This window comes from Chryseobacterium sp. IT-36CA2 (genome assembly GCF_949767875.1).
Classification (GTDB): Bacteria; Bacteroidota; Bacteroidia; order Flavobacteriales; family Weeksellaceae; genus Chryseobacterium.
Genome location: NZ_CATKPG010000025.1, coordinates 115,344 through 230,686, shown reverse-complemented (window position 1 = coordinate 230,686; position 115,343 = coordinate 115,344). Strand labels below are relative to the sequence as shown.

Annotated in this window: 104 protein-coding genes, 1 tRNA gene and 2 riboswitches (2 of these 107 cut by a window edge); of the genes, 66 read left to right on the top strand and 39 right to left on the bottom strand. The window is 36.5% G+C overall.

The window, feature by feature from the left end; genetic code table 11:
* The 4 genes from ACM6F9_RS21415 to ACM6F9_RS21400 all read right to left on the bottom strand — a co-directional run.
* Window positions 1-2,774, bottom strand: partial view of a S41 family peptidase gene (locus tag ACM6F9_RS21415; RefSeq protein WP_414847539.1) — the 5' portion only. Its footprint begins 409 nt before the window's first position; 2,774 of the gene's 3,183 nt are visible here — the first part of the coding sequence; the start codon lies at window positions 2,772-2,774; its stop codon lies beyond the left edge, outside the window.
* Window positions 2,775-3,063: 289 nt separating this feature from the next.
* Window positions 3,064-3,137, bottom strand: a tRNA-Asn gene (locus ACM6F9_RS21410).
* A gap of 80 nt (window positions 3,138-3,217) precedes the next feature.
* Window positions 3,218-4,708, bottom strand: a complete 1,491-nt coding sequence (gene rseP / locus ACM6F9_RS21405; RefSeq protein WP_414847538.1) for an RIP metalloprotease RseP — start codon at window positions 4,706-4,708, stop codon at window positions 3,218-3,220.
* Window positions 4,709-4,814: 106 nt separating this feature from the next.
* Window positions 4,815-5,255 carry a DUF6646 family protein gene (locus ACM6F9_RS21400; protein ID WP_414847537.1) on the bottom strand — a complete coding sequence of 147 codons (441 nt, stop codon included), beginning with the start codon at window positions 5,253-5,255 and terminating at the stop codon, window positions 4,815-4,817.
* Between the two features lie 222 nt (window positions 5,256-5,477).
* On the opposite strand from ACM6F9_RS21400, the gene ACM6F9_RS21395 reads away from it, so the two are divergent.
* Complete coding sequence (locus tag ACM6F9_RS21395) at window positions 5,478-6,230, top strand: nitrilase-related carbon-nitrogen hydrolase (RefSeq protein WP_414847536.1); 753 nt, start codon at window positions 5,478-5,480, stop codon at window positions 6,228-6,230.
* 136 nt (window positions 6,231-6,366) lie between these two features.
* On the opposite strand, the gene ACM6F9_RS21390 is transcribed toward ACM6F9_RS21395, so the two are convergent.
* Together ACM6F9_RS21390 and ACM6F9_RS21385 are read right to left on the bottom strand one after the other, a co-directional pair.
* Window positions 6,367-6,666, bottom strand: a complete 300-nt coding sequence (locus tag ACM6F9_RS21390) for a thioredoxin family protein (RefSeq protein WP_414847535.1) — start codon at window positions 6,664-6,666, stop codon at window positions 6,367-6,369.
* Between the two features lie 18 nt (window positions 6,667-6,684).
* On the bottom strand, window positions 6,685-8,094 hold the full coding sequence (locus ACM6F9_RS21385; protein ID WP_414847534.1) for an MBL fold metallo-hydrolase: 1,410 nt from the start codon (window positions 8,092-8,094) through the stop codon (window positions 6,685-6,687).
* A gap of 345 nt (window positions 8,095-8,439) precedes the next feature.
* Here ACM6F9_RS21385 and ACM6F9_RS21380 point away from each other — a divergent pair, with 345 nt between their 5' ends.
* The 14 genes from ACM6F9_RS21380 (at window position 8,440) to ACM6F9_RS21315 (ending at window position 24,096) form a co-directional block, all read left to right on the top strand.
* Window positions 8,440-9,966 carry a helicase HerA-like domain-containing protein gene (locus tag ACM6F9_RS21380; protein ID WP_414847533.1) on the top strand — a complete coding sequence of 509 codons (1,527 nt, stop codon included), beginning with the start codon at window positions 8,440-8,442 and terminating at the stop codon, window positions 9,964-9,966.
* A 151-nt stretch (window positions 9,967-10,117) separates the two neighbouring features.
* Entirely contained in the window at window positions 10,118-11,341 is a 1,224-nt protein-coding gene (locus ACM6F9_RS21375) for a PolC-type DNA polymerase III (protein ID WP_414847532.1), read from the top strand.
* A gap of 260 nt (window positions 11,342-11,601) precedes the next feature.
* Window positions 11,602-12,804, top strand: coding sequence for a diaminopimelate decarboxylase (lysA, locus tag ACM6F9_RS21370; protein WP_185126214.1), 1,203 nt, complete (start codon window positions 11,602-11,604; stop codon window positions 12,802-12,804).
* A gap of 241 nt (window positions 12,805-13,045) precedes the next feature.
* Window positions 13,046-14,779 (top strand): thiamine pyrophosphate-dependent enzyme, encoded by a 1,734-nt coding sequence (locus ACM6F9_RS21365; protein WP_414847531.1) that lies wholly within the window; start codon window positions 13,046-13,048, stop codon window positions 14,777-14,779.
* A 172-nt stretch (window positions 14,780-14,951) separates the two neighbouring features.
* Window positions 14,952-15,398, top strand: a complete 447-nt coding sequence (locus ACM6F9_RS21360; protein ID WP_414847530.1) for a hypothetical protein — start codon at window positions 14,952-14,954, stop codon at window positions 15,396-15,398.
* A 4-nt stretch (window positions 15,399-15,402) separates the two neighbouring features.
* Window positions 15,403-15,822 carry an energy transducer TonB gene (locus ACM6F9_RS21355; protein WP_414847529.1) on the top strand — a complete coding sequence of 140 codons (420 nt, stop codon included), beginning with the start codon at window positions 15,403-15,405 and terminating at the stop codon, window positions 15,820-15,822.
* Window positions 15,815-16,594 carry a hypothetical protein gene (locus ACM6F9_RS21350; protein WP_414847528.1) on the top strand — a complete coding sequence of 260 codons (780 nt, stop codon included), beginning with the start codon at window positions 15,815-15,817 and terminating at the stop codon, window positions 16,592-16,594. The genes ACM6F9_RS21355 and ACM6F9_RS21350 overlap by 8 nt, the downstream gene beginning before the upstream one ends.
* 85 nt (window positions 16,595-16,679) lie before the next feature.
* A complete protein-coding gene (miaB, locus tag ACM6F9_RS21345) occupies window positions 16,680-18,116 on the top strand; it encodes a tRNA (N6-isopentenyl adenosine(37)-C2)-methylthiotransferase MiaB (protein ID WP_414847527.1) in 1,437 nt (478 codons plus the stop codon).
* An 8-nt stretch (window positions 18,117-18,124) separates the two neighbouring features.
* The gene (locus ACM6F9_RS21340) at window positions 18,125-18,643 is read left to right on the top strand and encodes a hypothetical protein (RefSeq protein WP_414847526.1); all 519 of its coding nucleotides are present in this window, start codon (window positions 18,125-18,127) and stop codon (window positions 18,641-18,643) included.
* Entirely contained in the window at window positions 18,615-19,412 is a 798-nt protein-coding gene (locus ACM6F9_RS21335; RefSeq protein ID WP_414847525.1) for a tetratricopeptide repeat protein, read from the top strand. Before ACM6F9_RS21340 ends, ACM6F9_RS21335 begins: the two co-directional genes overlap by 29 nt.
* A gap of 36 nt (window positions 19,413-19,448) precedes the next feature.
* On the top strand, window positions 19,449-20,738 hold the full coding sequence (locus ACM6F9_RS21330) for a sigma-54 interaction domain-containing protein (RefSeq protein ID WP_414847524.1): 1,290 nt from the start codon (window positions 19,449-19,451) through the stop codon (window positions 20,736-20,738).
* Window positions 20,739-20,752: 14 nt separating this feature from the next.
* Window positions 20,753-21,457, top strand: a complete 705-nt coding sequence (locus ACM6F9_RS21325) for a hypothetical protein (protein WP_414847523.1) — start codon at window positions 20,753-20,755, stop codon at window positions 21,455-21,457.
* Window positions 21,447-21,998, top strand: coding sequence for an LptE family protein (locus tag ACM6F9_RS21320; RefSeq protein WP_414847522.1), 552 nt, complete (start codon window positions 21,447-21,449; stop codon window positions 21,996-21,998). The genes ACM6F9_RS21325 and ACM6F9_RS21320 overlap by 11 nt, the downstream gene beginning before the upstream one ends.
* A gap of 1 nt (window position 21,999) precedes the next feature.
* Complete coding sequence (locus ACM6F9_RS21315) at window positions 22,000-24,096, top strand: hypothetical protein (protein ID WP_414847521.1); 2,097 nt, start codon at window positions 22,000-22,002, stop codon at window positions 24,094-24,096.
* Window positions 24,097-24,135: 39 nt separating this feature from the next.
* Here the strand turns inward: ACM6F9_RS21315 and ACM6F9_RS21310 are convergent, their stop codons facing one another.
* From ACM6F9_RS21310 to ACM6F9_RS21295, 4 genes are all read right to left on the bottom strand, one after another.
* Window positions 24,136-24,744: a DUF4126 domain-containing protein gene (locus ACM6F9_RS21310; protein ID WP_414847520.1), complete on the bottom strand. Its 609-nt coding sequence runs from the start codon at window positions 24,742-24,744 to the stop codon at window positions 24,136-24,138.
* A gap of 232 nt (window positions 24,745-24,976) precedes the next feature.
* Window positions 24,977-25,348 (bottom strand): ribonuclease P protein component, encoded by a 372-nt coding sequence (gene rnpA, locus ACM6F9_RS21305; RefSeq protein WP_414847519.1) that lies wholly within the window; start codon window positions 25,346-25,348, stop codon window positions 24,977-24,979.
* A 100-nt stretch (window positions 25,349-25,448) separates the two neighbouring features.
* Entirely contained in the window at window positions 25,449-26,174 is a 726-nt protein-coding gene (locus ACM6F9_RS21300; RefSeq protein ID WP_034692724.1) for a ThiF family adenylyltransferase, read from the bottom strand.
* Window positions 26,167-26,790 carry a TatD family hydrolase gene (locus tag ACM6F9_RS21295; RefSeq protein WP_414847518.1) on the bottom strand — a complete coding sequence of 208 codons (624 nt, stop codon included), beginning with the start codon at window positions 26,788-26,790 and terminating at the stop codon, window positions 26,167-26,169. The genes ACM6F9_RS21300 and ACM6F9_RS21295 overlap by 8 nt, the downstream gene beginning before the upstream one ends.
* Before the next feature lie 96 nt (window positions 26,791-26,886).
* Here ACM6F9_RS21295 and ACM6F9_RS21290 point away from each other — a divergent pair, with 96 nt between their 5' ends.
* From ACM6F9_RS21290 to ACM6F9_RS21250, 9 genes are all read left to right on the top strand, one after another.
* Window positions 26,887-27,516 carry a TetR/AcrR family transcriptional regulator gene (locus tag ACM6F9_RS21290; protein ID WP_065396359.1) on the top strand — a complete coding sequence of 210 codons (630 nt, stop codon included), beginning with the start codon at window positions 26,887-26,889 and terminating at the stop codon, window positions 27,514-27,516.
* 103 nt (window positions 27,517-27,619) lie between these two features.
* Entirely contained in the window at window positions 27,620-28,615 is a 996-nt protein-coding gene (locus ACM6F9_RS21285; RefSeq protein ID WP_414847517.1) for an outer membrane protein assembly factor BamD, read from the top strand.
* A gap of 42 nt (window positions 28,616-28,657) precedes the next feature.
* Complete coding sequence (locus tag ACM6F9_RS21280) at window positions 28,658-28,981, top strand: DNA-directed RNA polymerase subunit omega (protein ID WP_034681463.1); 324 nt, start codon at window positions 28,658-28,660, stop codon at window positions 28,979-28,981.
* Window positions 28,982-29,105: 124 nt separating this feature from the next.
* Window positions 29,106-30,311, top strand: a complete 1,206-nt coding sequence (gene coaBC, locus ACM6F9_RS21275) for a bifunctional phosphopantothenoylcysteine decarboxylase/phosphopantothenate--cysteine ligase CoaBC (protein WP_414847516.1) — start codon at window positions 29,106-29,108, stop codon at window positions 30,309-30,311.
* Between the two features lie 36 nt (window positions 30,312-30,347).
* Complete coding sequence (locus tag ACM6F9_RS21270) at window positions 30,348-31,253, top strand: DUF4835 family protein (RefSeq protein ID WP_414847515.1); 906 nt, start codon at window positions 30,348-30,350, stop codon at window positions 31,251-31,253.
* Between the two features lie 130 nt (window positions 31,254-31,383).
* Window positions 31,384-33,033, top strand: coding sequence for a DNA repair protein RecN (locus ACM6F9_RS21265; RefSeq protein ID WP_414847514.1), 1,650 nt, complete (start codon window positions 31,384-31,386; stop codon window positions 33,031-33,033).
* A 75-nt stretch (window positions 33,034-33,108) separates the two neighbouring features.
* Window positions 33,109-34,575 carry a DUF5687 family protein gene (locus tag ACM6F9_RS21260; RefSeq protein ID WP_414847513.1) on the top strand — a complete coding sequence of 489 codons (1,467 nt, stop codon included), beginning with the start codon at window positions 33,109-33,111 and terminating at the stop codon, window positions 34,573-34,575.
* A gap of 3 nt (window positions 34,576-34,578) precedes the next feature.
* Window positions 34,579-35,295, top strand: coding sequence for an ABC transporter ATP-binding protein (locus ACM6F9_RS21255; RefSeq protein WP_414847512.1), 717 nt, complete (start codon window positions 34,579-34,581; stop codon window positions 35,293-35,295).
* 20 nt (window positions 35,296-35,315) lie between these two features.
* On the top strand, window positions 35,316-36,254 hold the full coding sequence (locus tag ACM6F9_RS21250) for a Dyp-type peroxidase (RefSeq protein WP_414847511.1): 939 nt from the start codon (window positions 35,316-35,318) through the stop codon (window positions 36,252-36,254).
* Window positions 36,255-36,307: 53 nt separating this feature from the next.
* Here ACM6F9_RS21250 and ACM6F9_RS21245 read toward each other — a convergent pair whose 3' ends face one another.
* Complete coding sequence (locus tag ACM6F9_RS21245; RefSeq protein WP_414847510.1) at window positions 36,308-36,514, bottom strand: bacteriocin-like protein; 207 nt, start codon at window positions 36,512-36,514, stop codon at window positions 36,308-36,310.
* 248 nt (window positions 36,515-36,762) lie between these two features.
* On the opposite strand from ACM6F9_RS21245, the gene ACM6F9_RS21240 reads away from it, so the two are divergent.
* Genes ACM6F9_RS21240 through ACM6F9_RS21230 form a run of 3 tightly spaced genes read left to right on the top strand, consistent with a single transcriptional unit; the run spans window position 36,763 to window position 38,995 of the window.
* Window positions 36,763-37,323, top strand: coding sequence for an RNA polymerase sigma factor (locus tag ACM6F9_RS21240; RefSeq protein WP_414847509.1), 561 nt, complete (start codon window positions 36,763-36,765; stop codon window positions 37,321-37,323).
* Window positions 37,310-37,921 carry a hypothetical protein gene (locus tag ACM6F9_RS21235; protein ID WP_414847508.1) on the top strand — a complete coding sequence of 204 codons (612 nt, stop codon included), beginning with the start codon at window positions 37,310-37,312 and terminating at the stop codon, window positions 37,919-37,921. The genes ACM6F9_RS21240 and ACM6F9_RS21235 overlap by 14 nt, the downstream gene beginning before the upstream one ends.
* 30 nt (window positions 37,922-37,951) lie before the next feature.
* Window positions 37,952-38,995 carry a porin family protein gene (locus ACM6F9_RS21230; protein ID WP_414847507.1) on the top strand — a complete coding sequence of 348 codons (1,044 nt, stop codon included), beginning with the start codon at window positions 37,952-37,954 and terminating at the stop codon, window positions 38,993-38,995.
* Window positions 38,996-39,075: 80 nt separating this feature from the next.
* Here the strand turns inward: ACM6F9_RS21230 and fumC are convergent, their stop codons facing one another.
* Window positions 39,076-40,470: a class II fumarate hydratase gene (fumC, locus tag ACM6F9_RS21225; RefSeq protein ID WP_414847506.1), complete on the bottom strand. Its 1,395-nt coding sequence runs from the start codon at window positions 40,468-40,470 to the stop codon at window positions 39,076-39,078.
* Window positions 40,471-40,694: 224 nt separating this feature from the next.
* Here fumC and ACM6F9_RS21220 point away from each other — a divergent pair, with 224 nt between their 5' ends.
* On the top strand, window positions 40,695-42,302 hold the full coding sequence (locus ACM6F9_RS21220) for a fumarate hydratase (protein WP_414847505.1): 1,608 nt from the start codon (window positions 40,695-40,697) through the stop codon (window positions 42,300-42,302).
* A gap of 93 nt (window positions 42,303-42,395) precedes the next feature.
* Window positions 42,396-42,680 (top strand): hypothetical protein, encoded by a 285-nt coding sequence (locus ACM6F9_RS21215; protein ID WP_171006268.1) that lies wholly within the window; start codon window positions 42,396-42,398, stop codon window positions 42,678-42,680.
* 93 nt (window positions 42,681-42,773) lie between these two features.
* Here ACM6F9_RS21215 and ACM6F9_RS21210 read toward each other — a convergent pair whose 3' ends face one another.
* The gene (locus ACM6F9_RS21210; RefSeq protein WP_414847504.1) at window positions 42,774-43,646 is read right to left on the bottom strand and encodes a helix-turn-helix transcriptional regulator; all 873 of its coding nucleotides are present in this window, start codon (window positions 43,644-43,646) and stop codon (window positions 42,774-42,776) included.
* A 161-nt stretch (window positions 43,647-43,807) separates the two neighbouring features.
* Here ACM6F9_RS21210 and ACM6F9_RS21205 point away from each other — a divergent pair, with 161 nt between their 5' ends.
* The 15 genes from ACM6F9_RS21205 (at window position 43,808) to ACM6F9_RS21135 (ending at window position 68,167) form a co-directional block, all read left to right on the top strand.
* On the top strand, window positions 43,808-45,886 hold the full coding sequence (locus tag ACM6F9_RS21205; protein ID WP_414847503.1) for a T9SS type A sorting domain-containing protein: 2,079 nt from the start codon (window positions 43,808-43,810) through the stop codon (window positions 45,884-45,886).
* Between the two features lie 175 nt (window positions 45,887-46,061).
* Window positions 46,062-48,899, top strand: coding sequence for an alpha-amylase family glycosyl hydrolase (locus ACM6F9_RS21200; protein ID WP_414847502.1), 2,838 nt, complete (start codon window positions 46,062-46,064; stop codon window positions 48,897-48,899).
* 260 nt (window positions 48,900-49,159) lie between these two features.
* Window positions 49,160-49,265, top strand: a riboswitch (SAM riboswitch).
* Between the two features lie 92 nt (window positions 49,266-49,357).
* A complete protein-coding gene (locus ACM6F9_RS21195) occupies window positions 49,358-51,802 on the top strand; it encodes a TonB-dependent receptor plug domain-containing protein (RefSeq protein WP_414847501.1) in 2,445 nt (814 codons plus the stop codon).
* Window positions 51,803-51,809: 7 nt separating this feature from the next.
* Complete coding sequence (locus ACM6F9_RS21190) at window positions 51,810-53,108, top strand: APC family permease (RefSeq protein WP_414847500.1); 1,299 nt, start codon at window positions 51,810-51,812, stop codon at window positions 53,106-53,108.
* 147 nt (window positions 53,109-53,255) lie between these two features.
* Window positions 53,256-54,341 carry a peptide chain release factor 1 gene (gene prfA, locus ACM6F9_RS21185; RefSeq protein ID WP_034692695.1) on the top strand — a complete coding sequence of 362 codons (1,086 nt, stop codon included), beginning with the start codon at window positions 53,256-53,258 and terminating at the stop codon, window positions 54,339-54,341.
* A gap of 77 nt (window positions 54,342-54,418) precedes the next feature.
* The gene (locus tag ACM6F9_RS21180) at window positions 54,419-55,096 is read left to right on the top strand and encodes a hypothetical protein (RefSeq protein ID WP_414847499.1); all 678 of its coding nucleotides are present in this window, start codon (window positions 54,419-54,421) and stop codon (window positions 55,094-55,096) included.
* 94 nt (window positions 55,097-55,190) lie between these two features.
* Window positions 55,191-57,293: a prolyl oligopeptidase family serine peptidase gene (locus ACM6F9_RS21175; protein WP_414847498.1), complete on the top strand. Its 2,103-nt coding sequence runs from the start codon at window positions 55,191-55,193 to the stop codon at window positions 57,291-57,293.
* Between the two features lie 136 nt (window positions 57,294-57,429).
* Window positions 57,430-60,495 (top strand): reprolysin-like metallopeptidase, encoded by a 3,066-nt coding sequence (locus tag ACM6F9_RS21170; protein ID WP_414847497.1) that lies wholly within the window; start codon window positions 57,430-57,432, stop codon window positions 60,493-60,495.
* Between the two features lie 138 nt (window positions 60,496-60,633).
* Complete coding sequence (scpA, locus tag ACM6F9_RS21165; protein ID WP_414847496.1) at window positions 60,634-62,754, top strand: methylmalonyl-CoA mutase; 2,121 nt, start codon at window positions 60,634-60,636, stop codon at window positions 62,752-62,754.
* 44 nt (window positions 62,755-62,798) lie between these two features.
* A complete protein-coding gene (locus tag ACM6F9_RS21160; RefSeq protein ID WP_414847495.1) occupies window positions 62,799-63,785 on the top strand; it encodes a M28 family peptidase in 987 nt (328 codons plus the stop codon).
* Window positions 63,786-64,194: 409 nt separating this feature from the next.
* Window positions 64,195-64,929 carry a hypothetical protein gene (locus ACM6F9_RS21155; RefSeq protein WP_414847494.1) on the top strand — a complete coding sequence of 245 codons (735 nt, stop codon included), beginning with the start codon at window positions 64,195-64,197 and terminating at the stop codon, window positions 64,927-64,929.
* Between the two features lie 27 nt (window positions 64,930-64,956).
* A complete protein-coding gene (locus ACM6F9_RS21150) occupies window positions 64,957-66,348 on the top strand; it encodes an RtcB family protein (protein ID WP_414847493.1) in 1,392 nt (463 codons plus the stop codon).
* Window positions 66,349-66,426: 78 nt separating this feature from the next.
* Window positions 66,427-66,972, top strand: a complete 546-nt coding sequence (locus ACM6F9_RS21145; RefSeq protein WP_414847492.1) for a hypothetical protein — start codon at window positions 66,427-66,429, stop codon at window positions 66,970-66,972.
* Between the two features lie 3 nt (window positions 66,973-66,975).
* Window positions 66,976-67,674 carry a peptide chain release factor H gene (gene prfH, locus ACM6F9_RS21140; protein WP_414847491.1) on the top strand — a complete coding sequence of 233 codons (699 nt, stop codon included), beginning with the start codon at window positions 66,976-66,978 and terminating at the stop codon, window positions 67,672-67,674.
* A complete protein-coding gene (locus ACM6F9_RS21135) occupies window positions 67,661-68,167 on the top strand; it encodes a tetratricopeptide repeat protein (protein ID WP_414847490.1) in 507 nt (168 codons plus the stop codon). Before prfH ends, ACM6F9_RS21135 begins: the two co-directional genes overlap by 14 nt.
* A gap of 49 nt (window positions 68,168-68,216) precedes the next feature.
* Here ACM6F9_RS21135 and ACM6F9_RS21130 read toward each other — a convergent pair whose 3' ends face one another.
* The gene (locus ACM6F9_RS21130; RefSeq protein ID WP_414847489.1) at window positions 68,217-68,504 is read right to left on the bottom strand and encodes a cytochrome C; all 288 of its coding nucleotides are present in this window, start codon (window positions 68,502-68,504) and stop codon (window positions 68,217-68,219) included.
* A gap of 22 nt (window positions 68,505-68,526) precedes the next feature.
* Entirely contained in the window at window positions 68,527-68,820 is a 294-nt protein-coding gene (locus tag ACM6F9_RS21125) for a c-type cytochrome (RefSeq protein WP_414847488.1), read from the bottom strand.
* A 199-nt stretch (window positions 68,821-69,019) separates the two neighbouring features.
* Between ACM6F9_RS21125 and meaB the strand changes: the two genes are divergently transcribed.
* Entirely contained in the window at window positions 69,020-70,012 is a 993-nt protein-coding gene (gene meaB, locus ACM6F9_RS21120) for a methylmalonyl Co-A mutase-associated GTPase MeaB (protein ID WP_414847487.1), read from the top strand.
* Here meaB and ACM6F9_RS21115 read toward each other — a convergent pair.
* Complete coding sequence (locus tag ACM6F9_RS21115) at window positions 70,009-70,557, bottom strand: DUF4251 domain-containing protein (RefSeq protein ID WP_414847486.1); 549 nt, start codon at window positions 70,555-70,557, stop codon at window positions 70,009-70,011. The genes meaB and ACM6F9_RS21115 overlap by 4 nt on opposite strands.
* 105 nt (window positions 70,558-70,662) lie before the next feature.
* Between ACM6F9_RS21115 and ACM6F9_RS21110 the strand changes: the two genes are divergently transcribed.
* A complete protein-coding gene (locus ACM6F9_RS21110) occupies window positions 70,663-71,469 on the top strand; it encodes a M48 family metallopeptidase (RefSeq protein ID WP_414847485.1) in 807 nt (268 codons plus the stop codon).
* Window positions 71,470-71,555: 86 nt separating this feature from the next.
* Window positions 71,556-71,867, top strand: a complete 312-nt coding sequence (locus tag ACM6F9_RS21105) for a hypothetical protein (RefSeq protein WP_129040810.1) — start codon at window positions 71,556-71,558, stop codon at window positions 71,865-71,867.
* Window positions 71,868-71,904: 37 nt separating this feature from the next.
* On the opposite strand, the gene ACM6F9_RS21100 is transcribed toward ACM6F9_RS21105, so the two are convergent.
* The 11 genes from ACM6F9_RS21100 to ACM6F9_RS21050 form a co-directional block, all read right to left on the bottom strand.
* Window positions 71,905-72,516, bottom strand: coding sequence for an outer membrane beta-barrel protein (locus tag ACM6F9_RS21100; RefSeq protein ID WP_105703510.1), 612 nt, complete (start codon window positions 72,514-72,516; stop codon window positions 71,905-71,907).
* A complete protein-coding gene (locus ACM6F9_RS21095) occupies window positions 72,500-73,315 on the bottom strand; it encodes an ABC transporter ATP-binding protein (protein WP_414847484.1) in 816 nt (271 codons plus the stop codon). The genes ACM6F9_RS21100 and ACM6F9_RS21095 overlap by 17 nt, the downstream gene beginning before the upstream one ends.
* Entirely contained in the window at window positions 73,315-74,067 is a 753-nt protein-coding gene (locus ACM6F9_RS21090; RefSeq protein ID WP_121489516.1) for an MlaE family ABC transporter permease, read from the bottom strand. Before ACM6F9_RS21090 ends, ACM6F9_RS21095 begins: the two co-directional genes overlap by 1 nt.
* Before the next feature lie 74 nt (window positions 74,068-74,141).
* Entirely contained in the window at window positions 74,142-75,512 is a 1,371-nt protein-coding gene (locus tag ACM6F9_RS21085; RefSeq protein WP_414847483.1) for an exopolysaccharide biosynthesis polyprenyl glycosylphosphotransferase, read from the bottom strand.
* 42 nt (window positions 75,513-75,554) lie between these two features.
* Window positions 75,555-76,184 carry a 7-carboxy-7-deazaguanine synthase QueE gene (locus tag ACM6F9_RS21080; RefSeq protein WP_105703506.1) on the bottom strand — a complete coding sequence of 210 codons (630 nt, stop codon included), beginning with the start codon at window positions 76,182-76,184 and terminating at the stop codon, window positions 75,555-75,557.
* A 7-nt stretch (window positions 76,185-76,191) separates the two neighbouring features.
* The gene (locus ACM6F9_RS21075) at window positions 76,192-77,076 is read right to left on the bottom strand and encodes a bifunctional 5,10-methylenetetrahydrofolate dehydrogenase/5,10-methenyltetrahydrofolate cyclohydrolase (protein WP_414847482.1); all 885 of its coding nucleotides are present in this window, start codon (window positions 77,074-77,076) and stop codon (window positions 76,192-76,194) included.
* Window positions 77,077-77,123: 47 nt separating this feature from the next.
* Window positions 77,124-78,764, bottom strand: a complete 1,641-nt coding sequence (gene pgi / locus ACM6F9_RS21070; RefSeq protein ID WP_414847481.1) for a glucose-6-phosphate isomerase — start codon at window positions 78,762-78,764, stop codon at window positions 77,124-77,126.
* 206 nt (window positions 78,765-78,970) lie between these two features.
* Window positions 78,971-79,576, bottom strand: coding sequence for a hypothetical protein (locus tag ACM6F9_RS21065; protein ID WP_414847480.1), 606 nt, complete (start codon window positions 79,574-79,576; stop codon window positions 78,971-78,973).
* Window positions 79,566-80,075, bottom strand: a complete 510-nt coding sequence (locus ACM6F9_RS21060; protein ID WP_414847479.1) for an RNA polymerase sigma factor — start codon at window positions 80,073-80,075, stop codon at window positions 79,566-79,568. Before ACM6F9_RS21060 ends, ACM6F9_RS21065 begins: the two co-directional genes overlap by 11 nt.
* 24 nt (window positions 80,076-80,099) lie before the next feature.
* Window positions 80,100-80,975, bottom strand: a complete 876-nt coding sequence (locus ACM6F9_RS21055; RefSeq protein WP_414847478.1) for a TraB/GumN family protein — start codon at window positions 80,973-80,975, stop codon at window positions 80,100-80,102.
* 156 nt (window positions 80,976-81,131) lie between these two features.
* A complete protein-coding gene (locus tag ACM6F9_RS21050) occupies window positions 81,132-82,043 on the bottom strand; it encodes a DUF4349 domain-containing protein (RefSeq protein WP_414847477.1) in 912 nt (303 codons plus the stop codon).
* Between the two features lie 208 nt (window positions 82,044-82,251).
* Between ACM6F9_RS21050 and ACM6F9_RS21045 the strand changes: the two genes are divergently transcribed.
* Window positions 82,252-83,610 carry an acyl-CoA dehydrogenase family protein gene (locus tag ACM6F9_RS21045; RefSeq protein WP_414847476.1) on the top strand — a complete coding sequence of 453 codons (1,359 nt, stop codon included), beginning with the start codon at window positions 82,252-82,254 and terminating at the stop codon, window positions 83,608-83,610.
* A gap of 116 nt (window positions 83,611-83,726) precedes the next feature.
* Here the strand turns inward: ACM6F9_RS21045 and ACM6F9_RS21040 are convergent, their stop codons facing one another.
* Window positions 83,727-84,104: a DoxX family protein gene (locus tag ACM6F9_RS21040; protein WP_414847475.1), complete on the bottom strand. Its 378-nt coding sequence runs from the start codon at window positions 84,102-84,104 to the stop codon at window positions 83,727-83,729.
* Between the two features lie 151 nt (window positions 84,105-84,255).
* Here ACM6F9_RS21040 and ACM6F9_RS21035 point away from each other — a divergent pair, with 151 nt between their 5' ends.
* Entirely contained in the window at window positions 84,256-84,510 is a 255-nt protein-coding gene (locus ACM6F9_RS21035) for a bacteriocin-like protein (RefSeq protein ID WP_414847474.1), read from the top strand.
* A gap of 113 nt (window positions 84,511-84,623) precedes the next feature.
* Here the strand turns inward: ACM6F9_RS21035 and ACM6F9_RS21030 are convergent, their stop codons facing one another.
* Window positions 84,624-85,736, bottom strand: coding sequence for an AI-2E family transporter (locus tag ACM6F9_RS21030; protein WP_414847473.1), 1,113 nt, complete (start codon window positions 85,734-85,736; stop codon window positions 84,624-84,626).
* A 205-nt stretch (window positions 85,737-85,941) separates the two neighbouring features.
* Window positions 85,942-88,347, bottom strand: coding sequence for an endopeptidase La (gene lon / locus ACM6F9_RS21025; protein WP_414847472.1), 2,406 nt, complete (start codon window positions 88,345-88,347; stop codon window positions 85,942-85,944).
* A gap of 260 nt (window positions 88,348-88,607) precedes the next feature.
* Between lon and ACM6F9_RS21020 the strand changes: the two genes are divergently transcribed.
* The 11 genes from ACM6F9_RS21020 to serS all read left to right on the top strand — a co-directional run bounded on the left by ACM6F9_RS21020 (window position 88,608) and on the right by serS (window position 102,168).
* Window positions 88,608-90,761 carry a peptidylprolyl isomerase gene (locus ACM6F9_RS21020; RefSeq protein ID WP_414847471.1) on the top strand — a complete coding sequence of 718 codons (2,154 nt, stop codon included), beginning with the start codon at window positions 88,608-88,610 and terminating at the stop codon, window positions 90,759-90,761.
* Window positions 90,762-90,889: 128 nt separating this feature from the next.
* Window positions 90,890-91,840, top strand: coding sequence for an MlaD family protein (locus tag ACM6F9_RS21015; protein WP_414847470.1), 951 nt, complete (start codon window positions 90,890-90,892; stop codon window positions 91,838-91,840).
* An 8-nt stretch (window positions 91,841-91,848) separates the two neighbouring features.
* Window positions 91,849-93,189 carry a 4Fe-4S dicluster domain-containing protein gene (locus tag ACM6F9_RS21010; RefSeq protein WP_414847469.1) on the top strand — a complete coding sequence of 447 codons (1,341 nt, stop codon included), beginning with the start codon at window positions 91,849-91,851 and terminating at the stop codon, window positions 93,187-93,189.
* Window positions 93,190-93,278: 89 nt separating this feature from the next.
* A complete protein-coding gene (locus tag ACM6F9_RS21005; protein ID WP_105703490.1) occupies window positions 93,279-94,064 on the top strand; it encodes a (Fe-S)-binding protein in 786 nt (261 codons plus the stop codon).
* Between the two features lie 47 nt (window positions 94,065-94,111).
* Complete coding sequence (locus ACM6F9_RS21000; protein WP_414847468.1) at window positions 94,112-95,221, top strand: hypothetical protein; 1,110 nt, start codon at window positions 94,112-94,114, stop codon at window positions 95,219-95,221.
* A 110-nt stretch (window positions 95,222-95,331) separates the two neighbouring features.
* Complete coding sequence (locus ACM6F9_RS20995) at window positions 95,332-95,820, top strand: hypothetical protein (RefSeq protein WP_105703488.1); 489 nt, start codon at window positions 95,332-95,334, stop codon at window positions 95,818-95,820.
* 98 nt (window positions 95,821-95,918) lie between these two features.
* Window positions 95,919-97,052 (top strand): glycosyltransferase, encoded by a 1,134-nt coding sequence (locus tag ACM6F9_RS20990; protein WP_414847467.1) that lies wholly within the window; start codon window positions 95,919-95,921, stop codon window positions 97,050-97,052.
* A gap of 5 nt (window positions 97,053-97,057) precedes the next feature.
* Window positions 97,058-98,311: a polysaccharide biosynthesis C-terminal domain-containing protein gene (locus ACM6F9_RS20985; protein ID WP_414847466.1), complete on the top strand. Its 1,254-nt coding sequence runs from the start codon at window positions 97,058-97,060 to the stop codon at window positions 98,309-98,311.
* 66 nt (window positions 98,312-98,377) lie between these two features.
* Window positions 98,378-100,276 carry an asparagine synthase (glutamine-hydrolyzing) gene (gene asnB / locus ACM6F9_RS20980; RefSeq protein ID WP_414847465.1) on the top strand — a complete coding sequence of 633 codons (1,899 nt, stop codon included), beginning with the start codon at window positions 98,378-98,380 and terminating at the stop codon, window positions 100,274-100,276.
* A gap of 38 nt (window positions 100,277-100,314) precedes the next feature.
* Window positions 100,315-100,833 (top strand): hypothetical protein, encoded by a 519-nt coding sequence (locus ACM6F9_RS20975; protein ID WP_414847464.1) that lies wholly within the window; start codon window positions 100,315-100,317, stop codon window positions 100,831-100,833.
* A gap of 66 nt (window positions 100,834-100,899) precedes the next feature.
* On the top strand, window positions 100,900-102,168 hold the full coding sequence (gene serS / locus ACM6F9_RS20970; protein WP_105703483.1) for a serine--tRNA ligase: 1,269 nt from the start codon (window positions 100,900-100,902) through the stop codon (window positions 102,166-102,168).
* A gap of 57 nt (window positions 102,169-102,225) precedes the next feature.
* Here the strand turns inward: serS and ACM6F9_RS20965 are convergent, their stop codons facing one another.
* The 9 genes from ACM6F9_RS20965 to ACM6F9_RS20925 all read right to left on the bottom strand — a co-directional run bounded on the left by ACM6F9_RS20965 (window position 102,226) and on the right by ACM6F9_RS20925 (window position 111,802).
* Window positions 102,226-102,963, bottom strand: a complete 738-nt coding sequence (locus tag ACM6F9_RS20965) for a hypothetical protein (RefSeq protein WP_414847463.1) — start codon at window positions 102,961-102,963, stop codon at window positions 102,226-102,228.
* An 18-nt stretch (window positions 102,964-102,981) separates the two neighbouring features.
* The gene (locus ACM6F9_RS20960) at window positions 102,982-103,707 is read right to left on the bottom strand and encodes a sulfite exporter TauE/SafE family protein (RefSeq protein ID WP_129040771.1); all 726 of its coding nucleotides are present in this window, start codon (window positions 103,705-103,707) and stop codon (window positions 102,982-102,984) included.
* Window positions 103,698-104,150 carry a FixH family protein gene (locus tag ACM6F9_RS20955; RefSeq protein WP_414847462.1) on the bottom strand — a complete coding sequence of 151 codons (453 nt, stop codon included), beginning with the start codon at window positions 104,148-104,150 and terminating at the stop codon, window positions 103,698-103,700. The genes ACM6F9_RS20960 and ACM6F9_RS20955 overlap by 10 nt, the downstream gene beginning before the upstream one ends.
* 10 nt (window positions 104,151-104,160) lie before the next feature.
* Window positions 104,161-105,615 carry a cytochrome c oxidase accessory protein CcoG gene (ccoG, locus tag ACM6F9_RS20950; RefSeq protein ID WP_414847461.1) on the bottom strand — a complete coding sequence of 485 codons (1,455 nt, stop codon included), beginning with the start codon at window positions 105,613-105,615 and terminating at the stop codon, window positions 104,161-104,163.
* A gap of 94 nt (window positions 105,616-105,709) precedes the next feature.
* On the bottom strand, window positions 105,710-106,591 hold the full coding sequence (locus ACM6F9_RS20945; protein WP_414847460.1) for a cbb3-type cytochrome c oxidase N-terminal domain-containing protein: 882 nt from the start codon (window positions 106,589-106,591) through the stop codon (window positions 105,710-105,712).
* 10 nt (window positions 106,592-106,601) lie between these two features.
* On the bottom strand, window positions 106,602-106,802 hold the full coding sequence (locus ACM6F9_RS20940) for a cbb3-type cytochrome oxidase subunit 3 (protein ID WP_002983870.1): 201 nt from the start codon (window positions 106,800-106,802) through the stop codon (window positions 106,602-106,604).
* 16 nt (window positions 106,803-106,818) lie between these two features.
* On the bottom strand, window positions 106,819-109,080 hold the full coding sequence (gene ccoN, locus ACM6F9_RS20935; protein WP_414847459.1) for a cytochrome-c oxidase, cbb3-type subunit I: 2,262 nt from the start codon (window positions 109,078-109,080) through the stop codon (window positions 106,819-106,821).
* A 21-nt stretch (window positions 109,081-109,101) separates the two neighbouring features.
* Complete coding sequence (gene ccoS, locus ACM6F9_RS20930; RefSeq protein ID WP_047424690.1) at window positions 109,102-109,314, bottom strand: cbb3-type cytochrome oxidase assembly protein CcoS; 213 nt, start codon at window positions 109,312-109,314, stop codon at window positions 109,102-109,104.
* Between the two features lie 109 nt (window positions 109,315-109,423).
* Window positions 109,424-111,802, bottom strand: coding sequence for a heavy metal translocating P-type ATPase (locus ACM6F9_RS20925; RefSeq protein ID WP_414847458.1), 2,379 nt, complete (start codon window positions 111,800-111,802; stop codon window positions 109,424-109,426).
* Between the two features lie 88 nt (window positions 111,803-111,890).
* On the opposite strand from ACM6F9_RS20925, the gene ACM6F9_RS20920 reads away from it, so the two are divergent.
* The 6 genes from ACM6F9_RS20920 to thiC all read left to right on the top strand — a co-directional run.
* On the top strand, window positions 111,891-112,604 hold the full coding sequence (locus tag ACM6F9_RS20920; RefSeq protein ID WP_034692595.1) for a Crp/Fnr family transcriptional regulator: 714 nt from the start codon (window positions 111,891-111,893) through the stop codon (window positions 112,602-112,604).
* A gap of 61 nt (window positions 112,605-112,665) precedes the next feature.
* The gene (gene panB, locus ACM6F9_RS20915) at window positions 112,666-113,481 is read left to right on the top strand and encodes a 3-methyl-2-oxobutanoate hydroxymethyltransferase (protein WP_047377336.1); all 816 of its coding nucleotides are present in this window, start codon (window positions 112,666-112,668) and stop codon (window positions 113,479-113,481) included.
* A 3-nt stretch (window positions 113,482-113,484) separates the two neighbouring features.
* Window positions 113,485-113,799, top strand: coding sequence for a hypothetical protein (locus tag ACM6F9_RS20910; protein WP_126652688.1), 315 nt, complete (start codon window positions 113,485-113,487; stop codon window positions 113,797-113,799).
* An 11-nt stretch (window positions 113,800-113,810) separates the two neighbouring features.
* On the top strand, window positions 113,811-114,488 hold the full coding sequence (locus tag ACM6F9_RS20905) for an RluA family pseudouridine synthase (RefSeq protein ID WP_414847457.1): 678 nt from the start codon (window positions 113,811-113,813) through the stop codon (window positions 114,486-114,488).
* 142 nt (window positions 114,489-114,630) lie between these two features.
* Window positions 114,631-114,727: riboswitch (TPP riboswitch) on the top strand.
* 57 nt (window positions 114,728-114,784) lie between these two features.
* Window positions 114,785-114,991 (top strand): sulfur carrier protein ThiS, encoded by a 207-nt coding sequence (gene thiS, locus ACM6F9_RS20900; protein ID WP_105684220.1) that lies wholly within the window; start codon window positions 114,785-114,787, stop codon window positions 114,989-114,991.
* A gap of 24 nt (window positions 114,992-115,015) precedes the next feature.
* Window positions 115,016-115,343 carry the 5' end (the start) of a phosphomethylpyrimidine synthase ThiC gene (thiC, locus tag ACM6F9_RS20895; protein WP_414847456.1) on the top strand. 1,484 nt of this gene lie beyond the right edge of the window, so the window shows 328 of its 1,812 coding nt (coding positions 1-328); it begins with the start codon at window positions 115,016-115,018; its stop codon lies off the right edge, out of view.

The window sequence follows — 115,343 nt, the reverse complement described above, 5'->3', positions numbered from 1 at the left end:
AATACTTTGTCATGAACATTTCCACCTGTATTGTAACGAAGGTCAAGAATAACCGCGTCTTTTCTGTTTTCCTGTTCTACCATATCCAAAAGGAAGCGGTCAAGCTCATCAGTAGACATGTTTTTCATGCATGAATAAGCAATACGGTTGTTGCTAAGCTTGTCAACACGTTGGTGATTGTTGTAGATCCAATCATCGTAAAGCAATCCTTTTAATTCTCCGTTTGAAATCGGATGTACTTTCGTTGTCACATTTTTGCCATCACGATTGAACGTAAGAACAAGTTCTTCCTGTTTTTTCGGACTTGTAAAATATGTTTCGATATTTTCATTCGGATCCACTTTTTTTCCGTTTACGGAAGTCAGTTGGTCACCAGGCTTGATATCAGCTCCTGAGCGGTAAGCCGGAGATTTTCTCAAAATGCTTTCTACGGTGTATGGCTGGTCTTGTTTGAAGATAATTCCGGTTTCATTAGTGAAATAATTCAGATACATTGTTTCTTCTTTTCCGGTGGATGAAAATCCGGTGTGTGAAGAATTAAGCTCACCTAAGAGATCATTTAATAAAATTCGCAGATCATTTCTGTTATGCACATACGGAAGGTATTTCGCATACTGCTCCTTTTTGGCCTTCCAGTCGATACCATGGAACTTTTCGTCGTAGAAGTTTTCCTCCACACCTGTCCATGCTTCAGCGTACATCTGAGTGAACTCGGATGCAAGATCTTTATCAAAACTATACTGGATGCTTATTTTTTCAGGTTTTAAAGCTGCTACGGTTGTTTTATAGATGTTACCTTCTATCAGTGCGAATAGGTTTTTCTCATTTTTGGTAAGATAATAAGCTGCTTTATCAAACACTTTTTCAGATTTAGCGGGCTCAAAATCAGTAAAAACTTTTTTAAACAACTGTCTTTTTCCATTATCCTGATTGGAGTTGAAAAGAAGAACCTCTTTCTTATCATCATTGAAAACTGCCGGATCATCCTGATATCCATATCGGTCCGTAACCAGCTCAATTCTGTCCAGAGTATCTTCGGGATTTACTTTCAGCTCTTTGATTACTGGTTCTTTTTCTTCCTTTTTCTCTTTATCCTTGTCGTCTTCCTTTTTGGCCTTCTTTTCTTTGCTTTTCGATTTATCGGAAGATTTTTCATCCTTCTTTTCTTCAGTAAAAAGATTATCGAATTTCTCAGATTTAAACGGTTCGTCAAACCAATCCAGAGCCATACGGTAAATGTTCGACTTCTGCATGCCTAAAGGGTAAGACGGGTTGGTTCTGTCGCTGGCAAAATAAATATACTTGCCATTGGGAGACCACACAGGATCCTCCTCTGAAACACCCGTATTGGTAAGGTTCAATGTCTGTGCTTTTTTGATATTATAGATGAAAATATCAAGCTCAAAGTTTCTTTTTGCAGAAAACAGTATATATTCATCATTAGGCGAAAAAGAAGGTCTGGAATTTTGGAATGCCCAGATTTCGTCTTTAACGATGGTTGTTGATTTAAGACTTTTTAAATCCAATAATCGTACTTCATCCCTTCCGCTTAAGTAAACCGCTTTTGAAAGGTCACTATTCAAAGTGATGTTACGGTTGTTGCGTAAATCTTCCGTTAATTGTTTTGGCTGGCCTTTTCCGTCTGCCTGAATGGTAAACCAGTTTTGGTAACCATTATAAGTTTGACTGTAAAGCAAAGTGCGGTTGTCTTTCAGCCATTTTACCTCCATTGCACGTTCTTTTCCGTCAGAAACCTGTTGTGCAAATTTTCCTTCAATATCTGAGACGAATATAGTGCCGCGGCTTATGAACGCCATTTTTTTACCATCCGGAGATACATCATAATAGGAAATATTGTTTTCCACATTGAAATTCTGTGCTTTCTCCAGTGTTTTATTGGTATTCAGGTTGATATTGAGAGGAGTAGTGCTTTTTGAAGCAACATCATAAGTATAAAGCTGATAATCTTTTTCGAAAATAACTTTCAATCCATCTGCTGAAACAAACGGCTTTTTAATAGAAGTATCAAATTGCGTTAAAGCAGTCTTTTGACCATTTTCGAGTTTATAAAGATTGTACTCTCCATTATTTTCATCTGAAATAAAATAAATAATCCCGTTTTTATCTACGCTTGGATTGAAATCTTTCCCTTCGTAGTTGGTGTATTGTTTGAAAGAATTGCTTTTTGGGTTATATCCCAGAATATCAGGGTTGTTTTCCCCTTTATAGCGTTTACGCTGTACCTGATGAGCGCTTTCTGAAGAGCTTGTGAAAAGATACTCTCCTGCAGGCGTTTCTACAAGGCCATTGGTATTGTTAAAATAATTATTGAAAAGCTTTTGAGGTGTTTTTCCTTCAATTGTAGTTTTGAAACTTCCGAAATTATTATTTCTGCTGGAAGTAAAATAAATTGTTTTACTGTCCCATGCCCAGCTTTCCATTTCGTCTCTTCCGGTATGGAAGGTTAACTGCTTGATTGTTCCTCCTCCTGCGGGCATTACATAGACATCATAATTTCCATATTGATTAGAACTGAATGCCAGCCATTTTCCATCCGGAGAAAGACGGGGATTGATTTCTTCTCCGTCCAGGGCAGTAATTCTTGAAGCATTTCCTCCGTTGGAATCTGCTTTCCAGATATCACCATCGTAAGCGAAGTAAGCTGTTTTTCCATCAGGACTCAATGAGGGACTTGATAAGAAATAAGACTTTTCCTGCGCCGAAATTCCTATAATAGAAAATGCTGTTAGTAACGAAATAATAGTTTTCTTCATGGTACAATGGGGTATTTATGCAATACTATATGTTGGTTTTATTATTCTTTGTCATTGTAGAGAAGTATTTTTAGGTAGAGAATTTTCTCAATACCAATTACTCTAAAAAAGAATAGTCGGATTATTAACGAAATAGTTACAGATAAAATGCCTGAAAGGGCGGATGATATTCAATAAAAAAGATCAATACTTCATAAAAAATTAAGGTAATTTACAAATATCTGTCTTTTTGAGATTATTGTTCAGGTTAAAGCACAAAAAAAGACCTACATTTCTGTAAGTCTTTTTGCTCCTCCTGCTGGGCTCGAACCAGCGACCCTCTGATTAACAGTCAGATGCTCTAACCAACTGAGCTAAGGAGGAATGTCCTTTGTTTTAAGTGGTGCAAATATAGGACGAATATTTATACCCTACAAATATTTTTAAGAAAAATTTTTAAAAAATTATAATTTCCCTGTAAATACCTTAAAGATGTCGCTTCCGAAGATTAGTAACATCAATCCTAACAGGAAGATAACTCCAATCATCTGTGCGTTTTCTAAAACCTTTTGCGGAACTGGTTTTCCTACAATAATTTCATATAAAGTAAATAAAACGTGGCCACCATCAAGTCCCGGAATCGGAATAAGATTCAGGAATGCCAACCAAATAGAGAACATTGCTGTAAAGCTCCAGAAAGCAACCCAATTGATTTTAAAGCTTCCGTCTGCATCTTTATCTACAGGCATATTCTTTACAATAGCAATAGGACCTCCAACATTTTTATACCCCTGAACTTTAGAGTTGAACATAATTTTGAACTGCTTAACCTGAGTGGTTAGTGCTTCAATAGTTCTTGTAAATCCTCTTGGAATAGCCTCTCCGAAAGAATATTTTTTATTCGTTACAATATCTTTTGCGATGCTTTTGGTATCAATTGCGATACCCAGTTTACCGTTTTTATCCACAGAAACTGCTGGTAATGTCTGTAGAGCTCCGTTTCTTTCAACGTCTACAGAAATTGTTTTACCTTTATTTTCACTTAAAAGAGCACTTACTTCATCAAAGAAAGCTGCTTTCTTACCGTTGATTCCTACAATTTTATCTCCTTTTGCGAGACCTGATGCCTGAGAAGAAGGAGTTGCCAATGAATCAATAACCATAGAAACTCTTGGAGTAATGTATAGTTTTGCTTCTCTCTGCTTAAGAACATCTGCTACACCATCTGCATTTACAGGGAAAGTAACTTCCTGTCCGTTTCTGTTTACGGTAACATTGTCTCCTAAAAGAATATTGATTGAAGTATTTTCAAGTCTTTCTGCAGGTTTTCCGTCTACACTGATGATTTTGTCACCATTCTGGAATCCCATTTTCTTTCCGGCTGAAGTGGCTTCAATACCATTGTTGAATTTCGTGATATCCGTATACGTTTCTCCGTTGAAGAAAGATAGACAGCTGTAGATTAACCATGCAAGGAAAAAGTTAACCGTAACTCCACCTAACATAATGATCAGTCTCTGCCAAGCCGGTTTTGATCTGAATTCCCATGGTTCTGCCGGTTTTTTCATTTGGGCAGTATCCATACTTTCGTCCACCATTCCTGCAATTTTCACGTATCCTCCGAAAGGAAGCCATCCGATCCCGTATTTGGTTTGTTCAGGGTGTTTTCTCCAGTCATTGTCCGGAAGTTTTGATATATCGATAGGAACTTCTTCCTTCTTTCCGTTCACCTCTATTACCTCGGAATCCGGCAGGTTCTTTGATAAAAACTTATATTGCCATTTTCCGTTGATTTTCTTCATGGAGAATATGGAGAAGTAAGGATCAAAAAACAGGAAAAACTTCTCTGCTCTGGTCTTGAACCATATTGCCGGTAAAAAATGCCCAAGCTCATGAAGAAGCACAAGTATAGAGATGCTCAGAATGAACTGAAAAAGTTTGATTGCTATTTCCATTAATAAATTTTAGATTTTAATTTGCAAAGGTAACAATTATCAAAACTATGCCAAATAAAAAAGCTCCCCTAAACGAGAAGCTTTGTCATATTTAAAGACGATTTGATTATAAATTGAAAGAAACCCCAAGACTGCCATTATTACCAACTTCTGCAAATACACCTATTTTCTCTGTGAAGAAATAACGAGCTCCTATGTGAGCGCCCACTCCAAAGTCTTTCCCAAGAACTCCAAGGTCTACTCCAGGATAAATGTCCCATTTAGCAGGTAAATTTAAAGCTTCCTGCAAGTGAAAGTTCAGTCTTCCGAAAACAAAAACACGATTATCCTTATCGTTGTTTTTATAATTATCAAAGTAGCCATTAATTCCGGCTCCTACTGAAATAAGTTTGTTGAGTCCATAGTCATAAGTTCCCGTTACTCCGGTTCCATATCCCCAGGCACTCAGCCCCAGTTGTATTTTCTGATCCCCCTTTCCTGTCCAGGCCTGAGCATTGGCCAAAGCACCAAAAAAGCAGATCATCACCATAAAAAACAATTTCTTCATAAATTTCTAATTTTTAAGGATATTAATAAAAGAAATTTCTATCAAAAATGGAACCGAAAGAATGACAGTACTCTAAAAATGGAAGACTTTAATAAATTATTAAGAAATAAAGCTTAGTTTTTACGGCCAAAACTCATTTTTAAGCCATTTAATTCTCTTTTTGTAATCATAAAAACAGTATTTTTATACATCAGATTTGAAATAATTAAAAAAGAATAAAAGATGAAAGTTGTAGGGCTTAATTTAGATATCATCTGGAAAAATAAGGCGGAGAATTTTAAACTCATAGAAAATGAACTGCAAAATGTAGAGGCAGATTTGTTTCTGCTTCCCGAAATGTTTTCAACAGGTTTCTGTATGGATGCTTCAGAAGTTTCAGACAGAAATAACGAATCTCTGGAGTTTTTGAAAAGGATCTCAAAGGAAAAAGATGCAGCATTCTGCGGAAGCGCTCCTGTAGAACAGAACGGAAACTTTTACAACAGAATGTATTTTATACAACCGGATGGTACAACCTCTTTTTATGATAAAAGACACCTATTCTCCTTTTCCGGAGAAGATAAGGTATATACACCCGGGAAAGACAGAATAATTGTTGAATATAAAGGAATACGCTTTCTGCTTCAAGTGTGTTATGATCTTCGTTTTCCTGTTTTTGCAAGAAGTAATGATGATTATGATGCTATTTTATATGTTGCCAACTGGCCTGAGAAAAGGGTAGGAGCATGGGAACATCTGTTGAAAGCCAGAGCGATTGAAAATTTATCTTTTGTGTTTGGTTTGAACAGAATTGGGACCGATGGGAATGATCTGTTTTATCAGGAAAGTTCTCACTGCTTCTTTGGGGATGGAAAAGAAATTTCTCAAAAACAGGGAAATCTTGTATCTGCAGAACTATATATGGAAGAATTGAGAGATTTTAGAAAACATTTCCAGTTTTTGAATGACAGAGATTCTTTTTCTATTGATTTTTAGGATTTTCCCACAGATTTCGCAGATCTCCACAGATTTTTAATTTCTATATTAAAGAAAAATAAACATAATCATCTGTGAAAATCTGTGCGATCTGCGGAAATTACAAAAAAACAAAAAACTGTGAAAAATCACAGTTTTAAGTATATTCTTGTAAAAGTTGTGTGAGGGTATTCACATCATGAACACCGCTTTCCTTCCATAGCATTTCTCCTTTTTTGAAAATTGCCAGTGTAGGGACTCCACGCACTCCATATTGAGCTGCCAATGCAGGGTATTGATCTACATCTACCTTGATGATTCTGGCTCCTTCGCCGATATTTTCCTTTACCGTATTTAATACCGAAGACTGAACTTTACAGGGTTGGCACCATGTTGCGAAAAAGTCAATCAGTACAGGTCTTTCGGAATCAATGATTTCCTGAAATTTTTGTGACATAGTTTAGTTTTTATGATCTTAAGATGTTTTGGATTGACAAACAAAATCAGTAGTCGGGAATTTTTCTGTCTTTTTGATACCGTTAAATCCTCCTTCTATTTCAGTGAAATTCCTAATTCCGTGTGAGTTAAGGATGCTTGCTGCGATCATGCTTCTGTACCCACCTGCGCAGTGCAGAAAGAAATGTTCAGAATCATCAATAGTACGAGCCCAATCACTGATAGTATCCAATGGTTTGTTATATGCATTGTCAATGTGTTCAGCAGAATATTCAGTCAGTTTTCTTACGTCAATTACCTTTGCTGCTTCTGTAAACTGCTCTGCAAATTCGGCCGGAGTAATTCTTTTAACTTCGTCAGTTTCCAGACCTGCATTTTTCCATGCTTCAAAACTTCCTTTCAGATATCCTATTACATTATCAAAGCCTACTCGGCTCAGTCTGGTGATCACTTCCTCTTCTGTACCTTCATCTGTTACCAATAATAAAGGATGTTTTACATCTACGATAAGCGTTCCAACCCAAGGGGCGAAATCTCCTTTCAGTCCTATATTGATGGAGTTGGGAACAAATCCTTTATGGAAATCCGCGGCTCCTCTTGTATCTAAAATTAATGCTCCTGTTTCCTCTGCTAATGCTTCGAAATCTTCCGGTGCAACAGGCTGCAATCCTTTGTTCATAACAACATCCAGACTTTCATATCCACCTTTATTTAAAGCGACATTCATTCCAAAATATTTTGGTGGAGCTGTTAATCCATCAAGGACTTCTCTGATAAAAGAAGCTTTATCTGGTTGATTAAGAGCGTAATTCGTTCTTTTTTGGTTTCCTAAAATATCTACCGTTTCCTTCTGCATATTTTTTCCACAAGCAGATCCGGCACCATGAGCTGGATAAACAGTAATACTGTCATCCAATGGCATAATTTTGTTTTGAAGACTGTCATATAGAATTCCCGCAAGGTCTTCCTGGGTAAGATTAGTAGCTTTCTGTGCAAGATCCGGTCTTCCTACATCTCCTAAAAATAGGGTGTCACCTGTAAAAATAGCAGTTTCAACACCATTTTCGTCTATTAAAAGATAAGTGCTGCTTTCCATGGTGTGTCCAGGAGTATGCATTACCTTTATTTTTACTTTTCCGATCTCAAAAATCTGATTATCTTCTGCGATAATGGCTTCAAATTCTGGAGCAGCAGTAGGTCCGTATACAATTGGAGCACCTGTTTTCTTGCTTAAATCCAAATGTCCCGATACGAAATCAGCATGGAAGTGGGTTTCAAAAATATATTTTAAAGTGACATTGTCTTTTTCCAGACGATCAAGGTAAGGTTTTACCTCTCTTAAAGGATCTATAATCACTGCTTCATTCTCTGATACAATATAATAGGCACCCTGAGCCAGACAGCCCGTATATATTTGTTCAATTTTCATTGGGGTCTTTTTTTAATGAGTTAAAGATACAAAGTATTAGATAAATTCTAAATGAAATGTTAAATCCCATTGATAGTTTCTTTCAATACTTTGTTAAACGTTTGTTTAGTGTGTCTTGTTTTTCAGCAAAAAGAATGCCTTATATAGAGACAATAGGTAAATGCTGTTTTATATCATGTTTACGTATAGTATTGGCTTGTTGTTTAGAATTTAATGGCGTGGTTTAAAATTTGCTTAAGCAGGTAAGAACTTTATTTTCCGAAGGAATAGGAAGATGTTCATCAGAAAATATTTTTAAATGTTTTACAAAAAATTTTATATTTATAAGTTTAAAAAAGCAATCAAATGGCAGACAAAACACAATTTATTGAAGAACTCAACGCTAGATACACTCCAAAAGGAGAGCATATTATATTAGGAAAAGGAATGCTGGATGGTGAAGTGGTCACAGAAGTAAACGTAACCATTCCTCTGAAAACGATTAACCGTCACGGTCTTATTGCCGGAGCTACGGGAACAGGTAAAACAAAAACACTCCAGGTGTTTGCAGAGCAGCTTTCCCATGCAGGAATTCCTTCTTTGGTTTTGGATATTAAAGGAGATTTCTCCGGAATTGCAGAAGCAGGCGAAATGAATCCCGTTATTGAAGAAAGATATGCTAAAACACAGCTTCCTTATACTCCGCAAGCCTTTCCGGTAGAATTAATGAGTATTTCCGGAGGTGATGGTGTGAAATTGAGAGCTACTGTTACGGAATTCGGACCTGTTTTACTAAGTAAAATTCTTGAGCTTAATGATACTCAGCAAAGCATCATGTCTATTGTCTTCAAATATTGCGATGATAAAGGACTTCCATTGATTGATCTTAATGATTTGAAGAAAGTCCTGCAGTATGTAACAGATAATGCACAGGGAAAAGCAGAGCTTGCTGCTAATTACGGATCCATTGCATCATCATCCCTCGGAACGATTTTAAGATCTATTGTAGCTTTGGAACAACAGGGAGCAGCAGGTTTTTTTGGTGAACTAAGCTTTGATGTTCAGGATTTGCTGGAAACAAGAGACGGAAAAGGAGTCGTAAATATATTAAGAGTAGCAGATATTCAGAATAAGCCACAGCTTTTCTCAACCTTTATGCTTTCACTTTTTGCTGAAATTTATATGACGTTTCCGGAAGAAGGAGATAGCGGTAAGCCAAAGTTGGTGTTATTTATAGATGAAGCCCACCTGATTTTTGATGAAGCCTCAAAAGCCCTTCTTTCACAGATTGAAACAATGGTAAAACTGATTCGTTCCAAAGGAGTGGGGATTTATTTTATTACTCAAATTCCAGGGGATGTTCCTGAAAATGTACTTTCCCAATTAGGATTGAAGATACAGCACGCACTAAGAGGATTTACAGCAAAAGATAAAAAAGAAATTTCCAAGGCTGTTGAAAATTATCCTACCACAGAATATTACAACGCTTCCAGTCTGATCCAGAATTTGGGAATTGGAGAAGCATTTGTCACTGCTCTTGATGAGAAAGGAATTCCTACACCATTAGTACATACTTATCTGATCTCTCCGGAATCAAGAATGGATGTATTGAGCCCGGCGGAAATCTCTGATCTGACATCAAAATCTGCACTTGTTGCAAAATATGAGCAGGCTGTTGACAGAGAATCTGCTTATGAAATGCTAACCAACAGAATGGAACAGGCTGCCCAAAACCCAACTCCTACCCAAAAGGCAAAACCCGTAAAAGAAGAACCGGGAATGTTTGAACAGGTATTACAAAGTAAAGCAGGCCGTACTTTTACTTCTACATTAATGAGAGAAGGTGCAAAAGCTATTCTCGGAATGTTTGGTCTGGGAGGCAGAAGAAGATAATTTTGAAAGATAATCTGCTATATTTTGATATATTTTTTGTTATTTTAGCAGGTTATCTTTACATAACAGTAAACAATAAAGCCGGATTTTATTGGGGAATAAGACATCGGTTTTCAATATAAATGACAAAACAGCAGTTAACACACATTCAATGTATTCAATTATAGATATAGAAAGTAATGGTGCAGGTTATAGAAATGAATGCATTATAGATATCGCCATTTACAGATATGACGGTCAGAAAATTACGGACCAGTTTATCTCTCTGGTGAACCCGGAAGGTGATATTACCCCTTTTGTACAGAAACTGACTAGTATTACCCCAAAAATGGTCAAAACTGCTCCAAAATTTCATGAAATTGCCAAAAGAGTTATCGAAATAACTCAAAATACAACACTGGTTGGTCATAATATTGATTTTGATTACAGAATGCTTCGCCAGTCATTCAAAAGGCTTGGTTATGATTTTAAAATCAATACTTTAGATACAATTCCGTTGGCAAAGAAGCTAATTCCGGATGAGGTAAGCTATTCATTGGGAAAACTGGTGAAATCACTAGGAATTCCTTTGACCAATCATCATAGAGCTGAAGGTGATGCCAGAGCTACATTAGAACTTTTCAGGCTTTTGATTTCAAAAGATGTAGAAAATGAAATCATTCAGAAACAGCATGACGAGTCTAATGCAAAAAGCTATATCAATAAGATCAAAGAACTTACTCAGGATCTTCCGAATGATAAAGGCTTTGTTTATTTTCAGGACGAAGGAGGGCGTATCATGTTCTCGGATTATGTTCAGGATATCAACAAATTTTCTAAAAAAGTTTTCAATTCCAAATCAAAAAAATGGGAACAGATTCAGAAAGATGTTGAGCAGATTAATTTTGAGCTTACCGGAACAGATATTATTGCTAAACTGATTCTTAATTCCAAGAATATTAAGAAGAAAGAAGTTTTACCATTCGGTTTATATTTCAGGAATAATAAATATGTAGTTGAGAAAAATACGCTCAATAAAACCGAAAAGCCAGTTTTAAAATTCAGATCATTTACGCAAGGGACAAAAGCTGTTCAGTTTATTGGCTCCCAGGAAGAGTTTAAAGATTTTTCCGTGCTGAAAGATAAAATTGAATTCAGGAAAAGAAATGAATTGTGGCTGGGACCGGGTAGAAAACTGGGTGAAAAATTATTTTTAATCATAGAAAACGGAAAAGTGGTTTCTTTTGGTTTTTATGAGTTGTTTACACAGATCCAGACCATCAGTAAGCTTGCTAAATTAAAAATTGACCTTCCGTTATCTTCCACAGATCTGAATAATGAACTGCAGTTGGCGCTGCTTCGCAGTGATTTTGAAACACTGCCGTTACCGAAATGATATAGGAATTAGCACTTTACAAATTGATTTAAAAGAAGACGCTTTTCAAATCAATTTTCAGAAAATGAAAAATAAATAGTATTTTTGTAAAAAATAAATAGAAGCAATGCAAAATTTTAAACAAATTAAAACTGGAAAAAAGGGAGCTGTAAAGTTCTCTAAGGTTTGGAATATTTAAAAGAGTTGTCTTGCATAAAAAATAATCAATGCGGCAGACTCTTTTTATAAGAATCTGCCTTTTTTTATGTTAAAATGAAATTATGAATTCAAAAGAATTATTAAAGATTGCCAATGAGTTTGGCACCCCGGTGTATGTTTATGATGCAGAATCCATCAAAGTTCAATACGAAAAACTTACATCTTCTTTTTTAAAACATACAAAGTTCTTCTATGCAGCGAAGGCGTTGACCAACATCAATATCCTTAAGTATGTCAAGAATCTGGGCGCTTCTTTGGATTGTGTATCCATTAATGAAGTAAAGCTGGGACTAAAGGCAGGATTTCCAAAGGAAAAGATATTGTTTACTCCCAACTGTGTTGATCTTGCAGAAATAGAAGAAGCAATGACTTTCGGAGTTCATATAAACATTGATAACATTTCTATTCTTGAGCAGTTCGGGAATAAATACGGAAATACCTATCCGATTTTAGTAAGAATCAACCCGCATATCTTTGCAGGAGGAAACTATAAAATTTCTACAGGGCATATCGACAGCAAATTCGGTATTTCTATTCACCAGGTTCGCCACATCGAAAGAGTGATGAAAAGTACAAACCTGAATGTTGAAGGGCTTCACATGCATACAGGAAGTGAGATCAAAGATCCGGATGTATTCCTGCAGGCTTTAGATATCATGCTGGAACTTTCTGAGCATTTTCCGAATCTGAAATATCTGGATATGGGAAGTGGTTTCAAAATTCCTTATCAGGATAGTGAAGAAGAAACTGACGTGAGAACATTGGGTAAAAAAGTAGAAAAAGTGATTTCTGAATTTTCAAAAACTACAGGAAAAAAATTCGAATTATGGTTTGAACCAGGGAAATTTCTGGTTGGAAAAAGCGGATATTTATTGGTGAAAGCTAACGTAATTAAGCAAACTACGGCTACTGTTTTTGTAGGGGTGAACTCAGGATTTAATCATTTGATCCGTCCTATGTTCTACGATTCTTATCACATGATTGAGAACTTATCCAATCCAAAAGGAGCGGAAAGAATTTATACTGTGGTTGGAAATATCTGTGAAACTGATACGTTTGCGTGGGACAGAAAACTGAATGAAGTAAGAGAAGGAGATATCCTTGCTTTCCACAATGCGGGAGCGTATGGTTTTGAAATGAGTTCCAACTTTAATTCAAGATTAAAGCCTGCTGAAGTATTGTTCCTAGACGGAAAAGCACATTTGATTCGTAAAAGAGATGAATTCGAAGATTTGTTGAGAAATCAGATTGAAATAGTAATGTAAATCTGAAACATAATATATAAACAGCCGCCTTTTTGGGTGGCTGTTTTGTTTTTAAATCATTTCTCATTAATTGAAATCTTCTAGTGTAAATAACACCCGGTTTTATGATAAAATTACAAAGTTTTAACATTGAAATGGGACAGTAATTTCAACTTTATTAGCTAAATTTGATAGAAATAGGAAAATTTTTATCCTTCTTAGTTCTATTTTCACCAAAATCAACCACCAAAACAGAGTAATTATGGCCAAAAACATAGCAGAGCAGATTGTTGAAATGCTCGAAAATGCCAATGTGAAAAGAATTTATGCAGTAACCGGCGACAGTCTCAATCATCTGAATATTGCGGTTAAAAAAAGCAGTATCCAGTGGATTCATGTAAGGCACGAAGAAGTAGGAGCTTATGCTGCGGCTGCAGAAGCGGAACTTGACGGGTTGGCAGTATGCGCCGGAAGTTGCGGCCCTGGGCACGTTCATTTGATTAATGGAGTTTATGAAGCGCACCGCTCCCATGTTCCAATGCTGGTGATTGCCTCCACTATTCCCAGTGATGAAATGGGGATGGATTATTTCCAGGAAACCAACACAATAAAGCTCTTTGATGATTGCAGTTACTACAATCAGATGATTACAAGACCGGAGCAGGTACAGAGAACTGTTCAGACAGCTATTCAGCATGCAATTTCCAAAAAAGGAGTAGCCGTAATAGGTCTTCCAGGGGATATTTCTGAGCTGGATGCCGAAGAGGGTTCCACTTCCACCCAAATCTTTAAAACCAATCCTGTTATAAGACCATCGGATGAAGAATTGAAAAGCTTATCAGAGCTGGTGAATAAAAGCAAAAAAGTAACCCTGTACTGTGGAATAGGCGCTGCTGAAGCCCGTAATGAGGTGATTGCTATGTCCAATTTATTAAAAGCTCCTGTAGGATATTCCTTCCGCGGAAAAATGGCTATCCAACCCAATAATCCTAATGAAATAGGACTTACAGGACTATTAGGATTTCCCTCAGCTTATCACGCTATGCATGAAGCAGATCTTGTGATCCTTTTGGGAACGGATTTTCCTTATCAAAAATTCATGCCTGTAAAAAATAAAATAGTCCAGATTGATGAAAACCCTGAAAGATTAGGGAGAAGAGCTAAACTGGAGCTGGGGCTTGCAGGGGATGTCAAAGAAACCATTAAAGCATTACTTCCCTTATTGGAAGAAAAGACTGATGTTCATTTCCTGAACGAACAGCTGGCATTTTATGATAAAGTAAAAGAAAATCAGTTGGAGTATGTGAAAGATTTTGGAAAAGAGAATGCCATTCAGCCGGAATTTGTTGCGCATACTTTAGATAGGCTAGCTAGGCATGATGCTATTTTTACGGTAGACACCGGAATGTGCTGTGTGTGGGGAGCTCGTTTTATTACAGGAACAGGAGAAAGAAAGATGCTGGGATCATTTAACCATGGATCAATGGCGAATGCAATGCCAATGGCAATAGGAGCAGCCTTGGCTCATCTTGAAAAACAGGTGATTGCCCTATGTGGTGATGGAGGATTATCCATGTTGTTAGGAGATATGGCCACTATTTTTCAGTATAAATTACCCATAAAACTGATTGTATTCAACAACAGAACGCTGGGAATGGTAAAACTGGAGATGGAAGTAGGCGGAATGCCGGATAATGAAACAGATATGATTAATCCGGATTTTGCAATGGTAGCACACGCTATGGGCTATCCCGGAAAAAATGTACACCTTCCGGAGGAAGTGGAAGCTGCCATCAAAGAATGTTTAGATCACAACGGCCCTTATCTTCTGAATATCTTTACCAATCCTAATGCACTCGCTCTTCCTCCCAAAATTGAATTTGACCAGATTATGGGAATGACCAAGTCTATGGCGCAGCTGATGCTAGGTGGCAAAATGGATGAGGTTTTTGAAACCGTAAAAACAAATTACAAACATATTAAGGGCTTGCTATAAGACAAAAAGTAAAAAATTTTCAGTGTAAATCTGAAATTCAGAATCTATATTTTAAAACTTCATACTTTGTGTGAAGTTTTTCTTTTTTATAAATGAGTTAAATATTTACCTTTGTTTATTATTAGTAAACAAAACTATGAGAACGATATTTTTATTTTTAACCTTGTGTGTAATGAATTTTTCATTCGCACAGGATCAGGAAGACCGTGATGATTCTTTTATCAGAGAAAGCAATAAAAATGTTCTGAAAATAGATATTAAAGAACCTTTCATGCAGGTTGCTGTGAAATGTAATGATTTCAAACCGGCATCGTATGAAGGCGGGGTTACTGCTTATAAAACCATCCTGAACAAATATATGTATGCCTATCTGAATTCAGATTTCTATGCCCTTACAGGTGATTTTACATTTACGTTGGTGCTTGATGCTAAAGGAAAAGTTGTGGATGTGAAAGGAATGCCTAAAGTTCAAAACAGTGAAGTCTTTTTTGATGATATGCAGTATGTGGTAAGAAGAATAAAGAAAAACTGGACTCCTGCTTCTTGTAACGGACAGCCTGTAGCTTCACAGATTAAAGTTAAAATGAATTTCTCTTCAGTATCTATAGATGTAGATTAATACCATGAAAAAATATCTTTTAATTCTACCCTTACTGTTGATCGGTTTTAACGGGTTTTCACAACAGACGGCAGCTCAGTATCAATATCAGAATGATGCAGATTTTCAGAAAGCAGAATTCCCGGGAGGTGAAGATGCCTTTAGAAAAGAATTCCTGAAAATGGTGTATGCCTATATTGATGTAGCTTTATATGCAATCAAAGGAGAAGTAACCTTTATATTTAATATTGATCCGAAAGGTAAAATAAATAAAGTGGATATCCTTCCTAAGTTCAAAAACAGCGAAACTTTTATCGATGATATGAAGTTTGCTGCTAAAAAGGTAAAAGGGAAATGGACACCCGCCACTAAAAATGGAGTACCTGTTGATTACAAGACCATCATGAAAATCAGGTTTGATAACAATACCTATGATCATGATTAAGAAATTTTTGTTGCTCATCACTTTCTTTACAATAAAATTAGTTTTTGCTCAAAATGAAGTTTTGGATAAATATCCTTATGGCCAAGATTTTTATGCTGGTGGGTTAAATCAACTAAATAAGGAAATGGTAAAGGTTGCTAAAGAACTAAAGTTGTTGCCTTGTGAAAAAAGTGAAGAACGGTATAATGTAAAGATTCTTGTGTATGAAAATTCAACCATTAACTATGTTAAAGATTTTGATACTGTAGATATTCAAAAAAATAAATGTGCATTTAATTTCAGTCGTAAAATTATTCCCCATCTCAAAAGATGGATGCCGGCAAAAGTGAATGGGAAATTTATTGGAGCAATTACCAAAATTGAAATAAATCCTTTTTATTTAGTTAATTCCAATGATGATCCAAGTAAAAACAAAAAAGAAAACCCAACTTTTAAAAAAGGAATAAAAGCTTTTGGATTTGAAATTAAGTCCATTTTTGAAAGATATATAAAGAAAAATGAGGATAAAAGAGCCTTGTTGACATTTGTTGTCAATGAGAAAGGTGAAATGGAGGATTTCGAGATTGAAGGCGATTTTTTTGACTATGAAAAGAAAGATATCATCAATAGTCTATCTAAATTAAAAGGAAAATGGAATCCTGCTACATTTAATAATATTCCAATTAGAACTAAAATTAGGCAACCGATTTTTCAACAATTTGATCTTCAGATAGAGTTGGAAGATCAGAATAAAATAATGGATCAAAATTTTCATAATAACAGTTACAGATAATCTCCTGACATTCTGTCACAATATTTTGTATCTTTGCAAACTTATTTGTTCGTAATTGAATATTGCGGACCTTAAATTGATCATCGTGCAGGAAAAATATATAGACGAAACAAAACAGGGTGAAGCTTTTGCTATTGCAGAAAGACCGGAGAATTCTAAAAAACTGTTTTTAGAAAGCTACGGTTGTCAGATGAATTTCTCTGACTCTGAGATTGTTGCATCTATCCTTAATGAACAGGGATATAATACAACAATGAAAGTAGAAGAAGCAGACCTGATTCTTTTAAATACATGTTCTATCCGTGAAAAAGCAGAACAGACTGTAAGAATGCGCCTTTCTCAGTTCAAAAATCTCAAAAAAGAAAAACCGAATATGACGGTAGGAGTTCTGGGGTGTATGGCTGAAAGACTGAAAACCAAATTCTTAGAAGAAGAACAGTTGGTTGATCTTGTTGTAGGTCCGGATGCTTACAGAGACCTGCCTAATCTTTTAAAAGAAACTGATGATGGAAGAGATGCCATTAACGTAATCCTTTCCAAAGAAGAAACCTATGCCGATATTAATCCCGTTCGTTTAGGCGGAAACGGAGTTACAGCTTTTGTTACCATTACCAGGGGTTGTGATAACATGTGTACATTCTGTGTCGTTCCTTTTACAAGAGGAAGAGAAAGAAGCCGTGATCCACACTCTATCATAGATGAATGTAAAGACCTTGCGAATAACGGATATAAAGAAATTACCCTTTTAGGACAAAACGTAGACTCTTACCTTTGGTATGGTGGAGGTCCTAAAAAAGACTTTGCCAAAGCTTCTGAAATGCAGAAAGCCACTGCCGTTAATTTTGCTCAGCTTCTTGATTTAGTAGCTAAAGCTGTTCCTGAATTAAGAATCAGATTCTCTACCTCAAATCCGCAGGATATGAGTCTGGATGTATTCAAAATGATGGCAAAACATAATAATATCTGTAAATATGTACACCTTCCTGTACAAAGCGGAAGCAATAATATGCTTGAAGCGATGAACAGACAACATACCCGTGAAGAATATCTGGATCTGATTAAAAAGGCGAAGGAAATTGTTCCGGAAGTAGCTTTTTCTCAGGATATGATCGTTGGATTCTGTAACGAATCAGAACAAGATCACCAGGATACCCTAAGCTTGATGAGAGAAGTAGAGTATGACTACGGTTATATGTTTGCGTACTCGGAAAGACCCGGAACTCCGGCTCACAAGAAAATGGAAGACAATATTCCGGCTGATGTGAAGCAGAGACGTCTTGCTGAGGTGATTGCCCTTCAGGGTGAACTCTCCAATCAAAGAATGAAATCTTATGTAGGAAGAGTACACGAAGTCCTGATTGAAGGAATTTCCAAGAAGAATAAAAACCAATGGAAAGGAAGGAACTCCCAGAATGCTGTATGTGTCTTCGATAAACTGGAAGGACAGAAAATAGGTGACATTGTGAACGTTTTTGTACATGACAATACACAAGGCACACTTTTAGGGAGAACTGTGGAATAAATTAAGTAGTGATCAAAGCAGTTTATCTTTTTGCAATGCTTTCTTTTGCACTGGTGTCTTGCCAGACAGAAAAAAATGTAAAAAAATATCCTGCCACCGTAGGAGATATTGAATTTGATAACACATTGGGTGATGCTGGTTTTAAGAAATGTGGCTCAGAAAAATGGGGACATTTCAGCTTTCAGTATTATCAGGGTACAAAGGAATTTAGCTACAAAGGCGAAAAGATTGCCATCACTGAAAAACTTAAAAAAGAAAATATATATTCTGAAAAGAAGATCAACGGTTATATTACCGTAAGATTTTTAGTAAATTGTGAAGGAAAGACAGGCCTCTTCAGATTACAGCATATGAGCCCGGATTTGAATGATACTGTACTGGATGAAGAATTAGAAAATAAGCTGCTGCAGTTTACAAAATCACTCGATGGCTGGATGCCGAAAGAGATAAAAGGTTTACAAGTAGATTACTATCAGTATTTAACCTATAAAATTGAAAATGGAAAAGTTTCAGAGGTATTACCTTAGCTTTTTGTTGCTTATCGTTTACACCAATACTATTGCACAGGTCAACTGTAATGCAGTAGAGGGTGAGAACTGCAAAAAAGCGTGTGAGTTATACAACTGGGCTTCAGATTTACAAGGTTATGCAGAATCTCAGGAAGGCTTCGATAAAGCCATTGAACTATGTCCTGATTTCTCCCATGCCTATATGGAAAAAGCTGTTCCATATCTTAAAAACGGAGATTTTGTAACCTGGAAAATTTTAATTGATAAAGCAGTTGCTTTAAATCCCCAAATGCACCTTGGCTACAGAGGCTGGACAAAGTTTCAGTTTTTAAGAGACTATAAAGGAGCTATTCAGGATTTAGAAAGTTTAAAAAAATATGAGCCTGGAGACTTGGGAAGGTCTCAGAACGGAGACTATAATCTGGACGTAGTAAGAGCTATGTCCTACAGTGCTTTAGGACAAAAAGAAAAAGCCGCAGGGATTATAGAAAAACTTCTGGCCACCAGAGGTTATGTGAAGGGAATGTTTGATCATTATCAGCTGGGAGTTACTTATTTCGAGCTGGGAAGGTATGACAAAGCTCTGGAAAATTTTGAAAAACAAAGCAAAGAGTACAACTTTGCCGAGAATATATACTTTAAAAGTAAAGTTTCTAAGATTAGAAACAAAGATTATTTAGATTTAAAAATGTTAGCCCTGCAAACGTATGATGAAGGAAAGACCATGAAAGACGTCTACACTCATCATTTTAACAAAGTCTACAGAACAGAGATTGAAGCACTGTAGAAGAATAACATTAAATCAATAATCAAAAATTTACTTATGAGCAACGACTTACAAAACATAAAAAACCGTTTCGGAATTATCGGAAACTTTCCGGCACTCAACCGGGCCCTGGAAAAATCTATTCAGGTAGCGCCTACAGATATTTCTGTACTGGTGATAGGGGAAAGTGGTGTTGGAAAAGAATTTATTCCGAAAATTATCCATTCAGAATCCAAAAGAAAACATCAGCCATATATCGTGGTAAACTGTGGAGCAATTCCGGAGGGAACCATAGATTCTGAGTTATTTGGGCACGAAAAAGGGGCCTTTACCGGAGCAACGGCTACAAGAAAAGGATATTTTGAAGTAGCTGATGGAGGAACTATCTTTTTGGATGAGGTAGGAGAACTTCCTTTACAAACGCAGGTACGTCTTTTAAGAGTTTTGGAAAGCGGTGAATTCATGAAAGTGGGTTCTTCACAGGTACAGAAAACCAACGTGAGAATTGTAGCGGCTACCAACGTTAATATGATGAAAGCGATCCATGACGGAAGATTCCGTGAGGATTTATATTATCGTCTGAATACCGTTCAGATAGATATGCCGCCTTTGAGAGAAAGAAAAGGAGACATCCATTTGCTGTTCAGAAAGTTTGCGATTGACTTCGCAGAAAAATACAGAATGCCGGAACTGGAACTGGAACAGAGTGCAGTTCATTACATAGAAAGCTATTCTTTCCCGGGTAACGTCCGCCAATTAAGAAATTTAGTAGAGCAGATGACCGTAGTGGAAAGAAACAGAAATATAACTGCTGAAAAACTTGCCGAGTATATTCCTATGGAAACACACCTGCCAATGGTGGTGAATACCCAGAACACTCCTAAACACAGCGATTTCGGAAGCGAAAGAGAAATCATGTATAAAATTCTGTTCGATATGAGGAATGATATTAATGATTTAAAATCCTTAACTTCGGAATTGATTAAAAACAGAGGAACAGCAGACCTGAGTAACCATGAGAAAAACCTGATCAACAGGATTTATACTCCTGAAACTCAGCCACAGGTAAGTAACGGATCTTTAGTTTATTTTGAAAATAACAATGATGCACCGGTAGTTCAGACTCCTACCATTATCTCCACTCCTGATGACAGCTATGAAGATATTGAAGATATCGAAGTGGAGGAAAACAGACCGGAATCACTTTCCTTGCAAAACAATGAAAAAGATCTGATTATCAAAGCGCTGGAGAAGCATAAAGGACGCAGAAACAGAGCGGCAGATGAACTGGGAATTTCACAAAGAACTTTATACAGAAAAATAAAACAATATAACCTGGAAGATTAAGCAAAACATAGATAATGAAAGTAAATTTAACGCCTAAGCCGATCAATTTTAAACTCGGAGAATATATCAATAAAGGATTCGAACTTTTAAAGAAAGATTTCGGAAATATATTTGTAGCATTTTTAGTGTGCTTTCTTATGTCGATAATTCCGTTTTGCGGACTATTAGCGATGGGTAATTTATATAAATACCTGCAAAGGCTGAGCAGAAATCAGCCGGCAAGTCCCGGAGATATTTTCGATTTTAAAGACTTCATGCCTTATTTTATGCTTCAATTAATTGTTTTTGGAGGTGTTTTACTGCTTTATATTCCTCTATTTGCCGTATTGGGTATATCAGGTGCAATATCAGAACGTAGTGAACCTAATCCGATGGTTGGTCTTTTCATGTTTCCTTACATGTTTTTATTGATTGCGGCAATATATTACTTCGTATTGAAAGGCTTTTATATCATTCCGTTAATCAGTCTTAAAGGGATCACAGAAATAAAAGAAGCCTGGAATATTTCAAAAATAATGACCAAAGGAAATCTGTTGTCAATTTTTCTTTTCTCATTAGTAGTGAGTATTTTAGCTCAGATTGGTATTGTTGCCTGCGGAATAGGAATTTTTCTAACACTACCATTTTTATACACAGCAAACTATTTTGCTTATGAAGATGCTATTCAACAAATTGAGTATGATGAAATTACTGAAATTGGAATTAAAAATGAACTTTAAAATTAAAAATATCAGTCTGAAACAGTCAATACTTACAGTAATGCTTTTTGCATTGCTAGGTATTTTAAACTCATGTTACAGCTTTACGGGGTCATCTCTTACGGATGAAAAGACGGTGCAGATCAATGAATTTCCGAATAATGCACCTCTTGTAAACCCTGCGTTATCCCAACAGTTTTCTACAGCAGTACAAAATAGATTCCTTCAGAGAACCACTCTGAAAGGAACAAAGGAAAATCCTGATATCCTTATAGAAGGGGAAATTACAGACTATTCAATTACTCCTACCACAATCAGTTCCAATACTCAGACTAACCCTTCTGGTGGAGTGATTCAACAGGCGCAGAATAAACTTACGATTACAGTGAAGGTACACTATGAAAATAAAATTCATCCGGATGCAAGTTTTGACAGAACTTATAGTGATGAAGCTGCTTTTAACAGTGATGTATCACTAAGTCAGATCGAAGACCAGCAGGTAAAGCTGGTGACAGATAGAATTATTAACAAGATATTTAACGACATTGTAGCGAATTGGTAAGATGAATCCCAGAGTTTTAGAATTAATAAAAAATCCAAAGAAGATTCAGTCAGAAGACCTTGGTCTTTTGAAAGAAGAGATTCACACTTTTCCTTATATCCAAAATATCAGGGCACTTCATCTGTATGGGGTACACCTGTATGAAAAAGAAAACTATCAGAAAGAGCTTTCTACCACAGCGGCCTATACCACTGATAAGAAAATTTTATATCAGCTGATCAACGGAAAGATCAGAGAGGAGATCAAACCTGAAATTGTTGAAGAGAAAAGCCCGTCTCAAATAATTGAGAAACCTGCTCAATACATACCAAAAAGTAAATCATTCCCTATTAAAAGAGAAGATGAAACTTCTTTGGAGAAACAGGGAGAAGGCCAGGAAAATGCATGTGTATTGCCCACTTCTCATGAAATTAAACATATTTATGTAAACGGTGAACGAAACAGAATTTTATTCGAAGGAGAAGAAAACTTTCTGGATGAGCAAAATTCTGAAACAATAGATATTGAATCTACTTTGGAATCAGGAACTTTGGTAACTCAAAAGACTGAGCCCATAGCGGAACAACCTGTTCAGGAATCTCAGGAAGAGGTACAGATTGAGATTGAGGAGAACGCAGGAGAAATCTTCACGCCGGAAACCATCATTGAAGAAGATCAGCTTTCATCTGAAAAAGAAGAAGAGAAGATTGAAGAAGAGGAAAATATCAGCTTCCATGAGGTAGCTCCTTTATCTGAAGAAAATATTGATGCGGTAGCAGAGCTTGTAAAAACAGAATCAACAGTTCATGAAACAGAAACTGTTTCTGAAGAAAAGCACGCTCAACAAGAAGAAATACAAGCGGAAGATAAAGCTGGAGAAAATTTTACCCCGGAAACAATCATAGATGAAGATAAGATCTCTGCTGAAAAAGAATCAATAAATGGTAATCAAGAAGAGCCTTCAGTAGATGTATCCGATGCAGAAGTAAGCTTCCATGGTACAGACTCATTCATGCCGGATGTAAAAATCCAGGCCAATAACGAAGAAATTTCTGAAACGGTTGAAGTCTCTCAATCCAGTGTAAATAAACATGAGGATGAGATGAGAAGGCTGATTGAAGAAGTGGAGAAAAAAATGAAGGAGGCAAAACCTGTTACTCAAGAAGAAAAGACAGAGCCTGAAGCTGTTGAAGATCATGAAATTAGCTTTGCAGAAACCCAAAATTTTCATTTTTGGTCAACAAGTGAAGATAAGCCTGAGGAAATCAAAGAAGAGCCGGTACAGGAAGAAGTGGTCGAAAATCAATTCCCTGTAGAAGAAGAGGCTAAAATTGAGGTTGCTGAGGAAAAAGAAGAAGAAAAAGAGGAAACTCCCGAAATTCAGTCAGCATGGAAACCAATGAGTGTGGAATCCAATATGCCGGATTCTTTAATCAGCAAATCAACAAAAGAATCAGCTCCTGAAATAAAAGCTCCTGCAGCAGAAGTTATTTCTGAACCAGAACCGGAAATTCTAAATGAAGAATCTAAACCGGAGGAAACAGTTGAAGCTGTTAAGGAAGAAATCTTACCTGTAGAAGAAACGGAAACTGTAGAAGAGAAGGTTATTGCAGAGGTTGGGAAAGAAGATGCTCCTGTGATGAATGTTTCTTTCTTTGGAAACGATATTTCTACCCTTAAGGTTGAAGAAAAACAGCCGGAAAATAAAGAAGAGGCTGTAGAAAAAGTACAGGAGGTTACCATGAAGAATACCACTCAGGCAATAGCAGACAGTAATGTTCCTGGTTTTATTAATACCTGGCAAAGCTGGCTTAAGATTGGCAGAACGGAAGAAATCGTAGAGGAAAAATCCGAAATCAAAGAAAAGGCCATTGAAACCTTTATTGAAAATAACCCTAGAATCAGCCAGTTAAAAGAAGAAAGTTCCTATGTTGTAAAAGAAAAGAATGATGATATCTCACATTTGATGACCGAGACATTAGCCAATCTTTATTTTGAACAGAAATTATATACAAAAGCAATAAAAGCGTTTGAAATATTAATTAAAAAGAGTCCTGAGAAGAAAACATATTTTGAATCTAAAATTCAGGATATTAAGGACTTTAGAAGTAAAAATTAAAAAGAAAAAGGTACTGCTTACAACAGTACCTTTTTTATTTTATAGATCTACAGATTTATTCTTACTGCCTCTTAATTTTTTCAAGGCTTTCCGCCCAAAAACAATAACAAGTATTAAAATAATTACGGCAAAAATTGCTGCAATCACTGGAGCTGCCATCGCAAGAACAGACATAAGACCAGCACCTGCTGTTTCTGTTGTTCCTACTACAGAATTACCTAATCCTCCGGTTGTAGCGGTAGATGCGGCCCGTATTCCTGCAAATCCTGAGCTGATAGTAGCTGCTGTACCTCCGCCTGCAATTAATGCCATCGCCCACTGCGGGAAAGTTCCCAGTTCGGTAAACTGGCTGGCAAATAATATAGACCCTGCCACAGTTGCCATAGGAATGGATACCGTATCCAGCAAATGATCAATAAATGGAATGTAATACGCAAGGATCTCTGCCACGGTGGCAATTCCTGTTGTTATCAATGTTGGAAGACCTGCAAGCCATTCAAATTGCTCATTCATCGGAATCCAGTTGAAATAAGAAGCAAGACTTACAATAAACATGGGGAGAAATACCCGGAATCCTGTAGCCGCAGCTAATCCAATACCGATAAATGCACTGATGACATAAGAAAAATAGGGAATGTTGTCTAACATATTAATTTTCAGATTTAATGTTTTCCCTAAATTACAAAAAGTATATGAGATTTTAGATGTTAGTAATTTCAGAGTTCTGAATAAGAGATATGGGATGCGAGTTTCGCTATTTGTGACTTACTGTAGAGTAAAAAAATATTTTATACACACTTATCTGTGAAAATCTGTACGATCTGTGGGAAATAAAAAAACTGCAAGAAAATTCTTACAGATCTTTTTATTTTAGGAAAAATTATTTTTTCTGTGCTTCACAAAGCTTGATAAACTGCGCTTCCACATCCTGGAATTTCGGAGGCATCTCAGGAGAAGCCCAAAACAACATCGCCATGGTTTTTTCTCCAAAAGCCTGCTTAAATAAATCCTTATTCAAGCGATAAGATTCTCTCAATAGCCTTTTAATACGATTCCTGTGTACTGCCCTTTTAAAATATCTTTTAGAAACAGAAACCCCGAATCTTGCAGACTCTACAGGAACGGTGGCTTTGTCTTTCAGAATAATGATTCTCAGGTTTCCATTGGTTCTCCATTTGCCTTTTTCAAAAAGCAAACTGATTTCAGTATTTTTTTTGAGCTTTTCCGCTCTGGGATATTGGGAATTTGTCATTTACGAAGTGTAAATATATTTTTTTATTTTTCTCCCACAGATTTCACAAATTACTACACGAAAATTATTTTCAAGTCTGTGAAATATATAGAAGAATATTTTAATCCTGATTTAATAAATGATTAATTACTTCCGAAGCGGTATATAATCCGAAAATGGCAGGCATATAGCTTATTGTTCCGTAAAAAGATCTTTTATAATTGGTTCCGTCAGTCATTTTCAAGCTTTCTTCATCCTGAATGTCATTCGCAAAAACACAACGAACTCCTTTGTCAATTTTTACCTTTTTCAGTCTTTTTCTTACCTGTCTTGCAAGGTGACAATGTTCAGTTTTGCTAATGTCTCTTACCATAACTTTGCTTGGGTCGGTTTTTCCGCCGGCACCCATTGAACTTACGATTTTTATCCTTCTTCTTTTGGCTGCGATAATCAGACAAAGTTTTGGGGTAACACTGTCAATACAGTCCAAAACATAATCAAATTTCGCAGAATCCAATACTTCATCCATTCTTTCAGGATTTAGAAACTCATTGATTTTGGTTAAGTTAAGATCAGGATTGATATCTAAAAGTCTTTCGGCAACAACTTCTACTTTATGTTTTCCAACAGTAGAACGTAAGGCAGGTAACTGTCTGTTGATATTGGTAATGTCTACAGTATCACCATCTACAATCGTCATATTTCCTACTCCGGCTCTAGCCAGAAATTCAGCCGCAAAAGAACCTACTCCGCCTAAACCAACAACCAAAACTGTGGCTTTATTCAATTTTTCCAAGCCTTCTTCTTTTACCAGAAGTTCTGTTCTTTCCAACCAGTACTTATCCATTTTTTATCGTCTCTAAATTTTCTAAAATTTGTTCATTAAGCTGTTCCAAAGAAATACCTTTTATTTCTGAAACTTTCTCATACAATTCTTCGATGTTAAAATCTTCATTGTCAGTTTCTAAAAAGAATTTGTCTAATGGAGTGTTTTTTAAAATATCCTGCAAAGATAAATTATACAAAACAGCTTTTCCAAAACTCAGATAAAAATTATGGGCCAGAAGATCTTCAGCAATTCGTTTTTTTTTGTTGAAACCATGAATAATCATAGGCTGCTCAGCCTTTTTTCTGAAAGAAATAACTTCATAAAATTTTCTTACACAATGAATAATGATAGGTTTTTTTACTTCATTGGCAATCATGATCTGCCTTAAGAAAACTTCCTCCTGAATTTTCTGATCCACAGAAACCAAAGAGTCCAGACCGCATTCTCCAATCGCAAAACAGTTTTGAAGCATCATACTTTTCATCCATGAAAACTGTTGTTCTAGATTGTGAACGTCAATATCGTTGGGGTGAATTCCTATAGAGTAAGGGAAATCAGGCGGAATTTCTTTTGCAAGATTATAAATTCCGTTTCTGATATATTTTTTATGATGGTGAAAATCAAAAAATTCCATATTCAAAAGTAGCATTTTTCAGAATTAATTTAAAATTATTAAACGATCGTTTATAAATGTGTTAAAAATTTCTTAACTTTACTCAAAGTGCACTTCATGAAAAAAAAATTTACAGAAAAACAGATTCACATATTGGATATTGCAGAAGAGCTCATCGCCAAGAAAGGATATGAGGGAACTTCTGTAAGAGATATTTGTTCCAAAGCCAATATCAATGTCGCCATGATCTCTTATTACTTCGGTTCTAAAGAGAAAATGATGTCTTATCTCTATCAGTACAGGGTACTGAAGACTAGAGAAAATTTTTCAGAATTCGCGGATACCATCAAAGATGGGAAACCGGAAATGCAGATGAGGGAAATGATAAAGTATATCGTTTCTCAGTTGTTCAAGTATAATTATTTCCATGGTTTCGTTACCCAGGAGCTTCGTCATACAGAAAATCTGAAAGATGAATTGCTTGATTTCTATCAGTTATTTGTAAAAAAGCTGGATGAAGTTATCAAAAAAGGAGTTGCTTCCGGAGTTTTTACTTTTACTCCCAAGCCTGAAGATATTCTTACAATGATTATCGGATCTACTTTGTTTGTAATCAGGAATAAAAATTTCTATGAGCTTTATGTTCCGAGTAAAAATGAAGAAACCTATGCAAAAGAAGCTGAGAAAAAGGTAAGAATGAATCTTTTATTAAGTGTTTTTGCTATTTTGGGATACGCTGCAGACTAAAATTACGTTAAATATTCATAAAAAAAAATCTATTGACAAAAAAGTTATATTTTTGCAAATTAGTAAATCGGCTGTATAATCCGAAAACTGTTGAATTTTTTATATGAAAAAATATATTTTAGGTCTTTTCGCTGTAGCGGTGATTTCATCTTGTGTAAGCCAGCAGGAAAGAGCAATGAGGAGTGCTGATAAAGAGTTTATCTTAAAAGCAGCTAATGAAAATTTCGCTAAGAAAAAGTGGAAAAATGCATTGGCTCTTTATGACAGATTAGCGAATCTTGTGGCGGGAACTGATGATTTTCCTAATGTAGGTTTCAACACGGCTTATGCTAACTATTATGATAAGAGTTATAAGCTGGCAGGTCACCAGTTTAAAAACTTTGCAGTGAGTTTTCCAAAAGATCCGAGAGCTGAAGAGGCGGCATATATGTCTGCATTGTGCTACTATGAAGGATCTATGGATTACAACTTAGATCAGTCCAGTACAGAGTTGGCTATTAATGAGCTTCAGGAATTCCTGAACAATTATCCAAACTCTGAAAGATCTAAAAATATCAGCCAGTTAATTGATGAACTGTCTTATAAGCTTGAATTTAAAGCTTTTGAAAATGGAAAACAATATTACAAAATGGGAGAGTACAAAGCAGCAAATGTAGCTTTGGAAAACGTTTTGGAAGATTTTCCAAGTACAAAACTTCGTTCAAAGATTTATGATTATATCATGAAATCTCGTTATGAGCTGGCAACGAAATCCGTTTATAGTCTTAAAGATGAGCGTATTGAAAGTGCATTGACGTATACAAGACTGGTAGAAAAGGAGCTTCCTAATACAGAATATTCTAAGACAGCAACAGATCTTAGAGAAAAACTGGAAAAGGAAAAACAAAACTTTGTGGTTGTTAAAAAACAAACTGAAGCAAGAATGGCAGTTTTAAATGCAAAACAGAAAAAAGAGGCTGAAAAATTGGCTGCTAAAGATAAAACTGAACAGCAAATTAAAGATCAGATCAGCAATGAAAAGAAAGCAATGCAGTTACAGAGGGACAGTGCAGCACTTAAGACCCCTCCTCCGGCAGCGACTTTCAAAATTCAAAGATAATTCGTAAATTTGCCATCTTAAAATAAAAATAATTTTCTCAAAATGAGTGTAAAAGATACAAAAGCAGAAGTAAATACGATTACTTACGATAAAGATAAGATTGAAGATAAAGTAGGTTCAATCTATGAAGCTATTGTTATCATGGGAAAGAGAGCAGAGCAGATCAATGCGGAGATCCGTACGGAACTTCACAACAAATTGGATGAATTTGCCGTTCACAATTCTACATTAGAAGAGGTTTTCGAAAACAGAGAACAAATTGAGATCTCTAAACATTACGAAAAGCTTCCAAAGCCAACTTCAATTGCTATTGAAGAATGGTTAAACGAAGATGTTTATTTCAGAAAAACAGAAGAAAGAAAATAAATCTTCTGTGTTTTTATAGATGAAGGTCATAAAGGAAATCTTTTCTTTTATGACCTTTGTTGTTTTAAAGCCTTATTGTGTGGGAAAAAATAAGTATTTTAGTATTTCAAAAAATTAGAACTAAATGAATGTTTCCGGTAAAAAGATACTTATCGCTGTCTCTGGAGGAATTGCAGCCTACAAAATTCACTTTCTGATAAGAGATTTTGTGAAGAAAGGAGCCGATGTACAAGTAATTATGACTCCTGATGCAGAACATTTTGTGACGAAACTAAGCCTCTCTACACTTTCCAAAAAACCGGTGTATTCGGAATTTTACAACGATAACGGAACATGGAACAGCCATGTAGAAATGGCACTTTGGGCAGATGTTATGATTGTAGCTCCATGTACGGCGAATACCTTATCTAAAATGGTTCATGGGATGTGTAATAATTTGGTTATTGCGACCTATATGTCTGCAAAATGTCCTGTATTCATTGCTCCTGCAATGGATCTTGACATGTACGCACACCCTTCCACAAAGAAGAATCTGGAACTAGCTGAAAGCTTTGGACATATTATTATTCCTGCTGAAAATGGAGAACTTGCAAGTGGCCTGATAGGACAAGGAAGAATGGCAGAGCCGGCAACTATTTTTAATACTGTTGAAAATCATTTTGCCAACAGCAATCTATCTAAAAGTCTTGAAGGTAAAACCGTTTTAATTACTGCAGGACCTACTTATGAAGCTCTTGATCCTGTAAGATTCATTGGAAATCATTCTTCCGGAAAGATGGGCTTTTCTCTGGCAGAAGAAGCTTCAAAAAGAGGAGCAAAAGTAATTCTGATTTCAGGACCAAGTGTTCAAACGATCAATGATCCGAATGTGGAGCTTCATAAAGTAACTTCGGCGAAAGAGATGCTGGCAAAAGTATTTGAGTTCTACGATAAAATAGACATAGGAATTGCCAGTGCAGCAGTCGCTGATTATGCTCCCAAAGAAGTTGCGAAGGAGAAAATCAAAAAGAATGATGAAAACCTGACGATAGAACTGGTAAAAAATCCGGATATTCTTAAAACCATGGGTGAAAAGAAAACGCACCAGTTTTTAGTAGGATTTGCCCTGGAAACCCAGAACGAAGAAGAAAATGCAAAAGGAAAGCTGGAAAAGAAAAATCTGGATATGATTGTGTTGAACTCGCTGCGGGATGAAGGTGCCGGTTTTAAGAATGATACCAATAAAATCAAAATATTTACCAAGACGGAAAAGAAGGAGTTTAATCTAAAGTCCAAAGACGAAGTAGCGAAAGATATTCTTAATTTTGTTGAGTCTCAACTTTTAAAATAATTTTAATAAATTTCCGTTCTCAATTTTTAGTAGACAATGAAAAAAATTATAAGTTTATTTTTTCTGCTTTTTATATATACCCAAAGTTTTTCTCAGGAATTGCTGGCAAACGTAATTGTAAGCTCCCAACAAATAGGAGGAAGTAACCAGCAGACATTTAAGGCATTGGAAAAAAGTCTTAGAGATTTTATCAATAATACCAGCTGGACTGGGAAAAAGCTTCAGAATTTTGAAAAAATAAAATGTGGTTTTTCCATTGTTATTTCTGAAAGAGATGTCAATAAATTCAAAGGTTACATTGTTGTTAATGCTGCACGTCCTGTTTATAATACAACTTATGAATCTCCTTTACTGAATGTTCAGGATCAGAGATTTGCATTTGAATATATCGAGAATGAAAGTCTTATTTTTAATGAAAGACAGTTCTCGGGGAAAAACCTTACGGATGTAATCAGCTTCTATATCTATGTTATTTTAGGGTATGATGGTGACAGCTTTCAGTCTATGGGAGGTTCCCAATGGTTTGCAAAAGCACAGCAGATTGCACAGAATTCCCAAAACAGGAACTATGAAGGGTGGAATACCATCAATGAACCGAGAAGCCGCTCTATCTTGATTAATGAAATTATGAACCCAAACTGGAATCAGTTGCGTTCTACTTTTTATACTTACCACAGAGCTGGATTGGATAACCTTTTCAATCAGGATCAGACCGCCGGAAAAAAAGTGATTTTTGATGCTCTGATGCAGCTGAAGATGTACGAAAACTCATTTCAACAGTCATTTTTCTTCGATACATTTATGGTCACTAAAAAGGACGAAATATTCAATATTTTCAATTCTGGAAATAATGGAGGTTTGATTCTCAACGATCTTAAACAAACCATGATCATTCTCGCTCCAAAATACATTGAAGATAGATGGAATAAATGGAAAGTATAAAGATCTGTGAATAAGTTGGCAAACAGTCAGGTTATTGTGAGAAAGTAATCAAAAAACATTTTCTTTCTTCAATAAAAAAAAACTTATTTTTACAGTTCAAATTCAAATTGAACCATAACCCGGATTATCAATGCTTTCTAGAATTTACATTAAAAACTTTGCCCTGATTGATACCCTTGATGTATCATTGAAAAATGGTTTACAGGTGATTACCGGTGAAACAGGAGCAGGTAAATCTATTATCTTGGGTGCTCTTCGTCTTATTTTAGGGGAAAGAGCAGATGTAAAATCTATTGCCAAAACGGAAGAGAAAAGTGTGGTGGAAACCGAGTTTTCGCTTAATAATCAGTTTAAAAAATTCTTTATTGAAAATGATCTGGACTATGAGCACCAGACCATTATCAGAAGAGAAATCCTTCCATCAGGAAAATCCCGCGCATTTATTAACGATGTACCGGTAACGCTTGATATTCTTAAGGAGCTTTCCTCACAATTAATTGATATTCATTCCCAGTTTGAAACATCCAATCTTTTTACCTCAGAATATCAGTTTAAAATTATAGACGGACTTTCTGAAAATAAAAAGATCATCGAGGAGTATCAGCAGGAGTTTTTTGATTTTCAGAATCTTAAATTATTGTTAAAAAAACTCAAAACCCAACTCTCAGAATCTAATAAAGAAAGCGATTACAAAGAATTTCTGCTTAATGAACTGGAAGAACTTAAGCTGGACGATGTAGACTATGAAGATGTTCAGAACCAGCTTTCTATTCAGGAAAATGCAGGAATGATTTCTGAAAATGTGGGTCAGATCTTATCCAGATTCCATCAGGAGGAAATAGGAATTTTATCTTTCTTCCATGAGGCCACAAACAAGCTTTCAAAGATTTCTGAAGTATCCACTAGTTTCGCAGAGCTTGATGAAAGATTAGAAACCTCTTTTGTAGAGCTTAAAGATATCATTTCCGAGCTGGAGCACGAAGCGGAAAAAGTTGAAATCAATCCGGAAAATCTGGTCTATCTTACTGATCTTAACAATAAAATTAACGCTTTATTCCTTAAGCATAATGTTTCAGATCTTAATGAACTGATTGAAATCAGAAATCAGCTGGCTGGAGATCAGAAAGGAGCTTCAGATTTGGAAGGACAGATTGAAGAGACAGAAGAAAATATTTCTCAAAAAGAAAAAACACTTCAAACTCTTGCAGCAAAGCTTTCCAAAAACAGACATAAAAATATTTCTGTTTTCATTAAAAAAGCAGAAGGTCTTCTTAAAAAATTAGGACTGGAAAAAGCAAAAGTAGATATCGAATTGCAGGATGCCGAAGAATTCAATCAGTTTGGTAAAGAAAATATTCAGCTGTTGTTTCAGGCTAATTCCGGTTTTCCTTTGAAGCCGATTCAAACAGCTATTTCCGGAGGAGAAAGATCAAGAGTAATGCTTGCTGTAAAGAAGATTATTGCAGAAAGTGATGAGCTTCCAACCCTTATTCTGGACGAAATTGACACTGGAGTTTCAGGAAAAGTAGCCGAAGAGATCGGAAACCTGATGAGAGAAATGTCCGAAGACATGCAGCTTATCGTTATTTCTCACCTTGCGCAGGTAGCTGCAAAAGGAAATGACAACTATAAAGTAGTGAAGCAGGATATTTCAGGAAGAACACAATCTACTATCATTCCTTTAAGCAACGAGGAAAAACTGAACGAAATTGCCCAGCTGCTTTCCGGAAGTAAAATTACCGAAGCTGCCCTAGCACAGGCAAAAGAACTTATCGGATAACAACAGAAATACACTTTTCCTTAAAAACTTGTAACATATTATACATTATATTTACTAATGTATAAAAACTAACATATGTTTCTAAAGTTCCTTAGGCTTGAAATCAAAAGCTTTTTTCGTGGTACATCTTTAGGGATCAATCTAACCATGAAAATACTCAGGTTTATCGGGATCCTTTATTTTATTGGGTGTCTCCTGGGCGGAGCCTTTATTGCTTTTTTCTACATACAGGAAGAAATGCATCAGGATCCTTTAAAAGTGGTTTCAAAATTCATGATTGTGGCCTGGATTATAGATCTGGTGGTTAAATATCTATGGCAGGATGTTCCTACACAGAATATTAAGCCATTTCTCACTATGAATATCCGGAAGAACACATTGGTTAATTATATGCTGGCCAAAACCTTTCTTTCCGCATTCAGCTGGCTGATGTCTTTATTTTTTATTACATTCTCCCTGATTGCCTTATTCAATGGATATAATATCATAGGAACATTAGTTTGGCTTATTGGAGTGATTGCATTGCTCTATCTGAATAATTTCATCAATATTTTCTTCAACGGAAAAGAGACTTTAGCCATTATCATAGGTGTTTGTTTTGTGATCATTGGAAGCCTGGGGTATTATAAAATAATTCCGGTTCTGTCTTATTCAGAATCAGTTTTCTTCAGCTTTTATGAAAAACCTTATTTTGCACTGATTCCTGTTGCTTTGTTTGTGATATTATGGTGGATCTGCTTCCGTTACCTACGCAAAGAATTTTATCTGGATCAGGGGCTTGAAGCCAAGAAAACAGTCGGGAAAACAGAAAATATTGCCTTCCTGAATAAATACGGTGTCATTGGAACATTTATCAATAACGATGTTAAAATGCTGAGGCGTAATAAAGTGACCAAAGGTATTTTGCTTGGCAGTTTTATGTTTCTTTTCTATGGACTGCTGATGTTTACTTCTTCAATTTACAAAACTCCGGCAATGATGATGTTTATGGGATTATTTGTAACAGGAGGTTTTCAGTTTCTTTTTGGCCAAAGAGTACCGGCGTTTGACAGCTCCTATTATCCTCTAATGATGACCCTGAATGTTCCTTACAAAGAGTATTTAAAAGCAAAATGGTGGCTGATGAATATTGTAACCGGTGTGTCCATCATTGCAGCGCTTTGCTATGTGTATTTTGGCTGGGAGGTTTATATCACGTTTTTTGCAGCGGGATTGTACAATATTGGGGTGAATTCTCAATTTACCTTGTGGTCAGGAGCCTTCAACAAAACCCAGATTGATCTGAATTCAAAAGAGAAAAGACTGGGACAGAAAGGAAGCTTTAATATGATCGCAATGCTTTTATTAATTCCAAAAATGCTTCTTCCAATGGGAGTTTTTGCTTTGGCAAAATATTTCACAGGAATTACCGGAGGAGTAATCAGCATTGCTATTATTGGGATTATCGGGTTTTTTATGAGAGAAAAGATCTTCGATATCATTGTGAAACACTATAAAAAAGAAAAATACAGCACACTGGATGCCTTTAAAAATAAAGATTAAGCCATGATCAACATACAAAATTTATCCAAAACATACGGAACAGCAACCGTTCTTAATATTGAGCACCTTGAAATTCCAAACGGAGAAACATTCGGTCTTGTAGGGAATAACGGAGCCGGAAAAACAACTCTTTTCAGCCTGATGCTGGATTTGATTCAGGCTACCACCGGATCTGTAAGCGTTGACGGAATTAAAGTCAATGAATCCGAAGCATGGAAAAACAAAGTTTCAGCCTTTGTGGATGATACGTTTCTCATTGGTTATCTTACTCCGGAAGAATATTTTTACTTTATTGGAGAACTTAGAGGCCAGAATAAAGCATCTGTGGATGAATTTCTAAAACCATTTCATGATCTTTTTAACGGAGAGATCCTAAAATCAGGGAAGTATATCCGAGATCTTTCGAAAGGAAATCAGAAAAAAGTAGGAATTGTAGGAGCCATCATCGGAAACCCTGAGATTATCATTCTTGATGAGCCTTTTGCCAACCTGGATCCTTCTACGCAAATTAAACTTAAAAACCTGATTAAAGAATTATCAAAACAGGATGGTGTTACTTTTCTGATATCCAGTCATGATCTTTCCCATACCACGGAAGTCTGCAACAGAATTGTAGTGGTAAACAAAGGTCTTTTGGTAAAAGATATCCAGACCAATCCGGAAACATTGAAAGAATTGGAGCAATATTTTGCAGATCAGGTTTCAATTTCGGATATTTAATACGTTAAAAGAAAACGTAGATGAATACGATAGAATCGCAGAATGTAACAGATTATCCTAACAGTAATACCATTTTCATGGTTTGGAAACTTCATGACAGTCCGCAGCTGAAAGATGTTTTTCAAAGACTGTGTGCTTTGGTATTAAACCTTAATAATTCCGTTTTCAACCGTTTTCCGGATAGCAGAGCAAGCTGTGTAATGGGAATTGGTGCTGAAGCATGGAAAAAACTGGATCTTCCGACACCATTACCAAAAGAATTGGTTGATTTTGAGGAAATAAGGGGAGCAAAACATACCGCCGTTTCTACTCCGGGAGATCTTCATTTTCATTTAAGGGCAGATAATAAAAGTCTGATTTTTGATATGGGAATGGAAATATCCAACCTCTTAAGCGCTGTTGCGGAAAGCATTCTGGAGATTCAAGGATTTAAATATTGGGATGCTCGTTCTATTCTCGGATTTGTAGACGGAACGGAAAATCCTCATGGCGATGATCGGGATTATTTTGCCAAAATTGGAGACGAAGATCTTCAGTACAAAGGTGGTAGTTATCTTTTTGTTCAGAAATACCTTCATAATATGGCTGCCTGGAAAAGTCTTTCCACGGAAGATCAGGAAAAGGTCATCGGAAGATCTAAGGAAAATGATATTGAAATGTCTGATGATGTAAAACCTTCAAACTCTCATATCGCCTTAGCCAACATCGAAGGTGAAAATGGAGAAGAATTGAAAATCGTCAGAGATAATATGCCCTTTGGAAGCCCATCATCTAATGAGTTTGGAACCTATTTTATTGCTTATGCGAGTACATTTACGACAACAAAAAAGATGTTGACTAATATGTTTATAGGTGATCCGCCGGGAAATTATGACAGAATCTTAGATTTCAGTACAGCAGTTACAGGAACGCTTTTCTTTGTTCCCACCAGGAATATGCTTGATGAATTCTCAGGATAAATAATAAAAAAGACTGCTTTATTTATGAAGCAGTCTTTTATTTTTTACAGAAACTATATCGGATTTCCAGGATTGAATGAGTCACACATTCCGTTTTCTACCAGACACTCTCTTTTTTTCAGTTCACAGGGATTGGTTGTAGGGACACTACAGCATGCATAATATCCGTTGTATTGTACCAGATACATGTCACAAAGCGGCGTGTTTCCACCTTTGATTGTTTTCAGGTTCTCTCTTTTTAATTTCTTTAAATTTTTCATGGTTTTAGTTTTGGATTAATTATATCTCCAATATAGGAAAAAATAAATACAAATTATTTTTCATCTAAAAAATTGTGTTTCAGTTTTTTAATGGAAGCATTTTTTTGTTGTCTAAATTAAAATAAGATGAAATATTTGTAACTCTGGGCAAAAAAAATCAACTCATTATATTAAAAAAGCAAAATATTTTTTTTCAAGTTGTAACCTTTTTTTGTTTTGATTGTCTTTAATATAGAAACAATATAAGCATGAAACTTTTGTTCGGAAATAAAAAGAATGATTTGTTGAGCCTCCTGAAGAAACAGGATCCGGCTGCACAGAAGATTTTCTATGAGCAGAATGTCAAAAGATTCCTGAGTGTAAGTAAAAGCTATGTAAGTGATTTGTACCAGGCAGAAGATTGTCTCATTAAAGCATTTTGTAAGATTTTTAAGCACATAGAAAGCTTCAGAGGAGAGTCTAATCTGGATAGCTGGGCAAGAAGAATTGTAGTGAATGAGTGCCTGAACTTTATCAAAAGTCATAAAACAGTTTTCTATCTGGACGAGATTAATCAATCTTTTCACGAAGATATCCATGAAGCAGAGATTGATTGTGATTTTAATGCGCAGGAACTTTTGGATCAGCTTCCGGATGCTTACAGAATGGTTTTTAACCTGTATGTGCTGGAAGGATATTCTCATCAGGAAATTGCTGATACTTTGCAGATTTCAGTTACCGTAAGTAAAACGCAGCTGTTTAGAGCAAAAGAAAAATTAAGAAAGATCTACTTTCAACAACAAAAAAAAGTGAAAAATGAAAACGTTTAAAGATAATATAGAATACCAGATCAAAAAACAGATTGAGGAAAGAGAGATCGCTCCGTCCCGTGATCTGTGGTCTGAAATTGAACTTTATAACAGCAGTAATACTCGTCCCAAATCAAAAATAAACTGGTTTTTGGTAGCAGCATGTTTGATGTTGGCTTTCAGTTTGGGTAGTGTTCTGTTTTTTCTTAATCAACCTTCGGAAATTCAACCGGAAATTGTAAAGCAAGACAAAAAAAATCCGACAGAAGAAATTGTAAAAGATCCGACTCAGAATACTGCTCCTCTCGCAATTGAGAATACTGAAAAAAAGGAAGTAAAGAAAATACTTTCCCAGGATAAAGAAGAAGTGATTTCCCCTGTAGCGATAAGTCAGAATAAACTTATTCCCAAAGAAACTCTTCCTCTGAAAAAACTGGAGCTTACTCAGCTTTCTAATCCTAAGCTGATGGCAAAAGCTGATTCTTTAAAAATTCCGGTTAAAAAGAAAAAATATGTAGATCCTTCCACGCTGCTTTTCTCAGTAGAACATAAAGATGTTATTGAAAAAACAAAGGATGGAAGTAACGTAGCTACTACTATTGACTTGAATGCCAGATAATTTATCCGTAAAAATTTAAAAATTAATAATATGATCAAGAAATTAATCGTAATGGGCTTGCTATGCTCTATTTCAGGAACATTCCATGCCCAGAAAAAGGGGTTGAATATTAACCTGTCTTCTAAGAAAGACACCGAAGTAAGCCCTATTGTAAAAGAAAAAGTGGAAGAATATGCCACAAAAATCAATACCATCATCCAGGAAGAAAAAAAGCTGATGGAAGAAGAACTGGTAGTTTTGCAGGCCAGAAACCTTGATAAGACAGATTTCGACCGAGAAAAAGCACAGATTGCAGACCGCTATTCTGAGAAAATGGATAAAAGAATCGAGGAACTTGGTTTTGATCTGGATGATGTCATTCAAAAGCAGGTAAGATATTCTCTTTTGAATACTGATGTTACCTCTAAAGAAGAACTGAAAGAAAAATTATTGAAAAAATTCCGTCCCAGCAGAAGCTTTACAGGATATTTCTCTTACGGAATTATGACATTGACAAACAGTTCCCCTGACAATGAGCTGGATAAAAACATAGGATATGCCAATAACCTGGAATTTGGTCTTAAACTGAACTACCAGCTTAGCAGAACAAGCCCATGGGCCATTACTTCAGGATTAGGATTCTCATGGAGAACGGTAAGAGCAGATAACAATATGATGTTTATAAGAAATGCAAATCAGGGAGTTGCTCTGGCTCAATACAGCGAAAATCTGGAGAAAAGCAAATTGAGAACAGGATATATTATGGTTCCTCTTGGAGTTCAGTATAATTTTTCCAAGCTTAAAAATGCCGGAATGGATATCCAGTACAGAAGCTATTACACAGGATTTAAAATAGGAGCCAATGTATACGGAGGAGTAAAAATGTCTACCAACAATATTGTAAAAGGAATTGATGGCGAAACCAGAGACCGTGGAAATTATCAGGTAAATCCTTTTGTGTACGGAGCACAGCTTACGTTTTCATACAACAGTTTCAGTGTCTTTGTGAAAAAAGATTTCAGCAATTTCTTTAAAGACAGTTATTTCAAAGATGATAAAGCACTGATATTCGGCTTAGCCATCGGATTAGATTAAATTAAATACATTTTGATTGCAAAACGAAAAACTCCGGGAAAAGCTCCCGGAGTTTTTGCATTGTATCAGTTATAGAATCATTATTTTAAGCTTCCTACCATATCTTCGGGTTTCACCCACTCGTCAAACTGTTCAGCTGTTAACAAACCAAGATTAATGGCTTCTTCTTTTAAAGTTGTCCCATTTTTATGGGCAGTTTTAGCAATTTTAGCAGCATTTTCATATCCGATATGAGTATTTAAAGCCGTTACCAGCATTAAAGATTTGTCTACCAGTTCTTTAATTCTCTCATGATTTGGTTCAATACCTACCGCACAGTGATCATTAAAGGAAATACATGCATCAGCGATCAATTGCGCAGACTGTAAGAAATTGTAAGCCATTACAGGTTTGAAAACATTCAGTTCATAATTTCCCTGAGTTCCGGCAAATGAAATCGTAGTATCATTTCCTAAAACCTGTGCACAAACCATCGTCATTGCTTCATTCTGAGTAGGATTTACCTTCCCCGGCATAATTGAAGATCCCGGCTCATTCTCAGGAATATGAATTTCCCCGATTCCGGAACGTGGTCCTGAGGCCAGTAATCGTACATCCTGAGCAATTTTATATAAAGAAACAGCCAGCTGTTTTAGAGCTCCGTGAGATTCTACAATCGCATCATGAGCAGCAAGGGCTTCAAATTTATTTTCTGCAGTGATGAAAGGATGATTGGTAAATTGAGCAATATATTCCGCTACTTTTACATCATAACCATTCGGAGTATTTAATCCTGTACCTACAGCCGTTCCTCCCAAAGCCAGTTCAGAAAGATGAGGTAGTGTATTTTTTAAAGCTCTCAATCCGAATTCCAATTGAGCCACATATCCCGAAAACTCTTGTCCAAGGGTAAGTGGAGTAGCATCCATCAGGTGGGTTCTTCCGATCTTTACCACATCTTTAAAGGCTTTCGATTTCTCAGCCAGCGTATTTTTTAGTTTTTCAACAGCCGGAATGGTTACTTCCACCACTTTGGTATAAGCAGCAATGTGCATGGCAGTAGGATAGGTGTCATTGGAAGACTGCGATTTGTTCACATCATCATTCGGGTGAATTTCAGATTTTTCGCCTAATGTTCCACCATTATTGACGTGGGCTCTGTTTGAAATTACTTCATTGACATTCATGTTCGACTGGGTTCCGGAACCTGTCTGCCAGATCACCAAAGGAAACTGATCATTCAATTTTCCTTCCAGAATTTCATCACATACCTTAGCAATCAAATCTCTTTTTTCCGAAGGAAGTACTCCCAGTTCAGTATTGGTATAAGCGGCTGCCTTTTTCAGATATGCAAAAGCCTCAATAATTTCATGCGGCATTGAACCTTCTGGTCCTATTTTGAAATTGTTTCTGGAACGTTCTGTCTGTGCACCCCAAAGTTTGTCTGCAGGAACCTGCACTTCTCCCATGGTGTCTTTTTCTATTCTGTAATTCATGTGGTTGAAATTTGTATGATCTTTTTATTGTAAGCCATAAAATTGTTGATATTACTCATGTTGAGTGAAAAAAATAATGTTTTGGCTTCATTTATTTAGCTCCTATAAAGGTACTTATAAACTCATAAACCCGCAATTTATAATCATTATAAATATCAATTTAAATGACTGATTTTACTCATATTTTTTTAGAGGAGGCGTATTTTTGTACAAACAAAAATTGAATGGATTTTAGATATCAGGATCCGTATCCTATTCAGAAAGATGATACGGTGTACAAGAAACTTACATCAGATTATGTAAAGGTTGAAAAACTGGGTGACAGAGAAATTTTGACAGTAGATCCGAAAGGATTGGAACTGTTAGCTGAAGAAGCGATGGCAGATGTTTCTTTCATGCTTCGTTCTTCTCACCTGGAAAGCCTTAGAAGAATCATTGATGATCCTGAAGCTACAGATAACGACAGATTCGTTGCTTACAACCTTTTACAGAATGCTGCAGTAGCGGTTGAGGGAGCTCTTCCTTCTTGCCAGGATACAGGTACAGCAATTGTAATGGGGAAGAAAGGAGAAAATGTTTATACAGGAGTAGAAGATGGAGAATACCTGAGCAAAGGAATCTTCAATACATATCAGAAAAGAAACTTAAGATATTCTCAGGTTGTACCTATGACGATGTTTGATGAGAAAAACTCAGGATCTAACCTTCCTGCACAGATTGATATCTATGCTAAAAAAGGAGATTACTATGAGTTTTTATTCTTAACTAAAGGTGGAGGTTCAGCCAATAAAACATTCCTTTACCAAAAGACAAAATCTTTATTGAATGAGAAATCTCTTGAAGAATTTGTTAAAGAAAGAATCTCAGATCTTGGAACAGCTGCCTGCCCGCCTTATCATTTAGCATTGGTAATCGGAGGAACTTCAGCAGAAGCCAACCTTGCAACCGTTAAAAAAGCATCTGCAAAATATTATGACAATCTTCCTACAGAAGGAAATGAAGCCGGACAGGCATTCAGAGACCTTGAATGGGAAGCTAAAGTTCAGAAAATCTGTCAGGAAAGTGCAATTGGTGCTCAGTTTGGAGGAAAATATCTTACACATGATGTAAGAGTAATCAGACTTCCGAGACATGCTGCATCTTGTCCTGTAGGAATGGGTGTTTCCTGTTCTGCGGACAGAAATATCAAAGGGAAAATTACCAAAGAAGGGATCTTCCTGGAGCAGTTGGAGCAGGATCCAAAAAGATTCTTACCAGATACCCCTCCACACTTAGAAGAAGCCGTTGAGATCAACCTGAATAAACCAATGCCGGAAATTCTTGCAGAACTTTCCAAATATCCAATCAAAACCAGATTAAAGCTGAATGGAACACTGATCGTAGCAAGAGATATCGCCCACGCAAAAATCAAAGAAATTATCGACAGCGGGAAACCAATGCCTGAGTATTTCAAAAATCACCCGATCTATTATGCAGGGCCTGCAAAAACTCCGGAAGGAATGGCTTCAGGAAGTTTCGGACCTACTACTGCCGGAAGAATGGACGTTTATGTAGACGAGTTCCAAAGCCATGGCGGAAGTATGATCATGCTGGCAAAAGGAAACAGAAGTAAAGATGTTACCAATGCTTGTCATAAATACGGAGGTTTCTATCTTGGATCTATCGGAGGGCCTGCAGCTATTCTTGCCAAAGACAATATTGTGTCTGTAGATGTAGTAGACTTCCCGGAATTAGGAATGGAAGCAGTAAGAAAAATTGAAGTAAAAGACTTCCCTGCATTCATTATTTCCGATGATAAAGGGAATGATTTCTTCGCAAATCTTGCCCACTAATTAGTTTAAAATTAAAATAAATAACAAAATAGAGCCCTGATCTTTTGTGTAAAAAAGAAAAAAGTTTTATTTTTGCCTAAAATCTTTAAGAGAATGATAACGATATTATCAGCATTTTGGCCGTTTTACCAGTTCCTTTGGACTATATTCTTCATTACTATGTTCTTAGTAGGATTCTGGTGTATTTTTATGTTCTTCGGATTAGTAATCCCAATGTGGCTAACTGAAGGTTTGAAAGAGTATTTCGGAAAAGTAAAGCCTTTCGACCCTGAAGATATCAGAAGAAAGCTTATTACTGAGCAGGAAGGTGTAGAAGTTATCTATAACGAACCTAAAGGTAACGGACCTTTCCTTCACGATCACGGACATCATCATTAATTGATTGTCATTGCTTTTTCACCTTAATTCTGAAAAAGTAATATCAAAGCAAAACAACATATACAAAACCGCTTAAGCAATTAAGCGGTTTTTCTATTTATTATTCCTCAATGTTTCCGGAGATACTCCGAATTTCTTTTTAAAAGCACGGGTAAAGTTCTGCAGGTATTCATAACCGCACTCAATAGCAATTTCTTTGATCATAATTTCTTTATCTGTGATCAGTTTTCTGGCTTTCAGCATTCTGAGTTCCGAAATATAATGAGCAATCGTTGTATGATACTGAGCCTTGAATTCTTTTCTGATAATATTTTGATTCAAACCCATATATTTTCCAATCTCTTCGGCTTTTATATTTCTGTGGTAATTTTCATCAATAAATTTTCTGATGATTTCTGGAATCTTTGGTGTAGATTCCAATATGTTTTTCTCATTGAACTGTTCAAAAATCAAAATAAGAAGTTTGATGATCTCTGCTTCTATGAATAATTTCTGCATAATTCCTTTCTTGGTATAACCCAGAATCTCTTTTACAATCATATGCATTTCAACCGTCATGTCCGGCGGCGTTTCTTTATGCAGGAATATGAAATTATTATGGATCATATTTTCCAGAATCTCTGCATTTTCCAGATTAAGCTCAGGATTGATGAGGTTAAAAATATATTGATAATTAATCTGAATCTGAAGATACCTCAGAATTTCCTGATTTTCTGTCCATAATTCCGCAACACTTTCTTTTGGTGAATAATGGAGGATGTATTGATTTTTCTTGAATTGAAATTTAGTACCGCAATCATGAGCCTCTAAATTAATGCTATCACTCAACATGAAAATAAGATTAAAACTAGACTTCCCTTCCAGCATATGAGACTTGATGGACTGGTCAGGGCACAGGTCTTCCTGCATGATGATTTTGATGTCTTCGGATCTGAACAAAAGTCCACTTTTATATTGATTCCTCATACAACACATTTTTACGGCCATGGTACAACTTACTTAAGGAAAAAGTCCTTCGCATTCGCAGGATAACCAAAAGTTTGTAAATGATAACTCGGGGTTAATAATGTGAGGTACTTTTGCGCAAAATTAAATTAAATTTAGAATAATTAAAAATAATATTTCATATGTTTAAAGATTTACATTTTGCAATACAGAAAATCAGAATGGGATTAGCACTGCTAGCCGTTGCTGGAAGCTGTATGTATGCACAACAATGGGAAAATGTAGGGGGTGTTCAGGATGTATCTGCAGGAGGAAGCAGTTTTAATAATCTTGTTATTGATAACTCAGGAAATTACTATCTGTCATATTATGATGTTTCGGTGGCTAAAGGTTCCGTTCAGAAATTTAACGGAAGCTCATGGTCTTACTTAGGAGGAACTCCCGGAGTTACAACAGGAACAGCTACTTACAATTCATTATCTGTAAGCCCGAATGGAAATAGTATTTATTATACTAACCAGCTTGGTTATCCGGGTTCAGGAATGGAAGTGCGCTTATATACAGGATCATTATGGTCTCAGCTTCCGAATGCTACGGACAGTTCTGTAAATTACCAGGCTTCTGCGGTATCTTCTGATAATATTATATTCACTTATGGATCTTATGGTTCAGGAACGGTAAAAAGATATTTTGGAGGAGCTTGGGAACAGGTAGGAAATGCAGGGTTTTCAGGAGGTGCTGATTTTGCTGAAATGATTATTGGATCTAATAATATGGTCTATACCTGTAATGTTTCCGGTGGTGTAAAAGTATATCAAAACAGTACCGATGCCAATTCTACACAAAACTGGACTTTAGTAGGTGGAACTGCAGCAGATGCTTCTTCATCAGGAGAGCAGTACAATGCTGATATCGCTTTAGATGGATCCAATAAAATCTATGTAGCCTATGTTTCCAATTCAGGGGGAGGAAGAAAAGTAAATGTTAAAAAATTTGACGGAAACTCTTGGGTACAGGTTGGAAATGCCAACTTTTCTGATGGAAGAGTGCAACATGTTGCTTTAGCAGTAACCGGATCCGGAACACCGTATGTGGTAGCCAGCCGTTTCGAAAATGATAACTTCCTGAGAAATACCGTTTATAAATTAGACGATTCACAAAACTGGGTTCCTTTCGGAGGAGATTTTGTTTCAGATGGTGAGGCAAAATACAATGATCTTGCAGTAGATAAAGCACAGAATTACCTTGTTTTGGCTTATTCTGACAACACAACAAAAGTTAAGAGACTCTCTCTGAACTTAAATCCTCAAACCTGCAGCAATACAGATCCTGGATCAAATGCAGGTGACATTGGCTGTGTGAGTTTCATGTATCGTGGTCAGCAGGTTGCTTATACCACGGTAAGAGGAGCAGACGGAAAAATATGGCTTCAGCAGAACCTGGGAAGTACACAGGTTGCTTCATCAATGGCTGATACCAACTCATACGGAGATCTTTTCCAATGGGGAAGATGGGATGACGGCCATCAGCTTAGAAACTCTCAGTTAGTACAGGCTCCATCACCTAATACTCCGGAAGGAACAAGTGCAACAGCAGGAGGATATATTGCAGGCTCTCCGGCATGGTGGGCAGGTTTTTCAGGTGGAGATGCGTGGAGCGGAGCGTCAGTAGCAGATGTTAATGCATCTGTAGGAGTAGACCCTTGTAAAGCAATAGGATCAGACTGGAAGATGCCTTCTCAGGCAGAGTGGGCAACTTTAGTAGGAGCGGAAAGTATTGCTAACCCGACAACGGCCTATAACAGTCATCTTAAATTACCGGCAGGAGGATTCAGAAGCTCGAGTGATGGTAACTTTACGTATGTAGGGCAAAGAGGGTATTTCTGGAGCTCTGATACATCAAGCTCAGGAGGAAAATATCTGTATATCGGAACAACGATTGCCAATGCATCAGCTGGTGCTATGAGAGGGCAGGGATCATCAGTAAGATGTATTAAGCCTACATCTTCTTTGAGTACTTCAGAAATTAAGCTGAATAAAGCTGTCGTAGGAATGTATCCTAACCCTACAAAAGGAATTCTGATGGTAAAATCTGATGCAGCGATTGAAAAAGTAAATGTTACCAATGCTGTAGGACAAAGAATGAATGTGCGATTCTCAGATAATCAGATCAACATGGCTGAACTTCCTTCTGGATTATACATCGTAGAATTAAAATTAAAGAACGGACAGATTGTTTCTAAAAAAATTATAAAAGATTAAGCTGTTTCAAAAATATTCGTCATATAAAAAATAGTTCATTACAATTACTTTTATTGGGAGGCTCATGAAATTTTCATGAGCTTTTTTGTGTGTTTTTTTCTTCTGAAAATGAAATATCTCATCAAAATAATGAGTATGAATAAAAATTAATATTATATTCGATAAAAAATAAGACATGAAAAAAATTTATTCCGTTGTATTTCTGCTGATTACAATCGTTGTTTTTGGGCAGATCAATTACACCATTACCCCCAATCCATTCAATGAAACAGATGCTGTAACACTTACGGTTCCGGGAGACCAGATTGACGAATCTGCATGGGGAGTTTCCAATAATGCCATTTATATCTGGACATGGTCGTTTGATACCAACTATCAGAACAGCCAGGATTGCCCTACCAATGGCAGCTGGAACAATTCCAATGATTTGAATAAGCTGACTTATAATGCAGGAACTGACAGTTATTCACTTACTTTTACACCAACTTCCTTCTTCGGAAGAACAGGAATTGGGAGATTTGGATTTTTATTGAAAGATAAAACAGGATCTCATCAGACCTCCCCGGATATTTTTGTAAACGTAGGAACTTTAAGCTTAAATCTTACCAATCCACTGGCGAATAGCCTTACCACAGTTCCTGTTGGGAATTCCATTAATATTACGGCTGCAACTAATGTCAACGCAACATTTCAGTTAAAAGCCAATGGAACGGTTGTAAACTCTACCACAACTCCTTCACAATCGTATTCTTACAGTTACACAGTTACTCAGGATGCCAGTATGGAACTTGTTGCAACACAGGGAACCAATTCTAAAAATGCAACATTTATTTTACAGGTTCCGAGAAATGTAGTTTCTGAAGCAATACCCAACTGGATGAGACAGGGAATCAATTATCACCCGACAGATCAGACCAAAGTGGGACTCGCACTATATGCTCCGGGGAAAAGCTTTGTACATGTCATCGGTAGCTTCAATAACTGGGCTGTGAATGATACTTATTTAATGAAAAGAGATACTACAAATCCTGATCTGTACTGGATTGAACTTAACGGGATCACTCCTCAGCAGCTCTATACCTTCCAATACAGAACCAACGATTTGAGAAAAGTAGCAGATCCTTATTCACCACAAATCTTATCTTCTTATGATGATCAGTGGATTTCGGCTTCTACTTACCCCAATTTACCTGCATTTCCTGCAGGACAGGGTTTTGAAGTTTCAACATTTAAAACAGGTCAGACTGCTTATAACTGGCAGGTGACCAATTTTCAGAGACCTGCAAAAGAAGATCTGTTAGTCTATGAATTATTATTGAGAGACTTTACACAGGAAAAGAACTGGCAGTCATTGATTGATAAGATTACTTATTTAAAGAATTTAAAAATCAATGCTATTGAATTAATGCCAATCATGGAATTTGAAGGAAATCTTTCCTGGGGATATAATACATCCTTCCATTATGCATTAGACAAAGCCTATGGAACTCCGGAAAAATTCAAAGAATTTGTAGATCTGTGCCACCAAAACGGAATTGCTGTGATTCTGGATGTAGCGTTTAACCATGCTACAGGACGTTCTCCTTTGGTAAGACTTTGGAATATAGACCCGGATGGAGACGGCTATGGAGATGTAGCGGCAAACAATCCTTACTTTAATCAGGTTCCGAAACATTCATATAATGTATTCAATGATTTTAACCATACAAGTCCTTCAACGCAATATTACGTTGAAAGATGTCTTGAACAATGGCTGAATGAATATCACATAGACGGATTCCGTTGGGATTTAACAAAAGGATTCACTCAAAGCTGTTCTGAAAATGATGAAACGTGCACCAACGCCTATCAGCAGGACAGAGTAGATATCATGAAACACTACGCAGACAGACAATGGGCTCTGGATCCGAACTCTTACATGATCTTCGAACACCTTGGAACAGATGCAGAAGAGCAGCAATGGGCGAATTACAGAATAGCAGAAGGAAAAGGCGTTATGCTTTGGAATAAACAGACAGATCCTTACAATCAGAATACAATGGGATATCAGGAAAACAGCAATTATGACCGTATGAACCACAGTCTCCACGGCTTTACCAATATGAGTGCTGTAGGCTATGGAGAAAGCCATGATGAAGAAAGACTGATGTTTAAAAATCTTGCATACGGAGCTACCAACGGAAGTTATAATGTGAAAGATCTGAATACCGCTCTTGAAAGAATGAAAACTTTCGGTGCAACCTTCTTCACGATTCCAGGTCCGAAAATGATCTGGCAGTTTGGCGAATTAGGATATGAATTCAGCATCAACAGATGTGCAAATGGTACTATCGACAGCGGCTGTAGAACAGATGAGAAACCTATTGCATTTACCTTAGGATATGATACGAATGCAAACAGAAAAGCGGTGTATGATACCTGGGCTAAAATCATCAATATCAGAAACAGTCATCCGGTTTTTAAATCTAAAACGTACAGTATAGAATCCAATAACCTTACGAATGATCCTAATGGTCTGATCACAAGAATTTATGTGTATGATACAACTATTACAACAGGAACAAAGAACATCGTAGTATTAGCGAATTACACTACTTCTGTGCAGAATGTAGTCCCTTATTTCCCATACACAGGCCAGTGGCAGAATCTGATGGATGACAGTATCTCGAATGTAGTCTCCACAACGGCTCCAATTACTTTACAGCCAGGCGAATTCAGAATCTTTGGAAATTATGCAGGTACTTTGTCAACAGCAGATACCAATGCTGCCAACAAATTATCCCTTCAGATTGCAGATAATCCTGTAAAAAACAGAGTTGCTAAATTCGTTTTCAGCAAAGCAAAAAATGGAGAAATTTTAATTTTTGATATGACCGGTAAAAAACTTGATTCATTCAAACTTGATAGAGAAAATGGTACCTATGACGCGAAAATCAGTTATCCCGCAGGAACTTACCTTGTACAGCTTAAATCGGATACAGGAATTGCGATTCAAAAGATGATCATTAAATAAAAGCGTTTAGACTTATAAAAAATATTGAATATCTTAAAAACCATTAAGAAGGATTTAATAAATAAAGTAGAGTTAAGCTGAATCATTCTGATTTTTAAGTTTAAAGCGAGGCTTATCTTAATACTCTTAAACTCTTATTAAATCTTAATGGTTCAAAAATAAAAGTGTAAACAATTTCTATAAAATAATAAAAGGCAAATTTGCAGTATTGCAGATTTGCCTTTTTTGTACATTTAAAAAAATAGTCTACTTTTGCAGTAGATTTATCAAGAAAGGTGGAGGGATTTGGCCCCGTGAAACCTTAGCAACCTACACGGTTTCAGAAGTGTAAAGGTGCTAATTCCAACCCTTAGGGGGAGATAAGTGAAGTCAATATTCTATATGAATTCCATTTCTTGAAGTCTTGTGTATCTGCGGAAAGATCCGTCGGGCCTGTATTATTAATTGTCAAGAACAAAATGAAAAAATTAAGCACAGCTGTATTATTGCTTGGAGCAATTCTGGTCGCAGCTCAGGAGAGTGAGGAAAAAGGAAAACAAATCGAAGATATTATCATTGTCGGAAACCGTAATGTCAAAAGAACAAAGCTGGAGACACCCGTTCCTGTAGATGTAATTAATATCGATAAAATCCAGAGAAGTTCTCCGCAAATGACTGCTCAGGATCTCCTGAACTATGTGATTCCATCATTTAATGCAGTGAGACAGTCTGCTTCGGATGGCACAGAACATGTTGATCCTGTAACTCTGAGAGGAATGGGACCCGATCAGGTTCTGGTGCTGCTTAACGGAAAAAGAAGACATTCTACATCATTGGTAAATTATCAGAATACAGTGGGAAATGGCTCTGTAGGAACAGATTTAAGTGCCATTCCGGTGATTTCGATTGACAGAATAGAAGTGTTAAGAGACGGAGCGGCTGCACAATACGGTTCTGATGCCATTGCAGGAGTGATTAATATTATTCTTAAAAAAAATGCCGGAGCTTCAGCAAGCCTTACTTATGGATTGACCGGAAGAAATGATGGTGATACTTACCAGGCAGGCGCCAATTACGGAACTTCATTAGGAAAGAAAGACAGTTATATTAACCTGTCTCTGCAATTAAGTCACAGAGGAAAAACGACAAGAACCCAAAATCATGATCTCGACATTTTCGGAAATAATTTTGCGTATGCATTTGCCGATGATCCTGCTGCTGCAAGAGCGGCTGATGATGAGAAGATTAAAGAACGAGGATTAACCCGCGATGATTTTAATTTTCAGATCGGAGATGCCCAAATCAGACAGGGTCAGCTGTTTTTCAATGCAGAATATCCTTTTAATGATAATTTTAAAGTCTATTCTTTTGGAGGATTCAGTATCAAAGAAGGAAAAGGATTTGGCTTCAGAAGACTTCCGAGCGAAACATCCAATGTAGTTTCATCCATTTATCCGAACGGGTTTCAGGCGACCCTCGGATCACAGGTGTACGATGTTTCTTACGCTGTAGGAGCAAAATATAATTTGAATGACTGGTTATTCGACTTAAGCAATACTTTCGGAAGTAACACATTCAATTATAACGTAAGCAACACCAATAATGCTTCTCTGGGAGCAAAATCTCCAACACGATTTTATGCCGGAGCGCATAGCTTCCTTCAAAATACCATTAACCTTGATGTTTCAAAAAATATAAAACAATTCAATATTGCATTCGGGGGAGAATTCAGATTTGAACAATACCAGATCAAAGCAGGAGACGAAGCATCCTATACCCAATATGACATCAATGGAAATGTGGCCACTGAAGGATCTACAGTGCTCGGCGCAGGCGGATCTCAATCCTTTATCGGGTTTTCTCCTAACAATGCACTGAAGAAAGACAGACATTCTACTGCTGTATATGCGGATGTTTCTTATGATTTAGATAAAAAACTGAATATTGATGCGGCTGCAAGATTTGAAAATTATTCAGATTTCGGAAATACTTTAAATGGAAAACTTGCGGTACGATATGAGTTTGTAAAAAACTATGCTGTAAGAGCCGCGGTGGGAACAGGATTCAGAGCGCCTTCTCTTCAACAGCAGTATTTTAATAATTCTTATGCAGATATTTCTACTTCCGGTTCCACAATTGTTACAAAAGGAATATTCAGTAACGATAGCGAAGCAGCTAAAATTCTTGGATTTGATAAGCTAAAGCAGGAAACTTCTGTCAATGCAAGTGCAGGATTCACTTTAAAACCTGTAAAAGGATTATTTATTACCGTAGATGGATACTGGATAAAAGTGAAAAACAGAATAGTTATTACAGGTAATATCACAGATCCAAGATTATCAGATCCTGTCATAGTAGGTAATGGACATGAGGTAGAAAGCGGAAGATTCTTCGCTAATGCCATTGATACTGAAACAAAAGGAGTAGATGTGGTAGTTTCTTATGACTGGATTCTTGGGAATGGAAAATTAAATATGAATCTTGCCGGAAATTATACCGAAACAAAAATCACAAACTTTCATTTTCCGGAAAACTTAGGAACTCCACAAAATGAATTCTTTGGCCCGGATCAGATTAATATCATTGAAACCCTGTCTCCCAAAACAAAAGCCTCATTAGGATTAAATTATGGAATCGGGAAGTTCAATTTTCTCGTAAGAAATACTTACTTTGGTAAAGTAATAAGAGATGGCTATCCGTTTGGAGGCGTGCAGGAGTTCTCTCCGAAAGTAGTAACCGACATCAGTGTTGGATATGACATTACAAAAAGTATCAACTTTACGGTAGGAGCCAACAATGTTTTTGATGTCTTTCCGGATCGTCAGATTTATGAAAATTCATATTATGGAGTGTTCAAATATGCGCCGGTTCAAATGGGAACACTTGGGAATTATTTCTTTGGAAGGCTTAATTTTAACTTTTAATCATTAAATGAGTACTACCTCACATCAGATTGGCTGGAAAACAGCTGCTGCCATCGTCGTTTCCAATATGATCGGAACAGGGATTTTTACCACCCTGGGATTTCAGTTATCCGATATTACCAATACCTACAGTATTTTTCTTCTATGGAGTATAGGAGGAATTCTTGCGCTGTTCGGAGCTTTTTGCTATGCCGAATTAGGTTCACATTTTAAAGGAAATGGTGGCGATTTTATTTATCTTAAAGAAACCTATCATCCACTCTTCGGATATCTTATAAGCTGGGTTTCTCTGATTATTGGGTTTTCCTCTCCTGTGGCTCTGGCAGCCTTAGCGATGTCAAAATACCTTTCCGTATTTGAGTATTCTTTCGGAAACGGTTTTGCGATTGCAGCTATTTTCCTGGTTGCGATTGCCTTATCCTTTAGCTTAAAAACATCCAGCAGATTTCATAACTTTTTTACTTTCATCAAAATAGCTTTCATTATTGTGCTGGTTATTTTGGGTGTTGGACTTTCAGATTCGCCGCAAATTGGAAATAGTCTGAACTTCAGCGATAGTTGGAAGAACGAAATCATGCTCCCGGCTTTTGCTACATCCTTGGTATTTGTAACCTACTCCTATACGGGTTGGAATTCAGCTTCTTATATTGCAGGAGAAATAAAAGATGTTCAGAAAAACCTTCCCAAATCGCTTATTATAGGAACTGTTTTTGTAACGGTAAGCTATATTCTGGTGAATTATATTATGCTGAAACATGCTCCTGTGAATCAATTGGCAGGAAAAGAAGACGTGATGGGAGAAGCAGCCGTCAATATGCTGGGATCCACTTTTGGAAAAATTGTCAATATTTTTATAGCCCTGCAGCTGATTGCGACCATAAGCGGATATTTGTGGGTAGGCTCGAGACTGACACAGGCTTTTGCTAAAGATACCTACATTTGGAAACCTTTATCCGTGGGTAACGAGAAAGGAATTCCGGTAAGGGCTATTTTCGCTCATGCAGTGATTGCCACCATTATTATTCTGACAGGAAGTTTCAAAGAAATATTTGTCTATACCGCTTTTATTTTACAGCTTTTTGCAAGTCTGGCTATTTCTACCGTATTCTTCCTGAAGAAAAAAGACAGAAAAATTTTTAAGTCCAATGCTTTCCATATTTTTCCGGCGGTTTTTTTACTGTTCAGTTTTTATATTCTCTACTTTACATTCATTCATAATCCTAAAGAAAGCTTGATAGGACTGGGAATTATTGCAGTAGGAATTGCTTTATATTTAATAGACAGAAGACTCTCCAAAGGATCTTAAAGCCTGATTTTACCATAATAAACAAATTTATAGTTTAGCTTTTTTACCTTTTTGCCCCTTTATCCCTAATGCTCAAAAATTTATGATGATTCGGAATTTTAATTTTGAATTAATAATCCTTATCTTTGCACCCACAAAATTTCTACAATGTCTAAATCATTAATTCCAAAATTAGAAGCTATAAAACAAAGATATAATGAGGTTGCAGACCTTATTATACAGCCTGATGTCATTTCAGACCAAAAAAGATATTCTTCTTTGAACAAAGAATATAGTGATTTGGGAAAAATTGTAAGAGTTTACGATCAGTACAAAGGCGCACTGGACAGTATTGCAGAATCTGAGGAGATCATTGCAGACGGTTCAGACAGAGACCTTGTGGACCTTGCTAAAGAAGAAAAATTAGAAGCTCAGGCTAAGATTCCTGGATTAGAAGAAGAGCTGAAAGTATTGCTTATTCCTAAAGATCCTGCCGATGACAAAAACGTTATCGTAGAATTACGTGCCGGAACAGGTGGGGATGAAGCTGCTATTTTCGTAGAAGATGTCTACAGAATGTATACCATGTATTTCAAAACAAAAGGATGGAGACATGAAGTAACAGATTCTAACGAAGCTGCAAAAGGATACAAGGAACTGATCATGAAAGTGGAAGGAGAAGGTGTTTACGGAATCATGAAATTTGAATCAGGAGTTCACCGTGTACAACGTGTACCTGAAACAGAATCTCAGGGAAGAGTTCACACTTCTGCAATCACAATTGCTGTTCTTCCGGAAGCTGAAGAAGTAGATTTTGAACTGAATCCTGCAGATATCGAAATGCAGACATCCCGTTCAGGAGGTGCCGGAGGTCAGAACGTAAACAAGGTTGAAACTAAAGTTCAGCTTACCCACAAACCTTCAGGACTTGTTGTTGTTTGTCAACAGGCTCGTTCTCAGCTGGCTAACCGTGAGTTGGCAATGGAAATGCTAAGAACAAAACTATACGATATCGAATTGCAAAAAGTACAGGGAGATATTGCAGCACAACGTAAATCTATGGTATCTACCGGAGACCGTTCTGCAAAAATTAAAACCTACAATTACCCACAAGGTAGAGTTACAGACCATAGAATCAATAAGTCCATGTACAACCTTGATGCTTATATGAACGGTGATATTTCTGAAATGATTGATGCCGTAATCATGGCAGAGAACGCAGAGAAAATGAAGGGGGAAGAAGAAAATTATTAAAATTAAAACCAATAAAAATAAAGCCTCTGACTCTTCAGGGGCTTTGTTTTTACCAATAACGAAACAAAATATAAACTATGAAAACCTACAAAATTATTTTGCTGCTGATGCTTACCATAATGGGACAGCAGCTTATGGCTCAAACTGAAGTAAAGAAACCTAAAGAAGCCTTCGAACTGTTCTTTGGAACCTTCGTCAACAATGATGAGGTTACACTGGGTAAACTTAATGACTATTTAAAACCTACAGTAGACGGACAGGTTGCGTATCAGGTGAATTTTAAAGAAACTTCACAAGAAATGATAAACGGAAGCGTAGATAACTTTCTTTCTGCTTTCCCAAAAACTACTGCTGCAGCATGTAAAAAAGAAGCTGAAGATTATTTCAGAGGGATGTTTGATAATTTTAAAAAAGGAAAACTTACTGTTAAAGACGTAAAAATAGTCCCGAATGAATACGTGGAAGGGCAAAAAATAGCAGAAGTAAGCTATTCTGTAAACTTCCTTGTTCCGTCAAAACTGACTTCAGGACCCAAAGGAGATCTGAATAAAATAAAAGCGGAAGATCTGAAAAAATATCTGGTTCAGGCAGTTCAGGATTTCAAAAATGCTGATAAAACGGTAACGACAGATCAGAACTTCTCCTTATATGAGCTTAAAGAAGGAGACAAAATATACTATTGGAACGGCAGCCCGGATGAGATTGTTTCCAACCTTACCGATTTCTATTTTGAAAGCTTTGGAGCCAGTGAATAGTAGAAAAATATAATTATAAATAAAAAAAGTCTCAGTCTAACGGGGCTTTTTTTATTTCACATACTTTGCGTATTTTTGAGAAAAACCGATCAGTATGAATTTTAAGCCTATATTGTTAACTGCTGGAGTGTTGTTTTCAGCATCTTTTTATTCTCAGAAAATGAATTATCCTAAAGCATTAAAAGGAAGCCAGACAGATACCTATTTCGGAACTGCTGTTTCAGATCCTTTCAGAGATCTGGAAAACGATTCTGAACCTACAAAAAAATGGGTAGATGAAGAAGTAGCCTACAGCCAGAATTATCTTTCTAAAATTCCGTTCAGGGATAAAATTAAAAGCCAGTTGAAAGATATCTGGAACTATGAGAAAATTTCAGCACCTTTCAAAGAAGGAGATTATACCTATTATTATAAAAATGATGGTTTACAGGCTCAGTCTGTTTTGTACAGAACAAACAACAAGACCAATGTTACAGAAGTATTTTTAGATCCGAATAAATTTTCGGAAAAGGGAACAACCTCACTTTCTAACCTTTCATTCAACAAAAAAGGAAACCTTGCTGCCTATTCTATCTCAGAAGGTGGAAGTGACTGGAACAAGATTATCATCATTGACGCTGTTACCAAAAAACAGATTGATGAAACTTTACTGGATGTAAAATTCAGCGGAATTTCATGGCAGGGTGACGAAGGATTCTATTATTCAAGCTACGATAAGCCTAAAGAAGGAACTGTACTTTCCGGAATGACAGATAAACATAAAGTATATTTTCACAAACTTGGAACAAAACAATCTGCAGATAAATTGATTTTCGGAGGGGATAAAACGCCAAGACGATATCTAAGCGCAGGGGTTTCTGAAGATCAGAGATATCTTATCATTTCTGCAGCTAATGCTACCAACGGTAATGAACTGTACATTAAAGATCTTCAAAAAGGAGGTGACTTTGTACAAATTATGAGCGGATTCGACATCAATGCCAGCATCGTAGACACTCAGGGAGATGATCTTTTCATTTTCACAGATAAAGATGCCCCGAATATGCGTCTTGTAAAAACCACAATCAGCAACCCTGCACCTGGAACATGGAAAGATGTAATTCCACAAACTGAAAATGTATTGGGAATCTCTTCCGGTGGAGGATATTTCTTTGCTACCTATATGATTGACGCCATAGATCAGGTAAAACAATTTGATAAGGCAGGAAAAATGATTAGGGAAATTACCCTTCCCGGTAAAGGAAATATCTCAGGATTCGGAGGAAAAGAAAAAGAGAAAGACGTTTACTTTTCTTTCAGCAATTATATTACACCGGGAACTACTTATAAATTCAATGTAGACTCAGGGAAATCTGAGGTTTATCAAAAACCAAAAGTGAAGTTCAATCCGGATGATTATGTTTCAGAGCAGGTATTTTATACTTCAAAAGACGGTACAAAAGTTCCTATGATGATCAATTATAAGAAAGGAACTAAGCTGGATGGTAAAAATCCTACTATTCTATACTCTTACGGAGGTTTCAACATCAGCTTACAGCCGTCATTCTCCGTAGTAAATGCAATCTGGATGGAAAATGGAGGAATTTATGCTGTGCCAAATATCCGTGGTGGCGGTGAATATGGTAAAAAATGGCACGATGCAGGAACAAAACAACAGAAGAAGAATGTTTTTGAAGACTTTATCGCTGCTGGAGAATATCTTCAAAGTAAAGGCTATACTTCAAAAGAATACATGGCATTATCTGGAAGATCAAATGGAGGATTGCTAGTAGGAGCAACAATGACAATGCGTCCGGATCTTGCAAAAGTGGCTTTCCCAGGAGTAGGAGTTCTGGATATGTTGAGGTATAATAAATTTACAGCTGGAGCCGGTTGGTCATATGACTATGGAACCGCAGAAGACAGTAAAGAAATGTTTGAATATCTTAAGTCATACTCTCCTGTACACAACGTAAAATCAGGAACTTGCTATCCGTCAACAATGATTATCACCAGTGATCATGATGACCGAGTTGTGCCGGCACATTCATTCAAGTTTGGAGCTGAACTTCAGGAAAAACAGGCATGTAAAAATCCTATTCTTTTGAGAATTGAAAAGAATGCAGGACATGGAGCCGGCAGATCAACAGATCAGGTGATTAGTGAAAATGCAGATCTTATATCTTTTGCCTTATATGAGATGGGAATAAAGAAATAACTCTAAAAAAAATAATATTTATAAAATCGGTTAATTTTAGATAAAATTAACCGATTTTTTTATGTTGTAATGTTTATAATTAGTACTTTTATAGCGGATATTAAAAGTTTATTAATTATAAACGAATTAGGTAATTATGAAAAAAAGAATTTTATTAGTTTGTGCGTTGGCTGCTGGGCTATCCAGTTTCAATGCACAGAGATGGGAGCCAACCTCTCAAAAAACCTCTCAAATCAGAAAAGAAGTAGAAGTTCAATATTCTTACAGATTTGATTTGCAATCTCTTAGGAATATTTTGAAAGATGCTGTAGAAACAGGAAAAGGAGCTCAGGCTGTTATTGTTTCTTTACCTACAGCAGAAGGGAAAATTGAGAAATTTGCTGTGTATAGTGATCCTGTTATGGAAAAATCTATGGCAGACAGATATCAGTTAGGGTCTTACGTTGGAGTAGGAGTAGATGATCCTGGTAAATATGTAAGATTCAGTACTGCACCTACTGAAATGCAGTCAATGATTATCAAAGACGGAAAATTTCAATTTATAGAGCCTATTAGTACAGATAAGCAGGTTTATGGTGTTTTCTATAAAACAAACAGAACAGAAAGTGAACACGGGTTTGAATGTTCTACAGACGAAAAGAACTTTAAAGATCTAAAGTCATTAGAAGCTAATGGAAAAAAAAATCTTTCTAATGTAGGAATCACTAGCAGACCGGCAAGTACAAAATTCAGAACTTACAGGTTAGCAATTTCTGTTACAGGAGAGTATACTCAGTACTTTATGAATTTGGCTGGTGTTCCGGCTACGGCTACTGATGATCAAAAGAGAGTTCCGGCTTTGGTTGCAATTAACAATACCATGAGCCGTGTGAACGGAGTATTTCAAAAAGACTTTGGGATAAAATTGCTTATTCAGGATTTTCCAAGTATCATCTATACAAATCCTGCAACAGATCCCTATTCCGCGGCAGCTGCAGGATCTGGCGGAGCTTGGAATCTGGAACTTCAAAATGCTTTAACTGCCCAGGTAACCAATACAAACTATGATATTGGCCATTTATTTGGTGCATCCGGGGGAGGAGGTAATGCTGGATGTGTAGGTTGTGTATGTGAAGATCCAACTACCAGTGTACCTGAGGGTAAAGGATCAGGATTTACTTCTCCAGCCAATAGTATTCCGAGTGGAGACTCTTTTGATATAGACTATGTTGCTCATGAAATGGGGCACCAACTGGGAGGAAATCATACTTTCTCAAATAAATCTGAAGGATATGGAGCCAATGTTGAGCCAGGAGGAGGAACTACCATTATGGGATATGCTGGAATTACAAGTGATAATGTTCAAACATCTTCAGATGCTTATTTCCATTATAAATCTATAGATCAGATTTTAACAAATTTAGAGAGCAAGGCAACATGTGGAACTTCAGAAAATATAACCAATAATACGGCACCAGTAATAGGTGCACTTACTGCCTACACAGTTCCGAAAGGTACTGCTTATTATCTTGATGCAACCGCAACAGATGCAGAAGGTGATGCGCTTAATTATACATGGGAGCAAAATGATAGCGTAGATGATTATGCTACAATCTCCGGAGATAGTGGCTGGGGGTATAATACACAAGGTGCTTTGACAAGATCCCGTTTTGGAACAGCTAGTGGAAGAAGATATTTCCCAAGTTTTCCTCTAGTAATGAATGGAATTCTTACCAATAAAACTGATGCAGCAAATAATCCAAATCCAAATTGGGAGACTGTATCTTATATTCCTAGAACTGTACGTTATGCTATTACTGTAAGAGACCAAAACGCACAAAGACCAATGCTTTCTTCTTCAGAAGTGAATACAGTTATTGGAAATGACGGGCCTTTCAAGTTTAATGGGCTTACTACATCTTCAGTACTATATAAAAATGTTAATAACGTTATTCAATGGGATGTTGCAAATACAAATACAGCCCCTTATAACTCCCCTAACGTAAAAATAGATTACACATCTGATAATGGAGCAACCTGGACGGATTTGGTAGCTTCTGCTCCTAATACAGGTAGCTTTACAGTACAGATTCCAAATACCATTACAACACCAATCAAGTTGAGAGTATCAGCAATTGGTAATGTTTTCTATGCTGTTTCTCCTCTGGTTACGGTTGCTGATGCACCTACTTCTACAACTGCTGCTCCAACAGGGCTTACAACAATAAATACAGAAGTATTCAAGACAACAGCCAGAGCATCTTGGAATGGAGTACCTGGAGCAACTTATTCTATCAATTATAGAAAAACAGGAGCTTCAAACTGGTCAAATGTAACAAGTGCAACGAATTCAGTTGTTTTGACTGGTCTTGAAGATGAAACAAATTATGAAGTACAGGTGGCTGCCGTTGTAAACAGTGTTCCTGGAACATTCTCTAATAATTACACATTTAAAACGAATGGTCTAAAAACAGGTATTGATTACTGTATATTAAATAGTGGAATTTCAGACTATGCAACAGTATATCAAGTATCATTGAATGGTACCGTAATTCATACAGATGGTTCGTACAGATCTTATAAAGACCTTAGTGAAAATCCTGCTAAGACCCTTAACTTAGTAAAGGGAACTCAATATAGTTTAGATCTTAGAACAGTAATTTCAAGTGCTTATGGACAAATGCCATCAAGACCAGTAAGAATTAATGCCTGGATAGACTATAACAGAAATGGTATTTTTGAAGTTTCTGAAAGAATTTATGGATTAGGAAGTAGTAACGTATCTGTAAACAGTGCTATTGGAGCAGCATCAAACTTTACAGTGCCAGCCACTGCTTATGCAGGAGATAAAACCTTAAGAATGAGAGTTGTTACTAAATATGCAAATTCAGATTTAGTAGATGCATGTGGTCAAATTCCTTCAGGTGCTGGAGGTGTAATGGATCTTCCTGTAAAAATTTCTGAAACGCTTGCCGTAAACGAAACAAATGCAGTAAAATCATCTGAAATTTCAATTTACCCGAACCCTGCAGATACTTTTGTAGAAGTGAAAAATCTGAAAGGAAAAGCAGATTATAAAATCTATACTGCGGACGGAAGATTAGCTCAGGAAGGACAGATTGATGGACAAAGAATTAATGTTGCTTCATTAATCAAAGGTATGTATGTGATCACTATCAAAGATGACAAAAATACTTACAATACGAAGCTTATCAAAAAATAAGCAGACGATATATTAATAAGAAAGGCCGGGCATTTGTCCGGCCTTTTTCTTTTGCTAAAATATACAAAAACAGAACGTTAACATAAGTTTCATGTTTCGCTCAAAAAAATTAACTTTACGGGGACAAAAATAATTGGAATGCGAAAGACAATTTCTGTGAAAAAACCGGATTTTAACGTATCAGCTCAGGAAAGAGAGATTTACAATTTTGAAAAAGACGGCCTTGAACTCAAATCATCCTATGAAAAAAAAGATGTAAAAGATGAATCATTAACGCAGACTTCTCCAGGAATTGCACCCTATCTGAGAGGACCGTATTCCACTATGTATGTTCAAAAACCATGGACAATCCGTCAGTATGCAGGATTTTCTACCGCTGAAGAATCCAATGCTTTTTACAGAAGGAATCTTGCTGCCGGCCAAAAAGGACTTTCAGTAGCATTTGATTTAGCAACTCACAGAGGATATGACTCTGACCACTCAAGAGTAGTAGGAGATGTAGGAAAAGCAGGAGTTGCCATCGACTCTGTGGAAGATATGAAAATCCTTTTCAATGAAATTCCATTAGATCAGATTTCAGTATCCATGACCATGAACGGTGCCGTACTTCCTATTTTGTCTTTCTACATCGTAGCAGCAGAAGAACAGGGAGTAAAACAGGAATTGTTGTCAGGAACTATTCAGAATGATATTTTGAAAGAATTCATGGTAAGAAATACCTATATCTATCCGCCGGCACCATCCATGAAGATTATCGCAGATATTTTTGAATATACCTCGCAAAACATTCCAAAATTCAACTCTATTTCCATTTCCGGATACCATATGCAGGAAGCTGGTGCTACACCGGTACTTGAAATGGCTTACACATTGGCAGATGGTCTTGAATATGTAAGAACAGGAATCAAAGCTGGAATGAATGTAGACGATTTTGCCCCAAGACTATCCTTCTTCTGGGCAATCGGGATGAATCATTTCATGGAAATTGCTAAAATGCGTGCCGCAAGATATATTTGGGCAACCCTTTTAAAACAATTTAATCCTCAGAATCCAAAATCTCTGGCATTAAGAACCCACTCCCAAACTTCAGGGTGGTCTTTAACAGAACAGGAACCATTCAATAATATCACAAGAACAGCAATAGAAGCTTTATCTTCAGCACTAGGAGGAACGCAGTCTCTCCATACCAATGCGCTGGATGAAGCTATTGCCCTTCCTACAGACTATTCAGCAAAAATTGCAAGAAATACGCAGATCATTCTTCAGCAGGAAAGTGGAATATGTGATGTAGTAGATCCAATGGGAGGAAGTAACCTGGTAGAAAGCCTTACTCAGCAAATGATCGAAGAAGCGATGAGGTACATTGACGAAGTTGAGCAGGAAGGAGGAATGACCAAAGCCATCGAAGCCGGAATTCCAAAAATGAGAATTGAAGAAGCCGCCGCTAAAAAACAAGCTAAGATCGATAGTGGTGAAGAATTCATCATAGGAGTGAATTCATTCAAATCTTCATTGAAGCAGGATCAGATAGAAATCTTAGATATTGATAATACGGAAGTCCGCAGAAAGCAGATCGAAAGGCTGAATACTATCAAAGCAGAAAGAAATACTGAAGCTGTCGAGCAAATCCTGAATGAAATTCGAGAAAGTGCTCAGACAGGGAAAGGAAACCTTCTGGCATTATGTATCGAAGCAGCAAAAAGAAGAGTTACCCTTGGCGAGATGAGCGATGCCATGGAAGAAACCTTCGGAAGATATAAAGCAAATATTAAAACAATCTCTGGTGTATACGCAATGAATGCCGGTAAAAATGAATACTTTGAAAAAGCCCTTAATCTGACTCAGAAATTTGAAGAAGAAGAAGGACGCCGCCCAAGACTAATGGTTGCTAAAATGGGGCAAGACGGGCATGATAGAGGAGCAAAAGTAGTAGCAACAGCATTTGCTGATATGGGATTTGACGTAGATGTTGCTCCATTGTTTCAGACACCGGAAGAAGTAGCCAAGCAAGCCGTAGAAAATGATATTCATATTTTAGGAGTTTCTTCATTGGCCGCTGGACACAAAACATTAGTTCCACAGGTAGTGGAAGAACTTTCCAAACTGGGAGCAGATGATATCACCATTGTTGTAGGAGGAGTGATTCCACAGCAGGATTATGAATTCCTTTATGCCAACGGTGCCGACTTTATTTTTGGGCCTGGAACCAACCTTCCAAAATGTGCAGTGGAAATTCTGGAAAGATTTTTAGAAAAATAAACAGAAAAGCTTTAATTTCAGCACAGAAATGAAAAGCACATCCTATGAATCTGAAAAATATAATTAAGCCTACGAGGAAAAAACTGTTTTTTCTCGTAGGCTCTTTTATTATCGCTGGTGTTGTCCTGTTAGCTTCAGGGAAGAAAAACGGATCCATGCAAAGCTCTAAGGTCATTGCAGATACTACTTTGGTAAAAAAGCATTTGATAGCCCTTACCCAAACTCCACAATTCCGGAATCATAAAAATATTGACCAGCTGAATGCTGTTGCAGACTATATTCATCAAACTTTTGCTGCTTATGGTGATAGTACTACTTTTCAGGAGTATAAAGTAGATGGGAAAGTATACAAAAACGTAATTACTTCCTTCGGGACAGAAAATACCAAACGCATCATTATTGGGGCGCATTATGACGTTTGTGGAGACCAGCAGGGGGCAGATGACAATGCAACCGGAGTTACGGCCCTTCTGGAGCTGGCAAGAATGTTGAAAGGACAGAAGCTTAGCTACAGAGTTGATCTTGTAGCCTACACACTGGAAGAACCTCCTTATTTCAGAACCGAAAATATGGGCAGCTATATCCACGCAAAATATTTAAAAGACAACAAAATTGATGTCTATGGAATGGCGAGTGTAGAGATGATTGGCTATTTCCGTGACGAAAAAAAATCTCAGAGTTTTCCTGTAGGTGCTCTTTCCTGGATATATGGTGATCAGGGAGATTTCATTACTTTGGTGAAAAAATTCAGTGGAGCAGGTCCCTTTGTAAGAAACTTTATAGGGAATTTCAAAGCTTCAGAACAGATCAAAACAGAAACTTTCTCAGCTCCCAAATTTGTAGCCGGAATAGATTTTTCTGACCATCTTAATTATTGGAATTTCGACTTTCCCGCCCTCATGATCACTGATACCTCTTTCTTCAGAAATAAAAATTATCACGAACCTACAGACATTTTGGAAACACTCGATACAAAAAGGATGACAAAGGTTATTGATGCTATTTTTCTCAGCATTATTCACCTTAAGTGAAAAAAAATATTTTGATTCTCAGAAAAATTTATATATTTGCACCTGAAAATCAAGTTTAACCAATAAAAAAACGACGAAGCAATGTTCAGAACTAAACAGAATTCTACAGTTGGATTGCCCCTTATGGTGGTAAGGCTTCGCGGTTTGGTACATTCTTAGAATAACAGTACAATGAAATATCAAAACCCGGAGTCGTAGAGATTTCGGGTTTTTTATTGCGCAATATTTCAAACTCCAAGTTTCCCCGAAATCTTTTTTAGTGTCATTACAGACAATACAGAATGAGGTTTACTCTTCAAAACTGTTAACGTCTATTATTAATTCATTCAACTAATGTTTTAGTTGATTAAAAGTTGTGTGAGATAAAACAATCAAGTTTCTATGATCTCACATCAGACTTCTGTGAACAATGGAAAACGATAACCTTCTGTCTGTCAGGTTGATAAGCTTGAGGAGCAGAAAAAGAATAATTAGAAAAGATGTAGAAAAGCAGATCAGAAAAAAGTATAAACATAGTAAAGAGCTTTGGATCATAAGAAGAAACATTCCATGGATTCCTTTAGATGAACCTTACCAAAGAGGATTTGTAAGATTTTTTGCGGTAAGAGAAGATGTCATGAGAACCGAAAACGGATTTTTTTTTGACGGAATTCTAAAGAAAATCAATACATACATGTATTCTGAAAGCAGAAAGTTTCTCAAAAAGAAGAGAAAATTCGGAAGAAGAATCTATGTAGAAAGAGAGCAGAAGATTAACAGAATTTCTTCATACTTATGGAATGATCCGAAATTCGGACTTACTCCAAAGGAAAGACAATATTTTTTAAAATTAGAAAAATATTGTCCTATAAAAAAGACATATGAGATTTACTACGAATTCATGGAACCATGGAGGTTTGTCCTGAGAGTAAGACCTAATATAATTACCCATTATAAGCCTGTAGATTTTGAACTGGAAAAAGAATATGCAGAACTGGAATCTTATCTATGTCAACATAAAATCGCAGGAATTATCAATAAAAAAATACATGGAAAATCCAATTCATGGAAAATGAAATACAAATCTGATCAAACAGGAAGTTCAAAATACTTTCGCTACAAAAATTCTGCAACAGAGATTGCAGAGATCTTACAGGACGTATAGGTCCAAATGTTATTTAAAACAAAAAAAATGGGAAATTTAAAACTAAAAGGAAAAGATATATTAAAACTGGGCTATCCAAATAACCAAAGCGTCAACGTAGCATTGGAGGTCATGAAAAGAAATTTTGCAACAAAAAATATCCATCACGTAAAATCTCTTTTAAAGGAAATCCTGCTGAATCCGGAAGCATTTGAGAAAGATCTCACTTTCGGACAAATTGCAGAAACTTTGCTTTCATCCAAAAAAACAGAAAAAAGAATGCTGAATTCACAGCGTGCTGCATTTCAGATTTTTGGAAACAATATTTCAGAAGAGGCAAAAAATCAGTTATACACTGCTTTGAAACTGCCTATTTCTGCTCAGGGAGCATTAATGCCGGATGCCCACAGCGGCTATGGACTTCCAATAGGAGGCGTTCTGGCTGTGGAAAATGCAGTAATTCCTTACGGAGTAGGGATGGATATTGGATGCAGAATGAGCCTTAGTATTTTGGATACACCGGTTTCATATCTTGAAGGAGCAAGAGATAAATATGAAAAAGCGCTTGCCGAACATACCAAATTCGGGATGTATGAAACGCATAAATCTCATATAGATCATGAGATTTTCGACAGAGATACATTCGATATGATCCCGATCTTAAGAAGATTAAAAGGAAAAGCCATCAAACAGATGGGATCCTCAGGCGGAGGAAATCACTTTGTAGAATTTGGAGAAGTAGAAATTACCGAAGAAGATAAGCAGATTGGCCTCCCAAAAGGAAAATACCTGGGAATCCTATCTCACAGCGGCTCGAGAGGGCTTGGAGCAGAGATTGCCCAGTATTATTCAAGAATGGCGACAGAACAGTGTCCATTACCTAAAGAAGCCCAAAACTTCGCCTGGCTGGACCTTAGTACCCATCTTGGACTAGAATACTGGACGGCGATGAACCTTGCCGGAGATTATGCTTCAGCCTGTCATGATGATATTCACAGAAGACTGGTAAAAGCAGTCGGTGGAAGAGTAAAAGCCAGAATTGAAAACCATCACAATTTTGCATGGAAAGAAATTCATAACGGCAAAGAAGTGATTGTTCACCGAAAAGGAGCTACGCCTGCCAATGAAAATGAATTGGGAATGATACCCGGATCGATGACCGCAAAAGGATTTATCGTTCGCGGAAAAGGAAATCCTGAATCCCTGAATTCAGCATCACATGGAGCGGGAAGAGCTCACTCAAGAGGAGAATGCAGAAGCCTTTTTACTCAGCATGATATCAAAAAAGAACTGAAACTGAAAAATGTTACACTCATGGGTGGAAATGCAGAAGAGGCACCAATGGCCTACAAAGACATCAATGAAGTGATGGATGCACAGAGCGAATTGGTAGATATCCTGGGAACATTCCAGCCAAGAATTGTGAGAATGGACAAATAATTAGTCTAATACTTTACAACCTTATAGGTTTCCAAAACCTATAAGGTTTAATAAAGAGTTATTTTAAAATTAAAAAAAATGGGAGCACCACATAACATAAAAAGATACGGTGAAGTCTGGCCGGAATTTAGAATTCAATCAGGACTCGAAATTTTAGATAAATTAAAAGATAAAGTCATTATATCAGGAGGATGGGCATGGCATTTCATGTCGGAAAAAGGACATACGGAATACAAGCATGCTCATGACCATAAGGATATTGATGTTTTTGTAAAAAAAGAAAATGTAGCAGAAGTTGTTATCATTCTTCAGCAGGAAGGACTCCAGAAAGTCTGGACCCGATATGACCATCTGCCGAGCGAGGAAAACTTCCGCAGGTATGAGAAAACAGTAGAACTGGAAAATGGTAAGTTTCACAGAATTACCATAGATTTTTTTGAAAAAGATGATCTTGAGACCATAGAAGCCAATGGCTTTACCGTTGTGAAACCCGATGTCTTACTTTCTTTTTACAGAAATATTCATTCCAGCGACAAATGCTGGGCAGTAATGGCTGCAAAAGAATTATTACAAAAGGGAATAGATCCTGTTGGACACCCTTTATTAAGTAAAATGCCAAATTAAAAAATGGAAAAATTAATACAGATCACTTCAGGGAGAGGACCTTTAGAATGCCAGTGGGTAGTAGCCAAGGTTCTGAAGACCTTTCTTGAAGAGGCCAAACAAAATACAATAGAATACGAAATCATTCATCGTGAAAATGGTGATGAAAACCTGACATTAAAATCAGTAACTCTTCTTTTAAAAGGAAAAGAGCTGTCCTCGTTTTTAAAAAGCTGGCTGGGAAGCGTTTGCTGGGTTGGGAAAAGTACATTCAGGAAACTGCATAAAAGGAGCAATTGGTTTATCGGAATTTTTGAATTGGAAAATATAAAAATGATTGATTTCAATGAAAAAGATATCCGGTTTCAGACTGCGAGAAGTCAGGGAAGTGGAGGACAAAACGTGAACAAGGTGAATACCGCTGTGCGTGCCACTTATATTCCTACCAATGAAACTGTTTTTGTACAGGACTCCCGTTCACAGCTGGAGAATAAAAAACTATCCGTTATCAGGCTCAAGGAAAAGGTAATGGCAGTTTATATCCAGCAACTGGAAAGAAAGCTGAAAGATACCTGGTCTCTTCAGATGCAGGTAGAACGCGGAAATCCGGTTCGTACATTTTCAGGAACAGATTTTAAAAAGAATTACGAAGACAGGACATTCAAAAAACAAAGGAATGCCTTGAAAAATGAACTCAAAAACTACAACAATGACCTTAACTAAAAGCAAATATTATTTTGAAGCGCTGGACTATTTCCCATTCAACCTTTCTGAATGTATGGATGCACTGAATTATGCTTTGTCTTATGAACCCGAAGATGCAGACAGTCTTTGTCTGATGGGAAGAGTGTATTCGGAAGAATTGAAAGATTATGAAACCGCAAAGAAATACTTTGATGAAGCTATGCAGAGTAACATCGGGAATATCAATATTCCCAAATATTATATCGAATGTCTTTTGAATAATGAAGATTACAAGGAAGCAGAAAAATTGATTGAGTTTGCTCTAAAGCTAAAAGGGATTGATAAATCTGAAATCCTGAACTGTCTGTCTCTTCTCCAGGAAAGAAAATTTGAATACAAACAGGCTTTGGCAACCCTTAAAGAAGCTAAAAAATTTGCTTACAACCGTGCTGCACTTGAAGTCATAGAAGACAGAGAAAAGCTGGTCAAAGGAAAAGTAACCAGAACAAGAACTATAAAAAAAACAGAATAATCTGTTTGAACTTATTGGAATTAAAAGAAATAAGCTTTCATTAGAAAGCTTATTTTTTATTCACAGAGATCAGATAATCATATACCATTTGATGCTGTTCATCAGTCAGTTTAGCCTTTGGAGCCATTCGGCTTAAAGTGTTGATCCATCCCTTATCGTCATGTTTGGTAGGTTCTGGAAGCTTATGGCATTTTGTACAGGAATTCTCGAAAATGGTCTTTCCTTGCGCCAGTTGCTCAGATGAAGTATACTTTGGCCCTGTTACAGCCACACTTTTTGGTCCGCATGATACCAGAAATACTGATGCTGCGATACCGGTTAAGATAAGTTTTTTCATACCCTATTTTTTTGTTTGATGATTATTTCTTCACAGAAACAATGTAATCATAAACCCATTGGTGCTGCTCATCCGTCAGTTTTGCTTTTGGAGCCATAGAATTCATAATTCCTACCCATTGTACAGGATTGTGTGAAGAAGGATCAGGCAGTTTATGGCATCTTCCACAGGAGTTTTCAAAAATTGTTTTCCCCTGAGCAATCTGTTCTGCAGTAGATGTAGAGGTTCCTGTAGCAGCAGCGGATGTAGAAGCTTTCGGCGTACAGGAAACCAGCAAAATAGCAGTAAACGAAGCCGCAGCGATGAGTTTTTTCATGTTTCTTCTTTTTGAGATATAACAAATGTAATAAATTCCTTAACCCGTTGATACAGGGCGTTCTAGTTTTAATTTAGAAGAAATAAAAATTAAATTCATGAAAAATTGATAATCTCAAACAAAGACAATTTAAGTCTTTTGTATCATCATTATGATCCGGCTATTGATCATTCCCATTTTAATTATTAATTTTGAATCAATGAAATTTTCCACAGAAGAGCTAATAGACGGAATACAGTCAGGAAACAAACGCCTGATTGCAAAAGCTATTACATTGGTTGAAAGTAAAAAAGCAGAACACAGAGTACAGGCAGAAGAGCTTCTTAAGAAGATTATGCCCCTTACCGGCAACTCTGTGAGGGTAGGAGTAACAGGCGTTCCCGGAGCAGGAAAATCCACTTTTATAGAAAATTTCGGACGATTGGTTATTGCTCAAGGCAAAAAAGTAGCGGTTCTGGCGATAGATCCAAGCTCAGCAATCAATAAAGGAAGCATTTTGGGTGATAAAACCAGAATGGAAGAATTGGCCAAAGAAGAAAATGCATTTATACGCCCTTCCCCAAGCTCAGGATTTCTGGGTGGAGTAGCCAATACTACTTTTGAAACCATGATGATCTGCGAGGCTGCCGGCTACGACTATATCTTAATAGAAACCGTTGGAGTTGGGCAGTCAGAAGTTCTTGTTGCTGATATTACCGATGTTTTCTTATTTCTTAAAATCATTGGAGGCGGAGACGAACTTCAGGGAATAAAACGAGGGATCATGGAAATGGTAGATCTTATTTTCATCAATAAAGTAGATCAGGACAATCTTCAGAAAGCAAAAAATACAAGACTTGAACTAAAAAGAGCCTTAGATTTTATTCCACCTAAAGAAAAAGGTTGGAAAATCCCTGTTTTATTGGGCTCTGCTTTGTTTAATGAAGGATTACAGGAAGTGTATGATACCATCTTCGAATTTATTGATCTGAAAAAGAAAACCGGGCGTTTTGAAGAAATACGCGTTCAGCAGGCCGAAAAGCGTTTCGAATATTGGGTTCAGGAATATATTTTATCCCTGATGAAAAAGAGCAATGCAGTAGAAGAGGCATATCATATGCATAAAAAAAATGCTTCAGCGATGGTTTCTAATCCAAGCACTGAAGCAAAATTATTTGTAGAAAAGTTTCTATCTAATGAAAATAGACATTAAGGTTTCTCCTTTTCCGGTTTTACTTCCGTTTTTGAAACATAACCGTCATATGTGATCGGTTGTCTATCGTTACTTCTCATAGAAACGAAAGCTTTACCGTTTTTAAAGATCTCGATATTCACTTCATCAATGGTTCTTACATCGTTCGGTTTGAACTTTAAAGTCCATGTTCCTTTTTTATTCTGAGTTTTATTAACTGTAAAATCTTTTGATGTGAATCTGTAACTGTTGTCTCCGGTATTTCCATAAGATGGGTTGAAAACCCTTCCGAAATAAGGCAGCACTACATCCAGTGTATTTTTACTTACATCAATGGTATAATCTCCGTTCAGATTCAATATTCTTGTAGCTGTAGCATTAGGCATTGAATTCATGACATTGATAACGTCATAATTCGTAGGATTGGCTCTTTCTGCATGAAATGTAAACTCTTGAGAATTTACTAAAGTGTCCACTGTTTTAGAATCTAATGAACCTTGTGATGCACAACTTTGAAAAAAGAACAGGAATCCAAAAATTATCAATAAAGAAATATACTTTTTCATAATGAAATAATTATTAAATTTAAACAGCAAAATGTATGCAAATATATTCTTTCTGAAATATTTTGGAATAAAAATTGTTAAGGTTGAGTTAATAACACACAAACTATGAAAGTTACACATCTATTAGGAATGGGGGCTATTGCTCTTTCGGCTGTTGCCTGTACTACAAACCCGATTACAGGAAGGTCTTCTTTACAGCTGGCCAACAATTCGGAGATTTTAACTATGTCTTCTCAGGAATACAAGACGACATTGTCTAAAGGTAAAGTGATTACCGGTACGGCAGATGCAAAAAGAGTGGTAAATGTAGGAAACAGAATTAAGAGTGCTGCAGAAAGATATTATCAGAGTATAGGAAGATCGGCAGATCTTGCCAGCTACAACTGGGAATTTAATCTTCTGCAAAGTACTGAGTTGAATGCATGGTGTATGCCAGGTGGTAAAGTAGCAGTCTATACTGGAATATTACCGGTAACAAAAGACGATAACGGACTTGCGGTGGTACTGGGACATGAAGTTTCCCATGCATTGGCAGGCCACGGAAATGAAAGAATTTCACAAGCAATGGTGGCGCAGTATGGAGGTGCTATCCTTGGAGGAACAATTTCGAATTCACAATGGGCAAGTGTCTTCCAGAAGGTATATCCTATCGGTTCACAGGTTGCTTTATTGAAATACGGAAGAGGTCAGGAATCTGAAGCCGATGAAATGGGGCTTTACCTGATGTCTATGGCAGGATATGATCCGAGAGCAGCAATTCCTTTCTGGAACAGAATGGAGGCCGCATCTACAGGAGCAAGACAGCCTGAATTCTTATCTACCCACCCGAACCCGGAAACAAGAATTTCAGATATCAACAAAGATCTTCCGAAAGCTTTAGAATATTATAAGGCTGCGGGAGGAAAATTATAATTAGAATTTTAATCTTGAATAAAGCCTTATTAAATTTTTAGTAAATTTGGTAAGGCTTTTTTATGTAACTACCTAAACACAATATTATGAAGAGTTTATCAATTACCGGACTTATACTTTTAGCTGTTTCTGCACTACTTTTCTATCTGACTACCGATTTTGCCGTAGAACAAATAAAGATTTCTCACATTATGGGAATGATGGCAGGAGTTGGAATAGGGCTTATTATTGGAGGGATGGTAGGATATCTGAGTAAAGGAAGTGCGATGAAAGCAGAACAAAAGAAGAAAGAATTCAAACAATTACAAAAAGATAAAGAAGAGCTTGAAAAACAGGCCGCAGAAATTGCAAAACGCCAGGCTGAACTTGAAAACCAAAATAAAAACCCTCAAATTTAAATTTGAGGGTTTAAAGTTGTTATTTTCGAAATTTAATTTAGAATTTATATCCTAAACCTACCATAAACAGGTTAGGTCTGTTATCATATCTGATTTCCGAACCGGATACTTTATTGATAAAATTTCTTTCGTCTTTACTGAAAGCACCTTCATATCTTGCATTGACAAGAAACTTTTTGATTTCCAGCTGAGCACCAAACTGGTAACCTACTGTAAAGTCATTTTTAGCATTCTCTTTGAAGTCGTTGTAAGTATTGTCTTTGTTTAAATTAAAGCTTCCTACTGGTCCTACAAAAACTCCCAGCATATTTCCTAAAAGGTTGTATCCCAAAAGAACGGGAACATCTATACGGTTGCTTTTTACATCAAAAGTAGTATTCTCTGTCGTAAACTCATTTTTGAAATGAGTATAATAGATTTCCGGCATCACAAACAATGAAGTAGGAAGACCTACTTTTAGTGAAAGTCCCACATTGAAACCAACATTGTTTTTCCCTTTTCCATCAATAGCATCATTCACTGTTCCTTTAATATTGGACCATGAAGGAGAGCCTGTTGGAAAAATGATGTTGGCTTTACCTGCCAATGAAATCTGTGCGGAAGCCCACATTGAAAAGCCTAATAACGCTATACTAAGTACCTTTTTCATTATCTTCTATTTTTGTATTTGAAGTTTCAATCGTTTTATTATTTTCAAGTAAATATTCTCTCAGTTCTTTAAACAGTTCTGAAGAATAAACGAAATCAATCAGATTTTTATTGCCTGCTGTAATAAGAATGTCTTTGTTCCCTTCCCATTCTTTGATTCCCAGTCGTAGGTATACAATTTTCTCGCCAATCGTCATCACAGAGTTCATATCGTGAGTATTGATGATGGTGGTCGTATTATATTCTTTTGTGATTTCGTAAAGAAGATCATCGATGATCTTAGAGGTATAGGGATCCAGCCCGGAATTGGGCTCGTCACAGAACAAATACTTAGGATTGTTTACAATAGCTCTTGCAATAGCCACCCTTTTCTGCATACCTCCGGAAATTTCGGAAGGATATTTTCTTTCTGCTTTATCAAGATGTACTCTGCCTATTACTTCAAAAACCCTTTTCTTTTTTTCTCTGTAAGTAAGATTGGTAAACATGTCGAGAGGGAACATGATATTTTCTTCCACAGTTAAGGAATCAAATAATGCACTTCCCTGGAATACCGTCCCGATTTCTGAACGGAGATGCTGTTTTTCATCTCTGGTCATGATATTGATGTCTTTTCCATCAAACAGGATTTCTCCTGATGAAGGCATATAAACATTCAATAAACTTTTTAAAAAAACGGTTTTTCCAGATCCACTCTGCCCAATGATTAAGTTTACTTTTCCTTTATCAAATGAAGTTGAAATTCCCTTAAGTACTTCAACATCATCAAAACTTTTCTTAAGATCTTTTACCTCAATCATTAGCTTAATATTAATTGGGTTAAAATTAACTCGGAAATGATAATAAATACCATTGTCCATACCACAGCCTGTGTACTGGCTCTACCTACTTCCAGCGATCCTCCTTTTACATTGTATCCGAAATAAGACGGTACAGTAGCAATGATAAAGGCAAAAACGATTGTTTTGGTAAAGGCATAGTAAATGAATAAATTAGGCATATACATTTGAATACCCACAATATAATCGTTCTCTGTCCAGTTTCCGGTTAAAATCCCGGCAATATAGCCTCCGCCAATACCAAATACAATACTGATGGCAATAAGAAGAGGATTAAAAAGCATACAGGCAATGATTTTTGGAAATATCAGAAAATTGGGTGAGTTTACTCCCATAATATCCAATGCATCAATCTGTTCGGAAACCCTCATCGTTCCAATACTGGACGCAATATATGAACCTACTTTACCTGCCAGAATCAAACTGATAATAGTAGGCGCGAATTCCAAAACAAGAACCGCTTTCGTAGCATATCCTACAAACGAAGGTGGAATAGGGAAAGAAGAAGCATCAAAGTTATTGAACATCTGAATGGCTACTACAGCTCCCACGAAGATGGAAGTGAAGACTACAAGTCCGAAAGAATTTACTCCCAAATCATTAATTTCTCTCATAAACAGCTTCCAGAACACTCTCATTTTCTGAGGCTTCTGCAGGGATTTCCCTAAGAGGATCATGTATTCCCCTATGGCTGTGAAAAACTTTTTTAACATACTGCTAAATTAGACTTTTTTATTGAATTGGGCTAGAGTCAGGTATAAGACTAAAGCTTAGTTTTATGTTAAAATTATTTGGCATTTTTATCTCCGCCTATAACAAGTAAAATGGTTTTTAGGATAATAACCAGATCCAGTACAAAGCTCCAGTTTCTTACATAGAATGCATCTGCCAGAACTCTTTTTTTCATTTCTACTTCCACATCTCCGAAGTCACCACGCAATCCGTTTACCTGTGCTAATCCTGTGATGCCAGGGCTTACCATGCTTCTTAAGCTGTATCTCCCGATTTTCGGTTTATAATAATTATCTACGGAAAGCATATGAGGACGCGGTCCTACGACAGACATCTCACCTTTCAATACGTTAATAAATTGCGGAAGCTCATCAAGACTGGTTTTTCTTAAAAATTTGCCCACTTTCGTAATTCTTGAATCATTTACCGATGTAGTTTTGGTAGTAGACTCATCATTCACAACCATTGTTCTGAATTTAAAACAATTGAACACTTCTTCATGGAAACCATATCTTTTCTGAAGGAAAAATACAGGCCCTTTAGAAGTGGTCTTGATTAAAATAGCAATGATTGGGAATACCCATGAGCAGATTAAAACCAATATAATAATAGAAAAGAAAATATCAAAAGTTCTTTTCATGAGAAAATTAGAATAATAATCCAAAGAATATCTAGCCTGGTTAAGTACTGGCTGGGTTTGTATATATCCAAGATCATACAGGAAAAAGTCACTTTGTGTGATACTTGGGATGAGTGAAATATGGATCTTATTGTCCTCTGCCAATTTGAAAATCTCATTTTCAAACCGCTCATCATATGAATTTTCCATAGAGAGAAACAAGGTGTGAATCCCGTTTTTCTTCCAGAAAGTAACCAGTTCATTAATATTGATGTCTGGCGTTTCGTATTCAAATATCCTATATCCATAGTCTTTACGGTCGATGAAAATATTCTTCAGGATCTCCGTAGACTGATGGTCTCCTAAAAACATTACATTTCTATAATTGGCTCCTAACGATCGTAAATACTTGATGGCGAAATAGATCAATGATTTCGCGAGAAAGATGAAAATAAACAGATAAAGAGAAAGCCAATAGATATCCGAATTGAAAAATACATTGTTACTTACCTTTCCTATAAGCAGAACGCCAAGTATGAAAAAGAGGAAATGGATTAAGAGGCGTTCAAGAAACAGTGTATATGTAAGGTTTCTCGGAATATTGTAGATTTTTGTCCTACCGCTTAGAAGCACCCAGAACAAAAACAACAGAATCAGAGAAAAAGTATTCTGGTACCAGGTTTCTTTGTCATATTTTAAACTTTCGTTTCTGCTTATAAAAAAGAATATGAAGATAGATGCAATAACCATGAGGTCAAGCAACATAATGATCGATTTCAGGTATCTTGAGTATCGAATTCTCTGCATCTATCGGTATTCTAACGGTAAGACCAGCTAATTTACGTTTTTTTACGGTATATTCAGATATTTGTGAGTCTGAACGGAAGCCTGCCATTCCGGATGTGCAAGAATGAAATCTGTGATCTGAGGATACATATTATCCCTCTTGCTCCATTCGCTTTGAAGATAAAGCTTACAGTTTTCAGAAACTTTTGCTGCCTGTTCCTGTGCAAAAGTAAAGTCATGCTGATTGAAGATAATAACTTTAAGCTCATGGGCTTTTTGATAAATTTCTTCTTTAGGCAGTCCTGTTTTCTTTGGTGAAAGAGTGATCCAGTCCAGCTGTCCACTCATAGGATAAGCCCCTGAAGTTTCAATATGCACGGTACATCCAAGCTCTTTCAGTCTGGAAGTCAGGATATCTAAGTTCCACATCAAAGGTTCTCCACCCGTAAGAACGATGGTTTTGCAATGTTTTGCAGCCATTTCTGCAATTTCTACTGTATTCATCAGAGGATGAAGTTCCGGATCCCAGCTTTCTTTTACATCGCACCAGTGGCATCCTACATCGCAACCTCCCAGCCTGATAAAATAGGCTGCTTTTCCGGTATGTGCTCCTTCTCCCTGTAAAGTGTAAAAATGCTCCATTACAGGGAGCATTTTACCTTCTTTTAATAAAATATCTTCTTCTTTATTCATTTTAAAATTAGTCGTTATAGACCGAAGTTTTGTAAGCAATGATGGTGTTTTTCATCAACATTGCTCTTGTCATTGGGCCTACTCCTCCAGGTACCGGTGTAATCCAGCTTGCTTTTTCTGCACAGCTGTCAAAATCTACGTCACCTGCAAGGTAATATCCTTTTGGAGAGTCATTATCTACTCTTGTAATACCCACGTCCACGATTACTGCTCCTGCTTTGATCATATCTCCTTTTAAGAAATGAGGATCTCCCAGAGCGGTAATTACGATATCTGCTTTTCTCGTATATTCTTCGATGTCTTTCGTGTATGAGTGTGTAAGGGTAACGGTAGAGTTTCCAGGGAAATCTTTTCTTCCCATCAGGATGCTCATTGGTCTTCCTACAATTTTACTTCTTCCGATAATTACACAGTCTTTTCCTTTGGTCTCAATATTATATCTTTCCAATAACGTTAAAATACCGAAAGGGGTCGCTGGTAAAAAAGTATCCATTTCAAGAGCCATTTTTCCGAAGTTTTCAGGGTGGAAACCATCCACGTCTTTTCTTGGGTCAATAGCATTGATGATTTTTTCCTGATCAATCTGGTCTGGTAAAGGTAGCTGAACGATAAATCCGTCCACTGCTTTAGATTTGTTAAGCTCGTCAATTTTTTCCAATAGTTCAGATTCAGAAACTGTACTTGGAAATTTGATTAAGCTGGATTGAAATCCTACTTCCTCACAGTCTTTCACTTTAGCATTTACATAGGCCTTGCTAGCTCCATTATTTCCTACAAGAATAGCCACCAAGTGTGGAGCTCTTCTTTTGCTTGCGAGAATCTTTTCTACTTCAACCTTGATCTCTGTTTTAATTTCCTTGGATACTTTAAGTCCGTCAAGAATTTCTGCCATTTTTACTTTTTTACTTTATAGATTTACTTTTACTTTCTTTTTACTTACTATTTATTTTCTTTATAGTAATTGATCAATCCGTTGGTAGAGCTGTCATGAGAGCTTATTGCGTCATTATTTTCCAGCTCAGGAAGGATTTTATTGGCTAATACTTTTCCTAATTCCACTCCAAACTGGTCAAAGCTGAAAATATTCCAGATTACTCCCTGAACAAAAATTTTGTGTTCATATAAAGCAATCAGCTGACCTAGTGAAAAAGGTGTTAATTCCTTGAATAATATTGAATTAGTAGGGGTGTTTCCATGGAAAACTTTGAAGTTAAGCAGTCTGTCTATTTCTTCGTCAGATTTTCCTGAATTTCTAAGTTCCTCTTCCACTTCTTCTTCCAGTTTTCCGAAGGCAAGTGCTTCAGTCTGAGCAAAAAAGTTTGCTAATAATTTATCCTGGTGATCCGAAACTTTGTTCGGGCTCTTTGTATAAGCAATAAAATCTGCCGGAATCAATTCTGTTCCCTGGTGGATCAATTGATAGAAGGCGTGCTGGCCATTTGTTCCAGGCTCTCCCCAGATGATAGGCCCTGTTTCATATTCTACAAATTCTCCGTTTCTGTCTACACATTTTCCGTTACTTTCCATATCTCCCTGTTGAAGATAAGCAGCAAATCTGTCCAGATATTGAGAATAAGGTAAGATAGCATAAGTAGTGGCTGCATAGAAATTACGATACCAGATTCCCAAAAGTCCCATTAATACAGGAACGTTTTCCGAGAAATCTGCAGTCTGGAAGTGTTGGTCTGTATCAAAAGCTCCTCTTAGAAGCTGTTCAAAATTTTCATATCCTACAGAAAGGACGATGCTTAAACCGATAGCACTCCAAAGAGAGTATCTTCCACCTACCCAATCCCAGAACTCAAAAATATTTTCTTCTGCTATTCCGAACTTCTTAACTTCTTCAATATTAGTAGATAAAGCCACGAAATGTTTCGCTACATCTTCCTGTTTTCCAGCTTTCAGGAACCAGTCTTTAGCAGAGTTAGCATTGGTCATTGTTTCCTGAGTGGTAAATGTTTTGGAAGCAATGATGAACAAAGTAGTTTCAGGATTTAAATTCTTCACTACTTCTACAATATGATTTCCGTCCACATTGGAAACAAAGTGAGCGTTTAATCTTGTTTTAAAATGCTTTAAAGCAGAACAAACCATTACAGGACCTAAATCTGATCCTCCAATTCCAATGTTCACTACGTCTGTAATTTCTTTTCCACTGAAACCTTTATGCTCTCCTGAAATTACTTTTTCAGAAAAAGACTTCATGTGATCAAGAACTCTTTTGATCTGTGGTTTGATATTTTCTCCGTCTACAATAATTTCACGGTCAGAAAAATCTCTTAATGCTGTGTGTAATACGGCTCTTCCTTCAGTTTCATTGATTTTATCTCCGGAGAACATTTTGGAAATAGCATCTTTTAGCTGGCTTTCCTCAGCCAATTGTAGTAAAAGATCCTTTGTTCTGGAATCAATTAAGTTTTTAGAATAATCAAAAAGGTAGTTGTCCTTTTGAATAGAAAACTCGTTAAAACGGTTCGGGTTATATTGAAAAAGGGTTCTAAGATCAAAATCGTTTCCCCCGAAGTGTTCGTCAAGTGCTTTCCAGCTGTTAGTTTGTGTTGGATTTATTTTTGATAGCATATTACAGAATTTTTATCTTTCAGAAAATGATATGTAGGATTAAAAATAACTGACAATCCATAATCATTTATTTCTGATTTGCAAATTTACGGAAAAATAAAACCTCAGATAAATTTGAAGACGATAAATAACATTTTTTTAAAAAACAAAACCCCAGAGTTCATCTGAGGTTGTATAAAAAGAGTTTTGGATAAGATTTTAAGAGCTTATTCATCCATTTCATTCAGAATGTTTTCCAGTTGTTTGGCGCTTCTTCCATAGATGTATTTTGTCCAGAGAACGATACTCGCTATCAGACCCAGGGTTCCAATAAGCACTGTGATGATTAATCCAAATTGTTGAGAAGAAGTTAGCCCTGTTAATGATTTTCCATGTTTTTCCATCATATTATAAATCGCTAATCCTATTGTTACTAAAAAGTGAGGAAGTAATAAAAATCCAAAAGACTGGTATCGTTCCATATTCAAACGAAGTTCATGGTAGATCTTCCAAAGACTGTTTTTGGTGTTTCCCGTATAAAGTTCTGTCTGTTTGTAAAATTTATAGAATCCAAACAGATAATAAGATGATATTACCACCATCATGGTATAGGATACATAATAAATAATATACTGTGAAGAAGGAAATTGAAACTGAAGCGGGAAAAAAGCGATCAGAATGATGGCAACAATCTGCATCGGAAATTCTTTTTTCATATTTTTCTGAATCTTTTCTATAGGGTGCTTGCTTTCCTTTAATTGTTCTATGGTATCAGGAATATGGACATCACTATCTTCTTTATTCCACTGTTCTTTTAATTGATCAAAATTCATAGCCTGATTTTTTTATGATTTGCTGTATTTTTTCTTTTGTTCTGTTGAGTTTTACGCGGGCGTTGCCTTCACTAAGTCCTAAATTATTTCCAATTTCTTTGTGAGACATCCCTTCCATGAAATAAAATATGACTGCTTTTTCTAATGCGTTCAGCTCCTGAACGGCATTATAAAAAATTTCCAGCTGCCTGTCCTTTGTTGGATTATAATCTTCCTGCTGTACTTCAAAATGGGTAGGTGTATCTGTATGATTATTGGATCTCTGCTTTTCCTTTTTTAAATAAGTAATTGCCGTATTGATTGCAACCCGATACATCCAGGTAGAAAATTCACTGTTCCCTTTGAAATTTTGATAGGATTTCCAAAGCTGGATAAGAATCTCCTGCTGCAGGTCTTCCCGATCCTCTACAGAATCTGCATAGATCCGTGAGGCTTTGTATAAAATACCTTTGTGCTGGTTGACAAGCTTTAGAAAAGCTGTTTCAGTTGGATTGCTCACAGTTGTTTCATGGTTTGGTTATGATTATAAGTTTGTTACCGGCTTTACGGTGAATCCTTTTGCTTTCAGAAGATTGATCAAACCGTTTTCTCCCCACAGGTGGCCGCTTCCTACAGCAAAGAAAGAACTTTGGTTTTTCATCATTTCCGGCATTTTTTCTGCCCATTTCTTATTTCTGTCGGTAAGTACAAGCTTTTCCTGTCTCTTATTCATGAATTTTGGATTCTTAATCAGCTGATCCAGATCTTTTAGATTTTCATTTTTAAATGCTTCTGTCATTTTTTTTGCGGCAATAGCATATTCATTTCCAAGCTTTAACTGAGTGATTGTTTCCTTCAGATCATATGCCTGGCTTATTGCAGAGGTCTGATCATCTACTTTTTCCAGTCCGCTTACACTTTTTTTATTCTGCAAAGCTGTTTTCAGTAGTTCTATTTCATACATTTTCACCTCATTCTGAGGACAGGGAATTGCTTTTGTGGCAACAAGAGAATATAAAGCTGTTGAGCTGTGAGAATCAACATTTTTCAGAGTGGTTCCGTAATCAGCTAATATTTTATCTAAATTTTTTGCTTCTTCAGGAGTAAGCTGTTCAGAGATCTTTTTATCTGCTGCCATCATTTTTTGGATAGATGCCATTTCATTCTGATCGGTATAATTGATTTCCATAACAAAGCTTTCTGACTTTTTAAGAGCATCCCAAACTTTAGGTTTGATCTCAAAATCTTTAGAGCATAAGATATGAAATGTTCCCGTAATATAAGATGGCTTAGTGAGACCGTTTCCCGAAACTTCCCAAAGCAGGCTGTTGTCCTTGTTTGTATTTTTGCTTTGAGCGTTTGCTTTTATAGAATTCAGTGATAATAGCACTGCTAATCCAAGTTTTATTAAATTTCTCATAGTATTAATTTTTTTGATTTTCTGTTCTTTTAATCAGTAGGTAAAACAGGAGTTACAATCGTTACAGTTTTTTTTCAAAAAAATAAAAACCTCCTGGAAACAGGAGGCTGTAAAATCTAAAATTATGATGATAACCAATTGGTTAGGATAGCTTTTTTATTCCTGAATTTTTGACTGCTCAGGTTTAAGAGTTTTTCTTTTTCTTAAAAAATAGATGATTGCCGCAGCAATTAATACAAGAGGCCATACATTGATAATAGCCACTATAATTCTCTGAATCAGATAGAAACCATATACAAATCCATCTTTAGCATCATAAATGAAATTGTATTTATATTTATTATCAATGCTGGTGGTGTTGGTAACAGCAATTTCTGCAATACGTAATTGAGGCTCTTTAATGTAAATGTCAATGGTGCTGTATTTCAGATTGTCTGTCATATTCATACTGGAAAACTTTTGAAGGTTTCCTTCAGACATGTTCTCATCATCCAGCTTTACTTTATCCTTATTTGTTTTTAGCTTGCTAATATTTTCAGAAGTCTTTTGATTTCTTTTTCCTTCCAGTTCAGAATATTTGATGTTAGCGGTTACATCCTCTGCATTAATTGATCTTGAATTAAGAAATAATTTACTTGTATTGATTGCAGTCAATAGTTCTCCAAGTTTTTCAGTAGGAATACGTACCTGCATTCTGTTCTCTGTCTGGTATTTTTTTACCAGCATTGCTTCTTCATTGGAAGTGTTGTAAGTGCTTTCAGAAACTACATTACTTTGAAGATTGCTGTTGGTAACAAAACCTCCAAGATCCTGCACGGATTTTTCAATGGCAATAGTTGCGTTATACACGTCTTTTACTTCCATATTGACATCTGCAGTTTTGATAAACTGCTTGTCTTTTACTTTCATATCTGCAACAGATGAAATGCTGTCTGATAGAACTGCTGCCGTAGAATCTGTGGTTGCATAAGCGTTAAGATCTGTTTCAGCAACTTCGCCTTTTTTACATGAAGAAATTCCTAATAAAAGAACAGTAGCAAGAGATAATTTAATGTAAGTAGTTTTCATAGCGTTGATTTTTGTTGTTTTCCTGAAGTCAAAGTTCAGTCAGGATCTTTTGTAACGCTTGAAAATCAAAAGTAAAAAACTTGTAAATAAAATATGATCTTTTAATTCATTGAAATTAAGTGTTTTGTAAAACGAAGTTGACCCTTGGGCTTTGCTTTCGGAGCAATTTTTGCATGTCTTTTACAAACCAAAACTACAATCTATCACTATGTCAAATACTTTTTCAAAAATCAGAAACGCAATAGGATTATTCACATCCATAGATTTCGATCAGTTGAGTGCTATTTCTCAAAAAGTAGACCTGCCCAAGCTGATGCATAATTTCTCAAAACTGGATGATAAACAGCTTTCCGGACTTATGAAAATGCTTGATCCGGAAAAGAAAAAGAAAGAACTTCCCCCTATTGACGGAGACTTTTATGATATCTACCATACCCTTACTCCTGAACAGCGTGAAATTCAGTTGAAAGTAAGAGCATTTATGGAAAAAGAAGTAAAACCTCTGGTAAATCACTACTGGCTCAGAGATGAATTCCCTTTTGAACTGATCCCGAAATTCCAGAAACTGGATATTTGTGGTGTTACCTATGAAGGGTATGGCTGCCCAGGAATGCCCTTCCTGATGGAAGGGGTTATTGCAATGGAAATGGCCAGAATAGACGCTTCTATTGCTACTTTCTTTGGAGTGCAATCCGGATTGGCAATGGGTTCTATTTATATCTGTGGATCTGAAGAGCAGAAGCAGAAATGGCTTCCACAAATGCAGAAATTTGAAAAAATAGGAGCTTTCGGGCTTACAGAGCCGGAAGTAGGTTCAGGAGCGGCAGGCGGGCTTACTGTAACCTGTAAAAAAACACCGGAAGGCTGGATTCTTAACGGGCAGAAAAAATGGATTGGGAATGCAACATTTGCAGATCTGATCATTATCTGGGCAAGAGATCTTGATAGCGGAGAGGTGAAAGGATTTATTGTAGAAAAAGATAATCCTGGATATTCTGTTGAAAAGATCAAAGGAAAAATGGCTTTAAGAATTGTTCAGAATGGGTTAATCACCTTGAAAGACTGCCTTGTAACTGAAGAAGACCGTTTGCAGAATGCCAATTCCTTTAAAGACACCGGAAAGGTACTGAGAATGACCAGAGCAGGAGTAGCATGGATGGCTACAGGCTGCGCACGCGGAGCTTACGAAAGTGCATTGGATTATACCCGAAAAAGAGAACAGTTTGGAAGGCCTATTGCTTCATTCCAGATGATTCAGGGACATTTGGTAGAAATGCTGTCAAATCTTACTGCCATGCAGACTATGGTTTTCAGATTATCCGAAATGCAGGATGAAGGAATTTTAAAAGATGAGCATGCTTCTTTAGCTAAAGTTTTTTGTACCCTCAGAACAAGAGATATCGTTTCCAGAGCAAGAGAAGTACTGGGAGGAAACGGAATTCTGCTGGAGTATGATGTAGCCAGATTTGTTGCCGACGCAGAAGCAATCTATTCCTATGAGGGAACAAAAGAAATCAATTCATTGATTGTAGGGCGTTCTATTACAGGATTCAGTGCTTTTGTATAGGGAAGAGGTAATAGGTAGCAGATGATAGGTTATAGGTCGTAGTGTATTAACAACCATAAATTTTAATGGAACACTATAAGACCTGCAACCTATCATCTATAACCTAAAATATAGCCTTATGAAACTAAGTGTTTATATTTTTCCTTGTTGTCAATAATCATCCAAAGATTAATCAGGAACATCACTCCTGCAATCCCCATTCCCATAGGAGATTTGTCCATAGTGAATACATGAGTGACAATTCCTACCATAACAGGTAAAATAACAATGGCTCCCAACGCTCTTGTTTTTGGAAAGATGAATAATAATCCGCCAATGACTTCTACAATCCCTACTAAAGGCATCAGCCAGCTGATTTCTCCAAAAGCAGCAAAGAGTTTCATCTGCTCAGGAGTAGGTTTTTCCATGGGCATATAATTAAAAAACTTGTTTAGTCCGGCATTAATAAACATAAGCCCGAAAAGTAAACATAAAATGAATTTTATTGCTTTCATGATTGATGATTTTATATCAAATGTAAAATAAAAATAGGATTAATGTATAATGTTTTCGTAGAAAATAAACAATTAGTGTTAATGATAGGTTAATGTTGATTTTTGAATAATTTTATTCTCTATATTTGATTTACAAATTAAACTAATAATTATGTTGAAAAATCTTAAAAAATTAAACCGTACGGATTTAAGAGAAATCCAAGGTGGAGGCGGAATTGGAAAATGTGATATAGGACCTATTGGATGTCCTTGTAAAATCCCACCAGGAGATCCTTGCTTAGGCGGCGGTGGAGGCGGAGGAACCACACCAACGCCGGATTATGGGTACTGTCCGGATAACCAAACTTACATTCTGTGCACAGAAACCTGTCCAAATGGAATGAGTCCTTTATGTGCTCTTCCTTAAATAAAATAAAAAGACTGTCTTGAAAAAGGCAGTCTTTCTTATTTAAAGTTTAAGATTTAAATATTCAAAGTTAGAATGATATCAATTATTATTTATTTCCTATTACTCATCTTCTAGTCCATTTCTTTCAGTGTAATATTCTTGGAAATCTTATAACTTTTTTTCTTCTTGTTAGGTTTCTGTTCTTCTCCGAGCAATCTTCCCCAAGGTTTGAGATCTTCCACTCTTTCACAGATAATTTTTATAATTGCAATAGCTGGAATACACAGGAACATTCCTGCAATTCCCCAAAGATGTTCCCCTAAAAGAATACCAATAAAGGAAAATAAAGCATTGATTTTTACCTTTGAACCTACCACAAATGGCAATACAATATTACCATCTACTGCATGAATGGCGATATATCCCAAAGCAACATAAACACAAGTTGACGGAGTGGAAGTGGCAAATGCTATAAAACAGGAAATTAAAAGGGAAATAAAGATTCCCAGATACGGAATAACATTTAACAATCCTGTTAAAACGCCTAAAAGTATAGCATATTTTACCCCTAAAATGGTAAGAAGGGTTGAAGTCAAAATAGATACAATAACCACCTGAAGAAATAGTCCGAAGATATATTTCTTAGTCATAACACGAATCTCACTTACAGCTTCCTGTACACTTGCTTTATGTCTTTCATTGAAAACAGTAACGATAAAATTATTTAAAAGCCTTCTGTAATTTAAAATAAAGATGAAAAACAGAGTGAAAAATATAATAAAGCCAAATCCTGTTGAGAATATACCGAAAGTAAAACCTAAAATCATCCCTGAAGAAGACAAGAGCTTATTCAATCCCTGGTTGATGTAATCTACCTGTTCATCCACTTTTACATTGAATGTTTTGGAAACCCAGTGTTGCAAACCATTAAAAACAGTTGTGAACTGTTCTTTAAGGTGGGGAAGATCCTTACTGAAATCAGAGAGCTGATTGGTAAAGAAATAAATAATACCGCCTAAAATGATCAGCATAATAAACACTGAAGTCATTGTAGACATAGATCTCGGAAATCTTAATCTTCTTTCCATGAAAGTGGCAGCCGGTAAAAACAGCATAGCCATCAGGAAAGCAAGAAAAAACGGAGCTAAAATAGTCTGCCCTAATGCTAGAAGATAGCCAAGTCCAATGATGGAAATCACCACAAGCGTAAGCTTGACAAGGAAAGGAAGTCTAAGAAAATTCATAATCTAAAAATATGCGGTGTGGAATAAAAATAAGAAAACCCCTCTGAATTGAAAAATTTTTTATTCAATCCTTCGGAATTATCTTGTATTCAGCAAATTTTATTCCACCTGATAAGAAAAGCTGACCTTTTTGTAATAAAACAGAAACACGCCCTGAATATCAGAACGTGTTTCCTTATTGAGAAGTTAATATGTTATAAGTTGTTTATTCCTCAATGGCAATATCAATCACCTCTTCCATTCTGTTGACATAGTGTACTTTAAGATTTTTTAAATAATCTTTTTTGATCTCTTCTACGTCTTTTCTGTTGGCTTCACAAAGAATTACATCTTTGATTCCCGCTCTTGTTGCGGCAAGAAGTTTTTCTTTAATTCCTCCTACAGGAAGTACTTTTCCTCTTAAAGTAATTTCTCCTGTCATAGCAAGGTGAGGTTTTATCTTCTTGTTTTTGAAAGAAGACACCATAGATGTAAGCATTGCAATACCCGCAGATGGGCCATCTTTAGGAGTTGCCCCTTCCGGAACGTGAACGTGAATGTTTTTCTTGTCCAGATCTTCCTGAGGAATTCCCAGTTCATCATGCTTTGCTTTAATATATTCAAGAGCAATAGTGGCAGACTCTTTCATGACCGTTCCAAGGTTTCCGGTCATTGTTAAAGAACCTTTACCGTTGCTTAGGATACTTTCAATATAAAGAATATCTCCACCTACACTGGTCCATGCAAGACCTGTTACCACACCAGGAACTCCGGTGATTTCAGATAAACTTTTCGGTCTTGGAACCCCAAGAATTTCATCTACTTTTTCTACTGAAATTTTTGGATCATATTCCTTTACCAAAGCAGTTTGTAGTGCTACCCATCTTGCAACGGCAGCAATTCTTTTCTCCAGTGTTCTTACACCACTTTCCGAAGTGTGTGCTTCTACAATATGTTTAAGCTCTGCATTTCCAAGTTTGAACGATTTTGCATCCAGACCATTTTCTTCCTGTTGCTTCTTGATTAAATGTCTTTTAGCAATCTCAATTTTTTCCTCCAAAGTATAGCCGGCAATCTGAATAATCTCAGTTCTGTCTAAAAGAGGAGTCTGTATTGTTGAAAGAGAGTTTGCTGTAGCAATGAACATTACTTTTGAAAGATCATAGCCCATTTCAAGGAAATTGTCATAAAAAGACTTATTTTGTTCAGGGTCAAGGACTTCTAGGAGTGCTGAACTTGGGTCCCCATGCTGACCTTGCCCGATTTTATCGATCTCATCAAGAACAATTACCGGATTTGAAGTGCCGGATTTCTTGATTGACTGTAAAATTCTTCCGGCCATAGCACCGATATACGTTTTTCTATGTCCACGGATTTCGCTCTCGTCATGAAGACCACCCAATGATAACCTTACATATTTTCTTCCTAAAGCATCTGCAATAGACTTTCCTAAAGACGTTTTACCAACCCCCGGAGGTCCTACCAATAATAGGATAGGAGATTTCATGTTGTTTTTTAATTTTAAAACAGCCATGTGCTCCAGGATTCTTTTTTTGATATCTTCCAGTCCGAAGTGGGCTTTATCAAGCACTTTTTCCGCCTTAGCGATATCAAAAATATCTTTTGTATAAGTTTCCCAAGGAAGATCAGTAAAGAAATCCAGATAGTTTCTCTGTACATTATAATCCGGAGAATTAGGATTCTGGCGTTGAAGTCTGCCAATTTCCTTCTGGAAATGTTCCTCTACTTCCTTACTCCATTTTTTAGCCTTGGCTTTTGCGATTAAATCTTCAACATCACTCTCAGGTCCGCCACCCAGTTCTTCCTGAATGGTTCTGATCTGCTGATTCAGAAAATATTCTCTCTGCTGTTTGTCAAGATCTTTGGAGGTCTTCTGATGAATCTGATTTCTCAGTTCCAGTTTTCTGAAATCCTCATGCATCATTTCATAGCACTGGTTGGCTCTTATCATCAGACTTTTCTCTTCAAGAAGCTTTTGTTTTGCAATTGAAGAAAAATTAGCATTCGTACAGATGAAATTCAGAAGATCATCATTATTGTTAATATTTTTGATTGCAAAATTCGCTGCATTGGGAATATTAGGATCCAGTTCAATAATCTTTAAAGCAAGATCTTTGATGTTTTCCAGCAAAGCTTCATACTCATCCTGGTTTTTAGGACGTGTATCTTTTAATTTTGAAATTTCTGCTTTGAAATAAGGTTGTTTATCAACGATTTTTTTGATCTTAAATCGGTGAAACCCTTTAGTTATAGCAGTAATATTGCCTTCCGGAAGCTTAATGATCTTAATGATCTTTGCCAAGGTTCCGGTAGAATAAATATCTTTTTCGGAAGGTTGTTCCAGATCCGAATTTTTCTGGCTTACAATTCCAATAAAATCACCGTTTTTCTGAGCTTCCTCAAGAAGCTGGATCGAGGTTTTTCTTCCTGCAGTAATAGGAATTACTACATTAGGGAACATAACCATATTTCTTACGGGAAGTATCGGGAATATTTTCTGTTCGGAATTTTTATCAGTCTCTGCGAAGTCGGAAAGATTGATTTCTTCAGCTACGATATCAAATCCATCGCTGATCATTTCTTCTAAACTAATATCTTCAAATTCTGTCATAGTCAATCGAATGACAAATTGTCATTTTCGTTTTTTATCGTTATAAGGATTTTTTATAATATACGCTGAAAACGTTTGTCATATTATAATATTCTAAAAATGCACAATACTTATGCCATTTGTTTTTTGCTTAAAAATACGGTCAAAATTTCCTTTTTTAGATAATCTTTACATTAAAAGTCAAAATAAAGCAGTTCTGTTTCTGTAATTTCTTAAAAATGTGTATTTTCGCAAACTGATAAAAAACTATAATTTATAAAATGGCAATTTTAGGACAGATTAGGAGTAAGCCTTGGCTTTTAATGGGAGTAATAGCCTTAGCGCTTTTGGCGTTCCTGGTGAACCCCGATAGTATCGACAAGGTTTTTGGTAAGAATCCTGACGTTTTAGGAAAAGTAAATGGTGAGAAAATCACCCGCGAAGAGTTCAATGATCAGCTTTTCGTGTTGCAACAACAGGCTGATCAGCAAGGGCGTCCGAAAAACGGTCTTGAGGAACAGGCTTGGCAGTTACTTGTACAATCTAAACTTATCAAACAGCAGTTTGAGAAACTGGGCTTTGAAATGAATGATGATTATTTCTGGAATCAAATCCAGTACGATCAGATGTTTGCTCAGAATCAACAGTTCTTTGATGAGAAAGGTAATTTTAAAACTCAAGAGCTTAAAAAAGAAATTGAAACATTAAAAAACACCAATCCTGAAGGATATAATCAATGGTTGAAAACTAAAAAGACTATTGAGTACAGACTAATGGCAAGACAGGTGTTTACCAATATTTCAGCAGGTATCACTACCGGTAAGAAAGAAGCCGAAGAATTGATGAAGCAGAGAGATCAGCTTGCAGATATCGACTTTGTGAAAGTAGATTATGCAGCGTATCTTCAGAAAACCAAGATCAATGTGACTACACAAGATCTTGCTAACTACATCAAGGAGCATCCTGTAATGTTCAAAGCTGAGCCAAGCAGAAATATCGGTATCGTATATTTCCCATCAAAACCTAGTGCTGCTGATGATGCTGCAACGCTGAAAGAAATTACAAAATTATATTCAGGAGGTACAGATGCGAGTGGAGGTACAGAAAACTTCCAGAATACGAAAAACGACTCTATGTTTGTTACGGCAAACTCTGATGCGCCATTCAATCCTCAATATGTAAACCCTTCACAATTGCCTCCAACGATCAAAGATCAAATTGCTACAGCTGCAGTAGGGCAGACTTTTGGTCCTTACAAGGAGCAAGATCTTTATATAGTATCTAAATTAGTAGGTAAAAGAGCTTCAGACTCTACTTTGTCTAGACATATCCTTATTGCATTCAAAGGAAGTCCTGCTGGTCAAGGGGTAACAAGAACTAAAGAACAGGCTAAGAAATTGGCAGACTCTATCGGAGCTATCGTAAAAGCAGCTCCTGCTAAATTCACAGAATTCCTTAAGCTTTCAAGCGATCCGAATTCTGCTGCACAGGGAGGTAGCCTAGGGTGGACAACTCCCGAAACACCTTTCGTTCCTGAATTCCTTACTTACCTTGCAAACAATCCTAAAGGAGCTACAGGTGTAGTAGAAACTCAATTTGGTTACCATATCATCAATATTGAAGATAAGAAATCAGGATCTATGGGGTATAAAGTTGCCAACCTAGTGAAAGGAATCAAACCTTCAGATGCTACTGAGGCTGAAACAGATAAAAAATCAAGAAAATTCATTCAGCAGATTCAAGGGAAATCTTTCAACGATTTCGTGAATATTGCTAAGAAAGGAAATTATCAGTTCTCTAATCCGAAAGCAGCGAAAAGATTTGAAGGTCAGCTTCAGGGCTTAGGTACTGAAAAAGATCCGGAGATTCTTACTTGGGCTTTTGATAAGAAAAGAACAAAAGGAGATACTGAATTATTTACTGTAGAAGGAACAGGTGATAAAATTGTAGTGTATCTAAACGGAAAACAAGATGCAGGTCTTGCAGATCCAGAATCTGTAAGAGATCAAATCGAAGTTTTAGTTAAAAATAAATTGGCTGCAAAACAAATCTCTGATAAAATTACAGCAGCGAAAGCTTCTAACTTAGATCAGGTTGCTAAATTATTTGCAGCTCCAAAACAATCTGCTCAGGTAAATCTACTGAACCCTTCAGTAGCTGGTGCTATGGAACCTAAAGTTGCCGGTGCTGCATTTGGTGTTGCAAAAGGTAAACTTTCCAACCCGGTTGAAGGTGGAACAGGAGTTTATGTTTTGATCAAAAAATCAGAAACAGTAAACAAACAACCTGGAGATCTTAAGCAGTTTACAGAGTCTCTTACTCAGAGAAGTTCTGGGATGTTCGGACAGGCTTGGATGAAGAGTCTTCAGGACAATGCAGATATCGAAGATTTCAGAATTGAGATCTGGAATAAGCTGGGAAATCAACAACAGTAAGAAATTCATTTCAAGAATATAAAAAGCGACAAAATTTTTTGTCGCTTTTTTTGTATTTAACGCAGAACAATAAAGGAAAAGATTTATTTAAAATGTACTATATTTGCTTATTAGAAAAAAATTAGCAAGTGAAGTTCAGTAAAGAATTAAAAGCTGGTGTGATCACACTTCTGGCCATTGTAGGTTTTGTGGTGTTGTTTCAGTTTATGAAAGGGAAAAGCCTTTTTACTACCGATAATATATTTTACGCAAAATATGACAACGTAGAAGGCCTGGCGCAGTCTTCGGCTGTTTCTATCAACGGTCTGAAAGTAGGGCAGGTTGATAAAATTATTCCTCTTACTGCAAAAGATGGAAAAATTAATTTTGTTGTAAAAATTACAGTAGATAACAAATTTGAATTCTCAAAAAATTCATCATTAGAAATTTTTGAACCAGGATTAATGTCTGGTAAAGAAATGAGAGTAAACCTTGCATACGGAGGTCAAACGGCTAAAGATGGGGATACTTTGAAAGGAGCTTTCAAACTGGGAACACTGGGAAGTCTTTCTTCTCAGGTAGGTCCGGTAAAAGATCAGCTGCAGGTGGTTTTACATAGAGTAGACTCTTTAATGGCGAATGCCAATCTACTTGTAGATGCTCAAAACAGAGCTGAAATAAAAGCTTTATTATCTAATCTTAATAAAACAGTAGGAGCATTACAGACTACAGCAGGAAGTGTAAACAGCCTGGTAGGACACAATGACCCTAAATTGCAGAAAGTATTAGATGATGCAAGCCTTACCATGCAAAGTGGAAAGGTTACCCTGGATAAATATGGAAATCTGGCTCAGAGCATTGATACTAAACAGTTGAATGCTACTATTGCCAATTTAGATGCTACTGTAGGAAAATTGAATCAGGTGATTGGAGGAATTGATAAAGGAGAAGGAAGTTTAGGAAAACTGATGAAGGATGATCAGCTTTATAACAACCTGAATTCGGCTTCTACCAACTTGAATTCATTAATCGAAGATATGAAAGCGAACCCGAAGAGGTATATCAACTTCTCGGTTTTCGGTAAAAATAACAAAGACTAATACACCTTATGCAGTACATTGGTAATATTATTTTCCTGATTTTATTAGTGGCAGGATTCGGGCTGTTTGCTAAAAGCCTGCTGAAGATCTACCGAAATATCAGGTTAGGTCACGAAATCAATAGAAACGATAGAAAATCTGAACGCTGGAGCACTATGGCACGAGTTGCTATGGGGCAGAGTAAAATGACTGCACGCCCTGTTGCCGGAGTTCTACACCTTTTTGTATATGTAGGTTTTGTGATTATTAATATCGAATTAATAGAAATCATTGTTGATGGACTGTTTGGTACACACCGTTTCTTGGCTTCGGTTCTTGGACACGGATTCTACAGTTTCTTTACTGCAACATTAGAAATTCTGGCACTTCTTGTGGTAATAGGAGTGGTTGTCTTCTTCATCCGAAGAAACTTTTATGGCGTTAAAAGATTAACGATGAAAGAACTTTTCGGTTGGCCAAAAAACGATGCAAACTGGATTTTGATTATTGAGTTCGCCTTAATGATGGCTTTCTTTATGATGAATGCTTCAGATTTTATTTTACAATCGAGAGGAGCTTTACCAGAACATGGGAGCTTTCCGATCAGTGAAATGACATTGGTTCCGTTTTTGGAAATTTTTAGTTTTGATAACGGATTTTTAATGTTCACTGAAAAAGCTGCATGGTGGTTCCACTTTGTAGGTATCCTGTTCTTCATGAACTATCTTTACTATTCAAAACACCTGCATATTATTCTTGCATTTCCAAGTACGTGGTATGCAAATCTTGATAAAAAAGGAAAATTCAACAATCTTGACTCTGTAACAAAAGAGATCAAATTAATGATGGATCCCAATGCAGATCCTTATGCAGCTCCGGCTGAAGGTGCTGCTGAAGCGGATGTACCTTCTAAATTTGGTGCTGAAGATATCTTTGACCTGAATCAGGTACAGTTGCTTAATGCTTATTCTTGTACAGAATGCGGACGTTGTACCTCTGTATGTCCTGCTAATATTACCGGTAAAAAGCTTTCTCCGAGATTGATTCTGATGAAAACCAGAGACAGACTGGAAGAAGTAGGAAGAAATATTGATCAAAACGGAAAATTTGTTGACGACGGTAAAAAACTGTTGAACGATTATATCACAAAAGAAGAACTCTGGGCTTGTACCACATGTAACGCATGTACAGAGGCTTGTCCGGTATTGCTTGATCCGCTTTCCATTATTTTTGAAATGAGAAGATTCCTGGTGATGGAACAGTCTGCTGCTCCACAGGAACTGAATCTGATGATGACCAATGTGGAAAACAATGCAGCTCCTTGGCAGTATAACCAGGCTGACCGTCTGAACTGGGCAACGGAAAACTAGATAATTAATCAATTTGAAAGTTTGAAATTGATCACAGTTTATATCATTTTCAAATTTCCAAATTCTCACATTTTCAAATTGAAAAAGAAATGGATTTCAATATAAAAACAATGGCAGAATATGCTGCCGAAGGAAAAGCCCCGGAAGTTTTATTTTGGGTTGGATGTGCGGGAAGCTTTGATGACCGTGCTAAAAAAATTACAAAAGCATTTTGCAAGATATTAAATAAAATAGGAGTTGAATTTGCAGTTTTAGGACAGGAAGAAAGCTGTACCGGAGACCCTGCAAAAAGAGCCGGAAACGAATTCGTATTCCAGATGATGGCGCTTACGAATATTGAAGTCCTGAATGCTTACGAAGTAAAGAAAATCGTAACGGCTTGTCCACACTGTTTCAATACCCTGAAAAATGAATATCCAAGCTTAGGTGGACACTTTGATGTAGTACACCATACTCAGTTCCTTAAGACCTTAATGGAAGAAGGAAGATTGAAAATAGAAGGCGGAGCATTTAAAGGGAAAAAAATTACGTTCCATGATCCATGTTATTTAGGCCGTGCCAACGACGAATATGAAGCTCCAAGACTATTATTGGAGAAACTGGATGCAGAGCTTGTAGAAATGAAGCGTTGCAAAACCAAAGGTCTTTGCTGTGGAGCAGGAGGTGCACAGATGTTTAAAGAACCTGAAAAAGGAAATAAAGACATCAATATTGAAAGAACAGAAGAAGCTTTGTCTTTTGAGCCTAAAGTAATTGCTACCGGATGCCCTTTCTGTAATACCATGATGACGGATGGTGTAAAACACTTTAACAAAAATACCGAAGTAGCCGTAAAAGATATCGTTGAACTTCTTGCTGAAGCAGAAGACTTATAATTGAAATCTTATACAGGTTTATGAAGTTGAAATGGAGACTCTCCTTTTTGTTGATAATTTCAATACTTGCACTTCTTACATTCTGGAATTATCAAAACAGAGTATATGATTGGGATATGCCGGGCTATATGGGATGTATGTATACGTCCGAGTTTCCGGATTCACCGGATAAAGTCCGAATCATTACCTATGAGGATATAAAAAAAGAGGCTCCTGCAGCTCACTATACAGACATTATCGGAATAAAGCAGTGGGACATTCCAAGGCAGTATTTCGTGAAAAATACACAATCTTTTACAGAACAATTACCCTATTTTCAGATCAAAGTAGGGTATATTCTTGTCATAACACTTTTTTATAAGCTTGGGTTTACCGCACCAATGGCAGTACTGTTTACCAGTCTTATATCTTACTTTATTTCGGGATTATTATTATTTTATATTCTAAAACTCCTTTTTCCGAAGAAATATGGGCTTGCCATAGTATTAACGATTGCTGCAATGCTATTGCCACCAATGACGTATATGTCAAGGGTTTCTACACCGGATATGTTCATTTTTCAGTTTATGCTGATCTTTATTATTGGATTAATTAAAAAATGGAGTAAATGGTCCATGTTCGTACTGCTGTTTGGGATCACCTTTATACGGCCGGACTATATTACATTCACCCTGACCTATATTGTTGCTGTTTTCTTTTTCCATTATTTTAAGGAGAAAAAGATTGATGTTTCCTTTATTGCGCAGGGAGCTGTTCTTTTGGCAATGTACCTTGCAATCATTAAGTTTTATCATTATCCGGGCTGGAAAGATCTCTTTTATGATACTTTTATTGATAGAAGACCTATTATTTCCACGCACCCTATTGACGTTAGTTTAAAAGACTATCTGAGTATCATTTACATCAAAATTATTTACTTTAAAAAAGTAACTTTATCTGTAGCCATTATGATTGGAGTTATCTTCTGGCGTTCCAAAGATATGTGGATTAGAATGATTTCAGTTCTTTTCCTGGTGAATGTATATATCAAATTCTTTTTCTTTCCACAGTCGGCAGCATTAAGATTTTTCTTCCCATTTATTTTCCCGCTTTTCATGATGATGCTCTATGTACTGAGCAAAAAATACAATGATCTTAAACTCGAGAAAATTGCGTAATTTTGTCTTTAAAATGATAAGGCTTTAAAATCATTATTCTACTTATGTTTTGTCTAATGAACAAAATTGAATGTGATTATTCAAAGCCTTGAAAAATAAATATTTACATTATGAAAATCGAAGAATCTAATATTGTAGAAACCAACGACTACAGAGTCATTATATATCCAGCTTCAAGACCTTTTGAAACAAAAGAAGCAAAAGCCATTACCGAAAAACTTTTCGATTTCCTTGCTACATGGGCAGCTCATGGAAAACCGCTTTCTTCTTCATTTAAAATTGAAAAGAATCAGTTTATTGTGGTGTGTGTAGATGAAGAAAAAGAAATGGCTTCAGGATGCAGCATTGATGCTCTGGGAAAAATCATGAGAGAAATTGATGAAGAGTATCAATTGGGTCTTTTTGACAGAATGAAAGCAAGTTTTGTTGAAAACGGTGAAGTAAAGACTCTAAAACTGATAGATTTTAAAACGAAATTAAGAAGCGGAGAACTTTCAAATGATATCCAGGTTTTTGACTTCTCAAAAAATACCTATCTGGACTTTTTAAGCCATTTCCTTCTTCCTTTGGAGAAGAGTTGGGCAGCTTCAGTAAAATAATCGCTGTGTAGCTTATACAGCCGAATAATCATAAAGTGAGAACGTGTTTCTCACTTTTTTGTTTTAATGTATCTTTGCATAGATTCGAGTAAAAATCAATGCCTAAAGTACTTTTTTTAACGACATCCCACAGCTATAATGATGACCGTATTTTTTATCATCAGGCAAAAGCTCTTAGAGATAATGGGTATGAAGTAAAAATATGTAGTTTGTATGTTGATTATAAGGGTGTTATTGATGGAATTGAAATAGAATCTTATGGTATTCTGGAAGAAAGTATTGAACAGAAAATGGAGACTTTCCGGAAAGTATGTGATGATTTTCAGCCCCAGATCATTATCTGTTCCGAACCGCTGGCAGTAGTAGCTTCCAAGAAATATGTAAAAGAAAACAAGGTAAGTTGTATTTATGACGTTACAGAGTGGTATCCTTCCATGTCAATGCTTCAAAAATACGGGTTTCCTGCTAAAATTTTTCAGGCCTTAAAGTTTTCCCTTATTCAGTTGTATGCTGGCTTTTTGAGCACTCACTTTATTTTTGGAGAAACGACTAAAAAATTCCCGCTAGCTTATTTTTTCGGATTTAAAAAGCAGATGATTCTTCCTTATTATCCTGATTCTGTGTATATCAAAGAAAGCACCAAGGAACTTGAACCCAATACAATAAAACTCTGTTACACAGGTCAGATTTCTAAAGATAAAGGGATTGAAAATTTCTTTAATACAATAGATAAACTTCGCCAGAAACTTCCTGAATTACATATTAAAATCCTCATTATCGGATCTACTGTTGTAGAAAGTGACCAACTCTATTTTTCATCGTTATTGAAGAAATATTCTTTTGATGATATTGAGATCAGAAAACCAACTCGTTTTGAGCGGTTTACAGAAGCATTTGCAGATGCAGATCTATGTTTCGATCTTCGGGAGATTAACTTTGAAAACAATCATTCTCTGCCCATAAAACTATTTTACTTTATGGGAGCAGGAAAACCGGTGATTTATTCCAATTTGAAAGGTATCCGAAAACATATGGGAAAACTCTCATTTGGAAATCTTGTAAATCCTCATAATGCTGAAGATATTTCTGAAATTGTCATCAATTATATCAGGAATCCGGAGTTATATCATTCTCATGCACTTAATGCCCGGAAAGAGTTTGAAAAAAAATATAATTGGCATATAATAAAGAACTCTTTTATTGAGTTTGTAAAAAAGTCTATTGATAAATAATCATCATGCAGCTTACTATCATTAAAACATTTGTCTCACGTTTTCTTATACTGATCCTAAGTTTCGGATTGGTGATCTATTCTACGAATATGTGGGGAAGTGAGGGTAAAGGAACCATCTCGATTGTGGTTGCCAATGCTGCAGCAGTGAGTTTTTTTAGCAGTATCTTTTCCGGAAGCAGTGCTTCTTATTTTGCATCAAGATTTAAAATAGAGAAAGTTTTATTATATGCTTATCTGTGGTCTCTTCTGACAGGGCTCTTGATCCCGTTTTTCTTCAGTCTGGCTTCTATTCAGGGTGAATATTTATTTTATCTTATCGGAATTTCCGTCTTTTCTTCATTACTATCTACCAATATCAGTTTGTTTATTGGAACACAGGATATTAGGAAGTTTAATGTTTATACTGTTTTACAGCAGTTAGTACATATTATCTTTATAGGAATATTAGTATATCTCTTCGGGAAGAAAGATGTTTCAGTATATTTCCTTGCACAGATTGCATGTCTGGCGCTTCTCTTCCTTACCAGCTTTTTTCAGATCATCAAAAAATGTAATATTTCCGAAATATCATTCTGTAAAGATGTTGCCAGAAATATGTTTGAATATGGCTGGAAAACCCAGTTGAGTGCCTTTGTTCAGTTTCTCAATTACAGGCTTTCATTTTATTTCTTAGAATATTTTGAAGGTATTGCCAGCGTTGGCATCTTTTCCATTGGAGTTACTTTTTCGGAAGCCATATGGACGATTACGCGCAGTATTGCTGTCATTTTATACTCAGATGTGGTCAACAGTAAAAGCAAGGAAGAATCTATTGAAAAAACCAAAGAATCTTTAAAACTGACTTTTATTCTGATGATAGGTTTTGTACTGGGAATCATTATCATTCCGTCACAGGTTTATGAGATAATTTTTGGGAAAGAATTCAGAAATACCAAAGAGATTATGCTTCTTTTATCACCGGGAATCTTTGCCATTGCCGTAAGTGATATGGTGGGACATTATTTTTCTGGAATGAGAGAACTCAAAATTCTTAATGTAAAATCAATTATCGGATTGGTTGTAACCGTTGTATTTTCCTTTATTGCCATACCCAGATGGGGAATTTTGGGGGCTTGTATTGCTACCACATCATCCTATTTGGTTTCAGCTTTTCTGTTATTCAGAAAGTTTTATAGTTCTACACCATTCAGTTTGAAAGACTATATGGTTTCAAAAGAAGAAATACAGCTTTTAAAAGAAAAATTTTTGAAGAAATAATTACTCCATACACGAACGGAAAATAAAGACATTTCCTTATTTTTACAAATCTATTAAGTCTTTACTATGTGCGGAATCAGTGGCTATTATTCATTTCATAAAAGTATTTCCTCTACAAATATTCTGGAAATGAATCAGGCGATCAGACATCGCGGACCGGATGATGAAGGATTCTGGCTATACAATGTGAGGCAGGGAGTTTCCTATTCAGGGAACGATTCTACTCACAAAATTAAAGAACAGTTTCCGGTTTTACAGGACCGTAATTCAGATATTGCATTGGGCTTCCGCAGATTATCTATTATTGATTTATCTGAAAAAGGACATCAGCCCATGCTTTCGGAGAATGAGCAAATTATTATCACCTTTAACGGAGAGATTTATAATTTTAAAAAATTAAGAAAAGAACTCGAGTCTTCAGGACATTTCTTTCATAGCAATTCTGATACTGAAGTTATTCTCAAAGCTTATCAGGAGTGGGGAAACTCAGCTTTTGCTAAGTTGGATGGAATGTTTGCCATCTGTATTGTTGATCTCTCCAGCCAGAAACTTATACTTGCAAGAGATAGAGTAGGAATGAAACCTCTTTTTTATCATCAGAGTAAAGATGGATTGGTTTGGGCATCAGAAATAAAAGCATTGTTAAAAAATGAATTTGTAAAACCTGAAATTAATTGGGATGGAGTCTATACCAATTTTCTGTTTCAGACAACATTGGCTCCACAAACCTGTTTTCAGCATATTTTTTCCCTGGAGCCTGCTTCCTTTATGACCGTTGATTTAAAAAATCAGAAGATCATCAAAGAAAAATTCTGGAAATTGCCATCCCCGTCATCGAAAAATATTTCTGAACAAGAAGCAGTAAGAAAAATAGATGAGCTGCTTTCCAAAAGTATTTCTGAGCAGTTATACGCAGATGTTCCTGTGGCGATTATGATGAGTGGAGGAATAGATTCTACCTTAATTGCTTCGAAATCAGAACCTTTTAATGTCAATATTAATACATACACGATATCTTATCCGTTTTCTGAAGAAGAAGTGAAGAATGCCTCTCTGGCAGCCAGACATTTTGGTGTTTCTCATGAGATAAAAAACGTAAGTGATGGAGAAGCTCTGGAGCAGCTTAAGGAAAATATTCAGCATTTTGAAGAACCTTACAGCAGTTTTGAAGTTTTGATCAATGCAGCAAAATATGCACATGACCAAAATTTTAAAGTTGTATTAAGCGGAAACGGAGCTGATGAGCTCTTCGCAGGCTATTCTCATACGTTGAAGCTGAACAGATGGCTTCTGATGAAAAATTTTAATTTTATAAAACCATTTATTTTCACTAGGGATAAATTTTCCCAACGGGTAAAGAACTATTTCTCACAGGATGATATGTTTGATTTTTTCAGACAAAGCCAGATCAGTATGATGCCTTTGGAAGTTAAAACTCTTATCCAACCTGATATTTATAATAAAATTGATTCAAATCTTTCAAAATATCATGTTTCAGAAACAAAAAATTATTCAGGATATTTTGAATACGATATGAAATATTCGTTGTCTTCCCACCATGTTTTCCGGGATGATCTAAGTGCAATGAAATACAGCGTGGAATTTCGTTATCCCTATCTGAGTAACAGTCTGATAGATTATGTATCGGCACTTCCGGAGAATATTAGGTTTAATGGAATTCAGAATAAACCTTTATTGCGGAAAACAGCTGAAAAATATCTTCCTCAGGAAGTTTTGAATATGCCAAAAAAAGGATTTTCATTTCCTGTCAATTATTTCATTAAAAATGAAAAAAGGGTAAGAGAATTTATAGCTGAAACTCTTGAAAGTTTAAAAAAGAGGAATTTTTTCAATGCTGCGGTAATTGATGAGTGGTGGAATCATCAGGAACATGAATATGACTGGGTGAAAATATGGCAGCTGGTTACTTTTGAACTTTGGTATCAGAAATATTTTGAAAAATAAAGAAGCAGCCTAAAGATTAATATTTTACCTTTGTAGCTATGATGAAATATTTTTGGAGCATATTTGTTGCGGTTTTTGCACTGGTAAGTTGTAAAAGTGATGATGATTCTTTGCAGAGAATAGATCAGGTACTTAATATCTATATGAAAAACAGTGCTGGTCAGGATCTTCTGAATAATAAATTGACAGGATCTTATACCGGATTTTCTGTCAATGATGTCTTTGGAACAAAAGATATCGCTCCGGTAAGTATTCCTTTAAAACAGTCTCCGGAATCATTATACTATATGGAATATATAGCAGGGGCAAAAAGAAGAAGGCTGGATTCTATCAGCCCGGATCAGCCCGGTACAGGAACATCTCTATATTCCAGAATGTTGATTACATTTACAAAAAGTACCAATGCAAATGATAATGTTACAGGATTACTGGAAGTTCAGTATCGTAATACCCCTACAGCATTTCAGGTTTCAAAGGTCTTGTATGATGGAAACGAAGTATTTTCAAAAAATGCTAATGCACCAACTTCGACAAATACTATTACGATCACAAAATAATTTTTAAATTTGTACAACTGTTAGCTTATTATGAGCTAAACATCTAATATTTAACATCTAAATAAAATGTTACAAGTCAATTTTTTGCGCGACGATAAAGAACGCGTTTTAGAAGGTCTTAAGAAAAGACAATTCAAAAATCTTGAGTTGGTAGACGAGGCTATCGCTGCCGACGACGAAAGAAAAAGAATCCAGTTTGAACTAGATTCCCAGCTTGCCGAAATCAACAAAATTTCGAAAGAAATCGGATTATTGATGAAAGAAGGGAAAAAAGAAGAAGCGGAATCTGCAAAATCTAAAACAGCACAATACAAAGAGTCGAGTTCAGAATTGAAATCCCAGTTAGAAGTTAAAGAAAATGACTTACTGAATATTCTGTACCAGCTTCCGAACATTCCCAATGAATTGGTAAAAAGCGGAGCTTCTGCTGATGATAATGAAATGATTTTCCAGTCTCATCCGGTAGAAGGTCTTGGTGAAGGAGCTATTCCTCACTGGGAACTGGCAAAAAAATACAACTTAATTGATTTTGAATTAGGCGTAAAAATTGCCGGTGCAGGTTTCCCTGTTTATTTAGGGAAAGGAGCAAGATTACAGAGAGCTTTGGTTCAGTATTTCTTAGATAAAAACGTAGAAAAAGGCTATACAGAAGTGAATCCTCCTCACGTTGTCAATGAAGCATCTGGTTTTGGGACCGGACAGCTGCCGGATAAAGAAGGACAGATGTATTATATCAACGAAGATAAATTATATCTTATTCCTACAGCAGAAGTACCAGTAACGAACCTTTACCGTGATGTATTGCTTGAGGAAAAAGATCTTCCGATCAAAAATACAGCTTTCTCTCAGTGTTACAGAAGAGAAGCAGGAAGCTACGGAGCTCACGTAAGAGGACTAAACCGTCTTCACCAGTTTGAAAAAGTAGAAATTGTAAGAATTGAAAAACCAGAGAACTCTTATGCTGTTTTGGAAGAAATGGTAGAGCATATCAAAGAAATTCTTACAGACCTTGAACTTCCGTTCAGAGTATTGAGACTTTGTGGTGGTGATACTGGTTTTGCATCTGCGATGACGTATGACTTTGAAGTATGGAGTGCTGCTCAGGAAATGTGGCTTGAAGTAAGCTCTGTGTCTAACTTTGAAACATTCCAGGCAAACAGACTGAAGTGCCGTTACAAAGGAGATGGCAAATCTCAGTTAGTTCATACCTTAAACGGATCAGCAATGGCTTTGCCAAGAATTATGGCTGCATTGCTTGAGAACAACCAAACAGCAGAAGGCATTAAACTTCCTAAGAAGATTGCAGAGTATGCGAGATTTGACGTAATCAACTAAATTAATCAGTAGTTTAGTCTACAATAAAAAAACCACCGGATTCCGGTGGTTTTTGCTTTATTCTGTAACAATGATAATCTTTTTATCTGCGTTTTTTAGTTTTGTATCTTTATCATAAATGGCTTTCAGATCGTAATCTATTCTTATCGAATGGTCATCAATCTGTTTTACCCAGTCATGTTTCCCTGAAATGGATTGTATAGGATTCTCGAACTTTAAAGTGGTACCAATCTTTTTGAAAAACATTGCCATCATACCGGCTATTTTTTCAGATTCTTCCTTAGAACTTTTGGAGCGGATAGCCTCTTCAATACTTTTAAGATTAAAATTTTCAGTATCAATAGTGAGGGTTTTCCCATCCCAATTATTGTAAATATTCTGATCCAGAGGTATTTTTTCTGTTTTTGTAAAACTTTTTAGAACCAGATAATCTTCCGGTGCAAAATGTTCCATTTTAAAAGAGAAACCTGCCAGTTTATTATCTTCTTTTGTAGACTTCATGAAGATTTTTTTCATGATTCTGATGGAGTCTGGATTTTCAGTTTTTAATTTTCCTTCTTTTTTGGAAAGATCATACATACTTGTCCAGGTCGTCGGAAGCCTGTCCATTTCCCCAAATTCCTTTTGTTTTAATGAATCCGGAGTCATCGCCATCATTTCAGACATAAACTCTCTTGTATCAATATCCGTAACGGAAGTAGAGGCGGCATCTTTATGATAGACAATTTCAGAATTCACACTGCAGGATTGCAGTATAAAAAGGCTAATCAGGAATAAGACAAAGGTTTTCTTCATGGTTTATTTAAATACAAATTAATGACAGTTTACAGCTCCGTTCGGATCTTTAACAATCGTCATCGCTTCTGCTTTCGGAGAAACATAGGGAATTCCCAGCTCAAGACCTCTTAGAATGAATAATCCTCCCAAAATAATCATGATAACGGGAACAGCTTTCAATATTTTCACCCTAAAGGCTTGATTCATTAGGTTTCCGGCTAAAACAATAGCAAACATGAATGGAAGGGTTCCAAGGCCAAATAAAGCCATATATAAAGCTCCCTGCCATATTCCACCACCTGCGAGGCTGGCGGTAAGAGCCATGTAAACCATTCCACATGGTAAAAAGCCATTAAGAACTCCTGTGGAGAATCTTGAACGGTAATCTGCCTTCTGAAGAAGTTTTCCTAAATTTAATTTGACAGAGTATAAAAATTTGGAAAGGAAAGGAATTTTCGAAGCAAAATCTTTTCCGCCAAATGAAAATACAGCCATAATGATCAGAAGAACTCCTGCTGTTATGGTAAGATATTTCTGAAAGCCAGCCATTTCAAATCCCTGCCCGATAATTCCAAGAAGCGCACCCAATAATGAATAGGTGAAAATTCTTCCGAATTGATAGGTGAGATTCTGAAGATAGAAGTTAGCGGCCTGTTTTTTGGTCAATCCCATCGACAAGGCAATAGGGCCGCACATTCCGATACAGTGAAAACCGGAAGCAAAGCCTAAAGCAATAGCCGATACAATAAGTCCTATTTCCATATCACGTCATAATCCATTCGGTAGTCTGTTTTATCTTTGGTCCAACTTAATCTTAACGTATAGTTTCCTACTTTCAATACCTGTGCTGGTATTGTAAAAGACTGGCTGGCATCAAGCTGTACAGATTTTTTGATGTCTAAATTCTGGTCGTCGGTTCTGTTTAAAACAAATTTTACCGTAGTATTTGAGTTGTTATATTCTTTTGGAAAAGTAATTTTAATTCCCTTCGTATCCTGGCTGTATACAGGTTTTTCCTGCAAGTCATCTGCTTTTTTCTTGGCATCAATGACATCCTGATATTTCAACTCCTCTTCATAATAATTATCCGTTACCATTTCAGAGTTCTTCTGCCCGTTCGGGAAAAGAAACATCATGGATAATATAAAAGCGATGAATGCAAATAATGCAATTACAACACCGTGTCCCCAACTAAAGTTCTTCATTTTTTTTTAATTAAAATTGCAGTTTAAATGGCCCTTCAAAATAAGTCTGATAAGAATCAATCAGTTTGCCTTTCATATCATAAACACCAATTGTGATATTCTGTTTAGAGAGTTTCATATCATTTTCCGGGAAGCTGATATTGATCGTTCCCTTGGAAATTTTATCTCTGTCTACCTGAATCTTGCTTGATGCACTATAAGTAATCTCGCCATGTGCCGGCTCCATTACTTTGATGGTAACGATTTTTTTGTCGTTCGTTTTATTAAGGAAAGTATAATTATAAGTATTGGTAATTTTACCGTCTCTTACAAAGAATGTGCTTCCTGCCGGTTTGATGAATTTAGCTTCCATCTCACCACGGCTGTATAATAGATACCCCAGGAATCCAACTAAAAGGAATAAGAATATGGAGAATCCTTTCATTCTTCCGGTAAACTTGAACTGAGTCTGCTGCTCAATTTCGTTCTCAGAAGCATATCGAACCAATCCTTTTGGAAGGCCCACTTTTTCCATGACTTCATCACACGCATCAATACATGCTGTACAGTTGATACATTCCAATTGCTGCCCGTCTCTGATGTCAATTCCGGTAGGACATACCACTACACACTGGTGGCAGTCAATACAATCTCCTTTTCCGGCTGCTTTCCGGTCTTCACCTTTTCTCCATTTTGACCTGTTTTCTCCTCTTTTAAAATCGTAGAAAACGTTGATAGTATCTTTGTCAATCAATACACCCTGAAGTCTTCCGTAAGGACATACCAATGTACAAACCTGTTCTCTGAACCAAGCAAATACAAAATAGAATGCCGCTGCAAGAAGGATCATTACAATAAAATTGGTAGGATGTGCAAATGGCCCTTCACCTACAATTTTAAATACCTCTTCATAGCCTACAATATACATAAACATGAAGTGAGTAATGATCAATGAAATAACAACATAAACAGTCCATTTCAAGCTTCTCTTCCAAATTTTCTCGCTGTTCCACTCCTGTCTGTCCAGCTTCATCTGCTTATTTCGGTCACCTTCAATCAGATATTCGATTTTACGGAAGATAGATTCCATAAAAATTGTCTGAGGGCAAATCCACCCGCAGAAAATTCTTCCGAACGCAATCGTAAAAACAATAATAAAGATTAAAGAGGCGATAGCACCTAAAGTGAGGATAAAAAAGTCCTGTGGATAGAAAGGCTGTCCAAAAATGAAAAACTCCCTGTCTATGACATTGAACAATAATAAAGGGTTACCATTGATTTTGATGAAAGGTAACGTAAAGTAAATAATTAATAATAAATAGCTTACAATGTTTCTATAGTTGGTGTACTTCCCTTTGGGTTTTCTTGGAAATACCCATCTTCTCTTTCCGGATTGCTCCATTGTCCCTATAGAATCTCTGTAAGTCTCAGGATCCAGAACCTGTCCCTGTCCGCCGCGTACTTCTATTTCTTCTATGTCTGACATATGTAATAGGTTTTAAAAAAGAAAAAACATAATTCGTTACTATTTTAATCTAATAACAAATTATGTTTTTTTCATATGTTTCTAATTTTTTAAATTATTCTTTTTCCCAATGTGCTTCAGTTCCTTGAGGAGCTGCTCCTCCCTGAGCTGGAGTCACTGGTGGTTGTTCCTGATTGATGTGATATACATACGCTGCAATCTTCTCAATCTCTGCACCTGAAACTTCTCCGTTTTTACCGAATGCTCTCATGGCAGGGTTAGTAGGAGAACCATTCCAGTCCATGTGGAATACGTTTTTGAATAACGTTTTCTCAGGCTGGTTGATCCAGTAGTTATCAGTAAGGTTTGGTCCGATACCTCCACTACCGTCTTCTTTGTGACAAGATGCACAGTTTGTTTTGAATAATTCTTTACCTTCTGCAATATTATCAGCTGAATACTTAGCTGTTTCAATTGTTACAGGAGGTTGAGATTTCTGGTATTCTTCAATACTTGCTAATTGCTCTTTATATTCTTTTTCATATTCGCTTAACGGGTGAGCGAAGTCTGTGAAAGAGTATGCTGCAATATATACAATACAAAAAGCAGTCCCAAAATAGAATAAACCTACCCACCATTTTGGTAATTGGTTATCCAGCTCCATGATCCCGTCGAAACCGTGGTCAATAAGGATATCTTTTTCTTCAGTTTCAGATTGCTTTTTGAAGGCTGCATCATACATTCTTCTTAAGAAAGGAACTTTCTTTTCAGCTAAATAAGCTGCTTTCTCTTCCGGAGATAATTTTTTGAACTTATTGTTCTCAATAAGGTCTCCAATAGCACTATGAATATAGGCAAGGATACCAGCGATTACAACAGTTCCCCAGAAGTAAGGCGAAGCTAGGAACGCGTAGCTCTGTACAAACAAATAATAAAAAACTATTAAAAGCCCAATTATTATTAAGATGTTTACGACAACAGGTGTTCTTTGTTTCATAAAAAATAGTTTAATTTTTTAAATTAAAATCGTCATCCTCATCATCCCCAAGTGGTGCTTCTTCTTCTTCTTTGTAATATTTCTTAGGCCTGCTAAAAACATAGATTACTAAAGCTATGAAGAACAGCATAAAGAAAATCAGAGCCAGCGTCTGGTAGAAACCAGCGTTTTCTGTATTGGATAATATATCTTTAAAGTTCTGAGGAATCATATGAACCTTTTAATGTTTAGTTATTACTTGCTGTTTTGATTTCAGTTGTTTTGATATCTGTACCTAATCTCTGAAGATAAGAAATAAGAGCTACAATTTCTTTTTTCTCTAGTTCTCCCTGAGGTCTCTTAGCATAAGCTACTTTAAGGTCATTTGCTTCAGAGAAGATATCTTTTACAATTTTTGCCGATTGGTTGTTCGCCCATTTGTCTGCAGAATCGATTTGAGCCTTAGTATAAGGTACATCGAATACATTCTTCATCAGCTTCATTTTGTCTACCATCTTAGTTCTGTCTAAGTCAGTAGCAATTAACCAAGGGTAACGAGGCATGATAGAACCTGCAGAAGTAGATCTTGGGTTATACATGTGTTTGTAGTGCCAAGAACTTGGGTTTTTACCACCTTCTCTATGTAAATCCGGTCCTGTTCTCTTAGAACCCCATAGGAATGGTCTGTCATATACGAATTCTCCAGCTTTGGAGTATTGTCCGTTTTTACCATTGAATCTTGTAATCTCATCTCTGAACGGTCTGATCATCTGAGAGTGACAAGCGTTACATCCTTCACGGATATAGATATCTCTACCTTCAAGTTCTAGAGGTGAATAAGGTTTCACTGCAGAAATCGTAGGTACACTTTTCTTAAGAGATAGTGTAGGGATGATTTCAATTGAACTACCGATAGATATAGTGAAGAAAGATAAAATACCTAATAATACCGGAGTTCTTTCCAGCCAAAGGTGAGTACCTTCTCCTTCTTTTCTGTTTTTACTGATGTTTGCCAATGCAGGAGCTTCAGCAGGAACTTCTTTCTGGAATGATCCTTTTCTTACTGTAGCAATTACGTTGATAATCATTAGGATAGATCCTGAGATATAGAATAAACCTCCTACGAATCTCATTTTGAAGTAAGGAATAATTGCTGTTACTGTATCCAACCAGTTTTTCCATAATAAGGTTCCGTCCGGGTTGAATTGCTTCCACATTAATCCTTGTGTAAATCCTGAAATATACATTGGTACTGCATAGAAAATGATTCCTAAAGTACCTAACCAGAAATGCCAGTTAGCTAATTTTACAGACCAGATTTTTGTTCTCCACATGATTGGTACCAGATAATAGATAACCCCGAATGCCATGAAACCATTCCATCCAAGAGCTCCTAAGTGTACGTGACCGATAACCCAGTCTGTAAAGTGACCAATTTTGTTGATATTTTTAGTTGCCAAAAGCGGTCCTTCAAACGTTGCCATACCATAACAAGTAACAGCTACTACAAAGAACTTAAGGATAGGATTTTCTCTTACTTTATCCCAAGCTCCTCTCAGCGTAAGAAGACCATTTAACATACCTCCCCAAGATGGTGCAATAAGCATGATAGAGAACCCTGTTCCTACCGCCTGAGCCCAAGCTGGAAGAGCTGTATACTGAAGGTGGTGAGGACCAGCCCAGATATATACGAAAATTAATGACCAGAAGTGAATAATAGACAGTTTATAAGAGAATACCGGTCTGTCTGCAGCCTTCGGAAGGAAGTAATACATTAAACCTAGAACCGGAGTCGTCAATACGAATGCAACCGCATTGTGTCCATACCACCACTGTACAATAGCATCTTTCACCCCTGCATATGCTGAATAAGATTTCCAGCCTGTGAAAGATAAAGGTACTTCAAGGTTGTTGAAGATGTGAAGCATTGCTACTGCAATCCAGGTACCAATGTAGAACCAAATCGCTACATAAAGGTGTCTCACTCTTCTCTTTGAAATAGTCAGGAACATATTGATACCAAAAATGATCCATGAGAATGCGATCAATATGTCGATCGGCCACTCGTGTTCAGCATATTCCTTAGAGGTATTGATCCCCATAAAGAATGTAACGAACGTAGCAACGATCATAAACTGCCAAGTCCAGAAATGTAACCAAGACAATGTGTCACTGTACATTCTTGTTTTTAATAATCTTTGTAATGAGTAATAAATACCCGTGTAAACAATGTTACAAACGAATGCAAAGATTACGGTGTTGGTGTGCAGCATTCTGATTCTACCAAAACCAAATGCACCATGAGTGTTTATTAAACCTTGAATGTTACCCGATGCCAAACTTTTAATGGTTGTGTCATCCGTCCCGAAAAAGAATTCCGGTAATTCAGGGTAGAAAAGCATTAATGCCGCCGTAAGCCCGAACGTAAATCCAATGAGACCGAAAACTAAGGTCGCATAAAGGAACGCACGGACAATACTATTGTCATAACTAAACTTCTGTGTTTCCATATCAACTATTCACTATTTTTCTCAATTTTTATTATTTTCTCCTATTTCTTTCTCGTCTTTATCTTTGTTGCCTGGTTCATCATTTTCTTTGACTTTTTCATCATCGAAAAGGATTCTGACAGCAGGAGATTCATCATCTTCAAACTGTCCTTTTCGGGCATACACTATAAATACGACCAAGAAAATCGCAGCTAAAGAAACACTGCAGAGGATCATTAAATATAGAATATCCATTGGACAACAAAATTAACCTATTTTCGGGGTTCAAATTTAGTGAAAAATAATGACATTCATCACGAAATGCCGATTTCAGCTAATTTAAAATCAGTCTAAATAAGGGCTTCTACGCCTGTTTTTTGAAATGTTTACGACCTAATATCCAGGTTGAAAGTGTGGTAAAGGTAACCACCGTAATCGAACTGATTGGCATGATGATTGCAGCGAAGAGCGGATGCATATGCCCTGTAACAGCGTAACTTAAACCAACAATATTGTACAGAAAACTGATTATAAATGTCATTTTCACAATGGTAATAGAACCCTTACAAACGTTCAGGTAATTGTCCAGAGTAACTACTTTATCTCCATTCATAATCACATCAGAAGATGGGGTAAAACTGTTCGTATCGTCAGCAATAGCAATTCCTACATTACTTTGTTTTAAAGCACCTGCATCATTAAGACCATCTCCAAGCATCGCTACTTTCATGTGCTGATCCTGAAGGGTTTTGATATAGTTCAGTTTGTCTTCCGGGCTCTGGTTAAAGGCCATTCCTTTGTAATTTGGAATAAGCTCTTTAAGCTGATTTTCTTCTGAAGAATTATCTCCGCTCAGAATAAATATTTTGTAGTGGGTAAGTTTTGTGAAGAGTTCTCTCAGCTTCGGACGGTATTCATTTTTAAAGATGAATTTTCCTAAATATTCTCCGTTTTTACTGATGTAAACTGCTGTTTCAAGGTTTTTAGGTTCCTGGTTGTTATAACGTGCAGATCCTATTTTATAAAGAGTTCCTCTTACGCTTGCTTCGTATCCTTTTCCGGAGATTTCAACGAAATTTTCTACCGGGAAGTAATCATCATTTACTTCAAAGAATTCATATAATGATTTTGAAAGCGGATGGTTGGAGTTCTTTAATAATGTCTTAATATTCAGAGAATCAAAGTTATTGATCTCAGATCCTTCGTATTTTATGTTTGATTTTTTTCTGTGGGTGATGGTTCCTGTTTTATCAAAAACAATCGTGTCCAGCTTAGCAATTTTTTCAATCGTTAAAGTGTCTTTTACATAGAATTTATTTCGGCCTAAAATCCTCATAATGTGCCCGAAAGTGAACGGTGCAGATAATGCGAGCGCACAAGGACAAGCAATGATCAGGATTGCTGAAATAACCTGGAACATTTTATTTAAATCAATAAAATACCAATATGTTCCTGCGACTAAAGCGATACCTAAAATAATGAATGTAAAATATTTACTGACATTATTTGTCAGAGTATCAAGACCTGTTTCGTGTTTTTTAAATGCTTCTTTATTCCAAAGCTGAGTTAAATAACTTTGATCTACGTTTTTAATTACTTCAAGTTCTAAAGAAGATCCTACCTGTTTTCCTCCGGCAAAAATCTTATCACCAGGCTGTTTGCTGATACTTTCACTTTCTCCTGTGATGAAACTGTTGTCTATATTTCCTTCTCCGTTAATCAGAATAGCGTCTACCGGGATGATTTCCTGGTTTCTAACCAAAATTCGGTCTCCTACTTTTACTTCTGAAAGAAGAATATTATCCTGTTTTCCTTCGAAATCTACTTTTGTTACGGCAATGGGATAGAAAGATTTGTAATCTCTGTCATAGGACAGAGCATTGTAGGTTCTTTTTTGAAAAATTTTCCCAAGAAGCATGAAAAATAACAGTCCGCAAAGAGTGTCGAAATATCCTGGTCCATAATCTGTTACCACTTCGTAGATACTTCTTCCATAGAGAACAAAAATTCCTAAGACAATCGGAACATCAATATTGACGATCTTATTTTTTAAACCATACCAAGCAGATTTATAATAATCTGAAGCTGAATAAAATACAACAGGTGTTGCCAGAAGAAATATCAAAGTTCTGAATAAACCTCTGTAATGTTCCATCCAATAATCTTCTCCTCCGATATATTCAGGGAAGGCAAGGAACATTCCGTTGCCAAATGCAAAAGCAGCGATGGCAAATTTTACCAATAAAGATTTGTCAAGGTGATCTTCATTTTTATCAGCAGTTTCAAGACTGATAACCGGTTTGTATCCAAGATTAGTTAAAAACTTAGCGAGTTCGCTTAATTTCAGATCGTTATGATTGAATGAAATCTGCAAGGTCTTTCTTGTAAAGTTAACCTGCGAATATTTAATATGCTTATTTAATGTGTGAAGGCTCTCTAGTAGCCAGATACAGGAAGAACAGTGAATTACAGGGATTTTAAACGTTACAAGGCTGGTATTTCCCTCAGAGAAATCTGTAACTTTTTCAAAGATTTCCGGGGTATCTAAGTAGTCAAATTGAGAAGAATTTTCATCATTCGGACGAATTCCCGCTCCTTTATTAAGCTCATAGAAATTACCTAAATGATTTAAATTTAGAATCTCGTAAACAGACTTACATCCATTACAACAGAAAGTCTTTTCATCAAATAAAATTCTCTCTTTTTCTATCCCTTGACCACAATGAAAACAGTTCTCGCTCACCCCATAAAATATTGAACTACAAAATTATAACAATTTTTTTTGTTTATCGCGTTAAAAAGTTCTATTTTTGTGATAAATATCATATAAAATGCCGCAGGAACAACAGATAGCAATTGAAGAGAGGTTCGCCAGAGTTTTTAATGATAAATCATTTAAAGAAAGACTTTCTAGCGCAGATTTTGAAAAATATATTAATGGCAAAAAGAAACTGAGTTTTCAGAAACACGATACCATTTTCGAGGATGGTGAGACTCCAAAAGGAGTGTTCGTTCTGGAAAAAGGGGCTGCCAAACTTTCGAAATCAGGAGCGTTCGGGAAAGATCAAATTTTAAGATTTATCAAAGAAGGGGATATCATCGGCTATCGTTCTTTGCTTTGCGGGGAAAATTTCCAGGCCAAAGCAGAAGCAATGACAGATATTGAATGTGTGTTCTTACCCGCAGATATCTTTATGTATCTTTTGGAGGTAGATCCACAGCTGTCTTTCGTAATGCTTCAGAAAATCTCATACGAATTAGGAGAATCTTCCAATACGATTACTTTCCTTGCTCAGAAAACAGTAAGAGAAAGACTGGCAGAAATTCTGTTGCTTTTGGAACAGAAGCTGGGTGTAGATCCTGAAGGTTTTATCAAGATCTCATTAACGAGAGAAGAAATTGCCAATATTATCGGTACCGCTACAGAAAGTGCCATCCGTCTGATCTCAGAATTCAAACAGGATAGTCTGATTGAAGTAGACGGAAGAAATATCAAGATCTTAAATCACGACAAACTCATGAAACTCGGTCACGTAGTTTTATAAAATCATACAAAACTTAAGTCGGCTGAAGGCCGACTTTTTAACTTTTAAAAATAGATAAATTATGTCTGTTCACTCTGAAATTAAAAAAGTTACGACTGAAACCTTGCGTAAAATGAAATTCGACAAGGAAAAAATAACCATGCTTACAGCCTATGATTTTACCACAGCGAAAATGGTAGACGCAGGCGGAGTAGATGCTATTTTGATTGGAGACTCTGCAGCAAATGTAATGGCTGGTTTTGAAACTACCCTGCCTATTACGCTGGATCAAATGATCTATCATGCTCAAAGTGTGGTAAGAGGGACCGACAGAGCTTTGGTAGTAGCAGATTTACCTTTCGGAACTTATCAGAGTAATCCTGAAAAAGCACTGGAGTCTGCGGTAAGAATGATGAAGGAAGGTGGAGCACATGCTGTGAAAATTGAAGGTGGAAAAGAGATTTCCAAGTCTATCAAAAAGATCATCAATGCCGGAATTCCGGTAATGGGACATTTGGGATTAACGCCACAGTCTATCTATAAATTCGGAACCTATAAAGTAAGAGCTAAAGAAGAAGCAGAAGCTGAAAAACTGATCGCTGATGCACAACTTTTGGAAGAATTAGGATGTTTCTCCATTGTATTGGAAAAAATTCCTGCAGAATTAGCCAAAAAAGTAACTGAAAGTATTTCTATTCCTACCATCGGAATCGGAGCAGGTTCAGATTGTGACGGACAGGTTTTGGTGTACCATGATATGGTAGGAATGAACAAAGGTTTCAGCCCGAAATTCTTAAGAAGATACCTTGACCTTTACACAGAAATTACAGGAGCTGTTGCTCAATACGTAAAAGATGTAAAAAGTGTTGAGTTTCCAAACGAAAACGAAAGCTATTAATCCATGCAGAATCAACAATCTATCCAGGGAATATTATCTATCGCAGCATTGATTTGCCTTGCTGTAGGATGGTTTAATCTATTTTCTCCGGAAATCAATCATTTACTTTCAAGAAAAGTTTTTTATGTGCTGATAGGAGCAAGTTTCTTTATTCAGGCTCCACTGCTTACGAATAAGAACTTTGTATATGCAATGTACGCTGCTGCTGCGATCTGTGTGCTGGGAGCGTTTATTCCGGAAGATTCAAAACTTTCTGCTGTTAAAACTGTAGGTCTTCTGGCAGGGATTATCCTGTCATTATCCAATAGAAGAAGATAGACTGAAGAAGTATGAAGGAGCAGATTATATATGAAGACAATCATCTTCTGGTGATTAATAAAAAGGTGGGGCAGCTTGTACAAGGTGACAAAACCGGAGATGAATCACTATTAGAATCTATCAAGAATTTTATAAAAATAAGAGATGCTAAGCCGGGAAATGTTTTTCTCGGCTTGGTTCATCGTATAGACCGTCCTACATCCGGGCTTGTGATCTATGCAAAAACGTCCAAAGCTCTTTCCCGTCTTACCCAGATGGTGAAAAACCGTGAAGTGAAGAAAACGTATTGGGCAGTTGTAGGGAAAGAAATGATCCCACAAAGTCAGAGGCTAGTTCATTATTTAAAGAAAAACGAAAAGAACAATAAAGCGATTGTTTTTCCAAAAGCTACAGAAGGAGCAAAAGAAGCGATTCTAACTTATAACGTGATCAAGACTCTGGATAATTATCTTCTTCTTGAAATTGATCTTGAAACCGGAAGACATCATCAGATCAGAGCACAGTTATCCAAAACAGGAGTTCCCATCAAAGGAGATCTGAAATACGGAGCACTACGTTCCAATCCTGATGGAGGAATCAATCTTCATGCAAGAAAACTGGAGTTTATTCATCCGGTAACCAAAGAAAACATTGAGATCATAGCTCCTGTTCCGCAGAATGATGCGATCTGGAGAGCTTGTGAAGAATAATAAAAAAAAATTAAAAAGAGGCTGGGAGTTTTATACTTTCAGCCTCTTTTTTTTGATTAAATAATTTCCAGATTCCATTATCGGGATTCAAACAGTGTCTTTCAAAAAATTTTGCCCATTCTAAAAAAATGTCTAACTTCGTCCCAAACTTTAGGGGTGTCTGTTACCAACAGACTGAGACTTTACCCTTTGAACCTGATCTGGATTATACCAGCGTAGGGAAAAGTAGATGACTTTTGCTGTACATTCTATTGTACAATAATGGCCATTCCTAAAGTATATTTAAATTATTAGGAATGGAACTTATTATCAACCACACCAGAAAAACATTTGATGTACTTCCTGAAAACCTGGAAGCATTATTGGCTATTGAGTTACCCGGAAAGAAAAAAGGTATCGCTGTAGCACTCAATAATCGCATTATTCCCCTGTCAGTCTGGGCGGAAACCATCCTTAACAACAACGATTCAGTTTTAATCATTACTGCCACTCAGGGCGGTTAATTCTCATATTTAATACCAATACTTATGGCTCACTCCATTACATGTTCGCCATTTCCGAACTCAAAGAAAATCTATGTTGAAGGAACATTACACCCTATCAATGTAGCAATGCGTGAAATACAGCTTAGCCCGACCAAATTAACCAATGGCGGCTTTGAACATAATGCTCCGGTAACGATTTATGACACTTCAGGTCCTTATACCGATGAAAATGCAGTTATTGATATTCAGAAAGGACTTCCAAGAATCAGAGAACAATGGATTCTGAATAGAAATGATGTAAATATTCTGGACGGAATCACCTCTGAATACGGAAAAGCCCGTTTAGCAGATCCTCGTCTTGATGAATTAA

Bases quoted from the DNA above. Each gene is read 5' to 3' on its own strand.
- ACM6F9_RS21335 (WP_414847525.1), top strand. From the start codon at position 18,615: ATGGAAAAGTTTCAGAGGTATTACCTTAGCTTTTTGTTGCTTATCGTT.
- ACM6F9_RS20905 (WP_414847457.1), top strand. From the start codon at position 113,811: ATGAAGGAGCAGATTATATATGAAGACAATCATCTTCTGGTGATTAAT.
- ACM6F9_RS21210 (WP_414847504.1), bottom strand. From the start codon at position 43,646: ATGAGGAATCAATATAAAAGTGGACTTTTGTTCAGATCCGAAGACATC.
- ACM6F9_RS21080 (WP_105703506.1), bottom strand. From the start codon at position 76,184: ATGAATAAAGAAGAAGATATTTTATTAAAAGAAGGTAAAATGCTCCCT.
- ACM6F9_RS21390 (WP_414847535.1), bottom strand. From the start codon at position 6,666: ATGTCACAAAAATTTCAGGAAATCATTGATTCCGAAAGACCTGTACTG.
- ACM6F9_RS21220 (WP_414847505.1), top strand. From the start codon at position 40,695: ATGGATTTTAGATATCAGGATCCGTATCCTATTCAGAAAGATGATACG.
- coaBC (WP_414847516.1), top strand. From the start codon at position 29,106: ATGAATGTTTCCGGTAAAAAGATACTTATCGCTGTCTCTGGAGGAATT.
- ACM6F9_RS21175 (WP_414847498.1), top strand. From the start codon at position 55,191: ATGAATTTTAAGCCTATATTGTTAACTGCTGGAGTGTTGTTTTCAGCA.
- ACM6F9_RS21245 (WP_414847510.1), bottom strand. From the start codon at position 36,514: ATGAAAAATTTAAAGAAATTAAAAAGAGAGAACCTGAAAACAATCAAA.
- ACM6F9_RS21135 (WP_414847490.1), top strand. From the start codon at position 67,661: ATGACCTTAACTAAAAGCAAATATTATTTTGAAGCGCTGGACTATTTC.
- ACM6F9_RS21065 (WP_414847480.1), bottom strand. From the start codon at position 79,576: ATGAATTTTGATCAATTAAAAGAACAGTGGAATAAAGAAGATAGTGAT.
- ACM6F9_RS21360 (WP_414847530.1), top strand. From the start codon at position 14,952: ATGAATTTTTCATTCGCACAGGATCAGGAAGACCGTGATGATTCTTTT.
- ACM6F9_RS21365 (WP_414847531.1), top strand. From the start codon at position 13,046: ATGGCCAAAAACATAGCAGAGCAGATTGTTGAAATGCTCGAAAATGCC.
- pgi (WP_414847481.1), bottom strand. From the start codon at position 78,764: ATGCTATCAAAAATAAATCCAACACAAACTAACAGCTGGAAAGCACTT.
- ACM6F9_RS21230 (WP_414847507.1), top strand. From the start codon at position 37,952: ATGATCAAGAAATTAATCGTAATGGGCTTGCTATGCTCTATTTCAGGA.
- ACM6F9_RS21115 (WP_414847486.1), bottom strand. From the start codon at position 70,557: ATGAAAAAGTATATTTCTTTATTGATAATTTTTGGATTCCTGTTCTTT.
- ACM6F9_RS20940 (WP_002983870.1), bottom strand. From the start codon at position 106,802: ATGATTCCTCAGAACTTTAAAGATATATTATCCAATACAGAAAACGCT.
- ACM6F9_RS21205 (WP_414847503.1), top strand. From the start codon at position 43,808: ATGTTTAAAGATTTACATTTTGCAATACAGAAAATCAGAATGGGATTA.
- ACM6F9_RS21150 (WP_414847493.1), top strand. From the start codon at position 64,957: ATGGGAAATTTAAAACTAAAAGGAAAAGATATATTAAAACTGGGCTAT.
- ACM6F9_RS21325 (WP_414847523.1), top strand. From the start codon at position 20,753: ATGAAAGTAAATTTAACGCCTAAGCCGATCAATTTTAAACTCGGAGAA.
- ACM6F9_RS21250 (WP_414847511.1), top strand. From the start codon at position 35,316: ATGAATACGATAGAATCGCAGAATGTAACAGATTATCCTAACAGTAAT.
- ACM6F9_RS21035 (WP_414847474.1), top strand. From the start codon at position 84,256: ATGTTGAAAAATCTTAAAAAATTAAACCGTACGGATTTAAGAGAAATC.
- ACM6F9_RS21125 (WP_414847488.1), bottom strand. From the start codon at position 68,820: ATGAAAAAACTCATCGCTGCGGCTTCGTTTACTGCTATTTTGCTGGTT.
- ACM6F9_RS21350 (WP_414847528.1), top strand. From the start codon at position 15,815: ATGATTAAGAAATTTTTGTTGCTCATCACTTTCTTTACAATAAAATTA.
- ACM6F9_RS21105 (WP_129040810.1), top strand. From the start codon at position 71,556: ATGAAGAGTTTATCAATTACCGGACTTATACTTTTAGCTGTTTCTGCA.
- ACM6F9_RS21195 (WP_414847501.1), top strand. From the start codon at position 49,358: ATGAAAAAATTAAGCACAGCTGTATTATTGCTTGGAGCAATTCTGGTC.
- ACM6F9_RS21380 (WP_414847533.1), top strand. From the start codon at position 8,440: ATGGCAGACAAAACACAATTTATTGAAGAACTCAACGCTAGATACACT.
- ACM6F9_RS20995 (WP_105703488.1), top strand. From the start codon at position 95,332: ATGAAAATCGAAGAATCTAATATTGTAGAAACCAACGACTACAGAGTC.
- ACM6F9_RS21295 (WP_414847518.1), bottom strand. From the start codon at position 26,790: ATGGAATTTTTTGATTTTCACCATCATAAAAAATATATCAGAAACGGA.
- ACM6F9_RS21090 (WP_121489516.1), bottom strand. From the start codon at position 74,067: ATGTTAAAAAAGTTTTTCACAGCCATAGGGGAATACATGATCCTCTTA.
- ACM6F9_RS21395 (WP_414847536.1), top strand. From the start codon at position 5,478: ATGAAAGTTGTAGGGCTTAATTTAGATATCATCTGGAAAAATAAGGCG.
- ACM6F9_RS20920 (WP_034692595.1), top strand. From the start codon at position 111,891: ATGCCGCAGGAACAACAGATAGCAATTGAAGAGAGGTTCGCCAGAGTT.
- ACM6F9_RS21130 (WP_414847489.1), bottom strand. From the start codon at position 68,504: ATGAAAAAACTTATCTTAACCGGTATCGCAGCATCAGTATTTCTGGTA.
- ACM6F9_RS21270 (WP_414847515.1), top strand. From the start codon at position 30,348: ATGAAAAAAATTATAAGTTTATTTTTTCTGCTTTTTATATATACCCAA.
- ACM6F9_RS21020 (WP_414847471.1), top strand. From the start codon at position 88,608: ATGGCAATTTTAGGACAGATTAGGAGTAAGCCTTGGCTTTTAATGGGA.
- ACM6F9_RS21315 (WP_414847521.1), top strand. From the start codon at position 22,000: ATGAATCCCAGAGTTTTAGAATTAATAAAAAATCCAAAGAAGATTCAG.
- ACM6F9_RS21200 (WP_414847502.1), top strand. From the start codon at position 46,062: ATGAAAAAAATTTATTCCGTTGTATTTCTGCTGATTACAATCGTTGTT.
- rnpA (WP_414847519.1), bottom strand. From the start codon at position 25,348: ATGACAAATTCCCAATATCCCAGAGCGGAAAAGCTCAAAAAAAATACT.
- fumC (WP_414847506.1), bottom strand. From the start codon at position 40,470: ATGAATTACAGAATAGAAAAAGACACCATGGGAGAAGTGCAGGTTCCT.
- ACM6F9_RS21155 (WP_414847494.1), top strand. From the start codon at position 64,195: ATGGAAAACGATAACCTTCTGTCTGTCAGGTTGATAAGCTTGAGGAGC.
- ACM6F9_RS20945 (WP_414847460.1), bottom strand. From the start codon at position 106,591: ATGAAACAAAGAACACCTGTTGTCGTAAACATCTTAATAATAATTGGG.
- ACM6F9_RS21145 (WP_414847492.1), top strand. From the start codon at position 66,427: ATGGGAGCACCACATAACATAAAAAGATACGGTGAAGTCTGGCCGGAA.
- ccoG (WP_414847461.1), bottom strand. From the start codon at position 105,615: ATGTCAGACATAGAAGAAATAGAAGTACGCGGCGGACAGGGACAGGTT.
- ACM6F9_RS20955 (WP_414847462.1), bottom strand. From the start codon at position 104,150: ATGAAGAACTTTAGTTGGGGACACGGTGTTGTAATTGCATTATTTGCA.
- ACM6F9_RS21330 (WP_414847524.1), top strand. From the start codon at position 19,449: ATGAGCAACGACTTACAAAACATAAAAAACCGTTTCGGAATTATCGGA.
- ACM6F9_RS21050 (WP_414847477.1), bottom strand. From the start codon at position 82,043: ATGAAAACTACTTACATTAAATTATCTCTTGCTACTGTTCTTTTATTA.
- ACM6F9_RS20990 (WP_414847467.1), top strand. From the start codon at position 95,919: ATGCCTAAAGTACTTTTTTTAACGACATCCCACAGCTATAATGATGAC.
- ACM6F9_RS21355 (WP_414847529.1), top strand. From the start codon at position 15,403: ATGAAAAAATATCTTTTAATTCTACCCTTACTGTTGATCGGTTTTAAC.
- ACM6F9_RS20985 (WP_414847466.1), top strand. From the start codon at position 97,058: ATGCAGCTTACTATCATTAAAACATTTGTCTCACGTTTTCTTATACTG.
- prfA (WP_034692695.1), top strand. From the start codon at position 53,256: ATGTCTAAATCATTAATTCCAAAATTAGAAGCTATAAAACAAAGATAT.
- ACM6F9_RS20975 (WP_414847464.1), top strand. From the start codon at position 100,315: ATGATGAAATATTTTTGGAGCATATTTGTTGCGGTTTTTGCACTGGTA.
- rseP (WP_414847538.1), bottom strand. From the start codon at position 4,708: ATGGAAATAGCAATCAAACTTTTTCAGTTCATTCTGAGCATCTCTATA.
- ACM6F9_RS21085 (WP_414847483.1), bottom strand. From the start codon at position 75,512: ATGCAGAGAATTCGATACTCAAGATACCTGAAATCGATCATTATGTTG.
- ccoS (WP_047424690.1), bottom strand. From the start codon at position 109,314: ATGGATATTCTATATTTAATGATCCTCTGCAGTGTTTCTTTAGCTGCG.
- prfH (WP_414847491.1), top strand. From the start codon at position 66,976: ATGGAAAAATTAATACAGATCACTTCAGGGAGAGGACCTTTAGAATGC.
- lon (WP_414847472.1), bottom strand. From the start codon at position 88,347: ATGACAGAATTTGAAGATATTAGTTTAGAAGAAATGATCAGCGATGGA.
- ACM6F9_RS21160 (WP_414847495.1), top strand. From the start codon at position 62,799: ATGAATCTGAAAAATATAATTAAGCCTACGAGGAAAAAACTGTTTTTT.
- ACM6F9_RS21300 (WP_034692724.1), bottom strand. From the start codon at position 26,174: ATGGATAAGTACTGGTTGGAAAGAACAGAACTTCTGGTAAAAGAAGAA.
- ACM6F9_RS21260 (WP_414847513.1), top strand. From the start codon at position 33,109: ATGTTTCTAAAGTTCCTTAGGCTTGAAATCAAAAGCTTTTTTCGTGGT.
- ACM6F9_RS21290 (WP_065396359.1), top strand. From the start codon at position 26,887: ATGAAAAAAAAATTTACAGAAAAACAGATTCACATATTGGATATTGCA.
- ACM6F9_RS21285 (WP_414847517.1), top strand. From the start codon at position 27,620: ATGAAAAAATATATTTTAGGTCTTTTCGCTGTAGCGGTGATTTCATCT.
- ACM6F9_RS21040 (WP_414847475.1), bottom strand. From the start codon at position 84,104: ATGAAAGCAATAAAATTCATTTTATGTTTACTTTTCGGGCTTATGTTT.
- serS (WP_105703483.1), top strand. From the start codon at position 100,900: ATGTTACAAGTCAATTTTTTGCGCGACGATAAAGAACGCGTTTTAGAA.
- lysA (WP_185126214.1), top strand. From the start codon at position 11,602: ATGAATTCAAAAGAATTATTAAAGATTGCCAATGAGTTTGGCACCCCG.
- meaB (WP_414847487.1), top strand. From the start codon at position 69,020: ATGAAATTTTCCACAGAAGAGCTAATAGACGGAATACAGTCAGGAAAC.
- ACM6F9_RS21385 (WP_414847534.1), bottom strand. From the start codon at position 8,094: ATGAAAATTGAACAAATATATACGGGCTGTCTGGCTCAGGGTGCCTAT.
- ACM6F9_RS21265 (WP_414847514.1), top strand. From the start codon at position 31,384: ATGCTTTCTAGAATTTACATTAAAAACTTTGCCCTGATTGATACCCTT.
- ACM6F9_RS21180 (WP_414847499.1), top strand. From the start codon at position 54,419: ATGAAAACCTACAAAATTATTTTGCTGCTGATGCTTACCATAATGGGA.
- ACM6F9_RS20910 (WP_126652688.1), top strand. From the start codon at position 113,485: ATGCAGAATCAACAATCTATCCAGGGAATATTATCTATCGCAGCATTG.
- ACM6F9_RS21095 (WP_414847484.1), bottom strand. From the start codon at position 73,315: ATGATTGAGGTAAAAGATCTTAAGAAAAGTTTTGATGATGTTGAAGTA.
- ACM6F9_RS21240 (WP_414847509.1), top strand. From the start codon at position 36,763: ATGAAACTTTTGTTCGGAAATAAAAAGAATGATTTGTTGAGCCTCCTG.
- asnB (WP_414847465.1), top strand. From the start codon at position 98,378: ATGTGCGGAATCAGTGGCTATTATTCATTTCATAAAAGTATTTCCTCT.
- ACM6F9_RS21375 (WP_414847532.1), top strand. From the start codon at position 10,118: ATGTATTCAATTATAGATATAGAAAGTAATGGTGCAGGTTATAGAAAT.
- ACM6F9_RS20965 (WP_414847463.1), bottom strand. From the start codon at position 102,963: ATGAAGAAAACCTTTGTCTTATTCCTGATTAGCCTTTTTATACTGCAA.
- ACM6F9_RS21030 (WP_414847473.1), bottom strand. From the start codon at position 85,736: ATGAATTTTCTTAGACTTCCTTTCCTTGTCAAGCTTACGCTTGTGGTG.
- ACM6F9_RS21215 (WP_171006268.1), top strand. From the start codon at position 42,396: ATGATAACGATATTATCAGCATTTTGGCCGTTTTACCAGTTCCTTTGG.
- ACM6F9_RS21075 (WP_414847482.1), bottom strand. From the start codon at position 77,076: ATGGCAGAAATTCTTGACGGACTTAAAGTATCCAAGGAAATTAAAACA.
- ACM6F9_RS21045 (WP_414847476.1), top strand. From the start codon at position 82,252: ATGTCAAATACTTTTTCAAAAATCAGAAACGCAATAGGATTATTCACA.
- ACM6F9_RS21280 (WP_034681463.1), top strand. From the start codon at position 28,658: ATGAGTGTAAAAGATACAAAAGCAGAAGTAAATACGATTACTTACGAT.
- ACM6F9_RS21400 (WP_414847537.1), bottom strand. From the start codon at position 5,255: ATGAAGAAATTGTTTTTTATGGTGATGATCTGCTTTTTTGGTGCTTTG.
- ccoN (WP_414847459.1), bottom strand. From the start codon at position 109,080: ATGGAAACACAGAAGTTTAGTTATGACAATAGTATTGTCCGTGCGTTC.
- ACM6F9_RS20960 (WP_129040771.1), bottom strand. From the start codon at position 103,707: ATGGAAATAGGACTTATTGTATCGGCTATTGCTTTAGGCTTTGCTTCC.
- ACM6F9_RS21320 (WP_414847522.1), top strand. From the start codon at position 21,447: ATGAACTTTAAAATTAAAAATATCAGTCTGAAACAGTCAATACTTACA.
- scpA (WP_414847496.1), top strand. From the start codon at position 60,634: ATGCGAAAGACAATTTCTGTGAAAAAACCGGATTTTAACGTATCAGCT.
- ACM6F9_RS21235 (WP_414847508.1), top strand. From the start codon at position 37,310: ATGAAAACGTTTAAAGATAATATAGAATACCAGATCAAAAAACAGATT.
- ACM6F9_RS21110 (WP_414847485.1), top strand. From the start codon at position 70,663: ATGAAAGTTACACATCTATTAGGAATGGGGGCTATTGCTCTTTCGGCT.
- ACM6F9_RS21255 (WP_414847512.1), top strand. From the start codon at position 34,579: ATGATCAACATACAAAATTTATCCAAAACATACGGAACAGCAACCGTT.
- ACM6F9_RS21310 (WP_414847520.1), bottom strand. From the start codon at position 24,744: ATGTTAGACAACATTCCCTATTTTTCTTATGTCATCAGTGCATTTATC.
- ACM6F9_RS21005 (WP_105703490.1), top strand. From the start codon at position 93,279: ATGGATTTCAATATAAAAACAATGGCAGAATATGCTGCCGAAGGAAAA.
- ACM6F9_RS21100 (WP_105703510.1), bottom strand. From the start codon at position 72,516: ATGAAAAAGGTACTTAGTATAGCGTTATTAGGCTTTTCAATGTGGGCT.
- panB (WP_047377336.1), top strand. From the start codon at position 112,666: ATGTCTGTTCACTCTGAAATTAAAAAAGTTACGACTGAAACCTTGCGT.
- ACM6F9_RS21170 (WP_414847497.1), top strand. From the start codon at position 57,430: ATGAAAAAAAGAATTTTATTAGTTTGTGCGTTGGCTGCTGGGCTATCC.
- thiS (WP_105684220.1), top strand. From the start codon at position 114,785: ATGGAACTTATTATCAACCACACCAGAAAAACATTTGATGTACTTCCT.
- ACM6F9_RS21055 (WP_414847478.1), bottom strand. From the start codon at position 80,975: ATGAGAAATTTAATAAAACTTGGATTAGCAGTGCTATTATCACTGAAT.
- ACM6F9_RS21190 (WP_414847500.1), top strand. From the start codon at position 51,810: ATGAGTACTACCTCACATCAGATTGGCTGGAAAACAGCTGCTGCCATC.
- ACM6F9_RS21010 (WP_414847469.1), top strand. From the start codon at position 91,849: ATGCAGTACATTGGTAATATTATTTTCCTGATTTTATTAGTGGCAGGA.